General features: G+C 37.6%; 67 protein-coding genes and 1 pseudogene. 32 read left to right on the top strand and 36 right to left on the bottom strand.

Annotated elements, in window-relative coordinates; translation table 11 throughout:
* Positions 1–421: 421 nt before the first annotated feature.
* Positions 422–751: pseudogene (locus tag ACYSN2_RS09395) on the top strand (GreA/GreB family elongation factor); the annotation flags it as partial.
* A 49-nt stretch (positions 752–800) separates the two neighbouring features.
* On the opposite strand, the gene ACYSN2_RS09400 reads toward ACYSN2_RS09395, so the two are convergent.
* The 5 genes from ACYSN2_RS09400 to ACYSN2_RS09420 all read right to left on the bottom strand — a co-directional run bounded on the left by ACYSN2_RS09400 (position 801) and on the right by ACYSN2_RS09420 (position 12,106).
* Positions 801–1,703, bottom strand: a complete 903-nt coding sequence (locus ACYSN2_RS09400) for a hypothetical protein (RefSeq protein ID WP_461750000.1) — start codon at positions 1,701–1,703, stop codon at positions 801–803.
* Complete coding sequence (locus ACYSN2_RS09405) at positions 1,703–6,670, bottom strand: DNA repair ATPase (RefSeq protein WP_461750001.1); 4,968 nt, start codon at positions 6,668–6,670, stop codon at positions 1,703–1,705. Before ACYSN2_RS09405 ends, ACYSN2_RS09400 begins: the two co-directional genes overlap by 1 nt.
* A 306-nt stretch (positions 6,671–6,976) precedes the next feature.
* Positions 6,977–8,980 carry an SPFH domain-containing protein gene (locus ACYSN2_RS09410; RefSeq protein ID WP_461750002.1) on the bottom strand — a complete coding sequence of 668 codons (2,004 nt, stop codon included), beginning with the start codon at positions 8,978–8,980 and terminating at the stop codon, positions 6,977–6,979.
* 42 nt (positions 8,981–9,022) lie between these two features.
* Complete coding sequence (locus ACYSN2_RS09415; protein ID WP_461750003.1) at positions 9,023–9,682, bottom strand: hypothetical protein; 660 nt, start codon at positions 9,680–9,682, stop codon at positions 9,023–9,025.
* 597 nt (positions 9,683–10,279) lie between these two features.
* Positions 10,280–12,106, bottom strand: coding sequence for a hypothetical protein (locus ACYSN2_RS09420; RefSeq protein WP_461750004.1), 1,827 nt, complete (start codon positions 12,104–12,106; stop codon positions 10,280–10,282).
* A gap of 461 nt (positions 12,107–12,567) precedes the next feature.
* On the opposite strand from ACYSN2_RS09420, the gene ACYSN2_RS09425 reads away from it, so the two are divergent.
* The 3 genes from ACYSN2_RS09425 (at position 12,568) to ACYSN2_RS09435 (ending at position 15,803) form a co-directional block, all read left to right on the top strand.
* Positions 12,568–12,867, top strand: coding sequence for a lipopolysaccharide assembly protein LapA domain-containing protein (locus ACYSN2_RS09425; RefSeq protein WP_461750005.1), 300 nt, complete (start codon positions 12,568–12,570; stop codon positions 12,865–12,867).
* 160 nt (positions 12,868–13,027) lie between these two features.
* Complete coding sequence (locus ACYSN2_RS09430; protein WP_461750006.1) at positions 13,028–14,176, top strand: hypothetical protein; 1,149 nt, start codon at positions 13,028–13,030, stop codon at positions 14,174–14,176.
* A 292-nt stretch (positions 14,177–14,468) separates the two neighbouring features.
* The gene (locus ACYSN2_RS09435; protein WP_461750007.1) at positions 14,469–15,803 is read left to right on the top strand and encodes a nucleobase:cation symporter-2 family protein; all 1,335 of its coding nucleotides are present in this window, start codon (positions 14,469–14,471) and stop codon (positions 15,801–15,803) included.
* A gap of 166 nt (positions 15,804–15,969) precedes the next feature.
* On the opposite strand, the gene ACYSN2_RS09440 is transcribed toward ACYSN2_RS09435, so the two are convergent.
* The 7 genes from ACYSN2_RS09440 to ACYSN2_RS09470 all read right to left on the bottom strand — a co-directional run bounded on the left by ACYSN2_RS09440 (position 15,970) and on the right by ACYSN2_RS09470 (position 23,137).
* Complete coding sequence (locus ACYSN2_RS09440) at positions 15,970–17,004, bottom strand: ATP-binding protein (RefSeq protein ID WP_461750008.1); 1,035 nt, start codon at positions 17,002–17,004, stop codon at positions 15,970–15,972.
* Positions 17,005–17,013: 9 nt separating this feature from the next.
* Positions 17,014–17,676 carry a response regulator gene (locus ACYSN2_RS09445; RefSeq protein ID WP_461750009.1) on the bottom strand — a complete coding sequence of 221 codons (663 nt, stop codon included), beginning with the start codon at positions 17,674–17,676 and terminating at the stop codon, positions 17,014–17,016.
* Positions 17,673–19,325 carry a phosphoethanolamine transferase gene (locus ACYSN2_RS09450; protein WP_461750010.1) on the bottom strand — a complete coding sequence of 551 codons (1,653 nt, stop codon included), beginning with the start codon at positions 19,323–19,325 and terminating at the stop codon, positions 17,673–17,675. Before ACYSN2_RS09450 ends, ACYSN2_RS09445 begins: the two co-directional genes overlap by 4 nt.
* A 573-nt stretch (positions 19,326–19,898) precedes the next feature.
* Positions 19,899–20,738: a transporter substrate-binding domain-containing protein gene (locus tag ACYSN2_RS09455; protein WP_461750063.1), complete on the bottom strand. Its 840-nt coding sequence runs from the start codon at positions 20,736–20,738 to the stop codon at positions 19,899–19,901.
* Positions 20,739–21,003: 265 nt separating this feature from the next.
* Complete coding sequence (locus ACYSN2_RS09460) at positions 21,004–21,741, bottom strand: amino acid ABC transporter ATP-binding protein (protein ID WP_461750011.1); 738 nt, start codon at positions 21,739–21,741, stop codon at positions 21,004–21,006.
* Between the two features lie 87 nt (positions 21,742–21,828).
* A complete protein-coding gene (locus tag ACYSN2_RS09465; RefSeq protein ID WP_461750012.1) occupies positions 21,829–22,500 on the bottom strand; it encodes an amino acid ABC transporter permease in 672 nt (223 codons plus the stop codon).
* The gene (locus ACYSN2_RS09470; protein WP_461750013.1) at positions 22,481–23,137 is read right to left on the bottom strand and encodes an ABC transporter permease subunit; all 657 of its coding nucleotides are present in this window, start codon (positions 23,135–23,137) and stop codon (positions 22,481–22,483) included. Before ACYSN2_RS09470 ends, ACYSN2_RS09465 begins: the two co-directional genes overlap by 20 nt.
* 154 nt (positions 23,138–23,291) lie before the next feature.
* On the opposite strand from ACYSN2_RS09470, the gene ACYSN2_RS09475 reads away from it, so the two are divergent.
* Positions 23,292–24,311, top strand: a complete 1,020-nt coding sequence (locus tag ACYSN2_RS09475; RefSeq protein WP_461750014.1) for a lipoate--protein ligase — start codon at positions 23,292–23,294, stop codon at positions 24,309–24,311.
* Positions 24,312–24,377: 66 nt separating this feature from the next.
* Here the strand turns inward: ACYSN2_RS09475 and ACYSN2_RS09480 are convergent, their stop codons facing one another.
* From ACYSN2_RS09480 to ACYSN2_RS09490, 3 genes are all read right to left on the bottom strand, one after another.
* Positions 24,378–25,532, bottom strand: a complete 1,155-nt coding sequence (locus tag ACYSN2_RS09480; protein ID WP_461750015.1) for a hypothetical protein — start codon at positions 25,530–25,532, stop codon at positions 24,378–24,380.
* 158 nt (positions 25,533–25,690) lie between these two features.
* Positions 25,691–26,182: a P-loop NTPase fold protein gene (locus ACYSN2_RS09485; RefSeq protein WP_461750016.1), complete on the bottom strand. Its 492-nt coding sequence runs from the start codon at positions 26,180–26,182 to the stop codon at positions 25,691–25,693.
* A gap of 179 nt (positions 26,183–26,361) precedes the next feature.
* A complete protein-coding gene (locus ACYSN2_RS09490; protein WP_461750017.1) occupies positions 26,362–26,928 on the bottom strand; it encodes a YceI family protein in 567 nt (188 codons plus the stop codon).
* 235 nt (positions 26,929–27,163) lie between these two features.
* On the opposite strand from ACYSN2_RS09490, the gene ACYSN2_RS09495 reads away from it, so the two are divergent.
* From ACYSN2_RS09495 to ACYSN2_RS09515, 5 genes are all read left to right on the top strand, one after another.
* Positions 27,164–28,027 (top strand): pirin family protein, encoded by an 864-nt coding sequence (locus ACYSN2_RS09495; protein ID WP_461750018.1) that lies wholly within the window; start codon positions 27,164–27,166, stop codon positions 28,025–28,027.
* A gap of 352 nt (positions 28,028–28,379) precedes the next feature.
* Positions 28,380–30,281, top strand: a complete 1,902-nt coding sequence (htpG, locus tag ACYSN2_RS09500; RefSeq protein WP_461750019.1) for a molecular chaperone HtpG — start codon at positions 28,380–28,382, stop codon at positions 30,279–30,281.
* A 450-nt stretch (positions 30,282–30,731) separates the two neighbouring features.
* The gene (locus ACYSN2_RS09505) at positions 30,732–31,421 is read left to right on the top strand and encodes an outer membrane protein (protein WP_461750020.1); all 690 of its coding nucleotides are present in this window, start codon (positions 30,732–30,734) and stop codon (positions 31,419–31,421) included.
* Positions 31,422–31,725: 304 nt separating this feature from the next.
* Positions 31,726–33,063, top strand: coding sequence for a GntP family permease (locus tag ACYSN2_RS09510; protein WP_461750021.1), 1,338 nt, complete (start codon positions 31,726–31,728; stop codon positions 33,061–33,063).
* A gap of 49 nt (positions 33,064–33,112) precedes the next feature.
* Positions 33,113–34,258: a glycerate kinase gene (locus tag ACYSN2_RS09515; RefSeq protein ID WP_461750022.1), complete on the top strand. Its 1,146-nt coding sequence runs from the start codon at positions 33,113–33,115 to the stop codon at positions 34,256–34,258.
* A gap of 105 nt (positions 34,259–34,363) precedes the next feature.
* Here ACYSN2_RS09515 and ACYSN2_RS09520 read toward each other — a convergent pair whose 3' ends face one another.
* The 4 genes from ACYSN2_RS09520 to ACYSN2_RS09535 are packed head-to-tail and all read right to left on the bottom strand — an operon-like array spanning position 34,364 to position 40,143.
* Positions 34,364–34,975 carry a condensin complex protein MksE gene (locus ACYSN2_RS09520; protein WP_461750023.1) on the bottom strand — a complete coding sequence of 204 codons (612 nt, stop codon included), beginning with the start codon at positions 34,973–34,975 and terminating at the stop codon, positions 34,364–34,366.
* Between the two features lie 2 nt (positions 34,976–34,977).
* Positions 34,978–36,387 (bottom strand): hypothetical protein, encoded by a 1,410-nt coding sequence (locus tag ACYSN2_RS09525; RefSeq protein WP_461750024.1) that lies wholly within the window; start codon positions 36,385–36,387, stop codon positions 34,978–34,980.
* Between the two features lie 2 nt (positions 36,388–36,389).
* On the bottom strand, positions 36,390–39,353 hold the full coding sequence (locus ACYSN2_RS09530) for an AAA family ATPase (protein ID WP_461750025.1): 2,964 nt from the start codon (positions 39,351–39,353) through the stop codon (positions 36,390–36,392).
* Complete coding sequence (locus tag ACYSN2_RS09535) at positions 39,343–40,143, bottom strand: hypothetical protein (RefSeq protein ID WP_461750026.1); 801 nt, start codon at positions 40,141–40,143, stop codon at positions 39,343–39,345. The genes ACYSN2_RS09530 and ACYSN2_RS09535 overlap by 11 nt, the downstream gene beginning before the upstream one ends.
* 317 nt (positions 40,144–40,460) lie before the next feature.
* On the opposite strand from ACYSN2_RS09535, the gene ACYSN2_RS09540 reads away from it, so the two are divergent.
* On the top strand, positions 40,461–41,333 hold the full coding sequence (locus ACYSN2_RS09540) for a WYL domain-containing protein (protein ID WP_461750027.1): 873 nt from the start codon (positions 40,461–40,463) through the stop codon (positions 41,331–41,333).
* A 94-nt stretch (positions 41,334–41,427) separates the two neighbouring features.
* On the opposite strand, the gene ACYSN2_RS09545 is transcribed toward ACYSN2_RS09540, so the two are convergent.
* From ACYSN2_RS09545 to glmM, 6 genes are all read right to left on the bottom strand, one after another.
* Positions 41,428–42,048, bottom strand: coding sequence for a hypothetical protein (locus ACYSN2_RS09545; RefSeq protein ID WP_461750028.1), 621 nt, complete (start codon positions 42,046–42,048; stop codon positions 41,428–41,430).
* Positions 42,049–42,699 carry a DUF4166 domain-containing protein gene (locus ACYSN2_RS09550; protein ID WP_461750029.1) on the bottom strand — a complete coding sequence of 217 codons (651 nt, stop codon included), beginning with the start codon at positions 42,697–42,699 and terminating at the stop codon, positions 42,049–42,051.
* A complete protein-coding gene (locus tag ACYSN2_RS09555; protein WP_461750030.1) occupies positions 42,696–43,871 on the bottom strand; it encodes a saccharopine dehydrogenase family protein in 1,176 nt (391 codons plus the stop codon). The genes ACYSN2_RS09550 and ACYSN2_RS09555 overlap by 4 nt, the downstream gene beginning before the upstream one ends.
* A 324-nt stretch (positions 43,872–44,195) precedes the next feature.
* Positions 44,196–45,485 carry a phosphate regulon sensor histidine kinase PhoR gene (phoR, locus tag ACYSN2_RS09560; RefSeq protein ID WP_461750031.1) on the bottom strand — a complete coding sequence of 430 codons (1,290 nt, stop codon included), beginning with the start codon at positions 45,483–45,485 and terminating at the stop codon, positions 44,196–44,198.
* Positions 45,486–45,572: 87 nt separating this feature from the next.
* Positions 45,573–46,277, bottom strand: a complete 705-nt coding sequence (locus ACYSN2_RS09565; protein ID WP_461750032.1) for a response regulator — start codon at positions 46,275–46,277, stop codon at positions 45,573–45,575.
* A 350-nt stretch (positions 46,278–46,627) separates the two neighbouring features.
* Positions 46,628–47,944, bottom strand: a complete 1,317-nt coding sequence (gene glmM / locus ACYSN2_RS09570) for a phosphoglucosamine mutase (RefSeq protein WP_461750064.1) — start codon at positions 47,942–47,944, stop codon at positions 46,628–46,630.
* Positions 47,945–48,560: 616 nt separating this feature from the next.
* Between glmM and ACYSN2_RS09575 the strand changes: the two genes are divergently transcribed.
* The 5 genes from ACYSN2_RS09575 to asd all read left to right on the top strand — a co-directional run bounded on the left by ACYSN2_RS09575 (position 48,561) and on the right by asd (position 54,625).
* Positions 48,561–49,523 (top strand): complex I NDUFA9 subunit family protein, encoded by a 963-nt coding sequence (locus ACYSN2_RS09575; protein WP_461750033.1) that lies wholly within the window; start codon positions 48,561–48,563, stop codon positions 49,521–49,523.
* Between the two features lie 180 nt (positions 49,524–49,703).
* On the top strand, positions 49,704–50,159 hold the full coding sequence (gene dut / locus ACYSN2_RS09580; protein WP_461750034.1) for a dUTP diphosphatase: 456 nt from the start codon (positions 49,704–49,706) through the stop codon (positions 50,157–50,159).
* A 267-nt stretch (positions 50,160–50,426) separates the two neighbouring features.
* Positions 50,427–51,614: an MFS transporter gene (locus ACYSN2_RS09585; RefSeq protein ID WP_461750035.1), complete on the top strand. Its 1,188-nt coding sequence runs from the start codon at positions 50,427–50,429 to the stop codon at positions 51,612–51,614.
* Positions 51,615–51,931: 317 nt separating this feature from the next.
* The gene (leuB, locus tag ACYSN2_RS09590) at positions 51,932–53,002 is read left to right on the top strand and encodes a 3-isopropylmalate dehydrogenase (protein ID WP_461750036.1); all 1,071 of its coding nucleotides are present in this window, start codon (positions 51,932–51,934) and stop codon (positions 53,000–53,002) included.
* Positions 53,003–53,497: 495 nt separating this feature from the next.
* Positions 53,498–54,625 carry an aspartate-semialdehyde dehydrogenase gene (gene asd, locus ACYSN2_RS09595; RefSeq protein WP_461750037.1) on the top strand — a complete coding sequence of 376 codons (1,128 nt, stop codon included), beginning with the start codon at positions 53,498–53,500 and terminating at the stop codon, positions 54,623–54,625.
* A gap of 393 nt (positions 54,626–55,018) precedes the next feature.
* Here the strand turns inward: asd and ACYSN2_RS09600 are convergent, their stop codons facing one another.
* Positions 55,019–57,178, bottom strand: coding sequence for a YgiQ family radical SAM protein (locus ACYSN2_RS09600; RefSeq protein ID WP_461750065.1), 2,160 nt, complete (start codon positions 57,176–57,178; stop codon positions 55,019–55,021).
* 520 nt (positions 57,179–57,698) lie between these two features.
* Between ACYSN2_RS09600 and bfr (ACYSN2_RS09605) the strand changes: the two genes are divergently transcribed.
* Positions 57,699–58,166 carry a bacterioferritin gene (gene bfr / locus ACYSN2_RS09605; RefSeq protein WP_461750038.1) on the top strand — a complete coding sequence of 156 codons (468 nt, stop codon included), beginning with the start codon at positions 57,699–57,701 and terminating at the stop codon, positions 58,164–58,166.
* Between the two features lie 131 nt (positions 58,167–58,297).
* The gene (gene bfr, locus ACYSN2_RS09610) at positions 58,298–58,768 is read left to right on the top strand and encodes a bacterioferritin (RefSeq protein ID WP_461750039.1); all 471 of its coding nucleotides are present in this window, start codon (positions 58,298–58,300) and stop codon (positions 58,766–58,768) included.
* Positions 58,769–59,018: 250 nt separating this feature from the next.
* Here the strand turns inward: bfr (ACYSN2_RS09610) and ACYSN2_RS09615 are convergent, their stop codons facing one another.
* Complete coding sequence (locus ACYSN2_RS09615; protein ID WP_461750040.1) at positions 59,019–59,228, bottom strand: bacterioferritin-associated ferredoxin; 210 nt, start codon at positions 59,226–59,228, stop codon at positions 59,019–59,021.
* A 297-nt stretch (positions 59,229–59,525) separates the two neighbouring features.
* Here ACYSN2_RS09615 and epmA point away from each other — a divergent pair, with 297 nt between their 5' ends.
* The 4 genes from epmA (at position 59,526) to ACYSN2_RS09635 (ending at position 62,695) form a co-directional block, all read left to right on the top strand.
* A complete protein-coding gene (gene epmA / locus ACYSN2_RS09620) occupies positions 59,526–60,500 on the top strand; it encodes an EF-P lysine aminoacylase EpmA (protein WP_461750041.1) in 975 nt (324 codons plus the stop codon).
* A gap of 369 nt (positions 60,501–60,869) precedes the next feature.
* Positions 60,870–61,838 (top strand): hypothetical protein, encoded by a 969-nt coding sequence (locus ACYSN2_RS09625; RefSeq protein WP_461750042.1) that lies wholly within the window; start codon positions 60,870–60,872, stop codon positions 61,836–61,838.
* Positions 61,819–62,223 carry a DoxX-like family protein gene (locus tag ACYSN2_RS09630; protein ID WP_461750043.1) on the top strand — a complete coding sequence of 135 codons (405 nt, stop codon included), beginning with the start codon at positions 61,819–61,821 and terminating at the stop codon, positions 62,221–62,223. The genes ACYSN2_RS09625 and ACYSN2_RS09630 overlap by 20 nt, the downstream gene beginning before the upstream one ends.
* Complete coding sequence (locus ACYSN2_RS09635; RefSeq protein WP_461750044.1) at positions 62,213–62,695, top strand: DUF2269 family protein; 483 nt, start codon at positions 62,213–62,215, stop codon at positions 62,693–62,695. The genes ACYSN2_RS09630 and ACYSN2_RS09635 overlap by 11 nt, the downstream gene beginning before the upstream one ends.
* Before the next feature lie 292 nt (positions 62,696–62,987).
* On the opposite strand, the gene ACYSN2_RS09640 is transcribed toward ACYSN2_RS09635, so the two are convergent.
* The 4 genes from ACYSN2_RS09640 to ACYSN2_RS09655 all read right to left on the bottom strand — a co-directional run bounded on the left by ACYSN2_RS09640 (position 62,988) and on the right by ACYSN2_RS09655 (position 66,241).
* Entirely contained in the window at positions 62,988–63,734 is a 747-nt protein-coding gene (locus tag ACYSN2_RS09640; protein WP_461750045.1) for a M48 family metalloprotease, read from the bottom strand.
* A gap of 283 nt (positions 63,735–64,017) precedes the next feature.
* On the bottom strand, positions 64,018–64,569 hold the full coding sequence (locus ACYSN2_RS09645) for a GbsR/MarR family transcriptional regulator (protein ID WP_461750046.1): 552 nt from the start codon (positions 64,567–64,569) through the stop codon (positions 64,018–64,020).
* 132 nt (positions 64,570–64,701) lie between these two features.
* Positions 64,702–65,505: a MetQ/NlpA family ABC transporter substrate-binding protein gene (locus ACYSN2_RS09650; RefSeq protein WP_461750047.1), complete on the bottom strand. Its 804-nt coding sequence runs from the start codon at positions 65,503–65,505 to the stop codon at positions 64,702–64,704.
* Between the two features lie 226 nt (positions 65,506–65,731).
* Positions 65,732–66,241 (bottom strand): acyl-CoA thioesterase, encoded by a 510-nt coding sequence (locus tag ACYSN2_RS09655; protein WP_461750048.1) that lies wholly within the window; start codon positions 66,239–66,241, stop codon positions 65,732–65,734.
* A gap of 185 nt (positions 66,242–66,426) precedes the next feature.
* Here ACYSN2_RS09655 and ACYSN2_RS09660 point away from each other — a divergent pair, with 185 nt between their 5' ends.
* Together ACYSN2_RS09660 and ACYSN2_RS09665 are read left to right on the top strand one after the other, a co-directional pair.
* On the top strand, positions 66,427–68,679 hold the full coding sequence (locus tag ACYSN2_RS09660) for a UvrD-helicase domain-containing protein (RefSeq protein WP_461750049.1): 2,253 nt from the start codon (positions 66,427–66,429) through the stop codon (positions 68,677–68,679).
* Positions 68,680–69,299: 620 nt separating this feature from the next.
* Complete coding sequence (locus ACYSN2_RS09665) at positions 69,300–70,283, top strand: MDR family oxidoreductase (RefSeq protein ID WP_461750050.1); 984 nt, start codon at positions 69,300–69,302, stop codon at positions 70,281–70,283.
* Positions 70,284–70,485: 202 nt separating this feature from the next.
* Here ACYSN2_RS09665 and ACYSN2_RS09670 read toward each other — a convergent pair whose 3' ends face one another.
* Together ACYSN2_RS09670 and ACYSN2_RS09675 are read right to left on the bottom strand one after the other, a co-directional pair.
* A complete protein-coding gene (locus ACYSN2_RS09670; protein ID WP_461750051.1) occupies positions 70,486–70,992 on the bottom strand; it encodes a flavin reductase in 507 nt (168 codons plus the stop codon).
* Between the two features lie 97 nt (positions 70,993–71,089).
* Positions 71,090–72,298: a DUF726 domain-containing protein gene (locus tag ACYSN2_RS09675; protein WP_461750052.1), complete on the bottom strand. Its 1,209-nt coding sequence runs from the start codon at positions 72,296–72,298 to the stop codon at positions 71,090–71,092.
* Positions 72,299–72,574: 276 nt separating this feature from the next.
* Between ACYSN2_RS09675 and ACYSN2_RS09680 the strand changes: the two genes are divergently transcribed.
* Positions 72,575–73,618, top strand: a complete 1,044-nt coding sequence (locus ACYSN2_RS09680) for a hypothetical protein (protein ID WP_461750053.1) — start codon at positions 72,575–72,577, stop codon at positions 73,616–73,618.
* Positions 73,619–73,880: 262 nt separating this feature from the next.
* On the opposite strand, the gene cysZ is transcribed toward ACYSN2_RS09680, so the two are convergent.
* Both cysZ and ACYSN2_RS09690 read right to left on the bottom strand, forming a co-directional pair.
* On the bottom strand, positions 73,881–74,639 hold the full coding sequence (cysZ, locus tag ACYSN2_RS09685; protein ID WP_461750054.1) for a sulfate transporter CysZ: 759 nt from the start codon (positions 74,637–74,639) through the stop codon (positions 73,881–73,883).
* A gap of 203 nt (positions 74,640–74,842) precedes the next feature.
* Positions 74,843–75,346: a dihydrofolate reductase gene (locus tag ACYSN2_RS09690; RefSeq protein WP_461750055.1), complete on the bottom strand. Its 504-nt coding sequence runs from the start codon at positions 75,344–75,346 to the stop codon at positions 74,843–74,845.
* A 270-nt stretch (positions 75,347–75,616) separates the two neighbouring features.
* Between ACYSN2_RS09690 and pssA the strand changes: the two genes are divergently transcribed.
* The 7 genes from pssA to ACYSN2_RS09725 all read left to right on the top strand — a co-directional run bounded on the left by pssA (position 75,617) and on the right by ACYSN2_RS09725 (position 82,269).
* Positions 75,617–76,489, top strand: a complete 873-nt coding sequence (pssA, locus tag ACYSN2_RS09695) for a CDP-diacylglycerol--serine O-phosphatidyltransferase (protein ID WP_461750056.1) — start codon at positions 75,617–75,619, stop codon at positions 76,487–76,489.
* Positions 76,490–76,618: 129 nt separating this feature from the next.
* A complete protein-coding gene (locus ACYSN2_RS09700) occupies positions 76,619–77,551 on the top strand; it encodes a uracil-DNA glycosylase (protein ID WP_461750057.1) in 933 nt (310 codons plus the stop codon).
* Positions 77,552–77,880: 329 nt separating this feature from the next.
* Positions 77,881–78,369 (top strand): ribosomal protein S18-alanine N-acetyltransferase, encoded by a 489-nt coding sequence (rimI, locus tag ACYSN2_RS09705; RefSeq protein WP_461750058.1) that lies wholly within the window; start codon positions 77,881–77,883, stop codon positions 78,367–78,369.
* A gap of 40 nt (positions 78,370–78,409) precedes the next feature.
* A complete protein-coding gene (locus tag ACYSN2_RS09710; RefSeq protein ID WP_461750059.1) occupies positions 78,410–78,655 on the top strand; it encodes a sulfurtransferase TusA family protein in 246 nt (81 codons plus the stop codon).
* Between the two features lie 40 nt (positions 78,656–78,695).
* Entirely contained in the window at positions 78,696–80,420 is a 1,725-nt protein-coding gene (gene recJ, locus ACYSN2_RS09715) for a single-stranded-DNA-specific exonuclease RecJ (RefSeq protein WP_461750060.1), read from the top strand.
* A gap of 217 nt (positions 80,421–80,637) precedes the next feature.
* Positions 80,638–81,639, top strand: coding sequence for a DNA ligase (locus ACYSN2_RS09720; protein WP_461750061.1), 1,002 nt, complete (start codon positions 80,638–80,640; stop codon positions 81,637–81,639).
* A 168-nt stretch (positions 81,640–81,807) separates the two neighbouring features.
* Entirely contained in the window at positions 81,808–82,269 is a 462-nt protein-coding gene (locus ACYSN2_RS09725) for an outer membrane lipoprotein (RefSeq protein WP_461750066.1), read from the top strand.
* A 174-nt stretch (positions 82,270–82,443) separates the two neighbouring features.
* Here ACYSN2_RS09725 and ACYSN2_RS09730 read toward each other — a convergent pair whose 3' ends face one another.
* Positions 82,444–83,694: an amino acid permease gene (locus ACYSN2_RS09730; protein ID WP_461750062.1), complete on the bottom strand. Its 1,251-nt coding sequence runs from the start codon at positions 83,692–83,694 to the stop codon at positions 82,444–82,446.
* Positions 83,695–84,021 lie beyond the last annotated feature (327 nt).

Below are 84,021 nucleotides of genomic sequence, written 5' to 3' on the forward strand. Positions count from 1 at the left end.
AAGGGTAAGATGTGAATAATGCGACATAATTCAACTCCGGGAAGGGATGGATAATGGAGCATTGTCACATCTTACTTCCGTTTCAGATAGTTAAAAAGTGTCGCACTTCATACTTGGATCTAAGATACTTTAAAAGTAGTGTGAGTGCGAAACACGATCTTTCTTTCCAAGAAGCACTTTTAGAATTAAACCAAGCCAAATAACGTAAGTGAGAAATGATTAAACCTTTCTCAGTGAAAAGTGCTGGTAAAGAATAGGTTAAATTACTTGAGCAATCTGTATATTCAGTATTTATTTTTTTAACAAAGGCCATATCATATTTAGTACATAGTATGTAGTGATTACAAATTAATATCCTCCTTTAAAAAGTAAAGTCAAGATAAAATAATCCATAATAGTATACTTAGTAGTGGGGTTATAATACACCTACAATAAACGTAAGTTACGTGAAATTGATAGACGTATTCGTTTCTTAACGAAGCTTTTTGATGATGCTCAAAAGGTTGAATATAATCCTCAGCAAGAAGGAAAAGCATATTTTGGTGCTTGGGTGACATTGGAAGATGATGAAGGAAAAGAGCTGCTATTTCGGATTGTGGGAAATGAGGAGATTTATCAGCATAAACAATATATTTCTCTTAATTCTCCTGTGGCAAAAGCTTGCCTTGGTAGAGAAGAAGATGACGAAGTATTTATTGTGACACCTGAAAGTAGAAAAAATTGGGTTATTGTAAAAATCGAATATCGGTAATAATCAATGAACAATGGGATATTAGGAAACATAGCTAATATTTCATGAATCAGTGATCTTCACAATTCAATAGTACTTTCAGGGAATCAATAGTCTCTTGCTGAATCTCTTGGATATCATTCAAGTCGATAATATTTTCTTGAAGCTTTGAGATTGATTCTGTTTCAAGTTTCGGGAATATTTTTTCTCTTTCAGGAAGATCCTCATTAAACGAAGGTTTTTTCTGTTTGGTGGAATGAATGAGCTCGATTTCCATTTTTTTGAGAATCATTTCATGAATCAACGCGAACTGTTTGTGCCAGAGCGGGAAGAGGGATTCGCTGATGAAGCGAATTTCTGCGTGGTAATGTTTCAAGCTCATGAGCGAATTTTTGAGTAATTGCGCTTGCTGGATGAGAGATATTTTGTGAATATTGAGTGCTGATAATTGTGCTTCTAAACTTTTGATGAGCTTGGGTACATTTATATCTTCTGCGAAATCTTTCTCAAGAGTTTCGATGATTTGATTGCCGGCAATGAGATAATTTTCAGTTTCTATTTGCGCACTTTCAGTGCTGTTTTGAATGCTTTGCAATTCTTGAATTTTTGGCTTGAGTTGTTTGAGTTGTGTTTTTAGAAAGTTATCGAGGGTTTCGATATTTTGAATCACTTGCTGTTGAATCATATCGATATGTCGAAGCGGACTAAAATAGAAGCCGATAATCGGCAATCCATAGAAAAACCGGCGGATTTTTGAGAAGTAACGTGTAAATTTCTCTAAAGAATCTAGTAGTTCCTGAATTTGAGGGGAAAGATCAAAGGGCTGATAATGTTGTTTGATCAGTAAAAATTGTTGAATGATCAGCCCATTTTCCGTAAGCCGATCCTTTCCAAAATTGAGCGCAGAGAAAGATCGAGAAATGGGATATTTCTCGAGTATTTCTGTGGTTGAAAGCGGTTTTGGGAGATTCATTATTCAGCTTTTTGATACGGCGTTTTTATCGGAGAGGAATCTCGAATTGCCGAGCCGATCTCTTGTAATCCGCCACGCATAGCAATCAATTGATTCGCGATTTGTACTTGCGGATCATCTTCGCTTCCGAGTTCTACTTGGCGCGAGAAGCGTTTCTTAATCTCTTCCCAGCGGATTTTATCTTCCGGCGTTAAGGTATTTCTCAGCTCTTTGAGTTTTAGAAGGTTCTCTTCAGCGCCCGTTGTTAAAGTTTGTGCTTCGCCGAGATAATGATCATCTATCAGGGTTTGCAGTTCCGCTTCTGTCATGGCTGAAACGACTTTTTCGGTCAATTTATTCATATCACGGTACGAACCTTGTAGTAAAAATGGCGGTTCTGTGCGGTAATGATCGGCAGTTGCTGCAGAGAGAATATATTGCTGATTGACCTTTAATAAAATTTCTTGAATCGTTAATAGATGGCGCAAAATGCCGGTAATTTCATTAATTTCTAAAGCAGAATATGGATGCTCAAGATCATTTGGGTTAATTTTATGACCTTCCGCTTCCTTCACAAGTAAGTAGAGATCATTGAGATTTCTAGTTGCAAGCGGTGCTAATACCGAGTTGGATGTCATCGCATTTTCAATATACGAGAGTTCAAAAATTGCTTTTTGATCCGATAACATATCCCCAAGATTGTAGATATCCGCACGGTTTGCGAGCATATCCGGCACTTTGAAAGCTTCTCCTGATTCTGTATAAGGGTTTCCTGCCATAATGATGGCGAATTTCTTCCCGCGCATATCATAGGTTTTCGGCTTGCCATTCCAAACGCCTTCGATTCTACGAGTCCCATCTGATAGTGAGATAAATTTCTGTAAAAACTCCGGATTGGTATGCTGAATATCATCGAGATAGAGCATCACGTTACTGCCCATTTCTAACCCAAAGTTTAAACGTTCAATTTCTCTTGCTGCCGTTGCATTCGGTGCATCTTTCGGATCAAGAGAAGTCACTTCATATCCCAAAGAAGGGCAGTTAATTTTAATAAAGACTAAGCCCATTTTACTGGCGATATATTCCACTAAAGTAGTTTTACCATATCCCGGTGGAGAAATAAGCAGGAGTAATCCCATTAAATCGGTGCGCTTTTGATCGCCCAATGTTCCCATCTGTTTCGCAAAGTTTGCGCCAAAAAGATGAAGGTAAGAATCGGTAATAAGCTTGTTTCTTACAAAAGAGGTTAAAGGTCTTGCTTTAAGTTCATGAGTATTCAGGCGCTCATTCATCGATTCAATTAAGCTGTTTCGTGAAGCGAGATATTGGATGTAATTCGGATAAATCACAGATTCATGATGCAATCCTCGCATCATAAAATCATCTAAAGTGCCGGTAATGCTTCCTTGATTCAAGGTTTCATGCTGCCCTAAAAGCCCTGAAACCTCATATTGTAGCGAGAATTGGCTCTGCTGAAAGCGATATTGATCGAGCGTTTGTAAAGTGATAATTCCGGCAGCTTCTTCTATGAAATTAAGCGGTTTATTATGATGTGTGCAATACGCACGGAGCCAAACGATATTTTGCTCAAAACGTGCAAGTAGTGAAAGATGCGCATCATTGAGGGAAAGATGATGACTAAATGCCGTGAAATCTCTCGCAAGCTCATTGGCTTCTCTCGATACAAAGATCGCATTAGCGTTATTATTTTTTGCAGATTGGTTCGTAGATCCTTTCTGATCTTGTTTGTGCTGGCTTCCTAAAATTGCTGGGATATATTCGGCGATTTGAGAAGTCATTACAGGATCAAGCTCAGGATTCCACGCTTGGGCTTTCTGTTCCCAAAAGATTCTTTCTGAAGCAAGCGCACTATCAATGCCGAAAGATGTGAAGAGTAACTCGGCATTTTGGGCGTTTAATGTAGCCGATTGTAAAAGATCGCTCTCGATATCCGTTAAGAGAATGAGCGCCAACATTCTTGCTCGTTGGCTTAAACGCAGTAAGCCGGCATCTCGGTAAATCGGCAATAGTTGTTCTAAGATTTTGGTGGCATCAAAGTCATGAACGCCCCGTAAATATCCTTCTCGATATTTAGTCGCACTATATTTTGTCACTAAATCCGCAAGCTTTTGCTCTTGCAAAATAGTGAGTAGTTTCTCAATGGTTAATTTGCCGGTCACATCATCCGGCGTTTCTTGTTTGAGCGCACTTTGTAAAATGGAATAGGCTAAATATTCCCCTCGGTAGAGCGATCTGCTTTCTGACGGCACTTCTAATGCCGCATATTGCTCAAGTTCTAAGAATTCAGAATCCGTGACAGGTTCATAAAACTCTGTACCGGTAATATGAAATGCCGTTTGATCTTGATGAGTAGATAATGTGAGATCAAATGCTTTCTCATTGACGGAAAAACGGTGTTTTCCAAGCTTAATGACAGCGCCATTTTCTTCAAAGATATCTTGATTATCTCGTAGCGCACGAAGGGATTGATCTTGTAAACTCTTGAGTTTCGATTCAATGCCATCGGCACGAACGCTATCTTTGAGGTTGCGAATATTGCCGGCAAGCTCCCGAACTTTCGTGACCATTGGATCGGTAATAAAGTAGCTGTTGAGCTCATCAATGGTTTCAAAATTTTGAATGCGATTTTCAATGCTTTTTAGAGAAATATCGGCAGCTTTGGAAATATTATCAATGCGGCGCTGATATTGACTGAGCTGATCTTTCTTGTAGTTTTCAAAGATCGTCACAATCTCATTGCGCTTTGCGTAAATCTCGGCAAGGAATTGATCAAACTCGGCAAAACGGCTCTCTAGCTTCTCAACCATGCTCATAATGCGAGCTTGTTGCTTATCAGCATCTTCCGGCGTTTGAATTTGCGAAAGCGCCGTTTCCATTGATTGGGTTAAAAGCTTAAATTGAGAAGAGAATTCCGCTTCTGCTTCAACGCTTCGTACCGACTTTTGCTGATTGCTCAAAGTTGCCAAAAGGGCATTTAAACGAGAAATCACATTCGTCGTTAAATCAATAATGCGGGTTGTTTTTGTCGGGTCGTCCGTTTCAATAATAGAAACTTCCTCATTCACAAGCATTAAATCATCACGAATTACAGAAGCTTCTTCTTCAAGCTTCATGAGATCAACGCTACGATCCGTTTCTTCAAGCGCCCCATAAATCGCATCAATTCTTGTCGTGAACGGCGTAAATGCCGATTCATGTTGGAGCATTTCCACAAGCTTTTCATTAAGGCTTGCTTGCTCTTTTTGCAATGCTTCTTCATATTCTTTCAACGCATCGAGATTCACATAACGCTCTTGACGAAGGCTCGCTAAAACGCCCATCAATTTCTTTAATTCCGATAACAGCGTAATAAAATCTGCGGCATTATCGGTTGTGGTGGTTTTAATCTTGGTAATAAGCGAATTTTGTTGCTCAGCAAAGGCTCGAACTCGCTCTTCACTTGTGCTTTTTAAGGCTTGGAATTTGGCAAATTCATCAATAATATCGGACGCCGTATTGATAATTGCTTGAATCTGTTCTCGAATGCCGGCAGCCTTCGCATCACCAAGCCAATAATAGAGATCCGTGGTGCGAGTACAGTAGCCAATCAGCGCTTCAAATAGGCTTGTTGTGCTCTCTTCTGATTGTGTATATTGCACAATGGTATTGAGATCTGAAATGCCTCGAACGAGATCGGCATTGCCACTATTTCGGTAAAATTGCGGAATATCGGTATTCGATTGTGCTTCATATTGCTCTTGAGAAAGGTAGGGCGTTTGCCAAATTCTCATAGCATGAATTTTTGTCGCTTCATCTGTTTCGCTGTGACGGAACATCATGAGCTTCCCGTTATCAAAACGAGAAAATCCATGATTGAAAATCGGTGTTGTCACATCTTTTTCAATCAGGCTATAAGAGTAGAGGAGATAAGAGCCTTCATTACGATCGTAAAAGACATAAAGGACATCTTCACCATTGGGAGAATGCACGGTATGGCTAAAGTTCATGGTTTGGCTATGATCGTGAAAGAAACGCATTTCTCCGGTAGCAAGGGCGTAACCGCTGGCAAAAATTAAACCATGATCTTCCGGCAATAATTTACACGCATGACCGAGTGCATCTAAACGCACGACTTGCTCTTTCAGGCGATTATAAAGAAGATAGCGGAACTCTTTTTCTCGGTGTGGACGGATTTTCAGCAGAATAAATTCAGAAATCTTAGCGTAAAAGATATCGGCATCGGATAGAACCTGATGCTGATCCATGACATCTTCTCGGTAAATCCCTAAACCGGATTCCGTATTGTTCTCAATTTTAACGGTTAAATCGCCGCCGACAGTTTCCACAAAGAGTGTATCTAGAATATTAATATGCGGATGACGACCGGTAATATGATCATTACGAGTAGTTTGAATCCATTCAATATCAGATTGCGCCGTATTATAGATCTCATGATGACCTTGATCATCCATATAAGAAACTACATTATTTCGGCCAATTTCAAAGCGGAAAACTTTTAAATCCGTGGTTAACTGCCCAATTTGGAACGCAATAAAGATGCGATTTGATTCTCGTTTGACTTTTACAAGCTTCGCATTTTGATAATAGGTAAAGAGCTCATTAAAGGAACGCGTGAAGTTTTCATCAGTTAAGAAGGTATCTTCAATAGATACTTCTTCCATGGAATAGTTAAGATCGGTTTGGACTAAACGGTAGAGCAGTAGCATATCGCTCACTGCCGGCGTCTGTTTTAATCCTAAAGTGACATCATAACCAATCAAAATTAGATCATTAATTTCGGCAATATCAATAGGCGTACAGCGATGTTCCGTATGAACATTGACCTTGGCAATAATCTCATTGGTGCTTTTACCAAAAGCTTCGGCGCGCGCTTCATTAAAGGCTTTTACGAGTTTCGAAAGCTCTGCACCTTGCGAGCTTAGACGATTTTTTAATACATCAAAGTTTCCGCTATTATTATGTTCCATATTGTCCCTGCTAATATTGAATGTCTAACGAATCAGCCAAAGTGAATCGGTAAAATGCGAATGATTTTGCTATGAATAATGATGAATTCAATTTGAAAAAAGCACTTTCAGAGGATGATGATTCAGGCTCATAAAAGTGCTTTGATCTTTAATATGAAGGATCTTTTCTATCTGAAATTTCAACTTCAACTTCAACTTCAATTTTGATCATCTTTTTCGGCATTATGAATGCCATTGAAATAAAGATTTGAAGATGACATTAAAAATGATGTGGAAAGATAGAAAAGCGATCCTCCTTTTCTCATACTATTTAGAATGATTATTCTGTAAGAAGAGCGCACGAATTGCTTCTAATTGCTGTGGATTATCGGCCAATTTCTTCATTAAATTCGCACTTGAAAGGTTCGTTAAATCTTCTGATTTAATACCGCCTTCCATGAGAACATCTTTAATGTCGCTGACAATGCTACGATCGCCAGAAACATATTCATCCACTAATGGGCTGAGTACTTCACTATTTCCAAATTTGGCATCAATGGTTGCCGCATTCATCACAGCTTCACGAATCTCACGCATTCCTTCGCCGCCAAAGAGTTTGATATCCGCATTCGCAAGGGCATTCGCAAGCACTCGACCATTTTCGATATTGACCGTTTTGTTTGCTTCAATGCTTGATAAACGTAACTCTTTATCCATGTTAAGTTGCATGACCCATTTATCATGTTCACGTGCTGTATCATCATATTTCTGAGCGGCTTCAAAGCGTGCTGATTGTGCTTCTGCTTCTGCAAATCCACGTTGACGAATCACATCACTTTCCGCTTTTTCAACTTCTACGCGAGCAAATCCTTCTTTCTGAATCTCAAGCTCAACGGCCGTTGCCATACGCTCTTTCGCAATCGCACGATTTTCTTCCATCACAAGATGGGCTTTCGCTTGATTCTCTTCAAAGATGAGAAGCGCTTCCGCTTCTTTCGTTTTCACTAATAGTTGATTCTCGGCAAGACGAGCTTCACGCTTCGTTTGTGCATCGACTTCAAGAAGGATTTTTTCACTCTCTTCTTTCATCGCTTCTTTCTCAGCACGAGCTTTCGCCGCCGTATTTAAAATATCAGCTTCGGCAAGCGCTTCCGCTTCTGTGAGCATGACACGTTTTTGACGATTTGCTGTTTCAAAGGCACGAAGGTTTTTCGTCTCTTCTTCTTCACGCGCAATCTTGCGTTCAATTTCGGTAATTTGAGCACGTTTTTCCACCACTTGTTTACGCGCTTCTTCAATTGCTGCATCTTTCTCAATTTCTTGAGAAGAGATATCACGTTCCGTTTTCACACGTTCCGTACCTTTCGCACGATTCACTTCTTCTTGGGAAATCACTGTTTGACGCTCGGTACCAATTCTGGTGAGCTCAATCTCCATCTCCATCAGTTTTTCACGTTTACCAATCTCTTCATTGGCAGATAGACGAGCAAGCTCTTCACGTTGGAGATATTCTTGATTTTTTTCTTCTGTTAAAGCTTGTTCTTGAAGCTGAATCACTTCAATTTCACGTTTTGTACGTGCTTCTGCTTCTTTTTCTTGTTTCTCTAATTGTAAGCGGTTCGCCGTTGCTTCCACATTTTTCTGTTTGATATTGGTGGATTCATCTTGGCGGATCGCATTCGTCTGAATGTTTTTCGCTGCCGTGATTTCCGCAATTTTACGAATCCCTTCAACGTCGAGAATATTTTGTGGATTATGTGCTTCAAATGCCGTTTGGTCGATTCTATCGATTACAACGTCATAGATTTTAAAACCATCCATCTCTTCGCCGATCACTTCGATCACTTTTTCACGGAACTCTAAGCGGTTTGTGAGAAGCTCTTCAAAGTTAAACTGTTTAACGGCAGTTTTCAAAGCTTCTGAGAATTTTGGTTGGAAATGCTCTGCAAGATGTGCAGGATCAGAAGCACCGCGCGTTGTGAATAATTTTGCAACACGAATAATATCCGCTTCACTATGATTAACGCCGATATAGAAATCGACTTTTAAGTCCGCACGAATATTATCTTTACAGTGTAAACCTTCATACTCATCGCCTTGTGCATCTTTGCGACCACTACGATTCACCGAGATTTTCTTGCGCGTAATATCCATATATTCATAGCGATTCACAACGGGCCAAATAAAGGTTCCCGTGAGAGATGCTTTGGTTTTACCAACACCGTTCACAATCAGCGCTTGACCCTCATGGCGGATTTTACGATATCGGGTAGTTAAGAAGAATAAGACGATGAGTAAGCCAACACCGCCACTAATAATCAATATATTCATACAATGAATGCTCCTTGTTGAGGTTTTAGTTAGCGTCTGGCGCTATTTTTGTTGAAGAAGGTTCGATGAGTTTTGTTCTGTTTTAGAAACTAAATAGCGCTGATTTTCTTGATTAAAAGAGATAATCAGCACTTTGTTGCCGTAAGTGAGCTTGGAAGATTCATCATCTTCCAAATGACAATAGACATTGAGATAATCTTCTCGTCCGCTATGGTCAAGCACGGAAATTTCTCCGAACTTATGAGTAACACGAGTGGTTTTCACGGTGCCAATCATGCCGATATAATTCACGGTTGCGAATGCATGTTTTTGTGATAAAAAGCGATCAAAAGGTTTTAGTAAAAGGTTTGTGAGATGAAGGGAGGCAAAAAAGATGAGAAATAGGGCAATCGTTGCCACAATTTTGAAGCTTGTTCCATCTAGCAACAGAAGATAATCCTGAATCATAAATGAGATTGCGGCTGCGATAAAAAAGACAATGCTTAAACAGACTAATAACGGTAATTGGCCCAATCTTTGGGGAAAGAAAATCGCCATAATCGAGAACGATTCAGAATCAATATCGGCATCTAGTTCAAAAGGAAAGTCGATATCTCCTAAAAAACCGGTAATTAATGACAAAATCATTAATAAGAGAAAAAAGCAGTAGCCCCAAAAAAAGATTAATGTTGGATAAATTGAAGTTAATTCCGCTAATTCCATTTAATAGCTCTCCGCATGGACGATTAAATCTTAAGTCATCTATTGATTCGTCATTTTTTTAAAGATGAGTTGTAAAGATAAAACAACAATATGCGGGATATTATATCGGTGATTATTTGAATAATCGTAAATTGGAGAGGTTTCTTATTATATTATTCAAGAATATAGATTTGAATATTTCTAAATAAAATCAGATGGTTGAGTTGTTGTGTCATAATATGAAATTATATAATTCTAGAAATGTAAAGGGAATATAGGAGGGGGTAGGGTGTTTTTACTTCTATATTATTAAATAATGTGTAGGAATAATGACGATAGAATGATTGGCAATAAGGGATGGGTGCTGTGTGATTTATTTTCTATTTGATTCTGAGAGATAAGATCCTAGTAATAAAATCTAACGAATAAAGATTAAAGTGTAAAGAATAAAAAATCCCTAAGGCTCTTTGAGATAAGTCTTAGGGATTTTAAAATTTAGATTTTGCTAATTTAGATTTTTATAACAATTGCTTCTAATAAGTTTTCTAATGACTTAATAGTAGGGAAAACCCTTGTCGGAAAACTGACTACTATGAATCTTGAAATAGTCACTTCGAGTTATTTTTTGCGGTTATTCTTCGATCGTGGTTGATTGCGATTATTCTGACGACGATTATTGTTCGTATTGGGTTGCTGAGAATTGCCGTTATTGTTATTAAATCCTTGGGTAATATTCTGAAGGAAGTTACCATTAGTGGATTGACCAATACCGCCCGGAGTATTGAATGAATCACGGCCACGGCGACGATTTTCTCTCGCAATATTGGCTTCAAAAGAACCGGCTTCAAAAGGTAAACGGTTATGGTTTACGATTTCATCTTGGTTCATGCTAAAGAAATCGCTTTGGCTATCTCCAAACTCATGATCTTGTTGATTGTTGTTATGATCCGCTCTACGGCGTTGTTGTCTTGGCTGTTGATCTCTCTGGTTTCTATGTCGATCTTGGCGCTGATCATTTCTTTCATGACGCTCATTACGACCGCGAGCCTGACGAGGATTACGACGATTTTTATGATGGCTATTTTTTGAATCTTGTTCTGATGAATGCTCTTCAGCCGAGTTTTGAGTTTCTGAAACAGTATTTTCTACCACCGGAGAAGTTTCAGCTTGAACTTGTTCTTTAGGACTATTTTTAGGAGTTGGTCGTTTTTTAGGCGGTTTAATATCAATTTCAACTAATGGCAGATCTAGTTCAGGGTATTCTTCCACTAATGATTGTACCCACGCTTTATCATTATCTGTTGCGATAGAGATAAAATGTGGTGGTTTGAGATTGTTCTGAACAAAGTTTATGCGATTTGCATATTCTGAATAGACTGTTGGAAAATCTAAGAATATTACGGCATCACACTTTTGGATTTTCTCTGCAAGATCTTCAACGACGCGGTGCATTAAGATGAGGGCTGTAAATTGGCCTTCATTGTAACGATCAAATAAGCTTGTCGCTGTTTCATCATCAATTTTTTCATGAACGACACGACTACGAATACGTGCACGATAGAGATACTTTTCTAATAAACGAGCCGATTGGCGATTATGAGTCACGATTAAGACATGTTGGAGATTATGCTCACGAATATAATCTCGAATATATTGGCGCTGTACATTTCTAGCAACAATGGCAATAAAAGTTGCCGGATCTACTGTCGTTAGGTCATTTTTATCTGTGATGGTATCGTTTGTATCGCTGATATTGGTAACGTCAGTTTTAGTTTCTTCTTTAGCAGTAGCTAGTGAAACTTCTGGAGATTCTTTAGTGCTTACTGTTGATGTAATTTTTTTAGAAGCTTTAACCGGTTTCTCCTCAGTAACTTTAGAGAGAGAAATTTTTTCGCCTTTTGGTTTAATCGTTTCAAGAGCGGTTAGTTCTGATTTAGGAGCAATCTTGTTAGATAGTTCTTGGAAACTCGTTGTGAGAACTTGCGTTTCAGATTCTTCTTGCAAGGTTGGTGCAAAGATCGAAGTTTTAAATAACTCTGTTAAAAATTGAGTTGGTAGATTGTGATCTAAGATAATATTCGAAAAAATGGAACACGTATCTGCTTCTTGACGATTATTCTCCAATACAAACATAGAAAAAGGAACAATCGTGATATCTGCATTAAATGCCAGATTTTCAGGAAGCGTTTGATGGGGCAGAATAAGTTCTAAAGAGAGTTCAGGGTTTGCTTGTTGTAACAGCATATGCATGAAGATAGCATCACTAATATGATAAGTCACAATTAAGCTCTTTTGCTCACTGTTCTCAACCGCTAGCTGCGAAAGTTGGCTCAATATTTCTAAAGCTTTGGGGTTTTCTGAATGCATTAATATCTCTTTGTTACGTATTATCTCTTTTACGGTCACGGATAAAGTTTCCCAACGTGTCAAAATCGTTTCTCTCATAGAATTCATCTGTATTTTTGTTTTTATATTATGTGTTTTAGGTATCAAAAAGAATTTTGGTTATTATTTCTCATTAGGACTCAGTTAAAATTAACAAAGAGTTTTAAAACTTAGATACTGTAAATTAATCAATCCAATAAAATACTATAGTAGAAGTTTTTATAGGTTCCGCTCAAGTTCCGTGTAATTTTATGGTTAATATCAGTAATACACGGCAAATACATAGTGTGAACGGGTAAATTCTTAAGAGAGGATCAGGCTAAATCTCAATCAATTAGCACATTAACAATTATAGACATCTCTTTTACACTTAAGAAGTTGAATACTTCACTATCTTTTCAATCTTTGATAACGATTTATAATTTACCATGATGAGGGTAAAATGCAAGGCTGACGTAATGATTTTATGTTACAGTTATGAAATTGTTAAATATCGAGTATAAGAAAGGATCGATAACATTATGAAGCGTATCTATTTTGGGTTGAAAGTGGCTATTTGGCTACTCCTTTTTATAGTTGTATTTGCGATCTTCATGAAAAATAGTGAAAGTCATGTGACTTTCAATTATTTCTTTGGAACCGCAACTTTAAATACATCTCTCATGATTTGCATTGTCTTTATTATTGGTGCGCTTTTTACGATTAGCGTTCTTTCTCTTTTAAATCTTTCAAAAGTGTTTACAAATACAAGTCTTAAAAGCACTGTAAAACGTCTTGAGAAAGAAAATGCTGAATTGAAAAGAAAAACGCATATTTTGTAGCAGACCTTAAAAGGATATGACGATCTACGCTTTATTACGCTACCAAGTCAAACAAACATTCCTTTCCTTGTCGATCTCACGGCTAGGAAATGTTTCTATTTTTTTAGGAAAATGTCTGCGTGAAACCATGAATAATCGTCAGGCAGGGTGCTCATAAATTATGTTTGAGTATATTTGGCTTCTATTACCTTTAGGTCTTTTGATCGGTTGGCTTGCTGCGAAACGAGATAATGTCAAAAAAGAGAAGATGCTTCGGTATCTTAATCTTCGATATTTTATTGAAGAGAGCCAAGAAGTCGATGATAAACTCCTCAGCCTACCGCCTGATTATGATGTAGATAACCTGAATTTTAGCCTAATGCTCGGAGATGTTTTTCGCCGGCGTGGCGAGATTGATAAAGCCATCAATCTTCATGAATATCTGATTAATGAAGCACCGAGCAAAGCCTTAACTGAAAAAGTCTATCTATCTCTTGCGGAGGATTATTTAGCTGCCGGAATGCTAGATCGCGGTGAAAGTACATTGCGATTATTATTAGAATCTAAAGAATATAAAGAAACAGCATTGCTAAAACTGCGGAAAGTCTATAAACAACAACGTGAATGGCTACAAAGTATTGCAATGTTGGAGCAACTAAAAGAACTGACGCCCACATTAAAAGCAGAAATCGCCCATCTCTATTGTGAACTTGCCGAAGAAGAACTCTTAAAACCTGATTTAAATGCAGATCGTTTATCGTTATGGCTCGATAAGGCTTTGAGAATTGATGAAAAGTGTACACGAGCAAGTTTAATCAAAGCATATTCACTTTATTACTATCAAAATTATCATACGTCGCTAGAAGTATTATTGGGGATAGAAACGCAGCGTAAAGAGCTATTACCCGTTATTATTCCCATGGTGTATGAGCTGACGCAGTTACTCAATCAACCACAGTTTTTTGATGAATGGTTAGATAATGCGTTAAGAATCAATAACCATATTTTACTAAAAATGTGGAAAGTACACTATATGGTCTTTAATCATTCATTAGATGCCGGCATTGAATATCTTCAGGGAGCACTTAAAAAAGAGAGTAATCTTTATGGATTGATGCTACTGAATAAACTTCAAAAATATCAACCACATCGGGAAGATATGGGATTAGTTGAGAAAACGTTTCGGGATATGCTTGATCAATATGCACAATTTCAGTGTGAATCTTGTGGTTATACGACTAAAGCGATGCAGTGGAGCTGTCCGAGCTGTTTTGAATGGAATCGTTCTATTCCCGTAAATGATGTTATTTCTTTGAAAGTGAAGCATTAAAATCAATGCTTATTAGCTTTATCCCTAATTAAAAAGCTGAATCTTCAATGATCAATATTGAGATATCCCCGAGAATACATAAGGCATTCCTCTATAGAACTATATACAGTTCCATATAGAGTTCTATATAAAATATGGACACTAATTTTAACGTAATGAATTATAGCGTTTAATTATTTTAGACGTGTATAATATGCGCCTAATAGCTTGTGTTAGGTACTTTTAATGAGTTTTCGCAAGTTGAAACAACCTCTTATTTTTTATATTAATATCTTAAAGCGCATATCATTTTATGAAAGACGAACTCTTATATCATCTCGAAGATAAACCTCCTTTTAGTATCTCTTTACTCCTTGCCGCGCAGCATCTTCTTGCCGCATTGGGTGGCATTATTGCCGTACCTTTAGTGATCGGTAGCGCACTTGGCTTATCGAGCAGTGAAAAAATTGCTTTAGTGAATGCCGCACTTTTAGTATCTGGAGCAGTGACTTTCGTACAATCACGAGGAATTGGTCCGATTGGGCTTCGTTTGCCGGCAGTGATGGGAACAAGTTTTACGTTTGTCGCTTCCGCAATTGCTATAGGGAATAGTGAATACGGCGTTGCCGGCATTTTAGGATCTTCTTTAGTAGCATCATTAGTGATGATTATTGGTAGCTTTTTTATGCCACAAATCCGTAAGCTCTTCCCACCTGTTGTGACAGGAACGGTTGTTGCAATGATAGGTTTGAGTCTTTTACCTGTGGGATTAGATTGGTTTGCAGGCGGACAAGTAGGAAGCACACAATATGCATCAGCTTCTAATTTGTTAGTCGCATTCTTTGTACTTTTTGTCGTGATTGGATTAACACAATGGGGCAAAGGTATTTTCGCTTCAGCTTCTATCGTGATCGGTATGGTTGTTGGATATGTTGCTGTGATTATTGTTGAGAAAGGATTTGGTTATTCTCTTGGTTTAACTGATTTTTCTGGCATTGAAGCAGCACCCGTATTTGCATTACCGACATTATTTGAATATGGTTTTGCATTCCCGATCTCCGGGATTATCGGTATGAGTATTGCGTATCTCGTGACCATCGTAGAATCCAGTGGTAACTTCCTCGCATTGGGCGAAGCAACGCACACAAAAGTGACAGGAAAACGCATGAAAGGTGGAATTCTCTGTGAAGGATTAGGTTCAGCGCTTGCCGCATTAATGTCTACAACACCATTCTCAACCTTTGCACAAAATATTGGAATTATCTCTTTAACAGGCGTTGCAAGCCGTTTTGTAGTAGCAGTGGCGGGAATTTTATTAGTACTTGCCGGTATCTTCCCAATCTTTGGTGCATTAGTGGTATCGATTCCACTTCCAGTATTAGGTGGTGCGGGATTGATGATGTTCGCAATGATTATTACTGCCGGAATTCAAGTGCTTGGCCGTGTTGAAATCAACAAACGTAATGGTTTAGTGATCTCCGTATCATTAGGTTTAGGCTTAATGGTCACAATGCGTCCTGAAGTATTGAATGATCTTCCTGAATTTATCCAAGTAGTTTTTAAATCAGGTATTACAGTCGGTTCTTTATCAGCATTGATTTTAAACCTCATTCTTCCTGGTCGTGAAATTGTAAAGGATGATGAGTAAGTTTTTACTCACATCATTTCTAGATGACTAGATGATCAGTCTGATCTGATTGGTCATTAAACAAATAGGATGATCGGAATCAACAATTTTAAAAAGCGAAAGATGCTAGAAATCTTTCGCTTTTTTGTTGGATTTTTGGGCTTTAGAATAGGCGTCTAGGATAGAGTTAATCTTTAAAGAACACGGTAATATGTAACCCAGTTTTACCATCCCTTCGATTATGAATCTGTAATTGTGCTTGATGTACAGAAGCGATTCTTTCAACAAGATTTAAGCCCAAACCAAATCCTTTTCGAGATTGATCTACACGCTTATAACGTTCTGTAATGTGAAGTAATGCAGATTCATCAATACCGTCGCCATTATCAATGACTTCTAATACCACTTTATCTTTTATCTTCTTAAAAGATACCGTCGTTTCTTGACCTTTTCCGGCATAAAATTTCACATTATCTAAAAGATTTTTTAAAAGAAGATAAATCAGGCTAGGATCTCCTTTTAACATCAAATCTTCTGGAACATCCCACTGTATCGGATGAGGAAAATCTTCTTCATATTCGGCTTTTAAAGGAATCACAATATTTTGAAACAGATTAAAAACACGAGCATTACTAGAATTCAGCTCATAACTTGCCCTAGAAAATTGCAGTAGTTGCTCGATCGTTACGAGTAGATCATCAATTCTTGAAAGAAGTAATTGTTTTTCCGGCACATCATCCATGAGCTCGAGATTCAGCCGAATGCCAGCAAGAGGCGTTCGTAGTTCATGGGCAACATCTGCCGTAAATTGCTTCTCATACTCAAATCGCTGATGAATACGTTTTAGAAGCTCATTTAAACGAATACTGATAATCTCCGCTTCTTGTGAATGCATAGAGGATTTTAGTGTAATGAGTGAAAGATCGGATTTCGTTTTTAATTGATCGGCGATTTCAATAAGAGGCTTTAGAAAACGATCGGTAAAAAGCGCAATCAGCAGAATTGATATCCCCATAATAATAAAAATAGGAACAGTGACAGCGATGAAGATCTCTTTTATTTCAAATTGGATTTGTATCACTTTCTCGTGATCAGTTAATCCCATATCTGTAATGATGGCCATCTGTTCTGTTGTTTCATGCCAAACGGCTAAGGTAATCACAAGCCATGCGAGAAAAAGAATCGCGCTAATGGTCATAATAAGTCGTTTTTTCAGATTCATAATTATCTATTACTCTACTAATTGATAGCCAAAACCGCGGACTGTTTGAATTGTATCTTTGCCAATTTTCTGCCGTAAACGATGAATATAAACTTCTAAGGTATTGGAACCCAACGCATCTTGCCAAGAGTAGAGATCTTGCATTAATAACTCTCTTGGCACGACATTGGGATATTTCAGTAAAAGACGAGAAAGCACCACATATTCCCGAGAAGTGAGATCTAATAATTGATCTTCAAACATGATCGTTTTATTCGAGAGATTGAGTGCAAACTGATTAACCTCAATATCATTATTAATTTGCCCATTATACCTACGAATAATCGCCCGTAGTCGTGCATATAACTCTGTTAGTTCAAAAGGCTTTATCACATAATCATCAGCGCCGGCATCTAAGCCGATAATTCTATCTTGAAGCGCATCTCTTGCCGTAATAATTAAGATCGGAATGCTATTTTTCTCTTTTCGTAAAGTCTGTAAGAGTGTGATTCCATTACCGTCAGGTAATCCCAAATCTAATAAAATGGCACTATAAATTGTTAATTTATCTGATAAAAATTGGCTTGCTTCTTGTAAGGTGGAAGCAATATCTACGGCATAATTTTCTTTCAGTAGCGCTCGTTGCAAACCTCTTTGCAATAATAGATCATCTTCGACAATTAATAGTTTCATTCTTGAATTCCAGCTTGGCAATTTTCAAATATATTGAGCTTTTCATCGTATGATGCCGTATTTACGGATGATAAGCCCAGTAATGTATGGAAAATATTATCATGAGAATAGGTGCCTTGATCTGCAATTTTTTGCATACAATTCAGATTGATATTTTGCGTTTGATAAAAAGAGGGGTTTGCCCAAAAAATAAGAGGGACAGACGTTTGTTCAACAGGTGCAATCATATAAGGTGCACCGTGTAGATACATATTTTTCTCGCCTAAAGATTCTCCATGATCAGAGATATAGAGCATGGAAGTATCATATTCGTCGTCATATTGTTTCAGCAATTCAATGGTACTATTAAGCACAAAATCCGTATACAAAATCGTATTATCATAAGTATTTACAAGGTGCTCGGTATCACATGTTTCAATGCGATTGGTATCGCAACTCGGCGTGAATTTTTTAAAAACATCCGGATAGCGCTGATAATAGGTCGGACCGTGGCTTCCATTCATATGGAGCGCGATGACAATATTGTCAGAGCTGTTTTCTTGAATATACTCATCTAGTCCGACGAGAAGCTCTTCATCTAAATAGAGCCCATTCGTTAAAGGAGTCGCTTTTGAATATGTTTTAACTTCTTGAGTATTGACTCGAGCACAAACGCCTTTACAGCCATTATCATTTTCACGCCATAAAACCTGATATCCTGCTCGTTGTATAATATCTAATGCATTGTCTTGTTTATAGGCAACTTGTTTATCAAACTCTGCACGAGTTAAACGTGAAAATAGACAAGGAACGGAGATAGCGGTTGCGGTACCGCAGGATTGAACATCTTTAAAACTCAAAAGGTTTTCTTGCTGTGCTAATAGGGGATTTGTTTCTTGTTCATATCCATTTAAAGAGAAATTTTGGCTTCTAGCCGTTTCTCCCACAACGATGACCATTAATTGCTTTTTAGCACTGTTTTTAGGAACGAATACGGCATCTTCGCCAACGGTTTGGTAGGGAATATTTTGCGTATAATTTTGTTTGGCATACGAGATAGAACTTGCAATTAAGCTACTTGGCATAATGAGTTTAATGACTTCTCGGTTATTTCTCACGAACGATGCAAAGTCTTTATAAAATCCAAAAGCAATACCGGCAAGCACGATTAAAGAGAGGCTGATGAGTAATATTCGTTGAAAACTACTTTTCATAAAAGAGAGGGGTTTAATTTTAATTCGTGTTAAAAACCAAATGGGAATAATGCCGGTAATTACAATCCATCCAATCATTTGTGTACTTAATAGATCCACAATTTCGGTGCTATTAGTTTCAATGATATTGGTCAGCATATCGCGATCCATAAAAATCTTATAGCGTAATGAGAAGTAGTTAAAAGTACTGCTAATAAGAATGAGGATGATTAATATGGGGTAGGTTAAACGTGACCATAAAATCAGGCTAAAGAAAATTAAAATCACACAAAAGAGTACGATAAATAGCAGAGCAAGGAAATAGTAACCTTGAAAAGAGCTGAATGAGAGAATTTCAAAAGTCCCGCGCCAAAACACCAAATTTTGCGTGAGCACAAAGAAAGCAGTGCTAATGAGTAGTAGTTTGGGAGAGGAGAGCTCATATTTCCGAGTGAAATGCTGTGTAAGATATCTCATGGCTTCAATAACATCCTGTCAATGAATAGTATTAGAGAGTTTAAAAATGAAACCTGAATTAAACCTTAATGAGGATCAATGATTGATATTGATTGAAGAGTAATTCTGACTTAGAAGAGATTTCTCATACCATTTGAGATCATGCTCGTATCAGAATTATTATATTTTTGGTTATCATTTTTAATTAATATGTTAACGAATAATTTAGTTATTAACTTATTAACTTATTAACTTATTAACTTATTAACTTATTAGATTATTAATGTATTTATTTTATAAGTACATTTAATATGTATTAAATTTAAATAATAATAGGAAGTTAATGATCCGATACTTTTTTTGAAAGAGAGATAGATAGAGATATAGTGGAAATAGGAAGAATGAATATGAATCCATAGAACCGCATAATCTGGGTGTGACAACGTCAAAAAAACCTAAATGTTCTCTATCGACTTTCTTCCTTTGAATAGTGATTGAATATTCATTCAATCAGAAGCGTACGAAGATACCATTTAGGTTTTTCATGAGATCAGATATGAAGATCTGATCTAATTTTGATGAGTTAATGAAGAATTAACGATTGCTCTTATCGATCACGATATTATCAGGATCGATATTGTCGCCGTAGAATGATTTTACAGATCTGTCATAGGCTTGATGGAAGAACTCTTGATCTTGTAACTCAATGATCTGCTCATTTACCCAATTTAAAAGCTCTGTATTCCCTTTTTTAACTGCCGGCGCAATGACATCATCAGGACCGATTTTTTGAATAGAAACTACAAAATCAGGGTTGTTTTTAGCCCAAGCATAAAGAAGCGCATTATCATGTGCTAAACCTACAGCACGCCCATCTTGTAATGCTGCAAACGCTTCAGAGTTATGGTCATATTTTTGAAGTTTTACTTCAGGATAGTTTTGCGCGAAGTACGTTTCTGCCGTTGTGCCTTTATTCACGATAATGGTTTTACCATTTAAATCTTCTACATTTTCAATGGCAGCGCCAGTAGGAGAAACAAGACCGATTGCCACTTTCATGTAAGGCTCTGCAAAATCTACTTGCTCACTGCGTGCCGGCGTTACGGTAAAGTTTGCGAGCGTGATATCTACTTTATTCGCATCCAATACATTGATACGGTTTTGCGCTTCTGTGAGTACGAACGTCACATTTTCTTCATTACCAAAGAGGGATTTTCCAAGCTCTTTAGCAAGCTCAATATCGTAACCTTGGCTATTGCCGGCACGATCAATATAGCCAAATGGCGGTTTGTCGCTGAATACTGCAACACGAAGTTCACCACGATCTTTTACCGCTTGCAAGCTGTTATCAGCTTCTTGAGCAAATGCATTGCCGGCAAATAAAAGCGATGCGCCGAGAAGAAGGGAAGTAATTTTTTGTGGGAAAGTTTTCATCATATCGTCCTTTGTGTGTTTTCTTGGTTTATTAATTTGGCTTATTAATTTAGTTTATGAATGTTATTTCCTAATCTATAAGTTTCTATCAATTTCTATTAATTCCTATTTCTTATAGATGATTGAAGATTCTTATAGATGAGTTTGTCATGAACTCTATTGAGTTCTCTGGGTTTACGGCAATCAATGATTGATCGGCATTGATTGCAAAAAGTGAATCGACATTTTCGAAGTTCTAAGGAAAATCTTTGATAATCAGATCAATTTAGAAATCGAAAACAGTTAAAAATTGTTGCGCACGTTCTGTTTTAGGCGCTGTAAAAAATGTTTCAGGATCAGCAGTTTCAACTACATGACCTTGATCCATAAAGATGATTCTATCGGCAACTTTACGAGCAAAACTGAGCTCATGCGTAACAATAAACATCGTCATGCCATTTTGAGCGAGCTCTTGCATCACTTGCAGCACTTCTTGTACCATTTCTGGATCTAAAGATGCCGTCACTTCATCAAAGAGCATGATTTCAGGATTCATCGCTAACGCTCGAACGATGGCAATGCGCTGTTTTTGCCCGCCGGAAAGTTCTCTTGGATAGCTATTTTTACGATCTAATAATCCGACGCGCGAAAGGAGTTCATCCACTTGTTTGATCACCTCTTGTTTATCTCGCTTTTGCACCTTTAAAGGACCGAGCAAGATATTGTCGAGCACCGTCATATTGGGAAAGAGATCATAGCTTTGAAATACCATCCCGATTTGGCTACGGATTTTCGTCCAATTGACTTTCGGCGCATTGAGCTCTTCCTCTTTAAAGAGAATGGAGCCTGAATCAATGCTCTCTAACCCATTTAAACAGCGTAAAAGTGTGGATTTCCCGCAACCAGAAGGACCTAAAACAACGATCACTTCGCCTTTTTGAATGGCAATATCCACGCCTTTCAGAATCTCTCGATCGCCGAAGGATTTAGTTAATGCATGAGTTTTAAGAAGTGGTTTTGTCATAATATTTATCTTGCGTTGTATTGTTGCATCAAGGATTGTCAGGGTTTTTAGGATCATTAGCGTTATTGAGAGAATTGCTAATGGCTTCTAACGGCTTTTATTGAGCTTGCTCGCCAATTTGGAAATGGGATAACAGATAAAGAAAAAGAGCAGTAATATCACGCCGTAAATCCAAAATGGCGCCATAGGGTTATTCATCATTGCCGCATATTCGATAATCTCTTTCCCGACTTTAATCACATCTTGCACGCCGATTAACACGAGTAAAGACGTTGTCATAATGATCCTTGCCGAAAGATTCAGTGCCGGCGCAAGGGCGATTTTAAAAGCTTGTGGCAAAAGCACATATCGAAACAGTTGAAATTGATTTAAGCCGATTGCAAGCCCAGATTCTCGCTGGTGTTTTGGCAGAGATAAAATCGCACTTCGGACAATATCACTCATTTCAGCGGCGCCCCAGAAGCTAAAGGCTAAAATTCCCACAACACGACCACTAATATCAATATGGATGATGGATGGCAAAATGTAGTAGAGAAGATAGAGCAGAACGAGCGTTGGCAATATTCGCACGATCTCTAAATAGATGCGAAAAGGCACTCGAATAATCGCTCTGTTGGATGTTCTTAAAATTCCAAAAATCGTGCCGAAAATGAGCGTGAGGATAATGGAAATAATCGCAACTTCAAGGGTAAAATAGAGCCCTTTCATCAGTCTTTCGATGGTAATCCAATCTAAAATATCAAGCCCCAAATTCTGCATGACGCGCTCTCTTTTCAACAAAGGTTAACAAAATCGTAAACGGAATAATGACGATGGCATAGGCGATCACAAGGAACAGTAAGTTTTCATTGGTATGACCATCATTGCTAATAAGGTTGATCACAACGGTAGTAATATCTGTGCCGGCAATTGCCGTAAAAACAGAGGTTTCTTTAAAGAGAAAGATGCAGTTCGCACCGAGCGCCGGAATACTATATGTGAACGCTTGCGGAATGATGATATAGCGCACCATTTGAAGCGGATTTAAGCCAATGGCTTTTCCTGAATCAAATTGCGATTGCTGAATATGTAAAATCCCACTTTTAAATGCTTCTGCCATATATGCACTTCCTAAGAGCGATAAACCGAGTAATGCCGTAGTTTCAAAACTTAAGGTAATTCCAAAGGCTCTTGGTAATCCAAAGTAGAGAAAAAAGAGATGGAGCAAGAGCGGTGTATTTCTAAAAAAAGCAATAAAACCGTTAAAAAACTGGCTTAAAATCGGAATTCGATAGAAAATCACAATACTCATCGTAATCCCAAGAATAAGCGCATTGAAAATCCCCCAAAAAGAGATCTTCAAAGTGAGCCAAAAGGCAGTTTGTAGAAGCGGATAGACTTCTAGGAAGTAATTCATCACGGCAATGCCTTCTGTTGCAATATTAATCTTAAAAACTTAATTTATATGTTTGGTTTATAATTGCTTTGTAAGATAGCAAGTAAGATAATTGCTCGTCAATCAATATTTACAATCTTGATATAATTTCTATTTTTTATGTAAAGGATATTTCATGGCAACACGCTTACTTATTTCAGAAAGTACCAATCCACTCTTTAACTTAGCGGTGGAAGATGCGATTTTTCGAAGTATGGATCCTGCGCAAAAAGTGCTCTTTCTTTGGCGAAATAATAATACGGTTGTGATTGGTCGAGGACAAAATCCGTGGAAAGAGTGTAATACCAAAAAAATGGATGAAGATAACATTACGCTCGCTCGCAGAAGTAGCGGTGGCGGTGCGGTATTTCATGATTTAGGCAACACGAATTTCACGTTTATGGCGGGAAAGCCGGAATATGATAAAACCCTTTCCACGCAGATTATCCTAGAAGCATTATTGTCGCTCGGCATTGAAGCGGAAGCTTCCGGCAGAAATGATCTCATTATTAAAAATGGTGAAGAGATTCGTAAAATCTCCGGTTCTGCTTACCGCGAAACTAAAGATCGAGGTTTCCATCACGGGACATTGCTTCTTGATGTAGATTTCACAAAGCTCGGTAATTACCTCAATCCTGATCCAAAAAAACTGCAAGCCAAAGGCATCACTTCTGTGCGTTCAAGAGTGATGAATCTTGCGGAGATAAAGCCGGAAATTTCTCACGAAATGATTTGTGAAGCGATTCAAGCAATCTTCTTCCAAAAATTCGGAGAAAGTCCTGAAGTAGAGTTCATCTCAGAGAATAATCCACCCGATATTGCCGGCTTTAGTGAGCAATATGAGAAGCAAAAAAGCTGGGAATGGAATTACGGGCAAGCGTTACAATTTAGCCACGAATTATCCGAGCGCTTCCCGTGGGGCGGTGTTGAAATTCATTTAGATGTGATTCGTGGTGGGCTCATTGATAAGGCAAAAATCTTCACAGATAGCTTAATCATCGAACCTTTCGAAGCGCTCAATGAAGCGTTAATCGGCTGTTTATATCGAAGTGAAGAGATCGCTCAAAAGCTTGTCGAAATCGGTAAACAATACCCGGAATTTGACGCTTCCCATTGGAATGCATTTTCAGAATGGTTTTTGGCGGAGATTCAGTAAAAATAATATCTGTGGGAGAGTTGTTGTTAAAAACGTGCAAATATTCTCTCCCGCTATAATTCAACCTTATAATTTAGGTTTTATTAGACGCTCAATCCTATATTTATTGAGAGGGCTACTTGCTGAAATTTTCTTTAATACCAGATCGATTAAAGTGTCAGAACTAGGATCATTTGTCCCTGAACTATTTTTGATAATAGTACTCCAATATCTGAGCTTATTTATATAAACTGACATTAACGGGTCATTAAGGTCTTTTAACCAATTTTCAATCTCCGCTTGTGTTAAATTTTTGATATAGGTTTCCTGTTCGTTATTTAGCCCACTGTCGTGAAGGCTTTTTACAAATTCTGAGAGGGGGATTTTAGATTTTTGAGATTTAATATTATCTAGTTGTTGCATTGCGTAATTGTTAATTGAAGAATTAATCTCTGAGAGATTTATGCTGATGTACATACGATCTTTCCAAGACATTTGTTCGAGCATTTCCTTATTTATTTCTATGTATCTATCGATGTAGTGTAAAGGAACAGAAAATGTAGGATCTTCTAGTTTTTTGAAATCATAATACGCACTTGTAGTATGTATGAAATGACCATAATCCCAGTATGTATAGTTTGCAAGATACTCTAACTCCTCTTTAAAAATACTAACAATATCATCAATGTTATGTTCGAAGCTCTTGTGGTAAAGAGTCCAAGCGCAGTTTAACCTCTTCTGTCTTTCATTTTGCTTTGTAATAACATCTATTCTTTTGATCTCTGATGATAAAAATTTTGTAATATTTTCTTCAGACCAAACACCATGCTCTAGGTTATGAATAATTTCTTCTGTAAAAACCGACGATCTATCAATTTGTAATTGTTGGGCTGTCAGCATTAATTTTTGATATAAACTTTGATCGTACTCGCCTTTAAATTTTTTCTCTTCATATTCTTTGGCATTTGCTTCTTGAATCTCTTCATGCCCTTTAATAGCAGTATTTAGAATTTTATATTCTGTCACTGAGCTTGGATTTTTGATGATCTCAAAAGGAACTTTGTTATTCGTTTCATAAAAACACTTAGATAAGAATATTGCTCTTTTGATAAAATCCTCGATTATTAGTACAGGGAGCTCATCTTGAGAAACCTTAAGAAAACCATCAATTATTTGGTTGATTTTTTTTAAAACTCGAATATTTTTTATTACAATATTTACATATTCTCGTTCATTGATCACTGTATTAATAACAGGATATTTTATGAGTTTGTCACCAAAAACAATTTCTAATTGTTCATTTGATGTTGGAGAGTAAGTCAGCTCAATATCTACAACTTTTTCACGATATTTATTAAAGGCTTCTTTTTGTTTTTCTTCTAATTCGTCTTCATTAAAGATTAAAATAATTTTACAGTTTTTTGTTGTGCTAATTCATCGGCATAACCCATTAAGGTTTCAATAGGGAATTTTGAATCTATACGCTCAATATCATCGAAGCAAATAACTTGATTTCTTATTAAGGCATCTTGTAAAAAATTTGATAAATCACCAACTTGGCGTTTGACCCATCCAATTTTACTAACGGCAGTAAGAACGCCACCAATATTTGTTTTAGTGGTTTCTTCAATAAGTTGACTATATTCCCCAGTAAAGCTGATCAAATTTCTTGTGATTTTTTCTTTTAATTCTAATGAGTTTTGTACACCAAATAATGATACATAACTGTAAGCAGGCATTGTCTTAGCGATAATATCTTTATTTTCTTTAATAAAATTTTCCCAAAAATAAGTTTTTCCGACTCCCCATTTTCCTTTAAGGACAAGAATTTTATTGTTATTTTCTGAATTTGTTAAAAAGTCTGTTAAAACCTTAGTAATATGCTTACTCATAAAGTTGTCCTAATTTACTCGCATTTCTAGTTGTCTTGGAATTGTAATTAAATATCAACGCAAAGTATAAAGTATTTATTGTTTGTTGTGACGAGTAGATACTTCCGTACAAGAAAAAGCAGAAAGAAGTTCAATTCTTTCTGCTTTTTTGTGAAAATTTCTAAGATGATTTTAGACTATTACTGTTTTACAGCTTCTGCTTGAATCTGAATCGTCACATCTTTTGTCATGCCGGCATCTACGAAGAAATCGATTCCCCATTGTGTGCGATCGATTGTTGTGATGAAATCTCCGCCACAAACCTCAGCGTTATTGAACATTGGGCTTTCATAGCAGTTGAATTTTGTTGCTGTAAGCGTGACAGGATTCGTTTTTCCCATCATGGTTAATTCGCCGATGATTTCTGTGGGTTGATTGTTTTCGAAAACCCACTCCGTTGATTTGAAGTTGATTTCAGGGAAAACTTCTACATTCAGAAGATCAGCACTGCTCATATGACCATCAAATCCCGCATCACCGGTATTAATCGTGTTTGTTTTAAAGGTAATATCTAAAGCGCCTGTTTGTGCTTCTTTATCAAATTGAAGATCGCCATCAATGCCGTAAAAACCGCCGTGATTCGTCGTTGTTTGGAAATGATCGATATTAAAACGCGCATTTGTATGGCTTGGGTCTAATTTATAATCTGCTGCAATTGCGCTTGAGAAAAGACCGAAGATTGCTGTTGCGAGTAAAATCTTTTTCATGTGATTCCTTTATATATTTGTAATGATTTGTTGAATGAATATTTAGAATTTTGTACCAAACTTTATTGGAATCTATCATAACAAAGTAATGGAAAAGTATGTAACGAGTAATATTGAAGCTTATATTCGAAAATATTCATCATAGAATTTTAAAAGTCCGATATTGTGTCAATAGATGTCTATGAATAGTATATTTTAAATAGGTATTTCAATATCTTTAGAGAAAGGAGTTGTGATGAAAAAATTAATGGGAATATATCCAGCACCAAGCGCGCATTGGGTGGGAGATGGATTTAATGTGAGATCGCTGTTTACCTATAATAATCATGGAAAAAATCTCAATCCTTTCTTACTGCTTGATAGAGCAGGACCGAATGAATTTACACCAACGTCACATCTTCGTGGTGTTGGTGAGCATCCGCATAGAGGTTTTGAAACAGTGACGATTGTCTATGATGGCGAAGTGGCACACCATGATTCCACAGGACAAGGTGGTGTCATTGGTGCCGGCGATGTGCAGTGGATGACGGCAGGTTCCGGCATTTTGCATGAGGAATATCATTCTAAAGAGTTTGCCAAAAATGGCGGAACTTTAGATATGGTGCAACTCTGGGTGAATTTGCCGGCAAAAGATAAAATGACAAAACCCGATTATCAGCATATTACAAGCGATACGATTCCTGTTATTGAACTTGCCGATAATGCCGGATCGATGCGCGTTATTGCCGGCGAATATGAAGGACAGAAAGGTCCTGCGAAAACCTTTACGCCGTTAGATGTTTGGGATTACCAATTAAATGCTGGAAGCGAGGTCACGATTCCCATTAAAGAGCATAGAAGTGCCGGCATTATCGTACTTCACGGCGAAGTAATCCTTGAAAACGGTTCAAAACTGCAAGAAGCAGAACTCGCAATATTCGATAAAGCAGGCGATTCCATTACAATTATGGCAGAAAAACCGAGTACGATTTTACTCTTAAGCGGCGATGCGATAGACGAGCCAATTTTCGGGCATGGACCTTTCGTGATGAATACCAGAGATGAGATCAAACAAGCGTCATTAGACTTTATGCAAGGGAAATTTGGAAAGATGCCGTAAATGGATTCTTCCTTATCCGATTTTTCATTATTAGATTCTTTGATATCAGATTTTGAGTTATCAAAATCATAAACGCCTAATTTCAGCGACGAGATTAGGCGTTTATCTTTTTGCATAAAATATATTTTACGATGATAAATGTGTTTTTTTGAGCGAATATTGAATCATTTTTGAAAGTTTTTAAAGAATATTCTTGAATTATTGAAAACGGACACCATTTAGTAACAGTAATTAAAGCCTGTTTTATATTTGTAAGGATTTTTGTCTGACACAGATTTTTTAAGAAAATCATCATAAAACAACTCTTTGAACGTGTATAACCAATTATAAGTGATAAGGAGCTAAAGCTATCATGACTAAACATACACAAGCTGAAACAATGCAGTTTCAGACGGAAGTGAATCAATTACTCAACTTAATGATTCATTCACTCTATTCAAATCGTGAAATTTTCCTACGTGAATTAATTTCAAACGCATCAGATGCCCTTGATAAACGTCGTTTTGAAGGTTTAACAGATGCGAAAATTATCGAAGGTCAGGGCAATCCGGCCATTGATATTGCCTTTGATAAAGATGCGAAAACCTTAACGATTTCTGATAATGGCATCGGAATGACACGTGCGGAAGTGATTGATAATATCGGCACGATTGCAAAATCAGGCACAAAAGCGTTTATCGAAAAGCTCGAAGCAGATCAGAAAAATGCATCCCAACTTATTGGTCAATTTGGGGTTGGATTCTATTCGGCATTTATCGTGGCGCATGAGATTGAATTAACCACTCGTAAAGCGGGCTCTAATAGCGATGAAGCAACGTTTTGGTCATCAAAAGGCGAAGGCGAATTCACATTAGCAGAAACCATAAAAGAGAGCGCCGGTACAACCATTACGCTTCATATGCGTGATGAAGATCTGGATCTTTTAAGCGAATGGAAGATCAAAGAGATTGTGAAAAAGTATTCCGATCACATCGCTTATCCGATTATGATGAGCGTTGAAAAGCCGATTATGCCAAAAGAAGGCGAAGAAGATGCCGAGCTTAAAACAGAATGCGTGATTGAGCAGATCAACTCCGCAGAATCGCTCTGGCAACGTGAACGCTCGGATATCAAAGATGAAGAATATATCGAGTTCTATAAAGAATTAACTCACGATTATGAAGCGCCCCTTGCGTGGAGCCATAACCGAGTAGAAGGAAACACCTCTTATACATCGCTTCTCTATGTGCCATCGGTTGCACCGCAAGGTTTGTGGGATCAAGAAGTAAAATACGGCATTGAGCTCTATGTTCAGCGTGTATTTATCATGGATGGTTCGGATAAACTCATTCCAAGATATTTGCGTTTCGTTCAAGGAATTGTCGATACGCAAGATTTACCGCTCAATATTTCTCGTGAAATTTTACAAAATTCGAAAACGATTGATACGATTCGCCAAGGATTAACACGCCGTACATTATCGATGCTTGAATCATTAAGCAATGATGATGTGAAATATCAAACATTCTGGAATCAGTTCGGGCGCGTATTGAAAGAAGGCTTGGGCGAAGATCATAGTAATCGTGAAAAAATTGCCGGCTTATTGCGTTTCGCATCAACATTAACCGATGAAGAAACGGTTTCTCTCAAAGCGTATAAAGAGCGCATGATTGAAGGGCAAGATAAGATCTACTACATCACGGCTGATTCGCTTAATACTGCGAAAAATAGCCCGCATTTAGAAATCTTTAAATCAAAAGGCATCGAAGTGCTTCTCATGACAGATGTTGTGGATGATTGGATGACAGGATTCCTTCATGAGTTTGACGGTACAGAAATGGTCAACGTTGCGAAAGGCGAAGTAGATTTAGGCGATAAGTCTGATGAAAAAGACGCTGAAAAAGCAGTGACGGAAGAGGAAGTAAAACTCGTTGAACGCATGAAAGAAGCATTGGGAGATCGTGTTGAAAATGTGAAAATCTCGAAACGTTTAACAGATTCCGCATCTGTATTAGTTCGTAATGAACATGCACTTAGCGGACATTTTGAAAAGATGCTTCGTGAAGCGGGTCATGATATTCCGAACATGAAACCATGGCTTGAAATCAATCCGAAACATCCACTTTTAGTGATGTTGGAAGAAACAAAAGATTCAACTGTTGAAAAAGATATCGCGCTTTTAGTTTATGAAGAAGCGTTATTACTTGAAGGCGCACAATTAGATAATCCATCGGAATTTGTCGCAAGATTGAATCGTTTAATGAATCGTAAGTAAGATCACTATTTTTCCTTAACGATTTTAAGCATTGAGAATGCAGTATTCGATAGGTTGTATTCAATCTTAAAATTAAAGTGAATAGATCAAAGCTAAGCTCTCTATCTCAATATAGAGAGCTTTTTTTATGGATGTCATGGTCTGTTTAAAGGATATGTTTAAACGGATATAGTTAAACTCAACTTAAGCGGTTAGGCATATATCATACGATCGAATTTGCTGACATCAGCTTCATGATATTTTATTCATTAGAGGTTATTCATAAGCTATTTAGAAGTTATTGAGAATTTATTGAGGAGTTATAGATATTGATAATAGTATTTCTAATATATTTAAATACTATTATTTTCATTTCTTAAATACAAAATTACACTTTGTAATCATTCGCTTACCTAATTAGGGGTATGATTATTTTCCTATATTTAATTCGAATTAAAGGGGAATAATATAATGAAAAAATTATCTTTATGTGCTGTTTTAGGAATGATCTTCGCAACAACTCATGCATTTGCTGAATCTAACGAAAGGTTCTACTTTTCGGGAAGAGCGGTCTATTCTGATCAAAAAGCAAAAAATATGGAAACAAGTGCAAGACCTGGGATTGGCGGTTTTGTGAAAGGCGTTGAAAACCAAAAATATGGCATTGGTTCACTTGCTGTAGGTTATCAATTTGCAGAAGATTGGCGAGTTGAGGGAGAATATACATTCCCTAAAAGTAATGAATTTACAAGTGGTTCAACAACATTTGCAACGAGCTTTAACCATCATAAAGTGAAATCTCAAAGATTGATGTTGAATGTTTATAAGGATTTCGCTTTAACAGAAGAGTTTGGTTTATATGTGAATGCGGGTTTAGGGATTGCAGATCTTAAATCAAGCGGTTGGCAAGGGAATGAAACTAGACAATATAACTCTAACAGTGATCGAAATATTGCATATAGTGTTGGTTTCGGAGCAACGTATTCGCCAATGGAGAATCTAAATATTGATCTTGGTTATCGATATATCGATTCAGGAAAAACAGAGAGTGGTTGGAATGCATTCGGAAATGCACGTGGCTTACAAGATGAGCAGATGAAAGCGAAAATTGAATCACAAGAGCTTTACTTGGGCGTTCGCTATTTCTTCAAAAACAATTAATTAAATGTAAGAAAATATCGTAAAAACGATTTTAAAAACACGTCTAAAACAGAAGGCAAGAACTCTATAATGATCATGTTATAGAATTCTTGTCTTTTTTTGTGATTCTATGTTTATGGATCTATGTTTATGACTTCATTATTCCAGTACTTTATTTACAAGGGATACTATTTTCATCGTGAAAACTATGCTAACTATTGAAGAGGAATTACAAAAGAGAGAACGTCATTCAAATATTCATATATTTATTCACATATATATTTATATATGGTTCGTTCTCGACAATAACATCAAGGAGGAAGTTATGGCTGAAAGTACGATTATGCTAAACGGTATTTATGTCGTGATCAGTATATTAGCGATTATTGTTTTAACATCACGATTTAAATTTAATGTGTTTGCATCCCTTTTTTGTGTCAGTTTTGGATTAGCATTATTAACTGTTCCACTGCCCAAAGTCGTTGATTTATTAAAAGTCAGCTTTGGAAATACAATGGGAGGCATCGCCTTTGTGATTATTTTTGGAACAGTCATTGCACTCTGTATGGAGAAAAGCGGGGCAGTTCGAAGTATCGCCACACATATTTTGAATTTCACAGGAAAACATAGAGCAAAACAAGCAACGGCATTAACAGGCTTTATTCCAGGTTTAACCATCTTTTGTGATACAGGATTTATCATATTAAGCGGTATTGCCAAAAATTTCAGTGCGCAGTCAAAAACATCCATGCCATTAATGGCGGCAATTTTAGGGTGTTCTTTGTACGCCGCACACTGTTTAATTCCAACACATCCCGGCGCTTTAGGAGCGGCAGTTGAACTGAATGCGAATATTGGATACTTAGTAGTTTTTGGCACTATTTTTGCCATTCCCGGCGTGATTGCGGCTTATTTTTGGGCAAGCTTGATGAGCAAAGGACAAAATTACCCACCGGCAGAGGTTTCAGAAGTATCTCATCAAGCGAAATTAGAAGATTTACCATCTTTTAAAGTATCCTTATTGCCAATTTTATTACCGTTACTGCTCATTTCTATTTCCACTTTTTTTACGGCATTAGGAATGAAGTCAGGAATGGTTTTTGAGATCATTCACTTTTTGGGGAATCCTGTGATTGCACTGTTAGTCGGCGCGATTATTGGATTATGCCTTTTTAAGAAGAAAGGTAAAGAAGCATTATCTGAGGTTATCGAAGAAGCCATTAGCAAAGCGGGTCCTATTTTGATCATTACGGCCGCGGGTGGCATGTTTGGTTCCGTCATTCGTGAAACAGGCGTAGGAACGGCTTTGGGAGAATGGCTTGGAAGTGCGTCTATTAGTCTTTTAGTACCCTTTATTTTGGCGGCATTACTGAAAACAGCACAAGGTTCCTCTACTGTTGCGGCATTAACAACGGCAGGAATTATTGCGCCGATTTTAACGCCATTAGGATTAGATTCTGAAATGGGAAAAGTCCTTGCAGTGCTTGCATTAGGCGCAGGATCTGCCGTTGTATCCCATGCAAATGATTCTTTCTTTTGGGTTGTCACAAAGTTCTCGGATATTGAAGTTGATCAGTCATTACGAGTATTCTCCACTTCAACATTTGTCATGGGTGTTGTAATGTTTGCTTGCATTTGGGGCGCAGGGCTATTAATTTTATAGAGAACATTGCGATATAAAGTAACGTCAATTATTTCCTAGGAGAGATTCAATGAAGATTGTGATTGCCCCGGATTCTTATAAAGAGAGTTTAACGGCATTAGAAGTTGCAGAGAAAATTCAAGAAGGATTTAGTCAAATTTTTCCGGATGCGAATTATCACTTGATGCCGGTAGCGGATGGTGGGGAAGGAACCGTATCGGCAATTATTAGTGCAACTAAGGGGCATTATCTTCAGAAGGAAGTTACCGGTCCTTTAGGCGATCCCGTACTTGCATCTTACGGGATTACGGGCGATGGAAAAACAGCAGTGATTGAAATGGCGGAAGCGAGCGGATTAATGCTTGTGCCGAAGAAAGAGCGAAATCCGTATCTCACAACAAGTTTCGGTACCGGCGAATTGATTTTAGATGCTCTGAATCATGGCATTACTAAAATTATTCTCGGTATTGGTGGAAGCGCTACAAATGATGGTGGTGTTGGTATGATTCAAGCTTTGGGTGGTCGCTTTCTTAATAGTGATGATGAAACTTTACCGTTTGGCGGTAAAGCATTAAGTGATTTGGCCACTATTGATCTTTCAGATCTGGATCCTCGTATTGCACATTGTGAATTTGAAATTGCTTGTGACGTGGATAATCCGCTAACCGGCGAACGAGGCGCTTCTGTAATTTTCGGACCACAAAAAGGGGCAACACCGGAAATGGTAAAAGTGCTTGATTATGCGCTCTACAATTATGCGATGATTCTTGGGGAATATTTCGATATCGATGTTAATAGCATTAAAGGCTCTGGCGCCGCCGGCGGAATGGGCACAGCGAGCGTCACATTTTTAAACGGAACGCTCCGCGCCGGCGTTGATATTGTGATGGAGGCCATTCATTTAGAATCTGTGCTGATAGATGCGGATCTTGTGATTACCGGCGAAGGAAAAATTGATCGTCAAACCTGTTTTGGCAAAGTGCCGGTGGGCGTTGCAAAAATTGCTAAAAAATATCAAAAGCCTGTAATTGCCATTGCCGGATGCTTAGAAGAAGGCTATGAACTCACGTATGAACAGGGAATTGATGCCGTGTTTAGTATCGTCAGTGCGCCGATGAGTTTAGAAGAAGCCTATGAGATCACGCCGGAAAATTTGACGCAATTATCCAGAAATATTGCGAATGTATTGCAAATGGGGCAACGGTTTAGAAACTGAAGCGCTTAAGTAACTTTAATTTTCAGAAATTTTTAAAAAGGGTTCAATATTGAGAACCCTTTTTATTTTAATCATGCCATTTTGTGTAATGCATCTCTTCATTCATTAAAGTTTAAGACTTGTATGCTCATTAGGAGCTAGAGGTTCTGTATATTTGTTGGTTTCTAGAAGTAAATGATATATAAACTTTCCGGCATCTGATAGAACGTATCTTCCACTAGAAGTTTTATACATTAAAACACGATTAACCATAATACTTTCAACGGCATTTTCTAGAGAATTTGTGATGCTGCAAGCATTTAAAATTAATTCAGAATCAGCCTCTAATCCAATTTCTTGAATGATTTGAGAATTGATACCTTTAGAATCTTTAAGTATCTCAGGAGAAATACCACGAGATGCTAATCCTCGACATAGTAGAATGAGAATGACTTGAATATTGGCACCAATCTCATTGAGTGTATCCCTGTCTGGTCGAGCAATATAATAAGCATTATGACCTATGGAAATGAGTTCAAATCCTAGAAGATCATATAGCTTTTTATATATATCTATATGCTTGATTAATTCGGAAAACTTCATGGAAAGTGTTATTTCATTATTCACTAATTCATATTTATTGATGATTTTCCCACTGATAAAATCCTTATAAATCGCATTGGTTGCAACAGGATCCAATTTATTTATATCTATCGGTATAGTCATATTTGTAGCCATATTCATATCTGTGTTTTCTTAGTAAGTTTTTTAATGGGATAGCGGAGTTCTTGGTGATTATATTGAATTGAGCCTTGCTTTAATGTTGTGGTAATAAGAAGATTTTTAGATAAAAAAGCACGGGCATCATAAATATCCTTTAGAGAATATTGTTCTAAATTATTAGAAAGGTGTTGATGTATTGCAAAATATAGATCTTTGAACTCTTTCTCTGGAAACGATTGCATTAAGAGTTTAATTTTTTCCACTCTTCTACGTTTTTGTAAATGTTGTTTGAAGTCTATATTTTTCTTTATTGGACGTCGTTTTTTGCTTTTTAAAGCCTCTGCATTATTTAGTTTACTCCGGATATACTCATCGACCTCTTCAGTATTTAAGTTATGAGGAAGTTCAATCAGTGAGCTAGTAAAGTTAATACGAGTCCAGTTTGTCAATTGATTGAAAATTTTAGAGGGATAAAAAAACTCATGTTGGGAGGACAACGTTTTCCCTGTTAATTTACTATCCAATAACTGAAGTACTAATGCAGAAAGTTCGTTATATTGTTGTTCTATTGCGTTATAAAGTTGACGTTGTTTTTGATCCATTTCTATATAACGATGCAGTTTACGTCGAATATCTGTAATGATTTCAGTAAAAGATAGGAGACGCATTTCTATAATGTAGATAGTGCGCGTCTCTTCATAAAGTTGGAAGCCACTTAACATTTCCCTAATTTTTCTGATGAGATACATTGCAGAAGAGTCTTTAGTCATCGCATCTTCATTTAGAAAAGCAAGTGTTGGCTGAATATTTCTTTGATAAATTTTCGTGATCTCTTTTAAAGACTTTTTGACTTGTTCTGTGGGAGTTTGTTGCTCAAAATTATGGCTATCAACAATATCTGATAAGCGTTTGGCACTTCCCTCTAGAGCTCTAACATTGTGTTCTATTTTTGAGAAAATATTTTGCATTGTATCAATGAGAGCTGTGAGATTTTCTATAAATTCAGGACTTGGGTCAATGCTACTAAAGTAGTGTTGGTGCTGAGAAAAATGATCATATATCGTTTTGATTTGTGCATATATCACATCTAAATCTGGTTGTCCTAGCTCTCTCATTCTCTTGGAGTCCATATTTCTAATGACAGAGAGTAAATCATTTTGTATGTTGAAAACACCTTGAGCATCATTGATGTAGGCTAAAAAATCACATTGATTTAGATTGTGTAATGAGAGAGCTGCAATGATTCTTTTTTTGTCGTTTTCATCTGCAACTTTTTGTCTAATATAGTTTTGCAAAATGCTTTCATAGACAGATATTTGAAAATCTGAAATATTTGGAGATCGTTCGTTATAATAATCGATAATATTGAAAAATATATCGACATGCTGGAAGAGAATCACTAATGTGTTTTGGGGATTTGTTTTCATTATTAGTTTTGAGGTTGTATTAAATTTGTGAGGCGCTCTTCCATACCTTGAAAGTATATTGTTTTTGCTTTGCCATGTATTTCGACATCTGTTACTTGAAAGCTAGATAAATCATGATATACGCTTAAGACACTTGCGATAATGCCCGTAGGATCAGGGGTTGCGACAAATAAGATGAGGCTTTGTTCAGTCACGATTTTATAAATTTCATGTAGGTTTTCCTCATCTAATTTACCTACTTCATCGAATACAACGGGCAATTGTATTTTTAAATCTTTTGGAATCATATTGTTAAATAGAATAGCTAATAAAATGGCATTAACCATGGAATTTGTGCCATTAGACTGTGGAATATCTTCAGTTTTACCATTTCTCGAAAATGTATAATGAATTTTATTGATGATTTTAGCGATATCTATTTTATGGGAAGATTTCACATAGAATTCGGATTGAAAGGCTCTAATATTGTCATATAATTCTTTGGGATATGTACTGTTGTAAGAAGAAGTCATTTTACTCATAGCACTAATCGCCAAAGTATATTGCGGATGATAAACCGCTTTAACAGCGACACACTCTAAGTTAGAGATTTGATAGCTTGCTAATTGATGATTAAGCTCTTTGATGTAATTACTAATGATTGTTTTTACGTTGTTAATAATGCGGATAGATGCTGCAACAGTATTATTATGGGCTTGTAGGCGGCTATAAAATGTGATTTTTTGAGCCTCTAGGGTTTCAAAGGTATTATGTAAAGAGTTATAGTAATTATTAAATAATTGGCTAGAAACGGTGACTCCGAATTTTTCTTCTGGAGCCATCTTAATAAAGCCGTATTCATTAAATGTATGTAGTGATTGGACAATTGTTTTATTCAGATCGTGAATAGAATCAATATTTTTTTTGATGGAGTTGATGACTTTTTCCATATGTTGTACATCATACTGTGTGATAGAGGTCAAAATTTTATCGGAAGACTCGTTGGCAACAATATGAAGATACCCTCTATTCTCTAAACTCAAAGTCCCTAAGTATTTTTGAGCTTCTTGAATCTTATTTAAGATATTGATGTTTCTCTGAGCCTTGGAATAAGCGGTATTAAATTGTTGAGTGAATTCTTTGATTTGTTGTTTTAAAGATAGCTGAGCTTCTTTTTGGATACTTAGTTGCTGATGTTCTTCTGTCAAATTTTTTTGAAATTCATGAAGCTTATGGCGCAAGGAGTTTTCTGCGGGTAAATCTCTCAAGCACGACTCTATGAGATCTTTTTTTGCAATAAGTTCAGATACTTTTTGGGAGCGATCTTGTTGGGGCGCATTACTATATTGATGTAAGGAGGCACGCTCTTTTTCTAATTCTATTCTAGAATATTGTAGTTTTTCTATTCGATTATAAATGCGTTCTAGGGCAGATTTTTCGGAATATATTTTAAATGGAGTATTGGGAAATTGATTCTCTTTAAGGGAAAGAAGTCCCTCTTTATTGCAAAACAGGTTAGAGAAATCAGAAATGATCTGTTTGTCAGTTGCTGAGATAGGAGTGGATAGGATAGAAAAGTTGTCATTTAAACTAAAAAGAATAGAACTAGTATGTATTTCAAATTGGTTTAACAATCCATTTTTATTTTGAATATTAGTGGCATCCATATTTAACATCTTTATTTCTTTGTGAATGCTATTAATTTTATTGGTATGTGAGGATAGAGTTTGCTCTGCCTTTTGAGCATCTTGTAATCCTTGAATGCTGTTTTTACAGAGATCATACTTTTTTCTAAGATCATTCAGCATCTCATCAGTATCATGAATATGGTGTTGTTGATAATAATCTTTTTGTGCTTGGATTCTCATTAAGGTTTGGTTGTAATTCTCAATCTCTTTTTCAAAATTTTGGATGAGAGAGGAGGAAGCTGTCAGAGTATCTTCAACCGTGCGCAGTTTCACATTAGCATTTTTCAGTTGAGTTTCATGTCTAGAGGATAGTTCTTGAAGATGTTTTGATTCTTGTTGGAATAACTCTACCGCTTGATTGACATAGTGTAATATTTGGCAAAAATCTCCTTGAACGGTAGATTTTTGTTGTTGATATTGTGCCACCTTTTTTTTAAAGAGTTGCCATTGCGGTTTTTTTTCTTCTATCTGAGCGAGTAATTTTTGAGAGTGTTGTAATTCATCCCATTCTTCTAGTTTATCTTCTAAGTCAAGGAAGATACCATCGTCTCTTACAACACTATTTCCTTGACTATCAATGATAGATCCAATTGCGACAGGAAGAGATTGGGTGGAAGCATTACTTAAGTCAAAAGCCATATCTAATAGAGCTCTTACGGTTTTAATGCTATCTGCAGAAGATTTATGAATCATCGGTAGAAGACAAAATTTAGTATGATCTTCTTTGATACTAGTTCGAGAGTAGATCGCTTCAGCAATGATTTTTTTATCAATGATTAACTGACCATCATATTTAGATAGCAGTTTAGTTTTGATCTGGGAAACAGAGATATCATCGTGTAAAGCACCAACACCTTCATTAGATGTAGATTCAGAATTCCAAAATAGGTGCTCAATATGATTATAAGGATGTGGTACTGCAATCCTTCCATAGTGAAAATGAGTGCTTTTAAACAATACCCAGCAAAATCCCTGAGGATAGCTAGGATTTTCTGCCTCACAGATAATATAGGATTCAGTACTTGGAAAGTAATAAGTAAGAGAATCAATATCAGAAAATGTTGTGCCGCCTGATGAGAAATTAAATTTAGAGGCGCTACGTTTAAAGCTTACTTCAGGTAATAAAAATAACTTTATCGCTGAAAGAGAAGAGGTTTTTCCTTCATTATTTCCGGCATAAAGGGCAGCTGATATAGCCATTGGAAGACGTGAATAATAGTTAGATCCTGAATTAATAAATATTAACTCATTAATAGAGTATTGACTTTGTAAGTCTAGAGGTAAGGCGTCATAGTACACGGTAGCTCTCCTGTTCAATGCTTGTTTGATAGTGATGGAGGTAGGTAATAAGTTGATTAATAGCGCTAGAGATATTTAAAAAACTATTTAATTTTGCTAACTCTGTTTTGTTCATATTTCTACGTGATCGTTGTAATCGATGATGAATATCTTTTGGAATAACAAAATGCGTAGTAGATAGAGATAAACCATTATTTAGAAGATTCTTATAAATTTGTAATCCTCCAATATCGATATCTAATAGACAATAAATATGCCCTGAAAATTTGTGTAGATAAGGCGTAATAATCTGGTTTGAAATGCTATTACCGGCAGCATAGATAAACTCAATATCGTCAATTGGGGCAGTGAATTCGCAGAATTGCTTCATAAATTGATAAGTATCTTGAAAATTTATGAAGCACTCTAGGTTTTCAATAATGATGGCATTATTTTTTTGAGGTTCAGGAATGGGAAAGCCAGACTTTATTAGATGGACATAGGGGGATTTCCTATGATGAGTATTGGCGATTAGAAGAGCGCCATTGACGGCTGCAATATGGCTATTCCCTGTCATACTTGCCGTAGCACGGGAACTCTTATCCGAGGGCTCTATCAGCTGCATAATGTTTTCAAAAAAATCATGATTAATAATTGTTACAGCATAGATTTTTTCACTATAACGTTTGACGTTAAATGTTTCTCTTATGAGAGCTTCAGTGATGCCTAAGTGTAAGAGAGATTGGTGTAGGTGTGGCCAATCAATACTCTGTCTTTGTTTTATCAGGTCTAATATTTGTAGTAATTTCATAATTAGATGGGGTAGATAGATGAGGTGGCAAGCGAAATTGCAGTAAAGCGCTATTATGCTCAAGAGCAATCAATGGATTTTACGGATACGATCTTTCTATGATTGATGAAACTTTAGTATCATTTGATATCAAAGTTATATTGATTGTTATTTTATATTGCGATTTTGTCAATGATTTTTGACGTTTTTAATATCAATTGATATTAAAATATCAATATTGCCAGAAGGAGTTATTGGGCAAATAATTGTTTTTAAAGTGTTGGCAGAGTTTTGTGCTGTATAATTTTAATTTCAAATATTTTGAAAAGAGCAGTCTGATGGATGAAAATTTAAGAGAAAAATATCGATTTATAGAGTTTTTATTATTATTTAAAGGTCAACTGACTCGCAGTGAGCTAGTAACTCGATTTTCAATTGGAGAAGCGACAGCGAGTCGTATAATTGCAGGCTATTTGGAAGAATATCCAAATCAAATGGTGTTTTTAGGATCTCGGGTAGGATATATAATTTCAGATGAGTTTCAGCATTTTTATACACATAGTGTAGAGAAAGGATTATTGTATGTAGCTTATGGAGTTATTTGCCATCATTATGATATTGCAACATATGGCGCAGAACAATGGTCAAAGAATCCTTTGTTAGAAATTTCTGATGCATCTGAAATTACAAGATCTATCATTAATCGTAAGATGATTGAAATAAAGTATGTTTCTACTTCATCAGGAGAAAGTATCAAAAAACTAATCCCTCATAGTATTTTTAAAGTGGCCGGTTGTTGGTATTTTCGGGCATTTGAAGTAGATAAAGATTCTGAAAAATGGAGTGGGGTTTACAAAACTTTTAAATTTACTCGGGTATTAAGCGTGATTTCAAGCGTCACTGCAGTAGGAATTGATCAAGGAATTTCTCATGACGATGAGTGGAATAGTTATCGGAGAATTCAGATTATTCCTCACCCTAAAGCATTGCATCCTGAAAGTTACATGTTAGATTTAGGGATGAAAAACGGCGAAGCTAAAGAAATACTTATTTCCGAAGTATTACTTGGATTTTGGCTGATAGATCTTAAAGTGGATTGTTCACCACTAGCACAATTAAATCCATCTCAATATCCTCTTTATTTAAAGAATAGAGATGAATTGTTAAATGTTTCATCGATGAGAGTTGCTCCAGGATTTTTCACAAAATAGAAATGGGGTTTCTGAAAAAATGAAAGAAGAAAGAAAAAGGACAATACTCGAAAGGGTATTGTCCTTTTTGAATTTTTTGAATAAATATATATTTTTAAGCTTCTTCAATCATCGTTGTGACATCAAAGCCGGTAATTTCTTCGATGAGCTCGTAAAACATCTCGGCGCCAACATCTTCGTAAGCTTCGTCGATGAATGGGTAGCCGATGATTTGTTCTTCTTTGAGATATTCGCCCATGTTGCCTTGAACTTCGTATTCCACAGAAATCCATTGGCGCGTGAGTTTGCCATTTTCGTAATGCTCGAACCATAAGCCTTCAGCGGTATCGTTGACGGCGAACATATAGATAGGTTTTGTGTTTGACAGCTTTTTTAAACGCTTTTGGAAATCTGCCTTAAAGCAGTAAGCAACGTTCAGAAACAGAAAATCCCAATCATTGCGATCAATGGCAACGGCTTTATTATCGTAAATAAGTGGGGAAATATCATAATCTGTGTCGAATATTTCGGGGATATTGCGATCTTCACTGAAAAATTCTTCTGCAAGGTCAGGGAAATTAGGCGAGAAGAGAACGACGATATTCATAATGATCCTATGGACTAAAACAATGGGCGAAACAACCGCCAAAAATGCTAATAATCTGTCTATTGTAATAGAAGTAAAAAATAGAAGTAGGAAATTAATAGAGCGAATCGAAGGTTGGCGCGATTTCACTCAAAATTCTATGTTAGAAAGCGAGCTTGGTGGCAATAATTTCCCTTCATAATCAACCAAAACACCAAGAAAAGGTAAACGCACATGCGCTTTGAATTGGTAAGTATTTTGTAGAGATACCGATTCCTTTCCAATAAAAATCGGCGATAAAAAACGGGGGATTTTGCATCCTAAAACCGTGAGATATTGAAAATCCCAATAAGAAAAGATTTTGGAATTTGTTTGTGCATCTGAATTTGCATTTGCATTGGCACTTGCATCTTCATCTTCATCTTCTCGTAATTCTAATTTGAAATAGAAGCGAAGCATGCCGACTTTCTCAAATAGAAGCTGTTTTTTCTCATCAAAACCCATGATGGACGTAAAATGATTCGCTCCAAATTGTCGTTGCCAGATTTCGGTATTGTTGTGATAACGCACAGAAATTGTGACGGGAACTTCAGGGTTCATTGCCGGCAATCCGTTGAGTTTTCGAAGGAGCTTTAAAATGATATTTGAATCGCCGGTAATTTTTGCGGTTCCTTGCCAGACTTGATCCGAATGCTCATGAAATTGCCGGATTTCTAGCGGTAATTTTTTGTAATCATCTCCTAAAAAATGCCGGAAGAGTTGCGGTTTTTGTGTCTGCGTCAGTTGTTCTTGAGGTTTCATCGGGATGTTCCTTTTGAGTTAGCACTTGGGGAAAACTCCACAAAAGTTTTAATATCTAAAGTTTCTAATTCTGCTAAATATTCTTCCAATGTAATCAAATGCACACTCGAAAAAGCGCCTCGTTTTGAGAGCTGATTGTTGGCAAGTTTTCGGGCGAGAATAATGGAAGCGAAGCAGGGAATATTCGGACCTTCATTATTGTAACCAATAATTTCCCAGCAGATCGTGAGCGGTTGATGATCCTGATCTTTTCCTTTAAGGAGGATTTGCATGCCGCTTAAACCATCGCCAAAACGTTCAAATTTTTGCGAGATTTTATAGAAAATACCGGCATATTTTACGGGATTTGGAAAAAGCTGATAACGCCGTAAAAAAGCGATGGATGCCGAGCAGAACTGCACAAAACCAATGCCAACGCCGGCTTTAAATGAAATGTTTTTTACAGAAGGGTATTGCTCGGGAAAGATGGCTAAATCAGGTACATTACAATTGCTGATCCATCTCTTTTTAGGAAGATGAAGGAATTGATGATGTTCCAAATTTTGTAATCCATAAATCGTTTGCCACTTCCCATTTTTCCATGTGGTAAAAGGTTTTCCGGCATAACTTAACACGGCAGAAAGGGTGGAAATACCGGGAACTTTTTCAGAAGCGGAAAGGGAAGCTTCAATAGAATCTAGCTCTGAAAACTGTGGGAGATAATGATCAACAACGGCGCTACTCAGCCCAGGAACCGTGCTTGCGCCAGAGCAGATAAAGAGATTATTTTCTTGAGCCAATGAATTGAGTTCTGTAATGCCGGCAACAAATTCTCGTGAATCCGCCAAATCAATATAGTGGCATTTCTCCTTAATCGCTGATTTTGCAATATGATAGGATTGCCCTTGAAAGGGCCCAACGGTTGAGATCACAAGGTCGATCTTATTTTTCTGAAAACATTCTGCAAGATTCTCTGTTTCAACATCCACCACTAAATAATCGCATTGTAGTTTTTCCGCTAAAGCTTTCGCTTTCTCTTTATTTCTGCCGGCAATCATGATCTGAATATGGCGATTTTGTGGGTTATCTTTTTGGCTTAAGGCGGTTGAAATCAGCTCGCCAAAATTGCCGTAACCGCCGAGAATTAAGACGTTGAAAGGTGCGCTGTTTTCTGTGAAAGAATTATCCTGCATGATGTTTCCTTTGAAGAATACATTCATGGCGGAAGAGCATTTTCATCATTTTGTATCCAAAAAAGATCGCTCATCGCCGGTTATTTAAAATTTATTGTTGCTCTGAAATTCAAGATAAGAGAAGACATCAGATTAACACGGTTTTAAATAAAATCTGTGAGTTAGTGATTATATCTTATGGATATAGCGCGCGAAAGAGCATGAAATGCAGACAGGAAGTAATTGAAAGCCGAAAATAGAATCAACATTGCTGGCACGAGATATTTGGAAGGATGCAAACATTCGCTCCAGCTTTGAATCAGCCCTTATTCTTAAAATATTGAATCAACCTTTATGAAGCGCAAATGAGAACGTGGTGCCTTTACCTACTTCACTGTGAATCGAAAGCTGGCTTTCGTGATTGTTGAGCGCATGTTTTACAATAGCTAACCCTAGACCGCTTCCGCCCGATTGCGCGCGATTGCGGGAAGAATCCACACGGTAAAAACGCTCCGTCAGTTTATTAAGGTGCATTGCCGGAATACCTTTTCCTTGATCTTTTACGGCAAAGAGAATCTCATTGCCGGCTTGTTTCAGGGAAAGATGAACGGCGGTGAGTTCCGGATTATGCTCGATAGCGTTATAGAAGAGATTGTTACAAACCTGTTTTAGCTGATCGATATTGCCCATAATATGAATATTTGGTTCAATATCTGCCGTAATAATGGATTTGGTTTCAGGATGATTATGATGATAATCGCTCACGATATTTTCAGCGATTTCTGAAAGATTTAACTGCGTAAATTGATCCGATTTTGGTGCCGTTTCTAAGCGAGTAAGCGCCATGAGCTGAATCACTAACGAATGCAGGCGATCAATCTGTTCATCCATTCGTGAAAGGGCTTTGCCGGTAAAACCTGCTTTTTCAGAATCGTCAAGATTTCCTTCTAACATCTCCACATAGCCTTTGAGCACCGTTAAAGGTACACGAAGTTCATGATTGACGTTAGCAAAAAACATCTGGCGAGTTCTTTCGGCAATTTCCCGATCTGTGACATCACGAGCGATCACTAGGAGATTATTTTCAATATAGGGATAATAGAACCGGCATTCGAGTTCTCGCTGATCGTGGGTTAAGAGAAAAGGCTTGGAATAATCGCCTTTTTTGAAGTATTCCACGATCTCCGGCGTTCGAATCAGATTGAAAATCGATTGTTTTTCATCTTGTGGCCAGCGGAGATTGAGCATCTGTTCCGCTTGCGGATTACACCAATTTAACCGGCCATCTTTATCACACAAAATGGTCGCATCCGGCATTGCTTCAGCGCCTTTACGGAAATAACGAATAAAGTCTAAAAGACGATTTCGCTCTTTTCGGTTTTCAAGGCGCATTCGCAATAAACCATGAAAGATGGGAAGCCATGTGGCTTTTCCTTCCGGCGGGAAGAGATTATGATCAACCCAAATCCAACTCGATAAACGATAAATCTGCCGGTAATGCCAGATTAAAAGCAGGAAAGTTGCTAGAAAAAGCCATAGGAAAAGATTGCCGAAGAAAAACGTTAAAAGTAGGGCAGGAAGCAATGCCATGAATAGCTCTATCAAAAAATGTTTAATAGATAAATGCCCTAACATCGTCAATTCTCCTAATAGCTATCAGTGCTGTGAAAGACTCATTCACAAACGATCATAAATGTTTTAAGAAGGAACGTCATCGAAAATTTACTTCGATTTAGGTTGTGGCGAAAAGCGATATCCTTCGCCACGCACCGTTTGTAACAGACGATGATGATCGGTAGGTTCTAGGATTTTACGAAGTCTGCCGATGGTAACATCCACGGTTCGCTCATCCACATAACTATCCATTCCCCAAACATGATCGAGCAGTTTTCCGCGGCTATAAACACGATCTAAATGGGTCATAAAGAAGGAGAGCAGCCTAAATTCAATAGCGCTGACGTTGATGAGTTCGTTATTAATCGTGATTCTTTGCGCATCTAAATCAAGCTCAATGCCGGCAATTTCCACAATCTCTTTATCTTCTTCCACATATTCGTCAATGCGGCGAATGAGGGAATTGACGCGAGATAAGAGCTCTTTCATGGAGAAAGGTTTTGCTAAATAATCATCCGCGCCGGAATCTAAACCTTCTAAACGATCTTCTAGTTCGGCTCTTGCACTCAACATGATGATGGGAATATGACGACTTTTACGGCTCGATTTGAGCTCTTTTAAGAGATCAATGCCGGACTTTTTCGGCAACATCCAATCAAGCAAAATAAGATCAATTTTAGCTTGAGAATCTAAAATTTCTTTCGCTTCCACACCATCATACGCTTGCATAATATCGAAGCCTGCGCTTGATAAGAAATGTTCAATCATTTCTGAAATCGGAACTTCATCTTCAACAATGAGAATCTTCTTCATACCGGATTATTTACTCAAATTAGAAATCAGTGATAGAGAATATGTCATAAATCTGATCATAAAAACAGGTTCTAACCGGTTATAACGGGTTATAAAACTGTGATAGATATTGATTAATATTGTTCTAGTGTAAATTTTGATTATGACAATCATGTAACAAAGTCATAAGTGGGTAAATAATTGTCATGTTTTTGTCATATCTCTAAAATCTTAGGTAACAAAAAAGGATTCATCAATAGAATCCTTTTTGATTATTCTTTTTGATTTTTTAGATCACTGATGGAAAATGATAAGAGATCCGTAAAACGAGATCCGTAAAAAATATCAGTGAATGACATGTGCTTGAGACATTATTTCGCAGAAGCTCTGATAATATCTGCAAGTGCAATAGTATGCGCTTCAGAAATGCCGTGATCATGGCTTTCAACCATCACGCGAACAACCGGCTCAGTACCAGATGGACGAATTAAAATACGGCCTTCGCCGGCAAGTTTTGCTTCAATCTGTTGAATGGCATTTTGAAGGGTTTCAGTATTCCAAACGGTATCTTTTTCAATGCGAACGTTATGCATCACTTGCACTGTTTTTGGGATTTCATTCAAGATTTCGCCAAAAGAACTGCCGATTTTCTGAATCGTTAATAAACATTGTAATGCCGCAATCATACCATCGCCGGTAGAATGCACATCAAGGCAGAGAATATGCCCAGAGTTTTCGCCGCCAATTTTTAAGCCTTTCTCATTGAGAAGTTCTAAAACATAACGGTCGCCGACATTAGAACGAAGAAGCTCGATGCCTTTTTTCTTTAAAGCCAATTCGAAACCAAGATTGCTCATGATGGTGCCGACAACTGATTGTTCATTATTCGCCGTTGCTAAGAGATAGAGAATGTCATCGCCGTCAAATGTTCTGCCATTTTCATCAATAATGAGCAAACGGTCGCCATCGCCGTCAAACGCAATGCCGCAATCGGCTTTTTCTGCTTTAACGGTTTCAATAATGGTCTTTGGAGAAGTAGAGCCGACTTCTTTATTGATATTCACGCCATTGGGTTCGGTGCCCACAGTGATCACGGTTGCGCCAAGTTTTTCAAAGAGCTTAGGCGCAACTTCAAACGTGGCACCATGAGCGCAATCGAGCACGATTTTCTTTCCTGAAAGGGATAAGCCTTTTGCACTTTCATAACAGAAATCGATATATTCATCACTTGCAGTTTCTAAGTGAGAAATCGTGCCGATTTTGCCATTTTCAGCGAGCGTTAAAGGCTCATCAATGGCTTTTTCAATGGTAAGTTCAACCGCATCATCGAGTTTTTCGCCCAAATGATTAAAGAACTTAATGCCATTGTCATAGAAAGGATTATGAGAAGCTGAAACCACAATGCCCGCAACGAGCTGATGTTTCATGGTTAAATGCGCAATCGCCGGCGTTGGTAAAACGCCTGCTAAAATCACATTCACACCGGCGTAATTTAAACCAGCAGCAAGCGCCGCTTCAAGCATATCACCCGATTGGCGGGTATCTTTTCCTATTAAAACAGTTGCATTTTCTTGTCCTGCGAGCGCTTTACCGGCAGCGAAACCGAGTTTTAATGCAAATTCAGGAGTAAGAGGATATATCCCAACTTTCCCACGAATTCCATCTGTTCCAAAATACTTTCTCATTATTTGTGTATGTCCTTATCAGTGATCCCGTAACCTAGTCAGTTTAAATATGGGATGATGCCTCAATATTCCTAATTAAATAAAATCTTTCAGATAGGTAGTTGTTATTTAAAAAGATTGAGTTATTAAGCCATAACTACTTGAATATAACCACTATATATTTTAAGTAAGGGAGTTTTGTATTAGAAGAATAATCAATAAAATTGATGTTGCTTTATAATAATCTAGATATTTATACAGAGATTTTATAAATAAAAGCGCGCGTTTATAATGCAATGATGTTCACAATTAACTTAAGTATCGACATTTTAATAAAAAATTTATTTTGGAAAGGATTTTTCATATGACCTTCTCTTTAAGAAATCTGATCTATGTCAATATTTAAATGATTACACTATGAGGGAATATTGATCTATCAGAATGCGATGGGGAAGGGCAAAGAGATATTGTGTATAGATAGGCAATCTCTATATGTAATTTCTATACGATTAATAACTCCTTGAATTAATACCTTTTCGAGTTTGAATAGCAAAATTAGGCTCTAACAGCCATTTTTATTTGATATACTCATAGGAATTTCATAAATAATTATAAATTATCCATATATTCAGGAGCAGAAATGAATAGGAAAAAAGTGAGTATCTTTGGCGGAACAGGCTTTATCGGCACGCTTTTAACTGCAGCATTATCTCGTAATGGTTATCGTGTAACGGTTTTTTCCCGTGATCGTAATGTTCAAAATAGTGCTTCATGTTTACCATTTGTAGAATATGTTAACGAATGTAAATTAGAAGATGAAGCGTTGATTCGTGAACATCTTGCCGGCTCTGAATATGTGATCAATATGATTGGTACTTGGGAAAATAAGCGTCGCCGAGCAGTAAAAGCGCATGTTGCATTTCCTAAGCGTATTTTTGAAATTGCCGATGAACTTGGCGTGAAAAAAATGATTCATTTCAGTGCGCTTGGTGCGAAACCAAATGCGCCAGGAACGTTCCTCTCAACGAAAGGCGAAGGCGATAAAGTGCTTTTAGATTTAGCACAAAATAGAAAGATGAAGCTTTCTATCGTAGCGCCATCTTTGGTGGTGGGTTATGAAGATGCATTCTCTTACCATGTTGCGCGTTGGATTAGAACAATGCCGGTATTACTACTTCCAATGGTGAATGCAAAACTTCAGCCAGTATTTGTGAATGATGTGGTAAAAGCAACGTTAGAATTGCTTCAAACAGATCATGAACAAACGGTATTTGAATTAGCAGGTCCTGAGCAATACACCTTTAAGGAAGTTGCGAAGAAAATCGCTTCAGAAATTACGCCGAAAAAACGTATGATTATTGGCTTTCCAGATGGTTTAGCGAGCTTTATCGCACTATTTGTAGGATTCGTACCACGCTTCCCATATAGCCGAAATCAAATTAAAACGTCTAAAACGCCTTCTATTACAGATCGACAAGATTTTGAAGTATTGGGAATTACGCCGGCAAGTTATGAATCTGTGCGTCAATATGAAATGCCGACAACGGTATTAGATAAATATTATTACGATCGTTTAAATGCACGTCGTCCGACCAATCCATAATTTGTAAGATTGGTGCGATAAGCTCATTGTTGAAGAAGCCTAAGAATCATTCTTGGCATCATTCACGATGAGCTTCTTTGTTTTCATAGAAAACAGACAATAGAACAAGAGTTAGCGCTAGTTTTAGAATTAGAACTAAAACTAGAACGGAATATAAAGAGAAAAGTAAAAAGGGTTTGTATGTTGAATGTTGATTTTAAAGTATTAGATGCGCGTCTTGGAAATGAGTTTCCGTTACCAAGTTATGCCACAGAAGGCTCGGCAGGTCTTGATTTACGTGCAATGCTTGAAAGCGATATCGTCATTAAAGCCGGCGAAACGGCATTTGTGAAAACAGGAATTGCAGTTTACTTAAAAGATCCTCGTTATGCGGCAATGATTTTACCGCGTTCAGGATTGGGCGTAAAACATGGCATTGTGCTTGGAAACCTTGTGGGCTTAATTGATGCAGATTATCAAGGAGAGCTCATGGTTTCTCTTTGGAATCGTAGTAAAGATGATTTCACGCTGAAAGTGGGCGAGAGAATGGCGCAGATGATTATCGTGCCGGTGATGCAAGCAAACTTTACGCAAGTAGAAGAGTTTGAAGCTTCAGAACGTGGCGAAGGTGGCTTTGGTCACACAGGTCGCGGTTAAGCCATCATCTAACTGACGTTAGAGAGAATGTTGAATGCAGTCTTAAGCTTACAGTATTCAATATTTCATTTTCGATATTTGGTATTAGATATACGAAAATGATATGGATATTGAAAGAATATTGAAATTCGGTAAGCATAGATAAATGAATAGAAGGCGCTTTTCTTTTAGGAGGAAAGCGCTTTGTTGTGACAGAATGGGCTGAAAAATTCAGAAAGACAGATAATAACAATAGAGAAATAATTAGAGAATAAAGGGAATTTCAATATGACTCAGGTTGAGAAACAGCATCCATATGTACCACTTGCGTGCTTTTGGTTGGTATTTTTAGCTGCCGCATCATTGCGTGTGACGTTAACATCGCTAGGACCTGTAATGAGTAGCGTGGCGGAAGATATGCAGTTATCGAGTGCGGTGGTCAGTTTCTTAGTAACCATTCCCATTATCTGTATGGGCGTATTTGCGTTAACGGCAGCTCCTTTGAGCAATCGTTTTGGAATGGAACGCATGATTACCTTCAGTTTGCTCTTGATTGCGATTTCGGCCATTACTAGAAGCTTTTTTGATAGCACGATTCTTCTGTTTCTCTCTTCCTTTTCAATGGGAATGGGTATTGCCGTTGCCGGACCTTTACTGTCTGGTTACGTCAAGCACCATTTTAAAAGCCGCAGTAATGTCGGTATGATTTTCTATACATTTGGAATCAGTATTAGTGGTGTTTCTGGATCATTAAGTAGCTCTATTTTACATCAATATTTAGGTTGGGATTGGGCCATTACGCTAGAGTTTTGGGCACTGCCGATCCTGATTATTTCTGGAATTTGGGCGGCTTTTTATCTCTTTAAAACGCAAGAGAGCACCACAAAAAATGCGCCAAAAGCGAAAATGCCGTGGAATCAGCCAAGAGCTTGGATGTTGGTGGCGTGTTTCGGCTTACAATCAGGGCTTTTTTATACAAACGTAGCGTGGTTACTCCCCTTTTTAATTGAAAAAGGCGTTAGTAATTTTCATGCTAATGCATTACTCAATCTTTCGATTTTTTGTGGATTAATCGGCGGATTCTTAATTCCGGTGATCGTGATTCGTTTAGGATTAAGAAGAACAAGTTTAGGTGCGATTTCCATTACTATTATCGGCGTGATGTTCTTGCTTTGGGGCAGTAATAACCTCATTTTCCTCTATGCCATTATTGGAATTTTGGGGGTATTAGTAAGCTCAGGGCTTTTTGCTATCACGATGTTATTACCATTTTATGAAGTGGATGATGGCAATGCTGTTGCAAGTTGGACAGCGATGATGCTCTTTGGTGGTTACTGCTTTGCGGCATTTATTCCGACATTATTAGGTTTACTCTATGACTTAACGGGAACTTACGACACGATCATGCTCGGCTATTTAGTGAATGCCATTATATTACTGGGAATGTTCCTTCTCTTTTTCCGTAAAAAAGCGTAAACAATTTTAAAAATAACTCAGAAATAATGGGCTTAGATTCTTTCTTCGGTAGCTTTTTTGATTTAGCTTTAAATATTGGCAGATTGGCAACAAATTAATCAATAGAAGCTATGATTTTTTGGGGCGATCTCGTATATTGATGAGTGGGCTCACACAAGTAGTGTGATATGACAAATAGAATGTTTTATAGAATCTTTTTAGATGTTGAACGATGTGAAATTATTGCCTAGATATGATGAATATCTGGTATATCCACTCGTAAAAATCGTAGTTTTATAGAGCATTTGTGAACTTGAGATCTGGAGAGTTCGTTTAAAATGAAAGTATTAATTTTAGCTGGAGATGGAATCGGTCCTGAAATTGTAGGTCAAGCGGAGAAAGTATTAGATTGTGTGGCGAAAAAACATAATCTCGATATCACCATTGATCGTGCGCTTATTGGTGGAATTGCAATTGATGAAACAGGATATCCGTTTCCTGCTGAAACATTAGAGAAAGCAAAAGCAGCAGATGCGCTTCTTTTAGGTTCTGTAGGCGGACCAAAATATGATGGTCTTCCACGTAATATTCGTCCTGAACAAGGTCTTTTATCGATTCGTAAAGAGCTGAATCTCTTCGCAAATCTTCGCCCAGCACAAGTATTTGAAGAGCTATCTCATGCATCAAGCTTAAAAGATGAGTTGGTTGCCGGCTTAGATATTATGATCGTTCGTGAACTTACCGGCGATATCTATTTCGGTCAGCCACGTGGTATTGAAGAGCGTAATGGTGAACGTGTTGGTTTTAATACGATGATCTATTCTGAATCAGAAATTCGTCGTATTGCCCACGTTGCATTCCAAGCAGCGCAAAAGCGTGATAAACGTCTCTGCTCAATTGATAAGATGAATGTTTTGGAAGTAACGCAATTATGGCGTGATGTTGTGACAGAAGTTTCAGCGGAATATCCTGATGTAGAATTAACGCATCTTTTAGTGGATAACGCGGCAATGCAATTAGTGCGTGCACCAAAGCAATTTGATGTGATGTTAACAGGGAATATTTTTGGCGATATTTTATCGGATGAAGCGTCAATGCTCACAGGTTCTATCGGCATGTTGCCATCGGCATCGTTAGATGAAAATAACAAAGGTCTTTATGAGCCAATTCATGGTTCAGCGCCAGATATTGCCGGCAAAGATATTGCGAATCCTTTAGCGACCATTCTTTCCGTTGCGATGATGTTCCGTTACAGCTTTAATCGTAACGATATTGGCGATGAGATTGAAAATGCCGTGAAGAAAGTATTAAGCCAAGGCTACCGCACGAAAGATATCGCAAGAAGCGATGAGAAAGTGATTGGTTGTAAGGCAATGGGCGATGCGGTATTAGCAGCGTTAAATGCGTAAGTTATAGAGATATAGATCAAAAAATATCGCTAAAATAGCAGCTTATATTTAGTCTATGTTGAAGCTAGAATGAAACTCAATGGAAGCTTGATTGAAGATTAAGATCTATTTTACAGATCTCAAATAGATCTTAAATGCCTTGCCGGGCATTGTTAGCAATTTCCGGCATTTTGAGGAAAGAGTCATATTCTCTTTTCAAAATGGCATTCAATATTGAAGGATGACCCATTCATCAATGTTGTTTACTCAATCATATGAAGTTGCTTTAGCGATATGCCTTAGTGATATATTTGAAACCGTTGTCAAGGTAATAAGAATTAAGAATCAAAATTAACAGTTAGATAGCTATTTATATAGCTATCAATTGAACAGTTGATATCAGCATTGAAAATGCTGAAAGATGTTGAAAGTAAAAGTAGTTGGCGCAGTTGTCATTAGAAGTCAGTACGTTGGATATTGAAACAATATTTATTGAAATATTTTAAAGGGTAAAGTATGAAAAAGTTGGGTTTAATCGGTTGGCGTGGAATGGTTGGTTCGGTATTAATGGATCGAATGATAACGGAAAATGATTTCACCGGCATTTATACGACCTTTTTCTCAACCTCAAATGCCGGCGGTAATGCGCCTACTGTAGCAGGCGAGTTTGATCCAAAACTTCAAGATGCTTACAATATTGAAGCGCTAACTGCGCAAGATATTATTATTAGCTGCCAAGGTGGCGATTACACAACGGCAGTATTTGAAAAATTACGTGCAACGGGTTGGAATGGCTACTGGATTGACGCCGCTTCAACGCTTCGCATGGATGATAATTCTATTATTATTTTAGATCCTGTAAACCGACATATTATCGATCAGAGCATTGATAAAGGCGTTAAAAACTTCATTGGCGGTAACTGTACAGTGAGCTTAATGTTAATGGCACTTGGTTCACTCTTCAAAGAAGGTTTAGTGGATTGGGCAACGTCTATGACATACCAATCAGCTTCTGGCGCCGGTGCACAAAACATGAAAGAACTCTTAGAGCAGATGGGTTCCATTTATGGTTTAGTGGGTGCGGATTTAAATAATCCTGCAAAAAGCATTTTAGAAATTGATCAGATGATTACAGATTCTTTCCAAACGGATGCTTATCCAAAAGCACGTTTTGGTGCGCCACTTGCAGGAAGCTTAATTCCATGGATCGATTCAGAGCTTCCAAACGGACAAAGCCGTGAAGAGTGGAAAGCAATGGCGGAAACGAATAAGTTATTGCAATTAGCAAACGAAGTACCTATTGATGGAACGTGTGTTCGTGTGGGCGCAATGCGTTGTCACTCACAAGGTTTAACGGTAAAACTCAATCGTGATGTGCCGATGGCAGATCTGGAAGCGATGATTAAAGAGAGCAATCGTTGGGTGAAAGTAGTTCCAAATCATCGTGATATTACAATGCAAGAATTAACGCCGGCAGCAACTTCAGGTACGATGACAATTCCTGTAGGTCGTCTTCGTAAGATGAACATTGGACCTGAATATCTCAACGCATTTACTGTTGGCGATCAACTCCTTTGGGGAGCGGCAGAGCCACTTCGTAGAATGTTAAATATTCTTTTAGAAAGAGAAGAATCTTTAGCTTAAAAATTTCGCCTAAAGATTTAGATAAAGTTTTGATAAAAAGCCCGCTAATAGCGGGCTTTTGTTTTTTAAGGTTTCAGAGAGTTTAGATTGATGGATAGAGATCCTAAAAGATTCAATAATTTGCATTGTTGCCGTGTTGTTTAGATTTTATTCAGAAGTTATTCGGATTTGAAAATCTCAAAAGAAATCAATATTGCTGGCACAAGATATACGGAAGAATACAAGCATTCGAACCAGCTATGAATCAGCCTATATTATTGTTCAAGCCAATTTTAAGATAAAACTGAGACTGAGCGGAAATGAAAAAAGCCAACGTTTGTTGGCTTTTACTTTTATATTAACGATTATTGTTTTAGTTCAATGAAAGTCTAATAACTCAAATTTCCCAAAATACTATTTCGAGTGATTCTTATCTTTTTTACGAGGAATCCCTTGATAGTTTGTTGTGAAGCGTTGACCTTTACCGGCATTGTTTCCTGAACGAGCTTGGTGTCTGTTATTTTCACGTTCTCTGCGACTTTCTGCCGGAATGAGGCAATCTTTCCCTGAACCAATCAATTCGCCTTTGCCCATATAACGAAGGGTTTGACGAAGTAACGGCCAGTTATTGGGATCATGATAGCGTAAGAATGCTTTATGGATTTGACGGCGTTTCGGGCTTTTCGCAGTTCCTACATGCTCTGAATTATTACGAATTGGTTTGAGTGGATTACGCTCTGAGTAGTACATTGCTGTTGCAACAGACATCGGCGTTGGCATAAATCCTTGTACTTGGTCGGCACGTAGATCATGCTTTTTAAGCCATATGGCAAGATTGAGCATATCTTCATCGGTCGTTCCCGGATGAGAAGCGATGAAGTAAGGAATGAGGTATTGCTCTTTTCCGGCTTCTTTAGAGTATTTATCGAAAAGCACTTTAAACTCATCATATGCTTTCATAGAAGGCTTCATCATTTTTGACAGAGGACCTTCTTCCGTATGCTCTGGTGCAATTTTAAGATATCCGCCCACATGATGCGTCACGAGCTCTTTGATATAATCAGACTCTTTCGCCGCCAAATCATAACGGACGCCGGAAGCAATATGAATGCGTTTGACGCCATCAATCTCTCTCGCTTTTTTGTAAAGCTCGATAAGCGGTTTATGATCGGTATTGAGGTTTTGGCAAATGCCGGGATAAACACATGAGAGTTTACGGCAATGCTTTTCAATATTAGGATCTTTACACGCTAAACGGTACATGTTCGCAGTTGGACCGCCGAGATCGGAAATGTAGCCTTTAAAATCAGGATCACGATCACGAATCTCTTTAATCTCATTTAAAATGGATTTCTCAGAACGGCTCTGAATAATTCTGCCTTCATGTTCTGTAATAGAGCAGAACGTACAACCGCCGAAGCAACCGCGCATAATATTGACAGAATGTTTAATCATTTCCCAAGCGGCAATGCGTGCATCGCCGTAACTTGGATGTGGCGCACGTTCAAAGGGAAGTGCAAACACGGCATCCATTTCCGGCGTTGAGAGCGGGAATGGTGGTGGATTAATGAAGATATCTAAATCGCCGTGTTGCTGAACCATTGGTCTTGCGTTAAAAGGATTGGTTTCCAAATGCAAAATACGGCTTGCGTGAGCATATAACGTGGACGTTTTCGTCACATCTTCAAAGCTAGGAAGACGAATCGTCACATCTGTTCTACTGATATTTTCACTTTTAAGTGTGGATTGTGCTTGCGCTGCGGTTGGTGCTTCAAGCGCAACGTTTGTCCCACATTCTTCTTTCGTATTCATCGAAGTGCCGTAAGGATTAATGTATGGGTCGATTTTACCAACGTGATCGAAATGCGTTGAATCTAATTCATGGCGATCAAAGTGGTGTTTTCCGTGCGGACGAATAATAGATGAGCCGCGGATATCAGTGATCTGGTCAATGGTTTCACCACTTGCTAAACGGTGGCTTAATTCTGTAATAGAACGCTCGCCATTTCCGAAAAGAAGCATATCTGCGGCACTATCTATCAGCACAGAACGGCGAATGGTTTCATCCCAATAATCATAATGGGCAACACGGCGAAGAGAAGCTTCAATGCCACCAATCACGATCGGCGTATCTTTAAAGATTTCACGCAGTTTTTGCGTATAGACAATCACGGCACGATCAGGACGTTTCCCGTTCACATCTCCGGCAGTATATGCATCATTACGGCGAACTTTACGATCGGCTGTGTAATGATTGACCATGGAATCCATATTGCCGGAGTTTACGGCAAAATAGAGATTCGGTGTGCCAAGCTTCTCAAAATCATCAGGGCTGTTCCAGTTTGGCTGTGAAATCACGCCGACACGGAATCCTTGCGCTTCGAGAAGTCGACCTAAAATCGCCGTTCCAAAACTTGGATGATCAATATAGCTATCGCCGGTAACAAAGATAATATCGCAACTATCCCAACCTAACTCATCCATCTCTTCGCGAGTTGTCGGAAGGAAAGGGGCTGTTCCAAAACGATGAGCCCAATATTTACGATAAGAAAAAAGTGGCTTAACACCATCCATTTGACGCATATTTAAAATCCATTCCATATAACATTTTGTGAGGAATGATCATACCTTTTTTTGAAGAAAAGGTCATTCTAAATGCATCATTTAAAAGATATAAATTAGGGTGCATAACTACGTTTGAGGGAAATGGAAGAGATTTGAAGTTGTTAAGGCATCAAATTTTTTAATCTTGGAAAATTGGAAAAGAGAGAGAATATTTTGAGTAACTATTACTCGATTATTACGGGTAAATGAGAATTGAGTGCTTATGATTTGCTAGTTATTCCCAATCATGAATCTCTTTTATTTATAACTCGTTGTTTTGTATGTGATTTATAAAGGTTGTTAAATAGATAGTAGTGAGAGATATTTGGGAATCAATGTTGTTTGTAACTTGCTGATTATAGAGATTAATCTCGATTCGTAAAGCCGAGGGGAATTGCCTATACTATGAAAGGTACATTAAGTGTTATTTAGTAAAATATTTAATAAATTTATTAAAATTTATGAATCAAAACATAAAAAGGAATTCATTATGAAAGGGAATAAAGAAGTTATCGATTACTTAAACGTTCTATTAGCGGGCGAGTTAGCGGCAAGGGATCAATATTTTATTCACTCTTCAATGTATGAAGAATGGGGATATACAAAGCTTTATGAGCGTATTTTCCATGAAATGGATGATGAAACGAGCCATGCAAAACTCATTATTACAAGAATTTTGATGCTTGAAGGCACACCAAAAATGGTTCCAGATCAAATTCATATTGGTGCAACGGTTGAAGAGATGCTTCAGAGCGATTTAAATCTTGAGCTTTCAGTACGTGAAGCCTTGAAAAAAGGGATTGCGCTTTGTGAAGAGAAGCAAGATTACGTGACGCGCGATATGTTAGTAGTTCAGTTGAAAGATACTGAAGAAGATCATGCGCATTGGTTAGAGCAACAACTTCGTTTAATCAAAACAATCTCATTACCGTTATATCTTCAAAGAGAATTAGCGTAAGAGATTAGTTGTAGATCTTTTCTCCGGTAGATTCATTGATGATTGTATGTTCTATGAAGTTTTATCAGTATCGAAGTTCATTGAAGCAATCATCAGTGATGATGAATATATCAGTATAAAGGAAATATCAAATGAAGATTGAACGCACGGTTTTAGTACATTTGAATAAAGTATTGGGACAATATTTAATCTCAATTAACCAATATTTTTTGCATGCGCGTATTTTAAAGAATTGGGGTTTTGAAGGCTTAGGGCATCCAATTTATAAAAAATCCATTGAAGATATGAAAGAATCTGACGATGTCATTGAACGCATTCTTTTATTGGAAGGATTGCCAAATCTTCAGGAACTTGGAAAGCTTTTTATCGGCGAAGATGTGCCGGAAATCTTGAAGTGCGATTTAGTTCGAGAAATGCAGAAGCATTCTGTATTAGTAGAAGCCATTGCACATTTTGAAGAAGTACAAGATTACGTATCTCGCGATCTTCTTGAAAAAATGTTAGATGAAAGTGAAGAATATATCGATTGGATCGAAACGCAACAAGATAATATCGAAACTCTAGGTTTGGAAATCTACTTGCAGAATGCAATTGAGAAATAATTAGAAAATCTAGTAAGATAAGAATTTAACGAGAAAAGCTCAGAATCATCAATGATCCTGAGCTTTTTTATGTTTGGGTGTTTTATATCTTTTATGGATATTATGAAATCAGTTTAAGAAAGTTTCAATGATCAAATTTAGGCTGATTCATCGCTAGTTCGAATGTTGGTATTCTTTTGAATATCCCATATCAGTAATTTTGATCTTTTTTAGGGTTTTAAACCAAAAAGAGTATAAATTTTTTAACGAATTAACGAAGTTCGTAAGCTTGAGGAACAGGAATATTTTGATTCATCGGTGATGCTTCTCCTGGAAGAAAGCTTTTTGCGATATCTGCGCATGAACCACAACCTGTAGCAACCCCAAGCTTTGCTTGTAAGGTTTCAAAATCGGCAACGCCATTTTCAACTGCTTCAACGATATCTTTATCGGTAATCCCATTGCAAAGACAAATATACATGATTAATTCCTCTTATTAACGATGTTTTACGCATATTAATAGTAATTATTCTTATTTGCAAGTAGTAAGTGATTGGCATAGAGTTCTATTACTGAAGAGATCTTAATTGGGAATCTGAACTAAGCAGATAAAATCTGCTATTTTGGGAGTTTTTTAGGCAGAGATACGGCATTTTATTTTCACGAGCTTTTGTTTTCTTTCTTGAGTTAGATCATTTAAAATGGCGCATTACAGAGTTTAGTTATATTTGAAATTTATCGAGATCGTTGTAGATATTAATAGGAAATCATGTCGAAAATGGAACAGAATTGGGATCATTCGCAAGCGCTTCGAGAAAAACTTTGGCAACGTGGGGAAGTCTTTAGAACTATTCGGGAGTATTTCTATCAAGAAAAAGTGGTAGAGGTCGATACGCCGATTATGAGCCAATTTGGAAATCCTGATCCGGCGCTGTTGAATTTTATTGCCACTTATAATGGTCCTGGAGTGCTTCACAATGCACCGATGTTTCTCATTACCTCGCCGGAATATCATATGAAACGCCTTTTAGCGGAGGGTTCAGGTTCTTGTTATTACTTGGGAAAAGTATTTCGAGATGGAGAAATCAGTCGCCGGCATAATCCTGAGTTCACGATGCTTGAATGGTATCGCTTAGATTACACCTTAGAAATGTTGATGGAAGAAGTTGTCACGCTGATTCAGACGATTTCTCAGCAAACTTTAGCAGTAGAATATTATAGCTATTTGGAAGCATTTAACACGATTTTACAAGTGAATCCTTTTGAGATGGATTTGCCGGCATTAACGGCATTGATCGAAGATCAGGGAATAGAGCTAACCTTTGAATTACGAGATCGAGATGAAGCGCTCGATTTAATCGTGTCGCATTTGATTGAACCGAAATTTGATCCAAAAAAAATCACGGTGCTCTACCATTATCCGGCATCACAAGCATCGCTTTCTAAGATCGTGGAAGTGGATGGTTACCAAGTCGGAAAGCGTTTCGAAGCGTATTGGAAAGGGCTAGAGCTTGCCAATGGTTATGAAGAGCTCACAAATAGCAAAGAGCAGAGGGAAAGATTTCTCGCTGAAAACATCCAACGAGAAACGATCGGTTATCAAGCGGTGCCAATTGATGAATTATTGTTGGAAAGTTTAGATCAAGTGCCATTTTGCAGTGGCGTTGCCGTAGGGGTTGATCGCTTATTAATGGCGATGAATAATCAGCAAGAGATTAAAGATGTGATTAGCTTCGGGTTTGAAGCATCCTAGTACCGAAATCGAAATAGGTTTCATAGAAGTTTTACAATCGATGAGATGAAAAGGATTCTGAAAAGAATCCTTTTTTTGTGGATCCGTTTAAAAAAGATCCTTTAAAAAAGAGAGAAGCTATAGAAAAAATAGGCTTCAAGCATAGATTTCAATTTAGTTGTTAACTGGTTGATTTTATTTATCAATATGAAATAAGTTCTTAGTCATATCTATCTATTCACTATCTATTTATTTCTTATTTTTATTTTATCTGTAATTTCTGTATTGACAGAAATTTGAAAAACAAATAGAGTGATCTTCATAGTTTTCAAACCATGAAAGTAAACGATGAAAATAAATGATGAAAGCAGGTACTGAAAGGAGCGATGTATGATTATTTTATTGGGACGAACAGGAATGATCGGGAATGCGCTGTATCAATCTTTGATTGCTCAAGGAAAAGAAATTTGGGCGCCGAGTAGAGCATGGCTTTCAGAGTTTGATAAAGATGTAAGCGGGCGTTACGAGTTGGAACTTCGTGCTTATCTTACGGCAGATACGATGATTATTAATACGCTCGGTTTATCGCCAGCAATTGGTGATAGAAAACAGAAAGCGCTGTATGAAAGGCTCTTAAAATTTTTTAAAATTGCAGTATCTGCGCGTATTGGGAGAATTCTTTCTTTATCCGCTCTGAGCCATTATGCGGATTACGCCAAAATTCCGTATTTGAAATATAAATATCAGCTAGATCAATGGTTGCTCACAATGCATGAAGCGAGTTACATCATTAAACCTTCGTTAGTTTATGCGGAAAATGGCGCAAGTACGCGATTTTTTCAAAGATTAAGCCAAATGCCGGTAATAATGCTTCCGAAAATGCCGGAAACCTTATGTTCTATCGGCAATGCACGCTCTTTTGAAAATCAAAATTTAAATCAAGAACAATATTCCGTATCTCCGATTCAGCTTGAAGACTTGATTGTGTTTATAGAAAAGCTGATGTTTGGGGATTTTAATGCCGGCACTTATGAAGTAGGAAGTGAAGATATTACTATTGAGAATTATCTCCGGCAGTTTAATTCAAAATTGAAAGTTCAGACCATTTCGGAGCGAGCTTTTCAAATTGCGATGAATGCCTTTGGCATCATTCAGCCAAAGATTGCCGGAAATCATGCCTATCAATTATTAAAAGCGGGAAGTACGCCGAAAGATAACCGATTTGCAGAAGTGGTAGGGCGCAAAGCGTTGTTGCCGGTAATTAATAATGAAAGTCAAAAGCATGACGAAAAATGCGAACAGGTTTCGGAGAGATTACTAAAAGAGAAAGGAGTACAAAATGAACATTGTGAACAATGATAGGGCGCGTTCCATGATGAATATCTGCCGAATCACATTAGGAATTACGTTTATAGGATCAGGTTTAATCCCGTTATTTCTAAGCGATCCTGTGATGAGATTAACACTTCTCCATTCGTTTCCATTTCCGGTTGCTTGGCATGAAATGCTTTTTTATGGATTGGTCGCAATGGATGTTATCTGCGGAATTTGGGTCTTGATCAAGCCATCCAAAACCATTATTCAGCTATTAATGATTGTGATTGCCGGCTATACGATTTTGATGACGCTATTTTCTCCGGAAGTTTGGCAAGATCCGTTTAGTTCTATGTTGAAAAATTTGCCGATTTTAGTGCTCTGTTATTTCTTTCTGATTCTACAAAAGGAGGTTCAAGATGTTCGATAGCTATTTTGTGTTGAAATATCTCCATATTATCTCGGCGATGTTAATGGTGGGAACGGGCTTTGGTAGTGCGCTCTATGTCTTTTTCTCCAATCGTTTTGGCAATCTTGCATCGCAATATTTCACCAATAGAATGGTGGTTTTTTGTGATTGGGCGATTACAACGCCGGCAGTGATTATTCAGCCGATTACGGGATTGATGCTTGGGGAAAGAATGGGAATGAGCTTTAGTTCAGATTGGTTTATCAATGTCTATATTCTCTATTTTTTAATTGGCATTGCGTGGTTGCCGGTAGTTTGGTTTCAAATTCAGATGAAAAAAATGACCGATCGCGCGTATTTACATAATGAACCTTTAGATTCCCGTTATAAGCGCTATCAATATTGCTGGGAAAGTTTGGGATATATCGGCTTTACCGGCGCTGTATTGATTTTTTATATTATGGTCACAAAGATGCCATTCATCACTTTTTAGAAAAAATGGGAATAGTGAGAATAGAGCAATAAGTTATTTTGTTTCATGTAGTTATTTTGGTTTAAAACTCTAAAAGGATCGATATTACTGGCACGAGATATTCAGAAGCATGCAAGCATTCGATTCAGCGATGACTTAGCCTTGATTTACAATGAAACTTTTTAAAACTTGAGAAATTTGCAAGCGATAAAAACCCCAAATGGACAAAATCCTTTTGGGGTTCTTCATTTAGATTTATCGCTTCATATTTCGATAAAGAGCTTTATGGGGATAATCAGATAATCGATTTTGATTACTTTTTATCGGATGCAATTTTGTTGCGAATATTTTGTGAACGTTTTGCAGAAGAAGGATGAGAACTTAAGAGTGAGCTACCGCTTCCAAGTTTATCAAACGCTGTTGCAATACCTTCGGGATTAAGGTTACGTTTCTTCAAATATTCGTAAGAGTAGTTATCGGCATCTAATTCTTGTGATTGCGAGAATTGAGAATTCACCAATTTTTCTGCTAAGTCACCGAGCTGTGATTGGCTAAGAGCTGAAACAGCACTATTTGAAGATTTCGCAACGGCACTTCGTGCGATTTCTGCACCGTAAGCAACTTGCATACTTCTTTTCGAGTGCCCAAGTGCAACGTGACCTAGTTCATGACCTAAAATGCCTTGGATTTCATTGTCATTCATTTTATCCATTAAACCGCTATAAACACGAACACAACCATTTGCCATCGCCCAAGCATTCACATCTGGCGTTAAGTATACTTTATAGCTGATTGCAGTACCATCCACATTACGTCCAAGCGCATTAGCAATTTTATTTAGGCGTTTTGTATATTGGCTATTTGCCGGTGCAATTTTAGATTGAGCATCTAATTGGGCACAGGATTTATTACTCAGTTCTTTAACATCTTGATCCGATAAGCTCATTGCTTGTGCACTTTGTGTTCCTAAACTCAATGCATCATCTAGAGAGAGTGTTTTACATCCAGCCATTGTTAAGAGTACAGCTGATGATAAGAGTAATAGTTTGTATGGTTTCATAATGATCCTTTGGTTTTAAGTTTTGTATTTAATCAATGAAATGTTCGATGGAATAGGTTGAATCGGTAGAGGTCGAGATTGTTATAAATGACGACGAACAATCTCCGCATCTCTATATTTTTGTTTTAATAAAATTCAACGAATTACATTCTATTTAAAATACTTAACAAGTAAAACTAAAGGGTTATTATCATGTTCAATATTGATTTAAATCATAAGCTATTAATAATATGAATAGTTGGATTATCTATACATGGAAATAGATATATGGTTGGTAGAACTTCTATGACTCTTCTTTTCTCGCACCAAGAATAAACTTCATTAAACCTGAGCTTGTTTTGAAGAGGCGTTTTAAGCCTTTTGCCGAGAATCCGAGCATTTGATCGCTCACTTTAATTAAAGAATGTAATAACTCAGCACTCTCTTTAGTTCTCTCTTGGAAGACCTTTCTTTCATTTTTAAACTCGGGATCATTCATGAGATTTGTAAGCATGATTTCAGTAGGTTTAAGTTCCTGCTCAATGCGCTCTTTGGCAATAATCTTTAAGAGCTCCCAAACGTCGCCGGAGGTTTCAAAGTAATCTTTACGGTCATTAAGAACATGTAATCGTTTTACAAGACCTAAACGCTCCAATTCTTTAATGCTATTACTACTATTTGAGCGTGCAATGCCTAAAGTTTCACATACAGCTTCAGCACTCATTGGTTCGCCTTGAATAAAGAGCAGGGCATGAATTTGCGCAACGGTACGATTCACACCCCAACGACTGCCCATTTCCCCCCAATGGAGAATAAACTCTAATTCTTTAGGGGTTAGTTTGTTATCACAATCCATCTGTATTTCTCCCATTTTTTTATCATTTATCCCGAGTAATTCTCAAGATGATTATCAGAAACTATGATAACAAATTTCTCTACTTTCAGTCACGAATGAAATATAAGAAATGGATTGTGATTTGAGATGCTTTTACCAGTGCTTCGGGAATTGATAATCTGGAAATTGCGCGTAACTATAGTTTTTAAATTCTTTGGAATTAAAACTTTCGATAACATCTTGTACCCAAGATTCTTGCTGATCCTTTTCTCGAATCACTCCCCAATTGATGTATAGATCATTAGGTTCCAGGGATAAGCTATCTGAAATTTTTAAACCCGAGTTCAGTGCAGCGCCGCCATTAATGGCACCAAATGCAGCGTCTTTAAGCGCTCTTGGTAAAAGATCAGATTGTAACTCTTTAATATCTAAGTTGAGAGGGTTATTGATGATATCTAATTTCGAAACTTTTAGCGGGTCGATATTAGGCGTTAATTCAATCCAGCCTAAATCTTGTAAGATAACTAATGCTCTTCCATAACTACTAGGATCGTTCGGAACGATAATCGTATCTCCTGCTTGGATATCATTGAGCTGTTGGCGTTGCCCGGCATAAATTGCGAAAGGTGCGTTAGGAACTTGAAAGGCTTCAATGAGTTCATGGCCCGTTCTTTCTCGATATCCTCTTAAGTAAGGCACATGTTGGAAAATATTAACATCAATGCTTCCTTCATTGAGCGCATTATTCAATTGAATACCATCTGTAAATTCTAAAAGCGTGACTTTATAGCCTTTATTTTCCAATTGAGGGATGATCGAATCCCTTACCATGTCTGAGAAATGGCCAAACGATGTTCCAAATCGTATTTCTTGTGGCGCGTCATCTTTGTTAAAGCAGGCTACGAGTAACAGTGGGAAAAGGAATGTAGAAAGAAGTATTTTTATATAATTTTTCATAGAAGAGTACTCACTAGATATAAGGTAAATAAAGGACCAATTTGGATGTTTATCTAGTAATACCTTTAATATTTACAATAATCAATAAAATTATGTACAAAAAATATATGTTTTGTATTTTGTGCAATTTGAGATTCATAAGAACGCAATAAAAAACCCTAGTCGCATTGCTTCTAGGGCTGAGTTTATTTTTGTATCTGTATCTGTATCTGTACTTATGATAACTCTATTGGTTAAAACCGTTATCTTCTTCCTCATCATCTTTGATCTGTGCTTTATCAAATGCAAGACGGGAGTTTAGGCGAAGTACGGCATTATCAAAACGTCTTTGATCAGTTCTATTACGGATTTCAAGTCTTGGTACTTGTGTTGGTTTGCCGTTATCGTTGATCGCAACCATTGTGAAGTAACAGCTGTTGGTGTGACGAACTTCACGAGTTTTGATATTTTTCGCTTCAACACGAACGCCAATTTCCATAGAAGTACGGCCAACGTAGTTGACGTTTGCGTGGAATGTGACTAACTCTTGGACATAGATTGGCTGTTTGAAGACAACTTTATCTACTGAAAGCGTTACAACATAGCTTCCGGCATATTGGCTAGCACAGGCATATGCAACTTGATCTAGTAATTTAAGGATGTTTCCCCCGTGGATATTTCCGGAGAAATTCACCATATCAGGTGTCATTAGAACGGTCATGCTCAATTCACGAGTTGGTGTTTTTGTATTAATCATTTTTCCTATCTCATTCCAAGTCAATAAAAGGTATAATCGCTCTCTATTATAGTGGGTTATTTTGAAATCAATACAGCGATTGCCCATTTTTTTTATATATCGCAGTGATTCTTGAATTGAATCAACTCTTTGCGCCTATTTTCTGCGCCTAATTTATACCACAATAAAATATTTCGGCAAGATAAATGAGTTATTTAGAAAAATTAAACAAAAGTCAGTATGAAGCAGTGACAGCACCGATTGGTCCTGTCCGTGTATTAGCAGGAGCGGGTTCTGGTAAGACGCGAGTCTTAATTTCCCGAATTGCATGGTTATTAGAAACTGAACAATCAGATGCCTACGGCATTCTTGCAGTAACCTTTACCAATAAAGCCGCTTTTGAAATGCGCACACGATTAGAAGATACGTTACGATTCTCCGTTCGTGGCATGTGGATTGGCACGTTCCATTCCCTTTGTCACCGGATGTTAAGAGCGCATGCGAAAGAAGCGAACTTAGTGGAGAATTTTCAAATTTTAGATAGTGATGATCAGACAAGATTATGCCGAAGAGTGATTCGGGCGCGTAAATTTGATGAAAAGCTCTATCAACCGAAGATTCTGGCAACCTTTATTAATGGGCATAAAGAGGAAGGACGTAGAGCACAACACATCGAATCTTATAATGATGCCTTTACACATAATCTCATAGAGCTCTATAAAGATTACCAAGCGCTATGTGATCAATCAGGATTAGTGGATTTCTCAGAAATTCTGCTTCGCACTTTAGAGATGCTTCGAACAAATCCGGCACTTTTAAAGCATTATCAAGAACGCTTTAAATTTATCTTAGTGGATGAGTTTCAAGATACGAACAGTGTGCAATATGCATGGTTGCAGATTTTAGCCGGTAAACATCATAACTTATTTGTGGTAGGAGATGATGATCAGTCGATCTATGGCTGGCGTGGTGCGAAAATTGAAAACATTCTGCATTTTGATGAACATTTTGAAGACGTGACAACGGTTCGATTAGAACAAAACTATCGTTCTACCAAAGCGATTTTGGAAGCGGCGAATCATGTCATCGAAAAAAATGCCGATCGCTTAGATAAAAGATTATGGACTGAGAATGAATCTGATCAGCCCATTATCGCTTACCGTGGCACAGATGGTTATGATGAAGCGCGTTTTGTGGTAGAAACCATTAAAGATAAGGTCAAAGAAGGTTACCGCAAATCGGATATGGCGATTCTGTATCGTTCGAATGCGCAATCTCGTCTATTTGAAGAGCTATTACTGCGTGGGCAGGTGCCGTATCGGGTTTATGGCGGTTTACGCTTCTTTGATCGTGCAGAAATTAAAGATATCATGGCATTTCTCCGTATGGTCATTAACCCAAAAGATGATGTATCGTTAGAGAGAACTATGACAACGCCGCCGAAAGGCATCGGTCAAGCGACCATTGAGATGATTCGCGTGAATGCGGTGCAAAATCGAGTATCTCTATGGGAATCGATGCAACTGCTATTAGAGAGCCAAACGCTGACAACAAGAGCGCATAATGTGCTTCTTGCGTACTATGAGTTAATGACGGATCTTCAGCAAAAAATTCAAACGATGAAGTTAGATGAGTTCTTTGGGTATGCAATCGAGCAGAGCGGTTTAAAACCGCATTACAAGAAGGAACCTCTCAACCGAGGGGAAGATCGTATCGATAACCTCAATGAGCTTATTACGGCGGCAGAATACTTCATGATGAGTGATCAGATTGAGCTTGCCTTCACAGAAGAGCTTGTAGATGTAAAATCGCTCACAACGGCCGAGCAATTAGATGCCTTTATGGGACAAACATCATTAGATTCGAGTGATAATCAGGCGGAAGCGGATGAAGATTCTGTTCAGCTTATGACGCTTCATGCATCGAAAGGTTTGGAGTTTCCAATCGTCTTTTTAGTCGGCATGGAAGATGGCATGTTTCCAAGTGATGCGGCAATCAATGAGATTGGACGGATAGAGGAAGAGCGAAGATTGGCGTATGTCGGCATTACAAGAGCCGAGAAAATTCTCTATATGCTAGGTGCAGAGCAGCGCATGATTTATGGGAAAACCTTAAGAATGCCGGCATCCCGGTTCTTACGTGATATTCCAGATCACTTAATTCAAGCGATTGGTCCCGCTATTGAAATTCGTCAAACGCTTGGCGGCTACGGTACAGGATCTTCCAGTTACGGCGGTTATAATTCTCAATCGGTTGCCGCAAGAACCCGAAATACGGCAAAGCTTGATGACAATATTGAGGGATATAAAATCGGTCAATTTGTGGAGCACGCGAAATTTGGTGATGGTGTAATTCAAGGATTTGAAGGAACCGGCGCAAGTACAAGAGTGATTGTAGAGTTCTCTAAATCAGGTAGAAAGGTGCTTGTTTTAAGTTATGCTAATTTAACCGTTTTATAATGTGTTTATGAATTTTATCTTTAATCTCTATCCTAATCTCTATATCGGAATAGGGTATATAGGCATAGAGATACTGATACCAACAGACACGAAAGGGACGTAAAGTTATTTTTGAGAATGGAAATGGCGCGTTGTATAAATCGATATGAAGTCTTTTTAAAGAGAAAGTAAAGTATTTACAAAAAGAGTTGAGAATCATTTAATTTACATCTAATTGATTTTATTGATTTATCTATATTTTCAAGTAACGATTTTTGATGTAAATATAAGAAAGCATTCAAAAGCTGTCTTATGTCAATATGTTATAAAAATAGTTTGCTAGACTAGATTCATTCCCTAGCAGCAAGCTATTATTTTGATAGGATTGTGGTACTACTCTCTTTTTAAACGGCTTGTTATTGCAACTGATTTTGACATGAATGTTGAAATCAGTTTTTTTTGTCTTTTTTTTACCGTCTGATGTAGTGATTTCGATATCAATATAGATATAAAACATAGAAGTATGATTATTGTATTTATTTACCTCAGCATTTACTTCAACTCACGGTTTCGTTACGCTAACTCACAGAGCTAATAGATAGCTTACATATCAAAATCCAGTGGATACAAGAGGGAAAACAATGTTTAAGGCACTCTATTTACAAAATGAGCAAAATTTTAGTTGTAGTAAAGAATCTTTATCCCGAGAACTTCTTTTACAAGAAGCGGGAGATACGCTTGTAAAAGTCCACTATTCAACGCTGAATTATAAAGATGCTTTAGCGATTACTAACGACGGTAAAATCGCAAGGCGATTCCCGATGATTCCCGGCATTGATTTTTCCGGCGAAGTTTTAGAAACTACCGATCCCGATCTGAAGGCCGGCGATCAAGTCTTTATGAATGGTTTAGGCTTAAGTGAAAATCATTTTGGCGGATTATCCGAGCTTGCCTATGTTTTTGGCAAAGATCTGATTAAAGTTCCTGCTGAATATGATCTTTTTGATGTCATGGCATTTGGAACTGCAGGATATACGGCGGCGCTCTGTGTGAATCGTCTGCTCGCTCACGGCATTACGCCGGAGAAGGGCGAAGTATTAGTATCAGGTGCATCCGGCGGAGTTGGAATGGTGGCTTGTATGCTTTTAAGCAAACTCGGATTTTCCGTTGTGGCATTAACCTCCAAATTAGAGCTTTTGGATGAATTTAAAGAGTTCGGCGTTGCGCGTTTGGAAGATGCTTCCAATTTTTATGAAGCCGGCGGTTTATTGCAAAAAACACAATATCAAGCAGCGGTTGATGTCTTGGGTTCTGTGCCGCTTGTGAATATCTGCGCACAATTACAATATGGCGGCATTGTTGCTGCTTGTGGTTTAGCAAGAGGCATGGATTTCCCGGCAAATATGGCACCATTTATCTTAAGAAATATTACACTTGCCGGTGTTGATAGCGTAATGGCGCCGAAAGAGAGTCGTTTAGAAGCATGGAAATTATTGTCGCAAAATATTACGAGCGAAGAGATTAGAAATATTGCCGAAGAAGTGGAGTTTGAAGATGTATTATCACTCTCTGTGAAAATGTTTGCCGGCAAAATTCAAGGTCGATTTGTAGTAAAAATTTCTTAAGTTTCAGTTTGAGAGTTTTAAGTTAGATTAAGTTAACAACCTAATCTAGCTTATAATCTAAAAGGCTTAATATTACTGATTTCAGTGATCTGTTAAATCGAAATACTCAATTGAGATGCAAAATCAAGCGTATGAAAAAAGATCATGAAAAAAGAGATAACCATCAATGTTATCTCTTTTTTTGTTTTGGGATATATCGTGATTATTTCACTCTCGGCAATTGATGAAAATCTCGATTAAAATAGATGAGCGCATCGCCGTTATCTGTAATATTCATATGATCTAATGTCACGATAAACAGCGTATGTGTGCCTACTTCATGAGTTGCTGAAATGGAACCTTCAAGATTGGCAATGGCTTCTTTTAAAATAGGTAAACCACTTTTTCCAATGGCAAAATCAAACTTTGCAAAACGATCTTCCATCGAAACAGGATGCATTCCGCCGAAATATTCTGCCGCAAGTTGCTGATCGGCATTAAGGATATTGATCGCGAGTTTGGTATTGGCTTTGAAAGTATCGTTCGTTGCACTATTGCGATTAATCGATACCAACATGGTGGGCGGGGAATCGGTAATAGAAACAACAGCGGTTGCCGTTAAGCCACATTTTCCACCAATTCCATCAGTTGTAATAATATTAACGCCGGCACCTAATGTTGCCATCGCATCTCTAAATATTTTTTTGATATCTTGATGTACATCATCCATTACGTTCTCCTTACTTGACTAAACGATTCTAGCCGTTCAGGGAATATTTGCAAAAATATCTTTTACTCAAAAATTAGAATCAGAAATTAGATAGAAATTAGTTCATTAATGCTTTAATTCTGCGGTAAATCGCCGGATATTCATTTTTCCAATTTTTATGATCTTTAATGAGATCGGAGCAATCAATATTGATAATTTTGGAATGTTCGCTCTGTATCGGATAACGCCCAACAGGGGAACTTAGCTTTAAAGTTGCAGCGCTATACACTTTATCTAAAGTACGATCATTTTCTGAATAGCAATTGTAGATTTTTCCGGTAATGGTATCGGCAACGGCTTCCCAATCTTGGGGCTGTTTGCCAACGGCGCCGCCGAGCAGAATGATGTTTTTTACTTTTTTCTCAGGATGGTTTTTTAAGAGTTCAAGCGCATTATAAATCACTCGGCAACCCAAAGAATGCGCTACAAGCGTATAGTCGTTATCTTCCGTTTTTAAGAGAATATTCCCCAGTAAATTTCCGGCATCTGCCGCCTTTTTCATAGAAACATGCCAAGGATTGGTAATTGCCGAATAAGCGATTTGGGCTAATAAGAGTTTTTTGGATGCGATCGAGAAGAGATTCGGCGAGAAGAAACCTTTGACCACATCATTTAGATCTTTCGAAGACCACGTTAAGCCATAAAGCTCACAATTATCGGGAATATCTTCATAGGCATCGATCCAATCTTGAAAAATCCGATCTTTTTCCCGTAAAAAGCCATTAATCAACACGACTTTACTCACAGTATTTGTCGATTGATGAGAATCCTCCTGATGAAGTTCCGAGTGAGCCGATTTTTTCTCAAGTTTAAAGATATCGAATTTATCATCTTCCTCAAAATAATCACTTAAGAGGTATTTTCCGACCAAATTTCCAAAGCTATAGCTTGGCGTTTCATGAGCAAGCAATGTGCGAAATTCGGTAATATCTTTCAGAGAAATGGAAGTTTCCGCAAACGTCACAATATCGCCATCATGTTCAGCGCAACGTTCATTATCCCAACTGAGCCATGATTTTGAAGCATCTTTTGGCGCACTTTTTGCCATATTGTCGCAAAAACGGCATTTTACCGTAAAGTTTTCACATTCCCCGCATTGGTAAATATGCCGGCGATAGAGCTTTTCAGAATGAGGTTGTTGTAATTGATGTTTTGATTTCTGTAAGCACCAAGAACAGTAGCTTTCCATTGTTTCAGGCGTTGTGATGATCTGTTTGTCTTCGGTTTTTGCTTTTTTACTTTTTTTGATTGTTTCTACTTTACTCATAAATCCCTCAAAATAGATGGTGATTTTGAATCAGGCTATGAAGAAGAGAATGGGGATCTTTGCTCGAATTTCAAATTACAAATTTATCCAAAAGCAGTAAAAAGAAAGACAATAAATTGTAAATGATATGAATTATTTGAATTCGATAAGTAGAATCATATGATTGCATATTTATACAAGTAAATATGATGTTTGTACTATTATCTAGTTGAAAATATTAACACTCAAAAACCTTAAATCGTGAAGAATAAAACTGAAGGATGAAATCGTAATTATATGAAGCTTTTTTATAAATGGATTGTTTGTTTTTTCCTAACGTTAGGAATATCTATCGCAAATGCCGGCACTTTAGAGATTCAAGATTATCGGCAAGCGGTTTTGCCAAAACCAGCGGTTTCTTATTCGATTAATTGGAGGACAAAAATAGCCTTTTGTATTATCAGAGTGAATGGTTTACCTCTATTTAATAATGCCGACAGTATTGGTGGGTATGTTTTTACGGGATTTGGAATTGATGGTTTTTTATATAATGGGAATAATACTATTTCTATAGAAATGGTTCCATATTGGGCTGATACGACTGGGCATTCGGAAGAAGCAATAAAGCAATATCAAGAAAAAGTAAGAAAGAATGAACGATACTGTTTAGCTGAGATTTCTAAATCAACAATTGAAAATGATGAAATCAGAGAAGAGATGATTGGTGTATTGAAATTGAGTATCGATTCTGAAGATCATATTTTTATACATGAAGAAACGTTTGATCTTGATGATCCATTATCGCCTAATAATACAGTAAACCGAGGGAAGGTATCTCCAGAAGATATTGTGGAATATCAAGATTTAACAAGCCTTTCAAGAAATGTGCAAGTAGTAGGTGCAGCAAATTGGATTTGGGTTGAATCTCCTTCCTTTAGTGAGATAAAGAATGCAGAACAGCAGTTATTAGCGGCATATGAAGAGTTATGGATTGCATTGAATAATAAAGATAGAAAAGCTTTAAAGTCATTAATAGATATCAATCTTTATGAGCGCTATCTAGGAAGTACCGGTATTCCTAAAGAAATCATGGAAGAAGAGCGCCTTGATGTGATGATGGATAACTTTGGTTATAGCGAAAAAGATTTTGAAAATATGGAAGTGCTTCCGTTCAAAAATCAAGGATTTAAAGTGATCGAATATGCCGGCGGAAGAATGGTGCAAATGGTGGATGAAAAAGGATTCTCGCCCATTGAAATGCGCGATAAAAACACGGGAGAAGTTGGTTCAGCCATTCATAATTTTTCGTACATTGATGGGAAGTTCAGGGTAGTGCGATGACAATAAGGTTATAGGAATACCTAGATTCTAAGTGACTATAAGTGGAATCAAGAATGTAAAAAACCAGAAGGCTGGTTGTTTGAACAACAGTTAATAGAGATTCCCTTTAAATATAGATGATTTTCTGTTTATGTTCTTCTAGCAATAAACTAAAATTAGCTATATGAACCTTTCAATTAATTGAAAAACAGATATAAAAAAGGAAGCTTCAGCTTCCTTTTTTGTAGATTGAGATAAGATTACAGAACCTTATTCCTACATCTTATAGATTAGGATATTGAGGACGATAACGATCTACCCACATTGCCGTAGCACCGCAAACTGCTGCCGGCATAATGAAGAGATTTACCAAAGGAATCATCGTGATGATGGATACTAATGCGCCAAATGGCATGTTATTCAGGCGATCTTTTTTCATGGTATCTTTCATCGAAGTGAAAGAGATTTTATGGTTATCAAATGCGTAATCGCAATACTGAATGGACATCATCCATGCGCCAAATAGAAACCATAATACCGGCGCAATGAGATTTATGACCGGAATAAAAGAGATTAAAAGAAGCAGTAATGCTCTTGGTAAGTAATAGCCTAAACGCACAAATTCACGATTGACCATTCTTGGAATATCTTTCACGAAATCACTCCAAGGCAGCTCTTTTGCTTTAACTCCCGTTAATTCTTCTTCCACTCTTTCTGCTAAAAAGCCATTAAAGGGTGCGGCGATGATGTTAGCAAGGGTGCTAAAAAAATAGGTAAAGATAAAGAGTATGGATGCCAAAATGAGTGGCCATAAAATATAGCTCAACCAATGTAACCAATTAGGCAGATAACTTAAAATAGAAGCAATCCAGCTATCGACTTGGCTAAAAAGCCACATAAACGATAAGCCTAAAACAATGACATTCACAAGAATCGGAATAAAGACAAAACGTCTTAAACCGGGGCGCATCATAATGTTGAAGCCTTCAAAAAAGTATTTTAGACCGCTTTTAGGAACTCGGGGATTATAATGATTGTTCATAATTTGAGAATCTCTCAATCAATATCCATGGATTAGAAAGGGATATTAATTATCACTTAAAAGTATAGTTTAAAAGAATGCCCGATTGATCGGACTTGATGGGTATTTGGATATATTCAGCAAAGCAGATAACAATCCATACGGAATAGTGATAGAGCACTTGCGGAATATAAAGCAATGTTATCTTAACAGATAGTTATGAGTTAAAAATCCCAAATTTCAAATGTGTAATCGTATCGGTTTTTTTCATCTTTCTCATGCTTTTCTTCAAATGCTAATCTCGCATTTTGAAAATCAAATGCCGGCATTTGTGTATCGCCCTTAACATCTGCATGAACGTGGGTTAAATAGAGGCGATCCATGAAGGGAAGCGCTTCTTTATAAATCTGTGCACCGCCCATAATCATAATTTCTGGCGCTTTGAGTTCTTCATTAATATAGGAAAAAGCTTCTTGCAGAGAGGGGAATACTAAACAGCCTTCGATATCGTTGCGCTGTAAACTTCTAGAAATGACGATATTCTCTCTTCCCGGAAGCGGTCTGCCGATAGAATCATAGGTTTTTCTGCCCATCACAATCGGTTTGCCAAGCGTACTTTGCTTAAAGAATTTCAAATCATTCGGAAGATGCCAAGGAAGCGCATTATTATGCCCAATTGTGCCATTATCAGCCATTGCGAGAATGAGAGAAATTTTTGCCGCTGTCATGAATGAAGTGATCCTTTTATAAAATACAGTATGAGAAATACGAAAATACGATAATTCAAAATAATAAAACGCATGATACTAAATTATCTATGTGATGAATATGGCTTTCTATATCCTTTTATATCTTATTCTAAACCTGAATTTTGCTGTTTTTGGGAAGCTTTCTCTATTTTTATGATTTAAGGATGATGGAAGGCTTTTAATTCCCCTTAATAAAAAAGGCGAGGGTGCTATAATGTTCACTTCCTTATTTTAGGTTCCTTATACAATATGAACAATCAAAATGATAATAGTCAAAACCCTCAGACTCAAAGTAATCGCATTTATGTGATACCGAATCTGATTACAACGGCAGCGATGCTGTGTGGTTTTTCTGCAATCTTGATGGCATTAGATGCTCATTACGGCGCTTCAAATGGAAGTGATCCTAGCTATACGCAAGCGGCGATCCTTGTTTTTCTCGCAATGATTTTTGATGGCTTAGATGGCCGTGTTGCGAGAATGATGAATAGATGTAGCTCATTCGGCGAGCAATATGATTCTCTCTCAGATTTGATCTCTTTCGGAATTGCGCCGGCGCTCATTATTTATCTTTGGGCATTGAAAGAGAGTAGTTTTGCGTTTATTAGCGCAATTTCTTGGTTTGTAGCATATCTCTATTTAGCATGTGCAGCACTGCGTTTAGCACGATTTAATGTGCAAATTGGCTCTGTAGATAAACGTTTCTTTATCGGAATGCCAAGCCCAACAGCGGCGGCCATTGTCGTGGGATTTGTCTGGTTCGGCGAAAACATTCATATTGCTTCTCCTTGGAAAGATTACGGTGCACTTTTATTAACGCTCTATAGCGGTTTAATGATGGTTACAAACATTAAATTCTTTAGTTTTAAAGATATTCGCTTGCAAAATCCCGTGCCGTTTTTTGCATGGGTATTATTAGTGATGCTCTTTGCAGTATTAGTATTCTTTATTGTTCGTTACCCAGGAGAATCAATCTTCTTAGTGCTGTTTACGTATGGTTTATCAGGTCCATTTTATGCGGCATTACGCTTTCGTAAAAGAAGACAGTTACAAGAAGAAAAACCCCAAAGACAAGCTAATAAAGAACGTTTAGCATCAGAAGAATCAACTGAACAAAAATAGACGTTCAATAGAAGTTGTTCAATAAAAGTTAAATAGCATCGATTGAGTTGATTGATGGGTTAAAACATGAGATCGAGCTTCTTGCTTTGGAAGCTTGATTAATACAAGGATTGAAACAGAGGTTTATTGATGAATATCAGGCAAGCAGAATATCTGAAATTATTGGGAATCCAAGCTTGGTGTCAGCAAGAGGATTTACCACAAGTTCAGGAAAATCTGCGAGCGATCAAGCAAGCGGAAAGAGATGCTAATAATGCTTTGCAACATGAGCATGAGCCATCTCATCATCGAACCAATAATCCTGTTTTAAATCCTTCGGATAATGTTCAAGAGCGACCTAATTTCGCTTCAGATGCGAATATTGATCCTGAACGTTTCCGCAAACAGCTTGCCGGCGTTACAGAAGGGCTTCGAGTACAAGTTGCGCCAAAAGTAACTGAAAACATTGCCGTAAAAAGTGAGTTTTTGCCGGAAGCGTTTAGCTACCCACAAGATCAATCCATTTTCCTTCCGAAGTTTTCAGAAGCGATTAAGAGTTGCTTAGGATGTGAATTCTCGCAAGATCGTTATCAAGCAACGCTTCCAAGGCAGAGTAATGCCGGCAGAATTATGGTGATTACCGATATTCCGCTCAAAGAAGAGATGCTTCAAGGGCAAGTATTAGATAAAAGCGATGAATCTTTCTTCTTTAAAGCAATGAATGCCGTGGGATTATCAGCAGATGATCTCTACATTACGCCCTTTATAAAATGCCGTCCGCCAGAGCTTCGAGATGTGAGCGATAAGGAGTGGCATGCATGTTTTAATGTTCTAAAACGGGAAATTTTAGAAGTAAAGCCGGCGATGATTTTCCTACTTGGCAGAACTTCCGTGAAGTTTTTACTACAAAAAGAGCAACCGTTTGAGCTCTTAAGGCGTAAAGTGCATCGCATTATGATTGAGGGCGAAGAGTTTCCGGTTGTCATTTCCCATTCTCCTCGCGTTTATGCGAAAAATTCCCGTTTAAAAGCGAACTTTTGGCAAGATATGAAGTATCTGCGAAGACAGCTCGGTGAATTTTAATGACTCATCGAAGTATCATTAAAGTTATCGAGCGGTAAAACAGCCGAAGATTCTCCTAAAAGAGGAATGAATCTTTCGGAAATAACCAAAAATACTAAAATACAAAAAAGCAAAAAATCGCAAACAACAAAACAGTAAAATCATCAGAGATAAGCGCTATTTTCTAATAGATTTCATATTGATTTCAGGCCAAATTCAGTGAATCAAGGAAAGGAATCTTCCGCATATTGCCGGCAATAAAGAATTATCCGCCTTAGTATGAATGCTAGAAAATAGGGAATAAACGTTGGGAATAGACCATAAAACTCTGATGATTGGGGAATATAAGTATGAAGATTGACCAAACACAGCTCACAATAGCAGAAGCAACTTTAGAAGATTTAGACACAATTTTAGAAATTGAAGCGCGCGCTTATCCTGTGCCTTGGAATCGGGCGCAGATGATGGATATTTTTAGCCAAAAAGTGATTCGCATGAAGCTTCTTTTAGATGATGAAATCATCGGTTATGCATTTGTATCGGTGATTTTAGATGAAGGACATCTGCTTCACATTACCGTTGATCCCATTCATCACGGCAAGCGTTTAGGACGATATTTGCTTGAGCATGTTTTAACATTGGGAGAAACGCACAAGCTTGTGACGATTTTCCTAGAAGTTCGTGCCGGAAATGTGCCGGCAAGAGCGCTGTATGATCATGTTGGATTTAACCAAGTGGGCGTTCGTAAGGGATATTATCCTTGCAAGATTAACGGCCGCGAAGATGCCATTGTAATGGCTTATACTGTGGCTTCAGATACATTTAATTTTCAATTATAAACTGAATAGCTAACTTAAAAGATTCGTAAAAGGGATATAAATGACATTGGTACATGATGAAACTGCCATTACAGAAATTGATCTAAAAGGGTTAAATTGCCCGATGCCGATTTTAAAGACGAAACAAGCGTTAATGAAGGCAAAATCAGGGGATATTCTCCGAATTTTTACCACAGATCCTCATTCTGAAATTGATTTCAAAGCATATTTGCTACGAACGAAGCATGAGCTACTAGACTTCTCTGAAGTGGATGAAGTGTTTACATTTCTGATCCAAAAAGCGTAGATTTAAAAAGATAAAAATAGAGATAAAAAGGCCAAATTTTATGAAAATTGTTCGTCGTGAACGTCAACATCAATTCTCCGCAGATCAATATTCATCGCTGTTACAAGATGTATTAAGAAAACGTCTTGTTGAAAGTGAAGCAGATTTGGATCTCTCTTTGAAAGGGCTCTATCCTTATCATTCTTTGAGTAATATCGAAACTGCGACTGATATTATCGTAAAAGCGATTGTGGAGCAGAAAGATATTCTTATTGTCGGCGATTATGATGTAGATGGCGCTACAAGTATTGCGCTTGCGATCCGTATTTTACGAGAGTTCGGCGTTCACAATGTGCGTTATACTGTTCCGCATCGAATTTTAGATGGATATGGTCTATCTCGCTCACTTGTGCAGAAGATTCTTCGTAACAAACCCGATCTCCTAATCACCGTAGATAATGGCATTTCCAATATTGATGGCGTTGCGCTTGCTAGAGAAAATGGGATTGATGTGATTGTCACCGATCACCATTTACCGCCGGAAATATTGCCGGAAGCCAATGCGATTATTAATCCGAATTTAGAAAATGATCAATTCCCAAGTAAATCTCTTGCCGGCGTTGGTGTGATTTTTTATGTGCTTTTAAGCGTTCGTGCAAAACTGATGGAAATTGGCTATTTCGGCGATCGAACAGCGCCGAATTTAGGGAAGTATTTAGATATTGTGGCGCTTGGAACGGTGGCGGATTTAGTGCCGTTAGATGGGAATAACCGTAAAATTGCGCAACAAGGTTTGCTTCGCATGCGAAATGGCGTGATGATTGCCGGCATTCAAGCGTTAATGGATGTGTCGAATCGTCAGCGAGAAAATCTCTCGACAAGCGATATCGGCTTTGGACTTGCACCACTTCTCAATGCCGCAGGGCGTTTAGACAATATGCAGATCGGCATTGAGCTTCTCTTAACAGATCAAGCAGAAGAAGCGCAAAGCATCGCACAAGAACTTTTCTCAATGAATGAAGAGCGCAAAACCATTGAACATGAGATGCGAGAAACGGCCGATAGTATTTTAAATACCGTGACGCTGAATAAAGAGGAACTGCCGCTTTCAATCTGCCTTTATGATGAATCGTGGCATCAAGGCATTACCGGCATTGTCGCTTCTCGCATTAAAGAACAATACTATCGCCCAACCTTTATCTTTGCCTATGATAATGAAGGATTACTCAAAGGCTCTGGTAGATCGATTCGCGGGATTCATCTTCGAGATCTGATGAGCAATGTGGCAAGAGATCATCACGGAATTATCGAAACCTTTGGCGGTCATGCAATGGCAGCAGGATTATCTATTTATGAAGATAATTTGCCGAAATTTGAGAGATTGATGAGCGAAGAGATTGAACGTTACATGGATTCTTTAACGGATTCCGATGAGCTTTTAAGCCAAAAAATTTATAGTGATGGCGCTTTACCGGCAACAGGATTTAGTATTGGCTTTGCCGATGAGATTAAACGGGCTTTTCCATGGGGACAACAATTCCCAGAGCCGGTATTTGATGATGAATTTGAAGTGTTGGATTATCGTATTCTAAAAGGAGCGCATTTGAAATTTACACTTAAAAATCCCAATAGTGCCCAAACCTTTGAAGCAATGGCATTCTTCCAAGCGCATCAACTTGTGGATAATGTGAAAGCAATTCACTGTGCCTTTAAACTCGATGTAAACGAATGGCGTGGCAATCGTAACTTACAGCTGATTATTGACTATTTCTTGCCGATTCAATAATGAAAGATTTAAGAGAGTTTAGTTATAAGATTCAAGCTGATTCATCGCTGGGTCGAATGCTTGCATACTTCTGAAAATCCCGCGCCACCAGCAATGTTAATCTTATAGGATTTTAAAGTGACATGGCTATCCCGTATCTTATATTTGTATTTCCCCCGTTTTTTTAGAAAAATTCCTATCTTTATTCTCAATGTATCAGTGAGCTAAAGAGGGAAGTATGTTAGGGAATATAGATTCAGTAAAAGATCATGTAAAACATCATGTAAAGCATCCCGTTCAGTTTGAAAATTATGTTCAAATCACGAAAAATACAGGATTTAGACAACGTGCTAAATCCTTTTTTATCCTTTTTGTTTTAACGCTGTTAGGGCTGTTGTCTCTATTATGCATGGCGATATCGCCAACTTCGGCAATGCCACTGCAACATGGAATGAGCTTAACGCCGGCAAAGGAAGCAACGCTCTCCATCGAAGAATATTATGTGAGTGAAAAGCTCGATGGCGTTCGTGGTTATTGGGATGGGAAAGCGCTCTATTCCCGGCAAGGGTATGAAATCGTTACGCCTAAATGGTTTATAGAAAATTTAGGAGATCAACCGTTAGATGGCGAGCTGTGGTTAGGAAGAGAAACCTTTCAGAAAATGTCCGGTTTAATCGCAAGAAGCGACGCCGACGATCTTCTCTGGCAACAAGTCACGTTTCAAATTTTCGATCTTCCCAGTGAAAAAGGGATATTTCACGAAAGAGTCAAACTGATGGAAAGCTATCTTTCAGAGCTTTCAAAAGAGAATCCTCATGTTGTCATGATTGCTCAGAATAAATTGTCATCCCATGAAGAGTTAGAAAGTCTTTTAAAAGAGATCATTGCTAAAGGCGGAGAAGGCTTAATGCTTCATCATGAAGATGCGCACTATCAAGCATATTTACGGCATGATTCTTTACTTAAAATAAAACAGATCGATCAAGATTGTGCTGTTATCACAGGCTATACAAAGGGAAAAGGGAAGTATGAGGGAATGGTAGGCGCTTTAAAAGTCACTAGTGTGATCGATGGTAAGATGCTTGAATTTGCTATTGGCTCAGGATTAACAGATCAAATGCGGGCATTCCCACCTGAAATTGGGGATAAAATTACGTATCTTTATAATGGCTTTACGCAAAAAGGTTTACCACGATTTGCACGATTAACCTCAGAAGATCTTTTAAAGTGCTCTGATTGAAATATCCATTCTTAAGGCTCTAAGTCAATTATAAGAAGTAAAATCGAACATTATCAGATGATGAATTATCCCCCTTTGAAAATATTTGATATAATTTTACCAATTGCTTAACGAATAATAGTAATTAACAGATAAAGATTCATCCCTATCTATTTGATAAGAGAGAAAATAATGAAAAAGATGATGTTGGTAAGTTTAGCGGTATTAACGTTAGCAGGTTGTACGAACTCTAGTGTTTACTCAGGCGATGTATATACGGGTGAACAAGCGAAAACAGCTAGAGATGTTTCTTACGGAACGATTGTAAACGTACGCCCCATTATTATTCAGAGTGAAGAATCACCATTAGGCGCAATTTCAGGTGCGGTACTTGGTGGCGTACTCGGTAACTCTATCGGTGGTGGGCGTGGTCGTAATATCACAACTGCTGTGGGTGCGATTGCAGGTGGTGTTGCCGGTGATAAAATCGGACAAGAAGCTGCTAAAACACATGGTGTTGAGTTAGAAATTAAAACAGATAACGGTAAAAATATCGTTGTGGTGCAAAAACAAGATCAGTCACTTTTCCGTGCAGGACAAAGAGTGCGTATGGTGGGAAGTGGTCGTAGCATGAACGTTTCACCAATGTAAGTGTATATTGCTAGATCATTGCATCAATAAACAATCAGTAATAAGCAAAGAAAAAGCGTTCTATTGAAGAACGCTTTTTTTATTGGATCGAAGTTTTTAGCTTTTAGATCTAGATATGACTATAAGATTCTCTGATCCCCATTTTTTCTATTATCTCAATTGTGTCAATGATCTTTATTGTTTAAAGAAGTTTAAGATTTCGACTTGATACACTTCTACTAAGAGAAACGAAATAATAGAGATTAAGCCGTAGATAATGACTAAATAAGGCATCGCACTTCCACCAAATGCTCGGAATGATTCACTTTTTTGTGCGCCTTTTTGACGTTTTCTAAAGCTAATCACCATGAGCGCCGGAACAATCACAGACCAAATTGCGGCAAAAAGACCGGCAAAACCAATAGCAATAATAAAACCGCCAGGAAGTGCCATTCCTAAGATTGTGGGAGGTAAGAAAGTGATGATTGCCGTAAGTAATCGACCTTTTGGTGAATCACTGATCTTAAAGAGATCGGCAATGTAATCAAACAAGCCTAAACCTGCGCCTAAGAATGAGGTTACAACGGCGAAGAATGCGAAGAATCTTAAAGATAATTCAATATACTGACTCGCTTTGACTTGGTTTAAAAGCCACGCTACTTGGTCATTATCGACCGTTAAGAATGTTGCACGGTCAATGCTTCCCATAATGGCAACCATCCAGCATAAGTAGAAGACAAAGGTAATGATCATGCCCCAGCTGATTGCTTTACGAATTTTGCTACCGCCGGAAATGCCGTAATATTTTACAAAGCTTGGCACACTTGCGTGGAAACAGAATGACGTTAAGAAGAATGGTAAGCTTGCAAAGGCATAGATTGCATATTTACTTTCGCCCGTTGGTTCTAAAAGATACGGCACTTCAATTTGCCCAAGAAGCCCCGTTACAGCAGCCGCGAGTGTAATGAACATACCGATCATTAAAATCGTTGAAATACGATCTACCGCACGAGTGCTCCACCATACAATTGCCGTAAAGATCAACGCAAAGATAAGAGAGGATTGATAGCGGGGAAGATCAATAGGGAACTGCTTGAAATTCTTTAAGGTATCACTAATGACCGATCCTGAACCCACAACATACGCATAGAGCAGAATATAGAGAACAAAGGCAACGGAGAAACCATTGATAATTCTCCAGAAACTTCCTAAGTTATCTTTCACTAATGTATCGAAGCTCGCACCGGGTTTATATCCAAGGTTTACTTCTAAAATCTGCTCGGCGGTTACGAACATGAACAAAACCGTCACTAACATAATGACGATTGTCCAGCCAAACCACATTCCCGCAGAAGCAATGGGTAAACTGAGCATCCCTGCGCCAATCATGGTTCCGGCGGCAATCATTGCACCGCCCAAAACGGTAGGCGATTTATTTACTTTCATCTTAATCCTTATTGATTATTCTATTGTTATAGGCGCAAAGACGATGATCTTTGCGGAGCCAATATAGGGCATTACGGTCTTATTCATGAAGTTGTTCAATGATTTTAAACAACATTTAGTAATGCGAATTCATATTAGCATGAAGGTAAAGCGCTGCAATCTTTTATGCTAGAAATGAATTAATAACAGGCGGTTTTATTAGGGTCTGTTGAACATTTGAAATAAAAAAATAGAGAGTTGTAAAATGTAATCGCCAGAAAACAATACAAACTCTCTATTTTATGCCCCAAACATTACTTAATGATCAGCTTTGGTTGAAGCTAAAGC

The organism is Ignatzschineria sp. LJL83, from assembly GCF_054871845.1.

Coding starts and splice junctions, on each gene's coding strand:
- ACYSN2_RS09400 (WP_461750000.1), bottom strand. CDS start 1,703: ATGAATCTCCCAAAACCGCTTTCAACCACAGAAATACTCGAGAAATAT.
- ACYSN2_RS09405 (WP_461750001.1), bottom strand. CDS start 6,670: ATGGAACATAATAATAGCGGAAACTTTGATGTATTAAAAAATCGTCTA.
- ACYSN2_RS09410 (WP_461750002.1), bottom strand. CDS start 8,980: ATGAATATATTGATTATTAGTGGCGGTGTTGGCTTACTCATCGTCTTA.
- ACYSN2_RS09415 (WP_461750003.1), bottom strand. CDS start 9,682: ATGGAATTAGCGGAATTAACTTCAATTTATCCAACATTAATCTTTTTT.
- ACYSN2_RS09420 (WP_461750004.1), bottom strand. CDS start 12,106: ATGAGAGAAACGATTTTGACACGTTGGGAAACTTTATCCGTGACCGTA.
- ACYSN2_RS09425 (WP_461750005.1), top strand. CDS start 12,568: ATGAAGCGTATCTATTTTGGGTTGAAAGTGGCTATTTGGCTACTCCTT.
- ACYSN2_RS09430 (WP_461750006.1), top strand. CDS start 13,028: ATGTTTGAGTATATTTGGCTTCTATTACCTTTAGGTCTTTTGATCGGT.
- ACYSN2_RS09435 (WP_461750007.1), top strand. CDS start 14,469: ATGAAAGACGAACTCTTATATCATCTCGAAGATAAACCTCCTTTTAGT.
- ACYSN2_RS09440 (WP_461750008.1), bottom strand. CDS start 17,004: ATGAATCTGAAAAAACGACTTATTATGACCATTAGCGCGATTCTTTTT.
- ACYSN2_RS09445 (WP_461750009.1), bottom strand. CDS start 17,676: ATGAAACTATTAATTGTCGAAGATGATCTATTATTGCAAAGAGGTTTG.
- ACYSN2_RS09450 (WP_461750010.1), bottom strand. CDS start 19,325: ATGAGATATCTTACACAGCATTTCACTCGGAAATATGAGCTCTCCTCT.
- ACYSN2_RS09455 (WP_461750063.1), bottom strand. CDS start 20,738: ATGAAAACTTTCCCACAAAAAATTACTTCCCTTCTTCTCGGCGCATCG.
- ACYSN2_RS09460 (WP_461750011.1), bottom strand. CDS start 21,741: ATGACAAAACCACTTCTTAAAACTCATGCATTAACTAAATCCTTCGGC.
- ACYSN2_RS09465 (WP_461750012.1), bottom strand. CDS start 22,500: ATGCAGAATTTGGGGCTTGATATTTTAGATTGGATTACCATCGAAAGA.
- ACYSN2_RS09470 (WP_461750013.1), bottom strand. CDS start 23,137: ATGAATTACTTCCTAGAAGTCTATCCGCTTCTACAAACTGCCTTTTGG.
- ACYSN2_RS09475 (WP_461750014.1), top strand. CDS start 23,292: ATGGCAACACGCTTACTTATTTCAGAAAGTACCAATCCACTCTTTAAC.
- ACYSN2_RS09485 (WP_461750016.1), bottom strand. CDS start 26,182: ATGAGTAAGCATATTACTAAGGTTTTAACAGACTTTTTAACAAATTCA.
- ACYSN2_RS09490 (WP_461750017.1), bottom strand. CDS start 26,928: ATGAAAAAGATTTTACTCGCAACAGCAATCTTCGGTCTTTTCTCAAGC.
- ACYSN2_RS09495 (WP_461750018.1), top strand. CDS start 27,164: ATGAAAAAATTAATGGGAATATATCCAGCACCAAGCGCGCATTGGGTG.
- htpG (WP_461750019.1), top strand. CDS start 28,380: ATGACTAAACATACACAAGCTGAAACAATGCAGTTTCAGACGGAAGTG.
- ACYSN2_RS09505 (WP_461750020.1), top strand. CDS start 30,732: ATGAAAAAATTATCTTTATGTGCTGTTTTAGGAATGATCTTCGCAACA.
- ACYSN2_RS09510 (WP_461750021.1), top strand. CDS start 31,726: ATGGCTGAAAGTACGATTATGCTAAACGGTATTTATGTCGTGATCAGT.
- ACYSN2_RS09515 (WP_461750022.1), top strand. CDS start 33,113: ATGAAGATTGTGATTGCCCCGGATTCTTATAAAGAGAGTTTAACGGCA.
- ACYSN2_RS09520 (WP_461750023.1), bottom strand. CDS start 34,975: ATGGCTACAAATATGACTATACCGATAGATATAAATAAATTGGATCCT.
- ACYSN2_RS09525 (WP_461750024.1), bottom strand. CDS start 36,387: ATGAAAACAAATCCCCAAAACACATTAGTGATTCTCTTCCAGCATGTC.
- ACYSN2_RS09535 (WP_461750026.1), bottom strand. CDS start 40,143: ATGAAATTACTACAAATATTAGACCTGATAAAACAAAGACAGAGTATT.
- ACYSN2_RS09540 (WP_461750027.1), top strand. CDS start 40,461: ATGGATGAAAATTTAAGAGAAAAATATCGATTTATAGAGTTTTTATTA.
- ACYSN2_RS09550 (WP_461750029.1), bottom strand. CDS start 42,699: ATGAAACCTCAAGAACAACTGACGCAGACACAAAAACCGCAACTCTTC.
- ACYSN2_RS09555 (WP_461750030.1), bottom strand. CDS start 43,871: ATGCAGGATAATTCTTTCACAGAAAACAGCGCACCTTTCAACGTCTTA.
- phoR (WP_461750031.1), bottom strand. CDS start 45,485: ATGTTAGGGCATTTATCTATTAAACATTTTTTGATAGAGCTATTCATG.
- ACYSN2_RS09565 (WP_461750032.1), bottom strand. CDS start 46,277: ATGAAGAAGATTCTCATTGTTGAAGATGAAGTTCCGATTTCAGAAATG.
- ACYSN2_RS09575 (WP_461750033.1), top strand. CDS start 48,561: ATGAATAGGAAAAAAGTGAGTATCTTTGGCGGAACAGGCTTTATCGGC.
- dut (WP_461750034.1), top strand. CDS start 49,704: ATGTTGAATGTTGATTTTAAAGTATTAGATGCGCGTCTTGGAAATGAG.
- ACYSN2_RS09585 (WP_461750035.1), top strand. CDS start 50,427: ATGACTCAGGTTGAGAAACAGCATCCATATGTACCACTTGCGTGCTTT.
- leuB (WP_461750036.1), top strand. CDS start 51,932: ATGAAAGTATTAATTTTAGCTGGAGATGGAATCGGTCCTGAAATTGTA.
- asd (WP_461750037.1), top strand. CDS start 53,498: ATGAAAAAGTTGGGTTTAATCGGTTGGCGTGGAATGGTTGGTTCGGTA.
- ACYSN2_RS09600 (WP_461750065.1), bottom strand. CDS start 57,178: ATGGATGGTGTTAAGCCACTTTTTTCTTATCGTAAATATTGGGCTCAT.
- bfr (WP_461750038.1), top strand. CDS start 57,699: ATGAAAGGGAATAAAGAAGTTATCGATTACTTAAACGTTCTATTAGCG.
- bfr (WP_461750039.1), top strand. CDS start 58,298: ATGAAGATTGAACGCACGGTTTTAGTACATTTGAATAAAGTATTGGGA.
- ACYSN2_RS09615 (WP_461750040.1), bottom strand. CDS start 59,228: ATGTATATTTGTCTTTGCAATGGGATTACCGATAAAGATATCGTTGAA.
- epmA (WP_461750041.1), top strand. CDS start 59,526: ATGGAACAGAATTGGGATCATTCGCAAGCGCTTCGAGAAAAACTTTGG.
- ACYSN2_RS09625 (WP_461750042.1), top strand. CDS start 60,870: ATGATTATTTTATTGGGACGAACAGGAATGATCGGGAATGCGCTGTAT.
- ACYSN2_RS09630 (WP_461750043.1), top strand. CDS start 61,819: ATGAACATTGTGAACAATGATAGGGCGCGTTCCATGATGAATATCTGC.
- ACYSN2_RS09635 (WP_461750044.1), top strand. CDS start 62,213: ATGTTCGATAGCTATTTTGTGTTGAAATATCTCCATATTATCTCGGCG.
- ACYSN2_RS09640 (WP_461750045.1), bottom strand. CDS start 63,734: ATGAAACCATACAAACTATTACTCTTATCATCAGCTGTACTCTTAACA.
- ACYSN2_RS09645 (WP_461750046.1), bottom strand. CDS start 64,569: ATGGATTGTGATAACAAACTAACCCCTAAAGAATTAGAGTTTATTCTC.
- ACYSN2_RS09650 (WP_461750047.1), bottom strand. CDS start 65,505: ATGAAAAATTATATAAAAATACTTCTTTCTACATTCCTTTTCCCACTG.
- ACYSN2_RS09655 (WP_461750048.1), bottom strand. CDS start 66,241: ATGATTAATACAAAAACACCAACTCGTGAATTGAGCATGACCGTTCTA.
- ACYSN2_RS09660 (WP_461750049.1), top strand. CDS start 66,427: ATGAGTTATTTAGAAAAATTAAACAAAAGTCAGTATGAAGCAGTGACA.
- ACYSN2_RS09665 (WP_461750050.1), top strand. CDS start 69,300: ATGTTTAAGGCACTCTATTTACAAAATGAGCAAAATTTTAGTTGTAGT.
- ACYSN2_RS09670 (WP_461750051.1), bottom strand. CDS start 70,992: ATGGATGATGTACATCAAGATATCAAAAAAATATTTAGAGATGCGATG.
- ACYSN2_RS09675 (WP_461750052.1), bottom strand. CDS start 72,298: ATGAGTAAAGTAGAAACAATCAAAAAAAGTAAAAAAGCAAAAACCGAA.
- ACYSN2_RS09680 (WP_461750053.1), top strand. CDS start 72,575: ATGAAGCTTTTTTATAAATGGATTGTTTGTTTTTTCCTAACGTTAGGA.
- cysZ (WP_461750054.1), bottom strand. CDS start 74,639: ATGAACAATCATTATAATCCCCGAGTTCCTAAAAGCGGTCTAAAATAC.
- ACYSN2_RS09690 (WP_461750055.1), bottom strand. CDS start 75,346: ATGACAGCGGCAAAAATTTCTCTCATTCTCGCAATGGCTGATAATGGC.
- pssA (WP_461750056.1), top strand. CDS start 75,617: ATGAACAATCAAAATGATAATAGTCAAAACCCTCAGACTCAAAGTAAT.
- ACYSN2_RS09700 (WP_461750057.1), top strand. CDS start 76,619: ATGAATATCAGGCAAGCAGAATATCTGAAATTATTGGGAATCCAAGCT.
- rimI (WP_461750058.1), top strand. CDS start 77,881: ATGAAGATTGACCAAACACAGCTCACAATAGCAGAAGCAACTTTAGAA.
- ACYSN2_RS09710 (WP_461750059.1), top strand. CDS start 78,410: ATGACATTGGTACATGATGAAACTGCCATTACAGAAATTGATCTAAAA.
- recJ (WP_461750060.1), top strand. CDS start 78,696: ATGAAAATTGTTCGTCGTGAACGTCAACATCAATTCTCCGCAGATCAA.
- ACYSN2_RS09720 (WP_461750061.1), top strand. CDS start 80,638: ATGTTAGGGAATATAGATTCAGTAAAAGATCATGTAAAACATCATGTA.
- ACYSN2_RS09730 (WP_461750062.1), bottom strand. CDS start 83,694: ATGAAAGTAAATAAATCGCCTACCGTTTTGGGCGGTGCAATGATTGCC.